The 115,343-nt window shown below is 47.0% G+C and carries 105 protein-coding genes (2 of these 105 running past the window's edge); 52 read left to right on the forward strand and 53 right to left on the reverse strand.

Annotation, left to right across the window (positions count from 1 at the left end; all coding sequences use genetic code 11):
* The 8 genes from AC1DFM_RS20845 to AC1DFM_RS20880 all read left to right on the forward strand — a co-directional run.
* Positions 1–1,420 carry the 3' portion of a RagB/SusD family nutrient uptake outer membrane protein gene (locus tag AC1DFM_RS20845; protein ID WP_477078685.1) on the forward strand. 62 nt of this gene lie to the left of the window's left edge, so the window shows 1,420 of its 1,482 coding nt (coding positions 63–1,482); its start codon lies beyond the left edge, outside the window; the stop codon is at positions 1,418–1,420.
* Between the two features lie 100 nt (positions 1,421–1,520).
* Positions 1,521–4,220 (forward strand): c-type cytochrome, encoded by a 2,700-nt coding sequence (locus AC1DFM_RS20850; RefSeq protein ID WP_477078686.1) that lies wholly within the window; start codon positions 1,521–1,523, stop codon positions 4,218–4,220.
* 26 nt (positions 4,221–4,246) lie between these two features.
* On the forward strand, positions 4,247–5,272 hold the full coding sequence (locus AC1DFM_RS20855) for an aldose 1-epimerase family protein (RefSeq protein ID WP_477078687.1): 1,026 nt from the start codon (positions 4,247–4,249) through the stop codon (positions 5,270–5,272).
* Between the two features lie 109 nt (positions 5,273–5,381).
* A complete protein-coding gene (locus tag AC1DFM_RS20860) occupies positions 5,382–6,581 on the forward strand; it encodes a hypothetical protein (RefSeq protein WP_477078688.1) in 1,200 nt (399 codons plus the stop codon).
* A 23-nt stretch (positions 6,582–6,604) separates the two neighbouring features.
* On the forward strand, positions 6,605–7,645 hold the full coding sequence (locus AC1DFM_RS20865; protein WP_477078689.1) for a sugar phosphate isomerase/epimerase family protein: 1,041 nt from the start codon (positions 6,605–6,607) through the stop codon (positions 7,643–7,645).
* A gap of 28 nt (positions 7,646–7,673) precedes the next feature.
* Positions 7,674–8,825: a Gfo/Idh/MocA family protein gene (locus tag AC1DFM_RS20870; protein WP_477078690.1), complete on the forward strand. Its 1,152-nt coding sequence runs from the start codon at positions 7,674–7,676 to the stop codon at positions 8,823–8,825.
* Between the two features lie 75 nt (positions 8,826–8,900).
* On the forward strand, positions 8,901–9,662 hold the full coding sequence (locus tag AC1DFM_RS20875; RefSeq protein WP_477078691.1) for a 3-keto-disaccharide hydrolase: 762 nt from the start codon (positions 8,901–8,903) through the stop codon (positions 9,660–9,662).
* Positions 9,663–9,722: 60 nt separating this feature from the next.
* Positions 9,723–10,250 carry a 5' nucleotidase, NT5C type gene (locus tag AC1DFM_RS20880; RefSeq protein ID WP_477078692.1) on the forward strand — a complete coding sequence of 176 codons (528 nt, stop codon included), beginning with the start codon at positions 9,723–9,725 and terminating at the stop codon, positions 10,248–10,250.
* Here the strand turns inward: AC1DFM_RS20880 and AC1DFM_RS20885 are convergent, their stop codons facing one another.
* From AC1DFM_RS20885 to AC1DFM_RS20895, 3 genes are read right to left on the reverse strand one after another with little or no spacing between them, the layout of a single operon-like run.
* Positions 10,251–10,931 (reverse strand): ABC transporter ATP-binding protein, encoded by a 681-nt coding sequence (locus tag AC1DFM_RS20885; protein WP_477078693.1) that lies wholly within the window; start codon positions 10,929–10,931, stop codon positions 10,251–10,253.
* A gap of 1 nt (position 10,932) precedes the next feature.
* Complete coding sequence (locus AC1DFM_RS20890; RefSeq protein WP_477078694.1) at positions 10,933–12,192, reverse strand: ABC transporter permease; 1,260 nt, start codon at positions 12,190–12,192, stop codon at positions 10,933–10,935.
* On the reverse strand, positions 12,189–13,268 hold the full coding sequence (locus AC1DFM_RS20895) for an efflux RND transporter periplasmic adaptor subunit (RefSeq protein WP_477078695.1): 1,080 nt from the start codon (positions 13,266–13,268) through the stop codon (positions 12,189–12,191). Before AC1DFM_RS20895 ends, AC1DFM_RS20890 begins: the two co-directional genes overlap by 4 nt.
* Positions 13,269–13,415: 147 nt before the next feature.
* Between AC1DFM_RS20895 and AC1DFM_RS20900 the strand changes: the two genes are divergently transcribed.
* Positions 13,416–13,976, forward strand: coding sequence for a pyridoxamine 5'-phosphate oxidase family protein (locus AC1DFM_RS20900; protein ID WP_477078696.1), 561 nt, complete (start codon positions 13,416–13,418; stop codon positions 13,974–13,976).
* Here AC1DFM_RS20900 and AC1DFM_RS20905 read toward each other — a convergent pair.
* Positions 13,973–15,034, reverse strand: coding sequence for a calcium:cation antiporter (locus AC1DFM_RS20905; protein WP_477078697.1), 1,062 nt, complete (start codon positions 15,032–15,034; stop codon positions 13,973–13,975). The genes AC1DFM_RS20900 and AC1DFM_RS20905 overlap by 4 nt on opposite strands.
* Before the next feature lie 85 nt (positions 15,035–15,119).
* Positions 15,120–15,872 carry a peptidase associated/transthyretin-like domain-containing protein gene (locus tag AC1DFM_RS20910; RefSeq protein WP_477078698.1) on the reverse strand — a complete coding sequence of 251 codons (753 nt, stop codon included), beginning with the start codon at positions 15,870–15,872 and terminating at the stop codon, positions 15,120–15,122.
* 240 nt (positions 15,873–16,112) lie between these two features.
* Between AC1DFM_RS20910 and AC1DFM_RS20915 the strand changes: the two genes are divergently transcribed.
* Positions 16,113–16,505, forward strand: coding sequence for a hypothetical protein (locus tag AC1DFM_RS20915; protein ID WP_477078699.1), 393 nt, complete (start codon positions 16,113–16,115; stop codon positions 16,503–16,505).
* An 87-nt stretch (positions 16,506–16,592) separates the two neighbouring features.
* On the opposite strand, the gene AC1DFM_RS20920 is transcribed toward AC1DFM_RS20915, so the two are convergent.
* A complete protein-coding gene (locus AC1DFM_RS20920; protein WP_477078700.1) occupies positions 16,593–17,156 on the reverse strand; it encodes a hypothetical protein in 564 nt (187 codons plus the stop codon).
* Between the two features lie 214 nt (positions 17,157–17,370).
* On the opposite strand from AC1DFM_RS20920, the gene AC1DFM_RS20925 reads away from it, so the two are divergent.
* Positions 17,371–17,874 (forward strand): GNAT family N-acetyltransferase, encoded by a 504-nt coding sequence (locus AC1DFM_RS20925; RefSeq protein WP_477078701.1) that lies wholly within the window; start codon positions 17,371–17,373, stop codon positions 17,872–17,874.
* The gene (locus AC1DFM_RS20930) at positions 17,871–18,341 is read left to right on the forward strand and encodes a transcriptional regulator, SarA/Rot family (protein WP_477078702.1); all 471 of its coding nucleotides are present in this window, start codon (positions 17,871–17,873) and stop codon (positions 18,339–18,341) included. Before AC1DFM_RS20925 ends, AC1DFM_RS20930 begins: the two co-directional genes overlap by 4 nt.
* 2 nt (positions 18,342–18,343) lie before the next feature.
* On the opposite strand, the gene AC1DFM_RS20935 is transcribed toward AC1DFM_RS20930, so the two are convergent.
* Complete coding sequence (locus AC1DFM_RS20935) at positions 18,344–18,955, reverse strand: hypothetical protein (protein WP_477078703.1); 612 nt, start codon at positions 18,953–18,955, stop codon at positions 18,344–18,346.
* Positions 18,956–19,194: 239 nt separating this feature from the next.
* Between AC1DFM_RS20935 and AC1DFM_RS20940 the strand changes: the two genes are divergently transcribed.
* On the forward strand, positions 19,195–19,611 hold the full coding sequence (locus AC1DFM_RS20940) for a hypothetical protein (RefSeq protein ID WP_477078704.1): 417 nt from the start codon (positions 19,195–19,197) through the stop codon (positions 19,609–19,611).
* Between the two features lie 65 nt (positions 19,612–19,676).
* Here the strand turns inward: AC1DFM_RS20940 and AC1DFM_RS20945 are convergent, their stop codons facing one another.
* On the reverse strand, positions 19,677–21,143 hold the full coding sequence (locus AC1DFM_RS20945; protein WP_477078705.1) for a RagB/SusD family nutrient uptake outer membrane protein: 1,467 nt from the start codon (positions 21,141–21,143) through the stop codon (positions 19,677–19,679).
* A gap of 12 nt (positions 21,144–21,155) precedes the next feature.
* A complete protein-coding gene (locus AC1DFM_RS20950) occupies positions 21,156–24,422 on the reverse strand; it encodes a SusC/RagA family TonB-linked outer membrane protein (protein WP_477078706.1) in 3,267 nt (1,088 codons plus the stop codon).
* Between the two features lie 446 nt (positions 24,423–24,868).
* On the opposite strand from AC1DFM_RS20950, the gene AC1DFM_RS20955 reads away from it, so the two are divergent.
* Positions 24,869–27,271: an ABC transporter permease gene (locus tag AC1DFM_RS20955; protein WP_477078707.1), complete on the forward strand. Its 2,403-nt coding sequence runs from the start codon at positions 24,869–24,871 to the stop codon at positions 27,269–27,271.
* 110 nt (positions 27,272–27,381) lie between these two features.
* Here AC1DFM_RS20955 and AC1DFM_RS20960 read toward each other — a convergent pair whose 3' ends face one another.
* From AC1DFM_RS20960 to AC1DFM_RS20970, 3 genes are read right to left on the reverse strand one after another with little or no spacing between them, the layout of a single operon-like run.
* Positions 27,382–27,684, reverse strand: a complete 303-nt coding sequence (locus AC1DFM_RS20960; RefSeq protein ID WP_477078708.1) for a hypothetical protein — start codon at positions 27,682–27,684, stop codon at positions 27,382–27,384.
* 12 nt (positions 27,685–27,696) lie between these two features.
* The gene (locus AC1DFM_RS20965; RefSeq protein ID WP_477078709.1) at positions 27,697–28,611 is read right to left on the reverse strand and encodes a DUF6929 family protein; all 915 of its coding nucleotides are present in this window, start codon (positions 28,609–28,611) and stop codon (positions 27,697–27,699) included.
* A gap of 46 nt (positions 28,612–28,657) precedes the next feature.
* Complete coding sequence (locus AC1DFM_RS20970) at positions 28,658–29,425, reverse strand: GDSL-type esterase/lipase family protein (RefSeq protein ID WP_477078710.1); 768 nt, start codon at positions 29,423–29,425, stop codon at positions 28,658–28,660.
* A 152-nt stretch (positions 29,426–29,577) separates the two neighbouring features.
* Here AC1DFM_RS20970 and AC1DFM_RS20975 point away from each other — a divergent pair, with 152 nt between their 5' ends.
* Positions 29,578–29,919, forward strand: coding sequence for an ArsR/SmtB family transcription factor (locus AC1DFM_RS20975; RefSeq protein ID WP_477078711.1), 342 nt, complete (start codon positions 29,578–29,580; stop codon positions 29,917–29,919).
* A gap of 56 nt (positions 29,920–29,975) precedes the next feature.
* Positions 29,976–30,398 (forward strand): SRPBCC family protein, encoded by a 423-nt coding sequence (locus AC1DFM_RS20980; protein WP_477078712.1) that lies wholly within the window; start codon positions 29,976–29,978, stop codon positions 30,396–30,398.
* A gap of 54 nt (positions 30,399–30,452) precedes the next feature.
* Here AC1DFM_RS20980 and AC1DFM_RS20985 read toward each other — a convergent pair whose 3' ends face one another.
* The gene (locus AC1DFM_RS20985) at positions 30,453–31,121 is read right to left on the reverse strand and encodes a YiiX family permuted papain-like enzyme (protein ID WP_477078713.1); all 669 of its coding nucleotides are present in this window, start codon (positions 31,119–31,121) and stop codon (positions 30,453–30,455) included.
* 48 nt (positions 31,122–31,169) lie between these two features.
* On the opposite strand from AC1DFM_RS20985, the gene AC1DFM_RS20990 reads away from it, so the two are divergent.
* Positions 31,170–31,706 (forward strand): GNAT family N-acetyltransferase, encoded by a 537-nt coding sequence (locus AC1DFM_RS20990; RefSeq protein WP_477078714.1) that lies wholly within the window; start codon positions 31,170–31,172, stop codon positions 31,704–31,706.
* Positions 31,707–31,754: 48 nt separating this feature from the next.
* The gene (locus AC1DFM_RS20995) at positions 31,755–32,759 is read left to right on the forward strand and encodes a phosphotransferase (protein ID WP_477078715.1); all 1,005 of its coding nucleotides are present in this window, start codon (positions 31,755–31,757) and stop codon (positions 32,757–32,759) included.
* On the opposite strand, the gene AC1DFM_RS21000 is transcribed toward AC1DFM_RS20995, so the two are convergent.
* From AC1DFM_RS21000 to AC1DFM_RS21025, 6 genes are all read right to left on the reverse strand, one after another.
* Positions 32,739–33,365, reverse strand: coding sequence for a murein L,D-transpeptidase catalytic domain-containing protein (locus AC1DFM_RS21000; RefSeq protein ID WP_477078716.1), 627 nt, complete (start codon positions 33,363–33,365; stop codon positions 32,739–32,741). The two genes, AC1DFM_RS20995 and AC1DFM_RS21000, sit on opposite strands and share 21 nt — an antisense overlap.
* A gap of 51 nt (positions 33,366–33,416) precedes the next feature.
* A complete protein-coding gene (locus AC1DFM_RS21005) occupies positions 33,417–33,779 on the reverse strand; it encodes a hypothetical protein (protein ID WP_477078717.1) in 363 nt (120 codons plus the stop codon).
* A 54-nt stretch (positions 33,780–33,833) separates the two neighbouring features.
* Complete coding sequence (locus AC1DFM_RS21010; protein WP_477078718.1) at positions 33,834–34,724, reverse strand: SMP-30/gluconolactonase/LRE family protein; 891 nt, start codon at positions 34,722–34,724, stop codon at positions 33,834–33,836.
* A gap of 175 nt (positions 34,725–34,899) precedes the next feature.
* Positions 34,900–35,508: a YceI family protein gene (locus AC1DFM_RS21015; RefSeq protein WP_477078719.1), complete on the reverse strand. Its 609-nt coding sequence runs from the start codon at positions 35,506–35,508 to the stop codon at positions 34,900–34,902.
* Between the two features lie 180 nt (positions 35,509–35,688).
* Positions 35,689–36,852 carry an RCC1 domain-containing protein gene (locus AC1DFM_RS21020; protein ID WP_477078720.1) on the reverse strand — a complete coding sequence of 388 codons (1,164 nt, stop codon included), beginning with the start codon at positions 36,850–36,852 and terminating at the stop codon, positions 35,689–35,691.
* Positions 36,853–37,291: 439 nt separating this feature from the next.
* Positions 37,292–38,119: a helix-turn-helix domain-containing protein gene (locus AC1DFM_RS21025; RefSeq protein ID WP_477078721.1), complete on the reverse strand. Its 828-nt coding sequence runs from the start codon at positions 38,117–38,119 to the stop codon at positions 37,292–37,294.
* A gap of 118 nt (positions 38,120–38,237) precedes the next feature.
* Here AC1DFM_RS21025 and AC1DFM_RS21030 point away from each other — a divergent pair, with 118 nt between their 5' ends.
* The 3 genes from AC1DFM_RS21030 to AC1DFM_RS21040 are packed head-to-tail and all read left to right on the forward strand — an operon-like array spanning position 38,238 to position 41,101.
* Positions 38,238–39,218: an NAD-dependent epimerase/dehydratase family protein gene (locus AC1DFM_RS21030; RefSeq protein ID WP_477078722.1), complete on the forward strand. Its 981-nt coding sequence runs from the start codon at positions 38,238–38,240 to the stop codon at positions 39,216–39,218.
* Positions 39,215–39,982 carry a DUF1295 domain-containing protein gene (locus AC1DFM_RS21035; RefSeq protein WP_477078723.1) on the forward strand — a complete coding sequence of 256 codons (768 nt, stop codon included), beginning with the start codon at positions 39,215–39,217 and terminating at the stop codon, positions 39,980–39,982. The genes AC1DFM_RS21030 and AC1DFM_RS21035 overlap by 4 nt, the downstream gene beginning before the upstream one ends.
* Positions 39,983–39,994: 12 nt before the next feature.
* Positions 39,995–41,101, forward strand: coding sequence for an ABC transporter permease (locus AC1DFM_RS21040; protein WP_477078724.1), 1,107 nt, complete (start codon positions 39,995–39,997; stop codon positions 41,099–41,101).
* 107 nt (positions 41,102–41,208) lie between these two features.
* Here AC1DFM_RS21040 and AC1DFM_RS21045 read toward each other — a convergent pair whose 3' ends face one another.
* On the reverse strand, positions 41,209–41,580 hold the full coding sequence (locus AC1DFM_RS21045) for a VOC family protein (protein ID WP_477078725.1): 372 nt from the start codon (positions 41,578–41,580) through the stop codon (positions 41,209–41,211).
* A gap of 117 nt (positions 41,581–41,697) precedes the next feature.
* Between AC1DFM_RS21045 and AC1DFM_RS21050 the strand changes: the two genes are divergently transcribed.
* The gene (locus AC1DFM_RS21050; RefSeq protein WP_477078726.1) at positions 41,698–42,105 is read left to right on the forward strand and encodes a hypothetical protein; all 408 of its coding nucleotides are present in this window, start codon (positions 41,698–41,700) and stop codon (positions 42,103–42,105) included.
* Here AC1DFM_RS21050 and AC1DFM_RS21055 read toward each other — a convergent pair.
* The 3 genes from AC1DFM_RS21055 to AC1DFM_RS21065 are packed head-to-tail and all read right to left on the reverse strand — an operon-like array spanning position 42,102 to position 43,486.
* Positions 42,102–42,725 (reverse strand): ClpP family protease, encoded by a 624-nt coding sequence (locus AC1DFM_RS21055; protein WP_477078727.1) that lies wholly within the window; start codon positions 42,723–42,725, stop codon positions 42,102–42,104. The genes AC1DFM_RS21050 and AC1DFM_RS21055 overlap by 4 nt on opposite strands.
* 1 nt (position 42,726) lies before the next feature.
* Positions 42,727–42,984, reverse strand: coding sequence for a hypothetical protein (locus AC1DFM_RS21060; RefSeq protein WP_477078728.1), 258 nt, complete (start codon positions 42,982–42,984; stop codon positions 42,727–42,729).
* Positions 42,965–43,486 carry an RNA polymerase sigma factor gene (locus AC1DFM_RS21065; RefSeq protein ID WP_477078729.1) on the reverse strand — a complete coding sequence of 174 codons (522 nt, stop codon included), beginning with the start codon at positions 43,484–43,486 and terminating at the stop codon, positions 42,965–42,967. Before AC1DFM_RS21065 ends, AC1DFM_RS21060 begins: the two co-directional genes overlap by 20 nt.
* A gap of 308 nt (positions 43,487–43,794) precedes the next feature.
* Here AC1DFM_RS21065 and AC1DFM_RS21070 point away from each other — a divergent pair, with 308 nt between their 5' ends.
* Positions 43,795–45,402 (forward strand): ABC-F family ATP-binding cassette domain-containing protein, encoded by a 1,608-nt coding sequence (locus tag AC1DFM_RS21070; RefSeq protein WP_477078730.1) that lies wholly within the window; start codon positions 43,795–43,797, stop codon positions 45,400–45,402.
* Between the two features lie 108 nt (positions 45,403–45,510).
* Here AC1DFM_RS21070 and AC1DFM_RS21075 read toward each other — a convergent pair whose 3' ends face one another.
* The 3 genes from AC1DFM_RS21075 to AC1DFM_RS21085 all read right to left on the reverse strand — a co-directional run bounded on the left by AC1DFM_RS21075 (position 45,511) and on the right by AC1DFM_RS21085 (position 52,463).
* Positions 45,511–47,667, reverse strand: a complete 2,157-nt coding sequence (locus tag AC1DFM_RS21075; protein WP_477078731.1) for an ATP-binding protein — start codon at positions 47,665–47,667, stop codon at positions 45,511–45,513.
* A 149-nt stretch (positions 47,668–47,816) separates the two neighbouring features.
* Positions 47,817–50,114, reverse strand: a complete 2,298-nt coding sequence (locus AC1DFM_RS21080; RefSeq protein WP_477078732.1) for a WG repeat-containing protein — start codon at positions 50,112–50,114, stop codon at positions 47,817–47,819.
* Positions 50,115–50,126: 12 nt separating this feature from the next.
* Complete coding sequence (locus tag AC1DFM_RS21085) at positions 50,127–52,463, reverse strand: WG repeat-containing protein (RefSeq protein ID WP_477078733.1); 2,337 nt, start codon at positions 52,461–52,463, stop codon at positions 50,127–50,129.
* Between the two features lie 289 nt (positions 52,464–52,752).
* Here AC1DFM_RS21085 and pafA point away from each other — a divergent pair, with 289 nt between their 5' ends.
* Positions 52,753–54,411, forward strand: coding sequence for an alkaline phosphatase PafA (pafA, locus tag AC1DFM_RS21090; RefSeq protein ID WP_477078734.1), 1,659 nt, complete (start codon positions 52,753–52,755; stop codon positions 54,409–54,411).
* A 109-nt stretch (positions 54,412–54,520) separates the two neighbouring features.
* Here pafA and AC1DFM_RS21095 read toward each other — a convergent pair whose 3' ends face one another.
* From AC1DFM_RS21095 to AC1DFM_RS21120, 6 genes are all read right to left on the reverse strand, one after another.
* Complete coding sequence (locus AC1DFM_RS21095; protein ID WP_477078735.1) at positions 54,521–57,046, reverse strand: phosphocholine-specific phospholipase C; 2,526 nt, start codon at positions 57,044–57,046, stop codon at positions 54,521–54,523.
* Positions 57,047–57,125: 79 nt separating this feature from the next.
* Positions 57,126–57,965 (reverse strand): helix-turn-helix domain-containing protein, encoded by an 840-nt coding sequence (locus AC1DFM_RS21100; protein ID WP_477078736.1) that lies wholly within the window; start codon positions 57,963–57,965, stop codon positions 57,126–57,128.
* Position 57,966: 1 nt separating this feature from the next.
* Positions 57,967–58,893, reverse strand: coding sequence for a transporter (locus AC1DFM_RS21105; RefSeq protein WP_477078737.1), 927 nt, complete (start codon positions 58,891–58,893; stop codon positions 57,967–57,969).
* Between the two features lie 11 nt (positions 58,894–58,904).
* The gene (locus AC1DFM_RS21110; protein ID WP_477078738.1) at positions 58,905–59,942 is read right to left on the reverse strand and encodes a cytochrome-c peroxidase; all 1,038 of its coding nucleotides are present in this window, start codon (positions 59,940–59,942) and stop codon (positions 58,905–58,907) included.
* 5 nt (positions 59,943–59,947) lie between these two features.
* Positions 59,948–60,766, reverse strand: coding sequence for an MbnP family protein (locus tag AC1DFM_RS21115; protein WP_477078739.1), 819 nt, complete (start codon positions 60,764–60,766; stop codon positions 59,948–59,950).
* A gap of 124 nt (positions 60,767–60,890) precedes the next feature.
* Entirely contained in the window at positions 60,891–61,265 is a 375-nt protein-coding gene (locus tag AC1DFM_RS21120) for a hypothetical protein (RefSeq protein WP_477078740.1), read from the reverse strand.
* Between the two features lie 223 nt (positions 61,266–61,488).
* On the opposite strand from AC1DFM_RS21120, the gene AC1DFM_RS21125 reads away from it, so the two are divergent.
* The 18 genes from AC1DFM_RS21125 to AC1DFM_RS21210 all read left to right on the forward strand — a co-directional run bounded on the left by AC1DFM_RS21125 (position 61,489) and on the right by AC1DFM_RS21210 (position 79,456).
* A complete protein-coding gene (locus AC1DFM_RS21125; protein WP_477078741.1) occupies positions 61,489–63,192 on the forward strand; it encodes a hypothetical protein in 1,704 nt (567 codons plus the stop codon).
* A 269-nt stretch (positions 63,193–63,461) separates the two neighbouring features.
* Positions 63,462–64,082 carry a TetR/AcrR family transcriptional regulator gene (locus AC1DFM_RS21130; protein ID WP_477078742.1) on the forward strand — a complete coding sequence of 207 codons (621 nt, stop codon included), beginning with the start codon at positions 63,462–63,464 and terminating at the stop codon, positions 64,080–64,082.
* 63 nt (positions 64,083–64,145) lie between these two features.
* Positions 64,146–65,417, forward strand: a complete 1,272-nt coding sequence (locus AC1DFM_RS21135) for a TolC family protein (RefSeq protein ID WP_477078743.1) — start codon at positions 64,146–64,148, stop codon at positions 65,415–65,417.
* Positions 65,418–65,430: 13 nt separating this feature from the next.
* The gene (locus AC1DFM_RS21140) at positions 65,431–66,381 is read left to right on the forward strand and encodes an HlyD family secretion protein (protein ID WP_477078744.1); all 951 of its coding nucleotides are present in this window, start codon (positions 65,431–65,433) and stop codon (positions 66,379–66,381) included.
* On the forward strand, positions 66,378–67,292 hold the full coding sequence (locus tag AC1DFM_RS21145; protein WP_477078745.1) for an ABC transporter ATP-binding protein: 915 nt from the start codon (positions 66,378–66,380) through the stop codon (positions 67,290–67,292). Before AC1DFM_RS21140 ends, AC1DFM_RS21145 begins: the two co-directional genes overlap by 4 nt.
* 12 nt (positions 67,293–67,304) lie before the next feature.
* The gene (locus AC1DFM_RS21150) at positions 67,305–68,048 is read left to right on the forward strand and encodes an ABC transporter ATP-binding protein (protein WP_477078746.1); all 744 of its coding nucleotides are present in this window, start codon (positions 67,305–67,307) and stop codon (positions 68,046–68,048) included.
* A 10-nt stretch (positions 68,049–68,058) separates the two neighbouring features.
* Positions 68,059–69,165 (forward strand): ABC transporter permease, encoded by a 1,107-nt coding sequence (locus AC1DFM_RS21155; protein WP_477078747.1) that lies wholly within the window; start codon positions 68,059–68,061, stop codon positions 69,163–69,165.
* A complete protein-coding gene (locus AC1DFM_RS21160; protein WP_477078748.1) occupies positions 69,162–70,271 on the forward strand; it encodes an ABC transporter permease in 1,110 nt (369 codons plus the stop codon). The genes AC1DFM_RS21155 and AC1DFM_RS21160 overlap by 4 nt, the downstream gene beginning before the upstream one ends.
* A gap of 44 nt (positions 70,272–70,315) precedes the next feature.
* Complete coding sequence (locus AC1DFM_RS21165; RefSeq protein WP_477078749.1) at positions 70,316–71,095, forward strand: hypothetical protein; 780 nt, start codon at positions 70,316–70,318, stop codon at positions 71,093–71,095.
* A gap of 112 nt (positions 71,096–71,207) precedes the next feature.
* A complete protein-coding gene (locus AC1DFM_RS21170; RefSeq protein WP_477078750.1) occupies positions 71,208–71,684 on the forward strand; it encodes a hypothetical protein in 477 nt (158 codons plus the stop codon).
* Positions 71,685–72,052: 368 nt separating this feature from the next.
* On the forward strand, positions 72,053–73,456 hold the full coding sequence (gene leuC / locus AC1DFM_RS21175; RefSeq protein WP_477078751.1) for a 3-isopropylmalate dehydratase large subunit: 1,404 nt from the start codon (positions 72,053–72,055) through the stop codon (positions 73,454–73,456).
* 32 nt (positions 73,457–73,488) lie between these two features.
* Positions 73,489–74,085: a 3-isopropylmalate dehydratase small subunit gene (leuD, locus tag AC1DFM_RS21180; protein WP_477078752.1), complete on the forward strand. Its 597-nt coding sequence runs from the start codon at positions 73,489–73,491 to the stop codon at positions 74,083–74,085.
* Between the two features lie 16 nt (positions 74,086–74,101).
* Entirely contained in the window at positions 74,102–75,625 is a 1,524-nt protein-coding gene (locus AC1DFM_RS21185; protein WP_477078753.1) for an alpha-isopropylmalate synthase regulatory domain-containing protein, read from the forward strand.
* Positions 75,626–75,643: 18 nt separating this feature from the next.
* On the forward strand, positions 75,644–76,717 hold the full coding sequence (gene leuB / locus AC1DFM_RS21190; RefSeq protein WP_477078754.1) for a 3-isopropylmalate dehydrogenase: 1,074 nt from the start codon (positions 75,644–75,646) through the stop codon (positions 76,715–76,717).
* A 238-nt stretch (positions 76,718–76,955) separates the two neighbouring features.
* Positions 76,956–77,300, forward strand: coding sequence for a DUF1801 domain-containing protein (locus AC1DFM_RS21195; RefSeq protein WP_477078755.1), 345 nt, complete (start codon positions 76,956–76,958; stop codon positions 77,298–77,300).
* Positions 77,301–77,312: 12 nt separating this feature from the next.
* Positions 77,313–77,882, forward strand: coding sequence for a dihydrofolate reductase family protein (locus tag AC1DFM_RS21200; protein WP_477078756.1), 570 nt, complete (start codon positions 77,313–77,315; stop codon positions 77,880–77,882).
* Between the two features lie 90 nt (positions 77,883–77,972).
* Positions 77,973–78,776, forward strand: a complete 804-nt coding sequence (locus AC1DFM_RS21205; RefSeq protein WP_477078757.1) for a response regulator transcription factor — start codon at positions 77,973–77,975, stop codon at positions 78,774–78,776.
* Between the two features lie 8 nt (positions 78,777–78,784).
* Positions 78,785–79,456: a hypothetical protein gene (locus AC1DFM_RS21210; RefSeq protein ID WP_477078758.1), complete on the forward strand. Its 672-nt coding sequence runs from the start codon at positions 78,785–78,787 to the stop codon at positions 79,454–79,456.
* An 11-nt stretch (positions 79,457–79,467) separates the two neighbouring features.
* On the opposite strand, the gene AC1DFM_RS21215 is transcribed toward AC1DFM_RS21210, so the two are convergent.
* Positions 79,468–80,151, reverse strand: a complete 684-nt coding sequence (locus AC1DFM_RS21215) for a TMEM175 family protein (protein WP_477078759.1) — start codon at positions 80,149–80,151, stop codon at positions 79,468–79,470.
* 235 nt (positions 80,152–80,386) lie between these two features.
* Between AC1DFM_RS21215 and AC1DFM_RS21220 the strand changes: the two genes are divergently transcribed.
* Positions 80,387–82,834 carry an outer membrane beta-barrel protein gene (locus AC1DFM_RS21220; RefSeq protein WP_477078760.1) on the forward strand — a complete coding sequence of 816 codons (2,448 nt, stop codon included), beginning with the start codon at positions 80,387–80,389 and terminating at the stop codon, positions 82,832–82,834.
* A gap of 19 nt (positions 82,835–82,853) precedes the next feature.
* Positions 82,854–83,339 (forward strand): MarR family winged helix-turn-helix transcriptional regulator, encoded by a 486-nt coding sequence (locus AC1DFM_RS21225; protein ID WP_477078761.1) that lies wholly within the window; start codon positions 82,854–82,856, stop codon positions 83,337–83,339.
* Here AC1DFM_RS21225 and AC1DFM_RS21230 read toward each other — a convergent pair whose 3' ends face one another.
* Entirely contained in the window at positions 83,340–84,002 is a 663-nt protein-coding gene (locus AC1DFM_RS21230; RefSeq protein WP_477078762.1) for a sigma-70 family RNA polymerase sigma factor, read from the reverse strand. It abuts the gene before it with no gap.
* Positions 84,003–84,187: 185 nt separating this feature from the next.
* Between AC1DFM_RS21230 and AC1DFM_RS21235 the strand changes: the two genes are divergently transcribed.
* From AC1DFM_RS21235 to AC1DFM_RS21245, 3 genes are all read left to right on the forward strand, one after another.
* Positions 84,188–84,511 carry a hypothetical protein gene (locus tag AC1DFM_RS21235; RefSeq protein ID WP_477078763.1) on the forward strand — a complete coding sequence of 108 codons (324 nt, stop codon included), beginning with the start codon at positions 84,188–84,190 and terminating at the stop codon, positions 84,509–84,511.
* 130 nt (positions 84,512–84,641) lie between these two features.
* The gene (locus tag AC1DFM_RS21240) at positions 84,642–85,907 is read left to right on the forward strand and encodes a Na+/H+ antiporter (RefSeq protein ID WP_477078764.1); all 1,266 of its coding nucleotides are present in this window, start codon (positions 84,642–84,644) and stop codon (positions 85,905–85,907) included.
* A 461-nt stretch (positions 85,908–86,368) separates the two neighbouring features.
* Positions 86,369–86,890, forward strand: coding sequence for a hypothetical protein (locus AC1DFM_RS21245; protein ID WP_477078765.1), 522 nt, complete (start codon positions 86,369–86,371; stop codon positions 86,888–86,890).
* Positions 86,891–86,925: 35 nt separating this feature from the next.
* Here AC1DFM_RS21245 and AC1DFM_RS21250 read toward each other — a convergent pair whose 3' ends face one another.
* From AC1DFM_RS21250 to AC1DFM_RS21295, 10 genes are all read right to left on the reverse strand, one after another.
* The gene (locus AC1DFM_RS21250; RefSeq protein ID WP_477078766.1) at positions 86,926–89,430 is read right to left on the reverse strand and encodes a right-handed parallel beta-helix repeat-containing protein; all 2,505 of its coding nucleotides are present in this window, start codon (positions 89,428–89,430) and stop codon (positions 86,926–86,928) included.
* Positions 89,431–89,462: 32 nt separating this feature from the next.
* Positions 89,463–90,368 carry a PKD domain-containing protein gene (locus AC1DFM_RS21255; RefSeq protein ID WP_477078767.1) on the reverse strand — a complete coding sequence of 302 codons (906 nt, stop codon included), beginning with the start codon at positions 90,366–90,368 and terminating at the stop codon, positions 89,463–89,465.
* Positions 90,369–90,416: 48 nt separating this feature from the next.
* Positions 90,417–91,937: a RagB/SusD family nutrient uptake outer membrane protein gene (locus AC1DFM_RS21260; protein ID WP_477078768.1), complete on the reverse strand. Its 1,521-nt coding sequence runs from the start codon at positions 91,935–91,937 to the stop codon at positions 90,417–90,419.
* Between the two features lie 17 nt (positions 91,938–91,954).
* Entirely contained in the window at positions 91,955–94,945 is a 2,991-nt protein-coding gene (locus AC1DFM_RS21265) for a SusC/RagA family TonB-linked outer membrane protein (RefSeq protein ID WP_477078769.1), read from the reverse strand.
* Between the two features lie 143 nt (positions 94,946–95,088).
* On the reverse strand, positions 95,089–96,213 hold the full coding sequence (locus tag AC1DFM_RS21270; RefSeq protein ID WP_477078770.1) for an acyltransferase family protein: 1,125 nt from the start codon (positions 96,211–96,213) through the stop codon (positions 95,089–95,091).
* A gap of 27 nt (positions 96,214–96,240) precedes the next feature.
* Positions 96,241–97,314, reverse strand: coding sequence for a dipeptidase (locus AC1DFM_RS21275; protein WP_477078771.1), 1,074 nt, complete (start codon positions 97,312–97,314; stop codon positions 96,241–96,243).
* A gap of 13 nt (positions 97,315–97,327) precedes the next feature.
* Positions 97,328–98,323 (reverse strand): 3-hydroxyacyl-CoA dehydrogenase family protein, encoded by a 996-nt coding sequence (locus tag AC1DFM_RS21280; RefSeq protein WP_477078772.1) that lies wholly within the window; start codon positions 98,321–98,323, stop codon positions 97,328–97,330.
* A gap of 27 nt (positions 98,324–98,350) precedes the next feature.
* Positions 98,351–98,740: a RidA family protein gene (locus tag AC1DFM_RS21285; RefSeq protein ID WP_477078773.1), complete on the reverse strand. Its 390-nt coding sequence runs from the start codon at positions 98,738–98,740 to the stop codon at positions 98,351–98,353.
* Between the two features lie 12 nt (positions 98,741–98,752).
* The gene (locus AC1DFM_RS21290) at positions 98,753–99,499 is read right to left on the reverse strand and encodes an SDR family NAD(P)-dependent oxidoreductase (protein ID WP_477078774.1); all 747 of its coding nucleotides are present in this window, start codon (positions 99,497–99,499) and stop codon (positions 98,753–98,755) included.
* A 77-nt stretch (positions 99,500–99,576) separates the two neighbouring features.
* Positions 99,577–100,605 (reverse strand): LacI family DNA-binding transcriptional regulator, encoded by a 1,029-nt coding sequence (locus tag AC1DFM_RS21295; protein ID WP_477078775.1) that lies wholly within the window; start codon positions 100,603–100,605, stop codon positions 99,577–99,579.
* Positions 100,606–100,750: 145 nt separating this feature from the next.
* Between AC1DFM_RS21295 and AC1DFM_RS21300 the strand changes: the two genes are divergently transcribed.
* Positions 100,751–101,815 carry a hypothetical protein gene (locus AC1DFM_RS21300; RefSeq protein ID WP_477078776.1) on the forward strand — a complete coding sequence of 355 codons (1,065 nt, stop codon included), beginning with the start codon at positions 100,751–100,753 and terminating at the stop codon, positions 101,813–101,815.
* A 63-nt stretch (positions 101,816–101,878) separates the two neighbouring features.
* The gene (locus AC1DFM_RS21305) at positions 101,879–102,835 is read left to right on the forward strand and encodes a ligand-gated ion channel (protein WP_477078777.1); all 957 of its coding nucleotides are present in this window, start codon (positions 101,879–101,881) and stop codon (positions 102,833–102,835) included.
* On the opposite strand, the gene AC1DFM_RS21310 is transcribed toward AC1DFM_RS21305, so the two are convergent.
* The 4 genes from AC1DFM_RS21310 to AC1DFM_RS21325 all read right to left on the reverse strand — a co-directional run bounded on the left by AC1DFM_RS21310 (position 102,832) and on the right by AC1DFM_RS21325 (position 107,770).
* Positions 102,832–103,407 (reverse strand): hypothetical protein, encoded by a 576-nt coding sequence (locus AC1DFM_RS21310; RefSeq protein ID WP_477078778.1) that lies wholly within the window; start codon positions 103,405–103,407, stop codon positions 102,832–102,834. The genes AC1DFM_RS21305 and AC1DFM_RS21310 overlap by 4 nt on opposite strands.
* A gap of 291 nt (positions 103,408–103,698) precedes the next feature.
* Entirely contained in the window at positions 103,699–104,610 is a 912-nt protein-coding gene (locus AC1DFM_RS21315; RefSeq protein ID WP_477078779.1) for a sterol desaturase family protein, read from the reverse strand.
* Between the two features lie 155 nt (positions 104,611–104,765).
* Positions 104,766–105,452, reverse strand: a complete 687-nt coding sequence (locus AC1DFM_RS21320) for a GNAT family N-acetyltransferase (RefSeq protein ID WP_477078780.1) — start codon at positions 105,450–105,452, stop codon at positions 104,766–104,768.
* A gap of 50 nt (positions 105,453–105,502) precedes the next feature.
* On the reverse strand, positions 105,503–107,770 hold the full coding sequence (locus tag AC1DFM_RS21325; protein ID WP_477078781.1) for an ATP-binding cassette domain-containing protein: 2,268 nt from the start codon (positions 107,768–107,770) through the stop codon (positions 105,503–105,505).
* Positions 107,771–107,833: 63 nt separating this feature from the next.
* Here AC1DFM_RS21325 and AC1DFM_RS21330 point away from each other — a divergent pair, with 63 nt between their 5' ends.
* Together AC1DFM_RS21330 and AC1DFM_RS21335 are read left to right on the forward strand one after the other, a co-directional pair.
* A complete protein-coding gene (locus AC1DFM_RS21330; protein WP_477078782.1) occupies positions 107,834–108,262 on the forward strand; it encodes a MarR family winged helix-turn-helix transcriptional regulator in 429 nt (142 codons plus the stop codon).
* Between the two features lie 158 nt (positions 108,263–108,420).
* Positions 108,421–109,179, forward strand: a complete 759-nt coding sequence (locus AC1DFM_RS21335) for an SDR family NAD(P)-dependent oxidoreductase (RefSeq protein ID WP_477078783.1) — start codon at positions 108,421–108,423, stop codon at positions 109,177–109,179.
* 71 nt (positions 109,180–109,250) lie between these two features.
* On the opposite strand, the gene AC1DFM_RS21340 is transcribed toward AC1DFM_RS21335, so the two are convergent.
* Entirely contained in the window at positions 109,251–110,081 is an 831-nt protein-coding gene (locus AC1DFM_RS21340) for a 3-keto-disaccharide hydrolase (RefSeq protein WP_477078784.1), read from the reverse strand.
* A gap of 112 nt (positions 110,082–110,193) precedes the next feature.
* Between AC1DFM_RS21340 and AC1DFM_RS21345 the strand changes: the two genes are divergently transcribed.
* Positions 110,194–112,089: a hypothetical protein gene (locus AC1DFM_RS21345; RefSeq protein ID WP_477078785.1), complete on the forward strand. Its 1,896-nt coding sequence runs from the start codon at positions 110,194–110,196 to the stop codon at positions 112,087–112,089.
* A gap of 14 nt (positions 112,090–112,103) precedes the next feature.
* Here AC1DFM_RS21345 and AC1DFM_RS21350 read toward each other — a convergent pair whose 3' ends face one another.
* The 4 genes in view from AC1DFM_RS21350 to AC1DFM_RS21365 are tightly spaced (at most 21 nt apart) and all read right to left on the reverse strand, a layout consistent with a single transcriptional unit that may run on beyond the window.
* Positions 112,104–113,522 (reverse strand): ATP-binding protein, encoded by a 1,419-nt coding sequence (locus AC1DFM_RS21350; protein WP_477078786.1) that lies wholly within the window; start codon positions 113,520–113,522, stop codon positions 112,104–112,106.
* Between the two features lie 21 nt (positions 113,523–113,543).
* Positions 113,544–114,701 (reverse strand): eCIS core domain-containing protein, encoded by a 1,158-nt coding sequence (locus tag AC1DFM_RS21355; protein WP_477078787.1) that lies wholly within the window; start codon positions 114,699–114,701, stop codon positions 113,544–113,546.
* A gap of 7 nt (positions 114,702–114,708) precedes the next feature.
* On the reverse strand, positions 114,709–115,236 hold the full coding sequence (locus tag AC1DFM_RS21360) for a hypothetical protein (protein WP_477078788.1): 528 nt from the start codon (positions 115,234–115,236) through the stop codon (positions 114,709–114,711).
* A gap of 4 nt (positions 115,237–115,240) precedes the next feature.
* Positions 115,241–115,343 carry the end of an eCIS core domain-containing protein gene (locus AC1DFM_RS21365; RefSeq protein ID WP_477078789.1) on the reverse strand. It continues 4,673 nt past the right edge of the window, so 103 of the gene's 4,776 nt are visible here — the last part of the coding sequence; its start codon lies off the right edge, out of view; it ends in the stop codon at positions 115,241–115,243.

Consider the following 115,343-nt stretch of genomic DNA (forward strand, 5'->3'; position numbering starts at 1 on the left):
GCTGGATGTGAAACCGAATTCGTTTTCCAGCGGTTCAAATTATTATACCAACGAGGGCCAGGTATTGCGCGCGGTAAACGGCTGCTATGGCGTGTTACAGGATTTATATCTCAGCGACTACTGGGCCATGACTGAAATGAGAGCAGATAACACCAACTATCAATATGATGAAAGTGACCGTGGTGCGCAGCAACGGGAGGAAATTGATGAGTTTCTGACCACTACCAGCAACAACTATATTAATAATACCTGGGCGCAGCTATATCGGAACATACAGCAATCCAATGTTATTCTGACCCGCATCGATGCCGTCACTTTCGCAAGTGAGGCCACTAAAAAACAATATACCGGCGAGGCCAAGTTTCTCCGGGCCCTGTACTACTTTCACCTGGTGCGTCTTTTCGGCGGTGTGCCCCTATTGGTGAAGGAAGTGGCAGGCCCGGAGCAGGCTTCCACTCCTAAAAGAGCCAGCGTAGCAGAAGTGTATGCGCAAATCATTGCAGATGCCACTGATGCTGCAGCCAACCTGCCAGCATCCTATACTGGCGCAGACATAGGCAGAGCCACCAAAGGCGCGGCGCTGACCTTGCTCGGCGATGTGTATATGACCATGAAAGATTATCCGAAAGCAGTGACTACCCTGCAACAGGTAGTAGCCCTGAATTACTCGCTGGTCCCTAGCTATGCAGATAATTTTGATCCTGCGAAGAAGAATAATTCGGAGTCCATTTTTTCAGTACAGTTTAATTCCGGACTGGAAACAGAAAGCAGCAACTTCATTTTTGTATTTGGTCCGCGTAACGGTAAAAAAGATCTCACCGGTTTCAATGGTAACCTGGGTGGTAACAATATTCCTACTCCCAGCATTGTGAATGCATATGAAGCAAAGGATAAGAGAAAAGATGCGTCCATTGCCATGTACGACAGTCCTACCAACGCCGCCTTTGCCGAATCAGTGGCTTTCGGCGGTAAGTTACCGTTCATCAAAAAGTTTTACCATCCTCCATATGCACTGGATGGCCGTGCCAATGAAAACTGGCCGGTATACCGCTACTCTCAGGTGCTGCTGATGCTGGCTGAGGCCATCAATGAAACCGGTACCGGTGATCCCCTGCCCTATATCAACCCGGTACGGGTACGTGCAGGACTCGATCCGGTGCCTGCTTTGAGCCAAACCGCTTTCAGAGATACGGTATTTCATGAACAACGGGTGGAACTGGCCTTTGAAGATCAGCGCTGGTACCAACTGTTACGCACTGGCAAAGCAGTAACCGTGATGGCCGCACACGGCGCCGAAGAGAAAAAGCGCCTGACCAGGCTTAGCCCGGCTTCGTACAACATACAGCCGTTCCAGTTATTATATCMGATTCCTGAAAGAGAGATTAGATTGAATGGATTTGATCAAAATACCGGTTGGTAAAAAAAAGTAGAAAAAAGGGGAAACGTTTGCTATATTACTACAGCTATAGTCAACCGTCCACGTATAGTATCATCTCAGGAAACTTATACAAGCATATATTATGACCACGTTAAGAAAAAAACCATTCAGGCTGCTAGCGCTTATTACGACCGTTCTCGTAACAGCGGTAGCCTGCAATAACGGAAACGACTCAACGTCAAAAGACAAGGAACACAAAACAGGAAATCCGAAAATCGATGCCTTGAAATTACCTGATAATTTTAAAGCAGAGCGGCTATACAGCCCCGGCGATAACAAGCAGGGCTCCTGGGTATCCATGACTTTCGACAACAAAGGCCGAATGATTGTATCTGATCAATACGGCTACCTCTACCGGTTGCAGCTGCCCGCTGTAGGAGAAGATTCGTCTAAACTGAAAATTGAAAAACTGAACATCGGCAACGATACGTCTACCCAGAAAGTATCTATGGGATATGCTCAGGGATTGCTGTACGCGTTTAACAGTTTGTATGTAATGGTGAACCACAACAGTGACGACCGGTTCAACAAAGGCAGCGGATTGTATCGCTTACAGGATACCGATGGCGATGATCAGTTCGACAAAATCACGATGCTCAAAGCATTGGATGGTGAAGGCGAACACGGTCCACACAGCATTGTACTGGCGCCTGATGGGAAGTCTATATATGTGATTGCCGGGAATTTTACTAAGATTCCGGAGATGAATAACTATAAGGTGCCGCTGTCAGTTAACATTGATAACGTGCTTCCTTTTATCAAGGACCCTAATGGTCACGATAACGTGGTCAACACACATGGTGGCTGGATTGCGCACATCGATTCTACGGGTAGCAACTGGGAACTGATCAGCTCCGGCTATCGTAATCCTTTTGATCTTACTTTCAACGACCAGGGCGATATGTTTACCTATGATTCCGACATGGAATGGGATTTTGGTACGCCCTGGTACCGCCCTACCCGTATCTGCCAGGTTACCAGCGGCAGTGAATACGGCTGGCGCCCGGGCACCGAAAAATGGTCGCCTGCCTATCCGGACAACTTACCACCGTTGTTGAACATTGGTCAGGGTTCCCCTACAAACCTGATCTATGGCGGCAAAGCACGTTTCCCGGAGAAGTACCGCAAATCATTGTTTGCTTTTGACTGGAGCTTCGGCATTATCTACGCCATTCATCTGCAACCAGAAGGTGCTTCTTACAAAGCCAGTGCAGAAGAGTTCCTGTCTGGTTCTCCGCTGCCGCTGACCGATGGTGTCATTGGTCCTGATGGTGCGCTGTATTTCCTGACCGGTGGCCGCCGACTTGAATCTGATTTATACCGCGTATATTATAAAGACAATAAGGAAAGTAACGAACCGCTGGCTGCTACTACCCCTACAGATGGCGCCAACACCCGCAAACAGCTGGAAGCCTATCATGGTGGTGCTAAGCCCGGCGCAGTTGATTTCGCGTGGCCTTATCTGAAAAACAGTGATCGCTTCATCCGCTTTGCGGCCAGAATAGCGGTAGAAAATCAACCGGTGAGCCAGTGGCAGAATAAAGTATTACAGGAAAAAGATCCTGAAACATTGATACAGGGCGCCATTGCGTTGGCTCGTCAGAGTAAGGAAGATGTAAAAAAATTACTCTTACCACAACTCATGACCATCAACTATGCCCAGTTATCACCTGCTCAGCAAATTGATCTGCTGCGCGCTTTTGAACTGGTATTTGTACGCATGGGCAAACCTGACGCAGCACTTTCTGCACAGGTAGCCGCTTACCTCGATCCACAGTATCCAGCCAGCAGCAATGATCTTAACCGTTCGCTGAGTAAAGTACTGGTATACCTCGATGCGCCTAAATCCGTAGAAAAAACCATGGCATTACTGGCCACTGCGAAAGATGATACCGCCGCGCAGAAAACTGCGATGCAATCTTCCGACCTGATTCTGCGTAACCCGCAATATGGACTGGACATTGCCGGCATGCTCTCCAAAATGCCGCCACTGCAGCAAACCTGGTATGCCACCGTGCTGAGTCAGGCTAAAAATGGCTGGACGCCTGCTTTGCAGGAACAGTACTTCCAGTGGTTCTATCATGCCTTTACTTTTAAAGGTGGGCATAGCTTCATTGGCTTCATCAATACGGCACGTAAAAATGCACTGGCGAATGTACCGAAGAAAGAGTTCGCTCATTTCAACCTGCTATCCGGTGATTCACTGGTGAACAACGGTGGTGGCCTGGCACAAGGCTATGCACAACCGAAAGGACCTGGCAGAAACTGGAAACTGGACGAAGCCGTGAAAGTAGTAGACAGTGGATTAACGAACCGGAATTTCGAACAGGGCAAAGCCATGTTTAATACGGTGCTGTGTAGTTCCTGTCATGGTATGCGCGGAGAAGGCGGTGTAGCTGGTCCGGATCTAACGCAACTGGGTACACGCTTTTCCACTAAAGACATCCTGGAAGCTATCATCGACCCAAGTAAAACCATTTCTGATCAGTATGCTGCCACCGTGTTTTCCCTGAAAAATGGCGGTTCTGTATTAGGCCGGTTGGTGAGCCAGGACAAAGACAAATACATCATTTCACAGAATCCGTTTGCACCACAGGACCATCGCGAGTTGCTGAAAAAAGAAGTTGCTGGCACCAAAACATCTACCGTATCAGTGATGTTGCCAGGGCTGATTAACCGCCTGAATGAAGAAGAACTGAGGGACCTGGTGGCCTACCTGAAATCCGGTGGTAATAATAAGGATTCTGTTTTTCTGCCTTCAAAGCAACTGGGTAGTAAATAATTTTTTGAAAGATAAATCCAGCGCGGATGACTACACAAACACCCGGATGGCAACACAAGATATCGCATCACTTACAACTGGGCGGTATAGAAACAGCGGTGCTGGACAACGGCCCCGGCAGGGGTACCCGCATTGCCTGGATCAATACCGGTGCAGGGTTGCGATACAAAGTAGTGATTGACCGTGCCATGGATATTGCCGATGCATTTTTCAATCAGCATAGCCTGGCGTGGATTAGCCATAGTGGCGTTACCGCACCACAACGTATCACTGACAAAGGTTTGGACTGGCTCCAAACCTTTGGCGGTGGATTGATGACTACCTGCGGGCTCTCCCATGTAGGCGGTCCTGAGTCCGACGAATACGGGGATCGCGGGCTGCATGGTCCTATCAGTAATACGCCGGCGGAAATCATTTCCATCATTCAACCGGACCCAGTGAACGGACAAATGGAGATGAGCATTACCGGTATCATGCAACAGGTACAGGTGCTGGGACCGCAGCTGGTATTGAAACGTACCATTTCCAGTACACTTGGTCAGGCAGGTATACGCGTACATGATGAAGTGATTAATAAAGGCAATGTACCCGCGCCCCATATGCTGCTGTATCATTTCAACCTGGGATGGCCACTGGTAGATGAAGGGGCAGATATCTGCTGGGAAGGCGACTGGACTTCCCGGGAAGGTAATCCGGACCACATCTTCCGGGAAGGCCATCCTTATAAAAAATGTGCCGCACCGACGGACAGCCATGCCGGCAGTGGCGAAGAAGCCGCAATCATTCATCCGGTAGCAGATGCCGACGGATGGTGTACCTGCGGCGTTCACAATGCTGCGCTGCCACTGGCACTCTCCTTACGTTTCAAAAAAACACAGCTGCCGGTGCTGACCAACTGGCAACACTGGGGCAAGGGCGAGTATGTGATGGGGCTCGAACCTGGAACCCATCCTCCTACCGGTCAGGCGAAAGCCCGGCGGGAAGGAACACTGATTACGCTGCAACCCGGTGAGGCCAGACATTATGAACTACAAATAGCTGTTAGCAGTTAGCTTTTAGCTTTTAGCAAATGCAGCGGAGACCAGAGTATGCTTATATCCGCTGCATTTGCTAAAAGCTAAAAGCTAACTGCTAACAGCTTAAAAATTAAATTATAAACCCATGGAAAAATTAAGCTTAGCTGAAAAAGCACTCGAACAGGGACAAGGGATTCTCCGACTGGCGCCGACCTGGGTACCCAGATCATTTTGCGTACCAGGGCGAAGGATCAAATTACACCCGGACGATTATTACGTTTTGGGAGGCGAAAGAGGCGGTATCGACGAACGTTGGCTGTCATCCACCACGCCGGCAAAGAACGGGCCTCTAACAGGCGAAAATGAGGGTTTAAGCATGGTGGTACTGAGTGATGGTAACACTACCCAGCAATTTTTATTAAAAGATGCCATCAGCGAATTAAAAGATCGCGTGATCGGAAAAAGGCTATGGGACCAATACGGCGCCTGGCCGATGTATTCCAAGTTCTTCGATAACATGGGACCCTTGCCGCATCATATTCATCATAACGACGAGAAAGCGGCGCTAATAGGACAAGCCGGCAAACCGGAAGCTTATTACTTTCCGCCACAGCTGAATAATCATGGCGGCGACTTCCCTTACACCTTCATGGGTATTGCTCCCGGCACCACCCGCGAACAGATTAAGGAATGCCTCATGAACTTCACCAAGGGCGATAATAAAATCACGGCCTACTCCCAGGCTTACAAGCTGGAACCCGGCACTGGCTGGGACGTACCTCCGGGCTTATTACATGCCCCCGGCAGTCTGTGTACCTACGAACCACAAAAGGCATCCGACGTATTTGCGATGTATCAGTCGCTCGTAAACGAAGCCATTGTGCCGGAAGTACTCCTCTGGAATGGTACCCCCAAAGAAAGCATTGGCGACTACGACGCCCTGATGGACGTGATCGACTGGGAGCTCAACGTAGATCCCAACCAGTTCCAGAACCGCTTTATGCCACCTAAGCTGGCTGCTAACGGTCCCGGATACACGGAAAATTGGGTATGTTATAAATCTGACGCTTTCAGTGCCAAAGAACTGACCATTGCCCCTGGCGCCAGCGTAGTCATCAAAGACAGCGCGGCTTACGGCATTATTGTCATGCAGGGACATGGTAAAATGGGCGTATGGGATATTGAAACACCGGCGCTGATTCGTTATGGTCAACTGACCAATGATGAGTTTTTCATCAGCGAAGCAGCAGCTACGGCGGGTATTACGATTGTGAATACTTCTGCCACTGATCCCATTGTGATGTTGAAACATTTTGGTCCGGGTAACCCTGACCTGGTGCTTTAATTGCTGATATCTAAAACTGCGTTATGAAAGAAAATAATTATCCGAAACTGCACAATGCCACCTGGCCGGGCATTGTAGGCAAAGGAGATGGAGCAGAACCGATCATCTCATTTGATACCCTGCTGGAAATGACGGCTGCAGCAGAAGTAAACGGCGTAAAATTCGATGGCATTGATATCGGCCTATTTGATCCGCATGTACCAGTAGATAGCAGGGATGATGATTTAAAAAGACTGGTAGACAAAGTAGCGGCTTATGGCTTGGAAATAGGTAGCCTGGTAGCGCCGATATGGCCTCCCAGTGGTGGTTCCGCCATGGGCAGCCAGGAAGAGCGGGCCCGGTTTGTGGAGCAGGTACGCAAATCCTGTCATGTAGGTAAACGCCTACGGGAACTGGGTATCCGGCCCAATGGCGTGGTGCGTATTGACTCCGCGTGCACACCGGAAAGCTGGTCGCAGGACCCTGCAGCGAATACCCAACTGATTGCACAAACGTTCCGCGAGGCCTGTGACGTAGCGGCCGACTACGGCGAAAAACTCGCCGCAGAGGGAGAAATCTGCTGGGGTGGCATGCATAGCTGGAAGGCTATGGTAGATACGTTATCCGCTGTGAACCGCCCTAATATTGGGTTTCAGGCGGATATGTCGCACACCTTCCTGTACCTGCTGGGATACAATAGCCCGCAGGACCGCATACTTCCCGCTAATTTCGACTGGAAAGACCGCGACGCCCTGGCGGCGGGATTGCGTACACTCACCGATGCACTGCGCCCATGGACGATCGACTTCCACGTAGCACAAAACGACGGTACCGTGCATGGCAGCGGATCGCATGATAAAACCGGCCGGCATTGCCTGGCCAGTGATCCCAACGGCAAACTGAATATTGCGGTAGATGCCGGCTACTGGCTGCGTGACAGCAACGACGCCCTCACTAAGGCTTTCAGGCATATTTGCTGGGATGGCTGTATGTTCCCGAATGCTGTGATGACCCAGGCAAAAACCTGGAATGACATACTCGCCGCTATGATAGAAGTACGCACCTTACACGGCTGGCAGGAATAGATCTTCAACACCTAATTTCAGACAAACTATGACACAAAAGAAAGCATTGAGGATAGGATTAATTGGCTGTGGCTTTATGGGCAGAACACATTCCAACGGTTATCTGCGGGTGAAAAATTTCTTTCCGCAGCTGGCTTATGTACCGGTGCTGAAAGCCGTATGCTCCCGCACGGAAAGCAAAGCCCGCACCTTCGCAGCACAATGGGGCTATGAATCTGTAGAAACCGACTGGAAAACACTCATCGCCCGGGAAGATATTGATGCCGTAGATATTTGTACGCCCAATGATATGCACGCGGAAATTGCCATTGCCGCCGCAGCGGCCGGGAAAATGATCCTTTGTGAGAAGCCGCTGGCCAGAACCCTGGCGGAATCAGAGGGCATGGTAACAGCGATTGAAAAAGCCGGTGTGCCTAATACCGTTTGGTACAACTACCGCCGCCTGCCCGCCGTCACCCTCGCTAAGCAGATCATTGACTCCGGCAAACTGGGACGTATCTTTCACTACCGCGCCAACTTCCTGCAGGACTGGACCATCAACGCCGCCCTGCCACAAGGCGGCGAAGGTCTCTGGCGCATGGATGCCGATGTTGCCGGTTCCGGTGTGGTGGGCGATCTGCTCTCCCACTGTATAGACACTGCCTTATGGCTGAATGGTGGTATTAACACCGTTACGGCCATGACGGAAACGTTTGTGAAAGAACGCATGCACCAACTCACCGGCAAAGTGGAAAAAGTACATATCGACGATGCCTGCTCCTTCCTGTGCCGCTTTAACAACGGTTCACTTGGACTCTTTGAATCAACCCGTTATGCACGCGGACATAAAGCATTATATACATTCGAAATCAATGGTGAGCACGCTTCTATCCGCTGGGATCTGCACGATTTAAACCGGCTGGAATACTTCGATAACGCAGACGCATCTACGGTGCGCGGATGGCGCTCCATTCATGTAACCGACGGCGATCAGCCTTATATGGACAAATGGTGGGTACCGGGTCTGGGTATCGGCTATGAACATTCCTTTGTACACCAGGTAGCCGACTTCCTGCAAAGCCTGGAAACCGGTGCGCCCTGCTCCCCGACTTTCAGAGAAGCACTGGAAACACAAAAGGTTTGTCAGGCAGTATTGGATTCTGCCAGCAGCGGCACCTGGAAAAACACCGGCGTAGCATAACTATCGGAAACGTACACACGCAGGTATCTATCTCCGGAGGATATACGAAAAACAAACACTTTTAAAATATTATTTATGCTGAAAAGATCGGGTTCCCTGTTTATTTCATTGGTGGCAGCGTCTGTGCTGTGCACCACCAGCGGCTGTCAAACCGGCAACAGCATGGGCAACGTCAGCGGTTTCGTGGAAATCTTTGATGGCAAAACATTAAAGGGCTGGGAAGGCGATGGCGTTCACTGGCGCGCGGAGAACGGTAACCTGGTAGGTGAAGTAACGCCCACTACCCTGCTAAAAACCAACACATTCCTTATCTGGCAAGGCGGGCAGCCGGCGAACTTTGAACTCACCTGTGAGTTCAGGATCACCAGCGGCGGCAACAGCGGCATCAACTATCGCAGCGTGATGGTAGAAAATGTACCCCATGCACTGAAAGGCTATCAGGCCGATATTGATGGCGCCAACCACTACACCGGTCAAAACTATGAGGAACGCGGACGCACCACCCTGGCCTATCGCGGACAAAAAACCACGATTCCTACGCCGACTACCTCTCTGCAGGATGGCGTGAAAAACAATGCCTGGTCAGCCGCTATTGTAACCGGCTCCCTCGGCAGCTCCGATTCTCTCCAAACACTGATCAAAAGTGAAGACTGGAATAAATGCCACCTGATAGTCAGAGGCAATCACCTGCAACACTACATCAACGATGTGCTGATGAGTGAAGTAGTTGACAACGATAAAGTAAACGGCAAAAGCAAAGGTTTGCTTGGCGTACAGGTGCACGTAGGGCCACCTATGAAGGTGGAATACCGGCACATTATGCTGAAACGTTTGTAGTAAAAGAGCGGATCACCTCCGCTCTTTTTTATTATATTAGAGGTATCAAAACTGGAAACGATGCCGCTATCTATTGCCATAGACATGGACGAAACCATTGCCGATCCGATTAAAAAAGCCCGGGCCTGGTATTTCCGGGATTACGGAAAAACCTTTACTACAGAAGAACTGCACGGCAAAACACTCACGGATATTTTACCKGAAGCCCATAAAGCTAAAATCAAAGAATACCTCAACACACCCGGATTTTTTCGCGACCTGGAAATATTTCCACATGCGCAGGAAGTGTTGAAGGAACTCAATAAAAAATATAAGCTCTATATTGTTTCCGCTGCCATGGAGTTTCCGGCTTCCCTGCKCGATAAATACGACTGGCTACAGGAGTTCTTCCCCTTCCTGACCTGGCAACAATACTGCTTTTGCGGAGATAAATCTATTGTGCAAACGGATATCATGATTGATGACCTGACCCGTAACTTCACCAACTTCAAAGGCAAGGCGTACCTGTATCATGGCCATCACAATGTTCATGAAAACGGTTACGAGCGCATCCTGAACTGGGAAGATGCGGCCACCAAATTGTTGTAATTACTGACGGATGATTCTTCCGTCTTCCATTTCAATAATGCGGTTGGTACGTTCCGCAAACTCCGGATCATGGGTAACAATGAGCAGGGTTTGATGATATTGTACGGCCAACTCCTGGAAAATATCGAATACGATTTCCCCGTTTTTTTTGTCGAGGTTACCGGTGGGTTCATCTCCCATAATGATAGCCGGATCATTGATCAGCGCGCGGGCAATGGCGACTCTTTGCTTTTGTCCGCCTGACAGCTGGTTCGCATTTTTTAGCGCCAGCTCCTCCATATGCAGCATACGCAGGCGTTCCATGGCACGATGTTCTATTTCCGCTTCGCTGTATTGGTTGAGCTTTAATCCTGGTAACATCACGTTTTTTAATACACTGAATTCATTCAGCAAATAATGGAACTGGAATACAAAGCCGATTTTTTCATTGCGGATTCTCGCCAACTCCTTTTCTTTTTTGCCTGTTACCAGCTCCTGATCCATCCATAGCTGTCCTTCGTAATCAGTATCCATGGTAGATAAAATATAGAGTAAGGTAGATTTACCACAACCTGATTTTCCTACCACCGACACAAATTCTCCCTTGTTCACTGACATGCTCAGATCGTTCAACACCGGCATTGTTACCGGATCATGAAAATATTTATTGATATGACTGGCTTGCAGGATAACGTTGCTCATCTTATTTTCCTCTTATAATAACTACAGGATCTACCTTACTGGCCTTTCTGGCAGGGAAGTAACCGGCAAAGTAAGTGGTGACCAGTGAAAAAACAGTGCCGATCACATAAAACGCCGGATTATAATTTACCGGAAAAGTAGTAATGGTTGGTAATGCCGGCGTCCGGAAAGGAATCTGGTCAATCACCGCTGATAGGCCATATCCGAAAATCAATCCTACCAAACCGCCTGCCAGTCCGATTGTCAGCGCAATCACAATAAAGATGCGGTTCACATCGCCGCCAGAAAAGCCGGTAGCTTTCAGGATGGCAATGGTATCCATTTTTTCATAGATCATCATATTGAGAATGTTGTAGATGCCGAAGCCAGCTACAATCAACAATGTAATGCCTACCGAATAAGAAATCAGTGTTCTGATAAAACTACCCGTTTCAAATTGTGAATTGGCCGTTTGAATATCTTCTGTATCTGCCTGAAACAGCGCCCCGTATTCCTTTGCTACTGCTGGTGCCTGATTCAGGTCTTTCAACTTTACCTGGATATCGGTAATGTAATTATTAGGCTTACCCAGGAGTTTTTGTGCGGTGTTGATAGATGCATAGCATTGTACTTTATCAAAGTCTTGCAGGCCCGACTGGAAGTAACCCACCACTTTCAAGGGCATGATATCTCCCTGCGAAGTGGTTACCTGCACTACATCTCCCAGCTCCGCCAGTAATTTATCTGCCACGCCCTTTCCCAGAATAATGCTGTTGGGTACATTCTTCAGGTCGACGGCCTGGCCGGCAACAATATAGTCGTTGAAGTGAAATAAACTACTTTCTGCCTGCACATCGATACCGTTTACCACGCCGGTAATATCAATGGTGCCGGCAGTGAAAAATACCGGTGCAATGATTTTTGGCGCAAGTCCGGCTACACGGCTATCGCGACGGATAGCATCCATCACTGCACCGCTGTTGAATATTTCCTGACGCGCGCTGGGCGACTTAATGGACCGGATAAAGTTGTGGTACGCGTTGTATTGACCCGATACATTGATCGGTTGATTTTTCGTAGGCTTGATATCGTTATAGATGCGAACATGCGGCGTGCGGTTTAGTATCAGTCCGTCCAGCAAACCATTCAGCCCGGTCATAAAGCTTAGTAACGCAATGAACATAGTGATACTAAACGTAACGCCGATGGCTGCCACCAAGGTTTGTTTCCAACGGGCACGTAGCAACGAAAATGAGACACTGAAAATTAATTTGTAGTTCATAGTGCCGGCTTAATAATCACATCTCCCGAATGCAATCCGCTGATAATTTCTACTTTCTGATAGTCCTTCAATCCGGTGACTACCTTCTTCTTTTCTTTATTTTCCAGCATTACCTGATCACCTTCGAGTAAATAATTTCGGGGGATGGTTAACGCGTTGTCCTTTGTTTGAATCACGATATTGGCCTCGAGGGTGAGATTGGGATATACCACCGGAGGCATGGTAATAAACCGTGCGTCTACCGTGAATGAGCGGGAACGTTCGTTCATGATGGGGTATATTTTTTCTACCTGCGCTTCAAACGATTGTCCCTTGTAGCTATCCAGCGTAATAAATACTTTTTGTCCAATTTTAATGCGGGCAATATCAAATTCATCTGCCTGTAATTCCAGGTAAAAATCTTTGCTGGCGCCGATAATTGCCACCGGGCTTTGTGGGTTTACCAGCTCGCCTGCTTTTTTCGGCAGACTATATACGCGGCCATCGATATCACTTTTAATGATGTAATCGTCCTGCTGTGTATTACTGATTTGGAGGTTTTTACCGGATTGATTGGCAGCGAAACGGAGTTGTTTTTGCAGGTCGTTGTACTTAAAAACAGCGACATCGTAAGAAGTGAGTGAACTTTTATAGGCCAACTGTGCCTGTTCCAATTGTTGCTGACTGCCGATCTGTTGCTCCCATAGCCGCTGTTGGCGGGCGAGTAACAATGAATCATTGCTCAATTTATTACGGGCCAGATCTATATTTACTTTGAGTTCATTGAGCTTGTCTTCGTTGGCGCTTACAGCAGCGTAGGCGGCCGACAGCGCAGCATTTTCTGTATTCAGCTTTGCCGTTTCATGCTGAATCACCATCAGCGGATCACCTTTGCGCACCGTATCTCCTTCCGTAACAGGGATGCTGATAATAGGGCCGGTTACTTTGGAGAATACCTGGTATTGATGTCTGCTTTTAATAACCCCTGAAGCATATACTGATTCTGAAATTTTCTCTGTTACTGGTTGTGTTTTCTCCCATTTGCTTTTACAGGAACACAATAAGCAAAAGGCCAGTATGACTTGCATTACTTTCATGCCATATAATTTTCCTGCTGGTACAAGGCCAACAGTGCTTCGCTAGTGCGTATGCTCATCAAATGTAATGTATCTGAGAGAAACCCTGTCATGCCTCCCTCTTAAAATTTGTACCTTTATGGATGTTCTTCATTAAATGAATATACTATGGGAAAATTCTTTGATGATATCAAACCGCAGCATGAAGCCTTCATCGCCAACCAGCAACTGTTTTTTGTAGCCACAGCCCTGTTAACCGCTGAAGGGCATGTGAATCTTTCGCCTAAGGGACTGGATAGTTTCCGGGTATTCTCTCCCACTAAAGTGGGCTACCTGGATATTGTGGGCAGCGGAAATGAAACCTCGGCGCATATCCGGGAGAATGGGCGGATCACTTTTATGTTTTGTGCTTTTGACGGACCACCCAATATACTCCGTTTATACGGACATGGCTATACGGTATTGCCAACAGATCCCGAATGGGAAGCGCTATCGGCTCACTTTACCATTTTGCCGGCTACGCGACAGATTATTATGGCGGATATCTACCAGGTACAAACCTCCTGCGGGTTTGGCGTGCCTTTGTATACCTACACCGGAGAACGGGACCATGCCGCTAAATGGGCAGCAGCCAAAGGCCCTGAAGGATTGGAAACCTACAAGGCCGAAAAGAACTATGTGAGTCTGGATGGCCTGACTACGCCATTGGCAGGAAAAAACCAGGATTAAGGTACCACCGAAATAAACATATACGTTGCTAATATCACCAGCAATACAATGCCTTGCAGGATATTGGTTTTCCCGGCATTAAATGAAATGCTGATGATAAACAGGGATAAAATCAGTAACAGCGACGATTTGGCGTCGATACCCAGGGTTACCCGGAAGCCGACGAAATAGGTGGCAATGGCCACTGCCGGAATGGTGAGACCTATGCTGGCCAGTGCTGATCCCAGCGCCAGATTTAAGCTGGTTTGCAGGCGGTTTTGTCTGGCAGCACGAATAGCCGCCAGTCCTTCCGGCAGCAGAATCACGGCCGCAATAATCACTCCTACCAAGGATTTAGGTGCACCAAGGTTCACTACAATCGACTCAATGGTGGGCGACAACTTCTTAGACAGCAACACCACTATTACCAGTGCTACCAACAGTAACAACAGGCTAATCAGCGCAGTGGCGGTGGACGGCGGGGCTGCGTGAGTGTCTTCATCGCCAGGGGTACCATCTTCCGGAAGAAAATAGTCGCGGTGACGAATGGTTTGCACAGCCACAAAACTGCCATACAGCACCAGGGAGATAATGGCAACAAAAATAAGCTGACTATTGGAATACACCGGTCCGGCTGCGGAGGTGGTATAATTCGGCAACACGAGCGTCAGGACTGAAATAGCCGAAAGCGTCACCAGCGCGGCGCTAACGCCTTGTTTAATGAATGCCTGCTCCTTGTATTTATATCCTCCAACAAATAAACACGCCCCGATAATACCTGAGAGAATCAGCATAATGGCGGCAAACACGGTATCACGGGCGAGTGTGGAGTCCTGTCCCACTTCGGTGAGCATAATAGAAATGATGAGGGATACTTCAATAACGGTAATAGCGAGGGCTAAAATGAGGGTACCATAAGGTTCACCTACTCGATGGGCTACCACTTCCGCATGATGCACCGCGGATAATACCACGCTGATCAGCGTTACTCCCATAATGGCGGCGAAAATGCCACTGTCTTGCGTAGCGGCCAGTGCCAATATCACCAAACCAACAATGGGACAGATAATGGTCCACATGGGTAAGGCTATTTTCCATCTCTTGTAGAGAAAATGATTGAATCCCATGTCTTTAAGATACAGAAAAAACAGCAATTTCACTGCATCAATTCCGCACAGGGTGTTGGCGCTTCCAGGTTTCCGCAAAGTAGCGGCCGGCGTCCTGGATATATTCGTAATACTGGTATTCGTTCTCGAAATTMTGGAGCATTTCGAAAGTGGGGCGGTACGCCAGCATAAAGGTTTCCAGGGCGGGTGAGGTAAGCCCGGTTATTTTCTTTACTAACGCTTTATTAAAGCGGCGATCGATATATTTTTCGCGTTCTTCCCGTTCCATGAAGAGCCGGAAGTTCTCCATCCGTTTAATTTTCTTCATGCTCAACAGCGCATCGAGGTTGATACCCACGCCAACGCCGTTGATACCGCCACTGGTGAGATATTCCGGCGAATACTCAAATACTTTGCGGTATTCTTCGCGGTTCCTGACGGAATCGGCCAGGTAATCACCTATGCGTTTAGTGGATACCACTACGGTGGGCAGTACGTGGGTATCAACATGCAGGCTCATATCGTAGGGGCGGTTATAGTTGATTTCCCTTACCGCAAATTTCATGGTAGCTTTCCCCTGGTAGGAAAAAAAGATGGAATCGGTTTGCGGCAACACAATGGTATATTGCCCGGTAGAATCCGTGACAGCCCCCACGCCGGAGTTGCTTCTCACGCTCACCCCCGGCAGGCCGAATCGCGCAGAACGATCGTAAATGGTACCGTGAATCTTTACTTGTCCGGTAGTGACCAACCGCAGCAACATAAAAATCAGTAGTATCCCCGTCGTTTTTAAAGTACCAGATTTCCTCATTTTGGCCCAATCTAAGACAGGATAAAAACATAATCAAGAATATGAAAAATATTAACAATTCATTTTCTATATTTTCCTACCCGTTTTTCGGCGAAAAGCCTGCGCTTCGTGATTCATTCCTCATTATGTCAACTGAATATAGCCGTTACCGTTATCTGTCGTAAAATGACCATTGTTTGTCGTGAAATGGTAACAACTCCCCCTGCCCTCCCGGCTACCTTTGTTTAAAAATCTGCAACTATGAAACAACTTAAAACAGTTTTAATCGTAAATGCCCTCAGCTCCGCTGCAGCCGGCCTTTTGTTCCTGGTATTGGCAACACCTTTTGCCAGCCTCTTTGGCATTAGCAACGTACTTCTTTTTGAGGCTACCGGTATTTTCCTGGTGCTATTTGCTGGTTTGGTACTGTACACTGCCACCAGGTCGCCTATTACCACCCGAATGACTACACTCGTGACCATATTGGACGCCAGCTGGGTATTGGCCAGTGTTGTAGTAGTGATTGAATTTGGCGGCGTGATAACGCTGCTGGGTTCCCTCATTATCCTGGCCATTGCCGCATGGGTAGCCCTGATGGCATTGCTACAGTATAAAGGATTGCATGAAATGAATCAACGCAATGCAACAGCATAACCTATACAAAAAGCACCGTGGATAGCCACGGTGCTTGCCCCGATTGAACAGGGATTACTCTTACATTAACACTTTTGGGGTTCTCTTTTATTCAGGAATATGATATTGCTTACAAACTTCTTCATACGACATCTGCGCCAAACGTGCCCCTGCTTTGCCGCCGGGGATGATCACATAACGGAAGGCATGCGTAACGCTAATGGAACCATACGTATTTTGGTCGTTTACCATACGGATATGCAGTTGGCCTACGGTAGCCAGTGCGGACCAGGTATCTGTGTTATTTGTTCCTAAGCGATAGGTCAGGGAAATCGGCAACTGTGCTACCTGATTGGCCGGCCAGATGGATGTACTGTAGCCATTCAATTTTCCATAGGTAAGCACGGTACCGTTATCCAGTATCTGCTGGGTGATACCCGGAGCTGCCTGGTAATAATTAAACCCCCATATGCTGAAGATAGTGTCCTTCACATACGAAGCTGGTGTAAACCAGGCAGAGTAAATCACATTAGCCGTTCCTGTAGCACCTGTGGCGCCAGTAGCCCCCGCTGGACCAGCTGGACCGGCTGGGCCGTCGTTGCCCTTTTTACAGCCGGCAACCACGCAAACAATGGCGATAGTAAAAAATGTTGGGAAGATAAAATGCTTCATGAAAATAAAATTTGTATTTGTTTTCTGGGATTATTCGGTTGAACACCCTCCTTTCTGCCCCAAAATTATCCACTCCCCTTCTCCGGAAATAGTAAAAAAACGCAGGTTTCCACCACTGCTTCCCAGGCAGCAAAGCAATGCTCATCTGCATTTTTCAAAATAAATTTTGATTTATGTAGTCAACTACGTAGTTTTATACTATAAATCTATGCAAATGAATACGGAACCAACTATCAGGATGATCGACAATCAATTTTGTCAGCAGATAATAGACATTATTCTGCCTATTCAGCAATTAGAGTTTAATATTCCCATCACCATTAAAGACCAACCCGATCTGAATGATATTGAGCGCAACTATCATCAAACCGGCGGCGGCTTTTGGGGAGCGATGGTAGATGGGCAACTGGCCGGCACCATTGCCCTGATATCTATTGGTCACCAGGCCGGTGCTATCCGCAAAATGTTTGTAAAAAAAGAGTTTCGCGGCAAAGAGCTGGGGCTGGCGCAGCGATTGCTCGATCAATTGATAGCCCATTGCAAAACGGTGGGGATTACGGATCTTTACCTGGGTACGGTCGACAAGCTGGCTGCCGCCATTCGTTTCTATGAGCGTAATCACTTTGAAAAGATTGCCAAAACGGACTTGCCGTCCTATTTTCCGGTGATGAGTGCCGACAATGTATTTTATCACCTGCACATTAACCACAACGTATGATCAATGTAATCGATGAGTCGGGAATACTGGCTATTTCCACACGGTTGCAACGCCTTGCGGATCAGCTGCGCAAAGATGGGCAGCTGATCTATAAGGCCAATGGCATTGAGTTTGAGCCTAAATGGTTCCCTGTTATCTATACCCTGTACCTTAAACCGGTATTATCGGTGGTGGAAATTTCCACGGAAATAGGTTATACGCACCCTTCTACCATCAGCCTGCTGAAAGAACTGGAAAAAGAAAAACTGATCCGCTCTAAAAAAGACAAGCAGGATGAACGGAAACGGCTGATACAACTAACGGAAAAAGGGAGAACACTGGTCACGGAGATGCAACCGGTATGGCAAAGAATGGTGGTTGCATTGACAGCATTAACAAACACGCAAAATAACCTGATGAAGGCCATTGACGAAGTAGAAGCGCAAATGAAAACATTGAGTTTTCTGGACCGGGAGCGGGAACTCTAAGCTCATTCCAGCAGCCCCTTCACCAGCGCTTTCCATTGTAATTTTGAGATGCCGATGGCGCCGGTAGCACCTACCACCGCATTCCTGACTTTATCACTAACATCCACGCCCTGCGTGTTAGGCACTTCATTTCGCCCATAAACAGTGGCGATAATATGTTCCCCGTTTCTGACCAATACAAAGGAGCTACTGGCTTCTTTTCTGAGGAAATGGGCAATGCCGGCACTCTTCTGTATCGGATGCTCCGATGGCCTGGCCCGGATAAAAAATATCTCCTGGTGCACATTCAGCATCACATGCTCCTTCTGCTCTATCTTCACCCAATCGAATCCCTTGCCGGCAGTAGTACCCGGCCCCGGAATGTTAATTCGTATATACATCCCCGTTTCCGCCGGCCCTTCGATGGCTTTTCCCGTCAGGTCTGTAAGCTGAAACTCAGAGGAGAGACTTCCGCTCATGCCCGCCCATTTATTTACGTCGGATAACCGCCTCATGGCAACTTTAAAAAAATCTATCGCTGCCGTTTCATGCACCAGTTCTTTCTCCTCCGATGTGGTAGTAGCCTCCCCTACATACTGCGCAGGTATAAACGGCGCTGCAATATTATCTGCCATAATACAATTTTTTTCAATGGTAAAACAATTCAGGAATGCTAAACAGATGCCGGATTGATGCCTGCACCATCCGTTTTTTGTACATTTGGGTTACAAACGCGAGACACATGATAAGATAAATATCAGTACACCAAAACCAGCAATGGACTTACCAGTAATTCAGCATCTTAATCAGTAGCATCACCCTCGGAAACAACAATAGCCCACAGCTATGATCAGGCTATTTAAAGATACGAAATATGAACAGCTTATATATACTTTTCCTTTCCTGCTTCCTCCAATTCGGTTGTAGCAACATTCCCACCAATCAAACCAACGGGAGAATCACCGGAAAATGGCAGCCCATCAAATCCATTATCAGTGCCATTGAAAATAATGAGAAATCTTTCGAAAAAATAGATACCTCCTTTAGCCCTGTTGACCTGATGGTATTTAAAGAGAATGGTACTTTGGTAGATGGCGGACAGCGGTATGACTCCTATATCCTCGACCGGGACATGAGGGAACTGACCCTGCAGGAACCCGGCGGCGATGCCATCACCTTCCGGATAAAAGTCCTCTCTCCGCAACAGTTGGTGATCATTCGGGAAGATGAGGAAGTATATAACAACAAACACCGGCGGATGAAGCTGGAAATTCATTTCAAACGCCCCTGATACTAAACAAACAGGGAGCACCTAAAGCGCTCCCTGTACAATAAACTTTTATCCTCCGGTTTCCCTTACGGATTCTGTGGGAAGTTCACCGGATCTCTATGGAGATCTATTTCACTTTGCGGAATAGGGAATAATAACCGGGCCGGAGTTAATACCGGTGTCGGCAGGTTATATTCTTTCAGCAAATGCGCCTGCATGATCGCAATCCCTTTGGAATAGCGGATCAGATCAAACCAACGATTATTTTCAAAGGCTAGTTCCACTCTTCTCTCCGCAAAGATCGCGTCGCGGAAACTATTCTGGTCCGGCAACTCTGCGGCAGTTTTACCTTTTAGTCCGGCTCTTACCCTTACCTGGTTCAGATAATCAAAAGCGGAACCGGGGCCATTAGCCGCGCTATATCCCTGCTCATTGAGGGCTTCCGCCTGCAGCAGTAAAACATCTGCATAACGTAATACCGGGAAGCTGCTACCACCATCGCCGGTGGCGCCGGGTATATCCAGGTATTTCTTTACATAGTTCCCTACTTGCTGGGTAGTGGCATTCTTATAAGATACCGTATCCAGCGAGGCAGCGAAGCGTTTGTCGTCTTTTTCGTAGGCAGCCACCAGATCGTTCGTAGGGCGGTTATTGTTAGAGCCCCCATAGGCGATCCCGTTATAGTAAAAAGAAAATGGTACCATATCGGTGAAGTAGGTGTTACCTTCTGAAGGACTTAAACCTTTCTTATACCGGATGGTAAACAGCACTTCGCCATTGATCGCATTAGCAGGATTATACAGACTGCCATAGTCTGCCTGCAGCGTATAGCCGGTAACGTTCTTAAGTACTGCGGTAGCGGCAGGCCATTTTTTCTCTGTCACATATACCTTACCTAACAAACCATTGGCAGTACCGGCAGTAGCCCGGCCATAATCTGCTGTATTGCTGTAGGCAGCTGGCAACAAGGTAGCGGCGGATTGCAGGTCTTTCTCTATCTGCCCATATACTTCTGCCACATCATTACGTTTATCATTTTGTGCTTCTGAGGTGGTTTCTGTTCTGATCACCAACGGCACTTTACCGTATAAACGTACCAGGTCGAAATAGGCAAACGCTCTCAAAAACTGTGCTTCTCCCTTGAATTGTTTTTTGGAAGAATCCGGGATAGCGGCGGCGTCTATCTGATCTAATACCGCGTTGGCGCGGGAAATGGTCACATAAGCACCGGCATATACATCTGTGAGGAATGGATTGGTAGTAGTTTCTGTAAAGAGGTCAATCTGGGAAGCTACGCCACCCAGGGCGCCTCTGTCGAGGATATCCGTATTATCACTTCTTACCTCCATCAGGTAATAGGCTGATTTTCCATACAGGCGGGTATTCTGCAAACCATCATAGATAGCATTCACGCCCTGCTGAAAATCGTTGGCCGTTTTAAAGAAGGTGGCGGTCGTTTGGTTAGACACCGGCGCCAGGTTGATAAAGTCTTTGCTGCAGGAAGATATAACCGTTATCAGCGACAACCCTGCTATTTTTATATTCAGCTTCATAAATTCCTGTTTTTAGAATGAAAGATTAACACCGGCGGTGAATGTTCTCGGTAACGGATAAGTACCATAGTCCTCTCCCTGCGACAGCGGGCTATCCGGTCTGGCGTTCACTTCCGGGTTATAGCCGGTGTATTTGGTCCAGGTGTAGATATTCTGTCCGGATACATATACCCGCAGTCCCTGTACTTTATTACGCAGGATCTTCTGATCAAAAGTATAGCCAATGGTGAGGTTACGTAAACGCACATACGAACCATCTTCTACAAAGAAGGAACTTGGCTGCGCACTGTTACCGGTGGTTACGCGGTTAGGACGGATGGTGTTGCCATCGCCCGGATCGGTAGGCGATTTCCAGTAGCCCATCTCCTCAATCATCTGGTTGGCATTTCCTTCTCCGTTATACAGGAAGCGGCGTTGCAGGTTCATGATCTTATTACCCTGAGATGCCTGCAAGGCAATAGTGAGATCAATACCTTTATACCTGAATTCGTTGGAAAGGCCCCATATGAATTTAGGGAAATAGCTGCCGATATCGGTTCTGTCGTTGGCATCAATTTTCTTGTCGTCGTTCACATCAATGAATTTGCGATCACCGGGTTTAGTCGTAGCATAATGCGGATAAGCATCTATCGCTGCCTGATCTTTGAAGGAGCCACCATTTACATAACCATAGAAGCTACCGATAGGTGATCCTACCCGGGTGATGTACAGCTGAGAGATGGTACCATTACCGCCATCAGAAATGATGGGAGCATTGTTGGCGCCCAGTTGTAACACTTCATTTTTATTTGCAGAGATGTTGAAGCTGGTATTCCACACAAAAGCACCGGTCAGATTACGGGTATTCAAACCAAATTCCACCCCACTGTTACGTACTTTACCAATATTTTTCAGCGCGGTACCAAAGCCGGAACTCAGGGCTACCGGTACATTCAGCAACAGGTTGGAAGTAGTAGCACGATAATAGTCTGCACTCAGATAGATACGATTGCTGAAGAAACCGATATCAATACCGGCATTCAGCTGTTTTGTTTTCTCCCAGGTCAGATCCGGGTTGGCAGGTTGTGATAATCCCACGCCATTCACAGCAGTACCAGTACCATTGCCGAGCACGTAGCCATTGGAGGCTAACAGATCGTAAGAAGCGTAGTTGGCAATCTGAAAGTTCCCGGAGGTACCATAGCTCACCCTGGCTTTCAGTTCAGAGATCGCTTTTACTTTGAAGAATGATTCATTACTAATCAACCATCCTCCTGATACTGCGGGGAAGTAACCCCACTTGTTATTAGTACCGAAGCGGGAAGAGCCATCTGCGCGGATACTGGCGGAAACAAAGTATTTATCGTCATAGTTATAATTGGCTCTTCCGAGGTACGATAACAGCGACCATTGCGATTTAGTAGAGGTACCACTGGTAATAGTAGCTGCGTTAATCGTATGTACGGCATCGTTAGGGAAGCCGGTACCCACGGTTTCACTGGCGGTGGTGTTGTTCTTCTGGGAAGTATAACCTGCCAGTACATCGAAGCGATGTTTTTCGTGCAGGTTAAACTGATAGTTCAGGGTATTTTCCCAGAGCCAGTTGGTAGACATTGCAGATTGAGCAGATCCTTTCGGAATGGTAGGCGCTCCCTGCTGAATGGGCTTGTAGCTGCCCAGTGTAGAGGGGCGKAAATAATTGCGGCTGAAGTGATTGATATCTGTACCAAAGAAGGTTTTAAACTTCAGTCCTTTGATGATTTCATATTCTCCCCACACATTGCCGAGATTACGGACATGATCCATTTTATCATCAATCTGTGTGGCCAGTGCTACCGGGTTTTCACCGCCGGAGTAGCCATAGGCCCAGATGTTCTGGCGGTTGGTGGCCAGTGAGCCATCGGGATTATAGACAGGAAATACCGGCGATGCTTTGAGTGCATTACTGAGAATACCATCAAACGTCCACGGGCCTTCGCTGTTGATCAGGTCGTAGTGATCGTAGCTGGGGTTCACGGAAACGCCTATCCGCAGTTTCTGCGTCAGCGTGGCGGTGAGATTGGCTCTCAGCCCATATCTTTTATAACCGGAGCCGAGGATGATCCCTTTCTGATCGAGATAGTTGCCAGATAGGTAGTACTGAAACTTCTCATTGCCACCGGAAGCATAGAGCGTATGATTCTGAATGGGTGCGGTTCTGAAGAGGGCATCCTGCCAATCGGTGTTCGTGAGGCCCTGATTGCCGGCGAGATATGGCAGTATTTCCGGTGCAATCTGATAGTTGGAATTTCCTCTGGTGGCGTTGTCATCTGTGATTTTGCCGGAGGGCTTAAAATCCAGGTAGGCGTTGTTCTTGGCATCAAAGCTGAACTTCGACCATTCGTAGGCGTCCATCAGTTTTATTTTTTTGCTGGCTTGCTGGAAGCCGGCATACATGCTGTAGCCAAAGGAAGGCGGGCCGGTTGTTTTACCTTTTTTGGTGGTAATCAATACGACCCCGTTAGAAGCTCTGGAACCGTAGATAGCGGCGGAGGAAGCGTCTTTCAGGATGTCGATAGAAGCGATGTCGTCGCTGTTCAGGGTACTGAGTGGATCAGGAGATTTCTGGAAAGATGCCTGTCCCACGATGTTGACCACGTCGGTTGATCCCTGCAAATTCTTCAGGTCGTTCGACAGGGGGATACCATCTACTACATATAACGGATCGATGCCGGCAGAGATGGAGTTCAATCCGCGGATACGAACGCTGATGCTACCTCCCGGGGCGCCGGTATTTTGCAATACCTGTACACCGGCAACTTTACCGGCAATTGCCTGTTCAAAGCTGGTGACTGGCTGATCTTTCAAATCGGCTGCCCGTACGGAGGCCACGGCGCCGGTAATTTCCTTACGGCGTTGTACACCATATCCCACTACCACTACCTGGTTCAGGGAGGAAGTAGATTCTTTCAGTGTGATGTTCACCTGGCGGGGTGTGGCATCAGATAAACTAATGCCTCCTACCAGAGCTGGTTCAAAACCAATAGAAGTAAATTGTACGCTGTAAGGGCCGCCGGCAGCGAGATTGGAGATCCGGAATACGCCACTGGCGTTCGTTTGTGCGGAGGCGGTGGCGCCGGTAGTTTCATTCTTTACTACCACAGATACGCCCGGTATGCCTTGTTGCCGTTCACTTTGAACGGTACCGGTAACGACTGCACGTTTTTCCTGGGCCATCAGGAATAAGGGTGTCAGTAAAGTAAGGAGTAGTATTGCACTCCGCCATTGCTMTTTTAAAGACCGATAGTAAAAAGAATCCATAGGTGATTTTTGAGGCCCTGCACAAGCTGTTGCCATGCCTGTGATAGAGAAGCACTTGGGTAAATGCTCACTGATGTACAAGGGCCAGTTGATAAAACTGTTTATAAAACCGATGACAGATGACTGCGACTAGATTTCAATTCAGGATTAAAAGTACCAACTAGTTTTTAGTCCACCAAATCAATAGACTAATATACAGGCCTTATTTTTCGCAGTAGATAAATTTACTTTGTAGTAAAGAAACAAGATCTATTATTACACAGCCGGTAAATAATGTGCAATCACTTCATGAAAGGCCGGTATTAAAGGCGGATCTTTTCGAGGTGTTCATTAATGAACGTCTCTTATATAAAAACGAACACTAAAGGCCTATTTTACAACTAATAATCAATCTGTTACAAGTTGGCATTTACTTAGCCAACTAATTAGGCATAACATTACTTATCATGTTCAAAAGTCAGTTCAAAATTGCGTGGCGGAATTTTCAGAAGCATATCACGCATAGCATTCTGAACCTCGCCGGTTTAACGATGGGATTGGCGGCCTTTTTCTTTATCACGATTTATGTAGTGGATGAATACAGTTATGACCGGTGGATACCTCAACAGGAACAGGTGTATCGTGTTGGAGAGGAAGTAAGAAGCCAGACCAACGAGCCACTGCGATTTTCTTCTACACCGGGCAACCTGCGACAAGCAGTATTGGCGTATCCACAGGTGGCCTCCGCAACACGGATTTTTGATTACATCAATAATTCTGTTGTCAGTACAGGTACTCAAAAGCAAATTCCGGAGAAAGCGATTTACATTGCCGACAGCAACTTCCTGGAAATATTCCCCTATCCCCTGCTGGCAGGCAATCCGCGAACAGCCATGAATGAGGCAGATGGTATTTTGCTGACAGCTACCAAAGCGGAAAAATATCTCGGGAAAGAAAATAATGCCAGTAACTATCTCAATAAAATAATTACTATCAGTGACAAACATTACCGGGTAACAGGTGTACTGAAAGATATTCCGGCTAACACTTATTTCCGGCCAGACTTTATTATTTCTTCGGTGACCTTCCAACAGCAGGAGTGGTTTCAGCGCAATACGGATAACTGGCATGGCACCATGGTACAGAGTTTTATCAAACTGAAGCCAGGTGTATCCGCAGCTGCATTTGAACAACAAATTAAGTTCCTTGCCTTTCAATATGTGGGAGATCAGCTTAAAGCTAACGGACAGGCATATACGTATTTTTTGCAGCCATTGGCCAGCCTCCACCTGCATTCTCACCTACGCTATGAAATGAGTAAAACCGGGGATGCTTATTACGTGCGTATCCTGTCTTTTGTGGCTTTATTTATCCTGCTGATAGCCGGTATCAACTTTGTAAACCTGGCCACCGCCAGCGCTACTACGCGCGCCAAAGAAGTGGGCGTACGAAAAGTGATTGGCGCAAAACGTTCCCAGCTGGTATTGCAGTTTATGGGAGAAGCTGTGATGCTCAGTACTTTTGCATTTGTCCTCGCAGCATTTTTGGTGACATTGTTATTACCATTTTTCAACCAGATTGCCGACAAGAATTTTACCATCGCAGCATTGCTACAGGCGCGGATCATTGGCGCCGGATTCGGCATTAGCTTCGGAATCGGTATATTGGCGGGCATCTATCCTGCTATTGTGTTGTCCGGCTTCACTCCTTCCCGCATTGTACAGCGGCACGGCCTGCAACTGAAAACACAATACCTCCGGAATGCGCTGGTGGTCGCACAATTCTCTATTTCCATCCTGCTGATTATTGCCACCATGGTGGTATACAAGCAACTGCAATATATGAAGAGCTACGACCTTGGATTTGATCAGTCGCAGGTACTGGTGGTGCCCGTGCCCGGTGGCGACGCCAATAAAAACATCAAAACGCTCATCACGCAATTTAAAGGGCAGGCGGATGTACTGTCTGTAAGTGCTTCGGCCAATGTGCCCGGACAGGAATTTCCCAACAACCTGCTTCGGCTTAAAAGTGATCCCACTAAAAAAACAGATACCCGCTTCATATCCGCTGATGATCAGTTTTTCCGGACCTATAACATCAAATTAATAGCAGGACGGTTATGCAGTATGGTAAAGGATACCACCAGGAAAACCAGCGATATCATGATTAATGAAGCCGCACTGCCTTTCTTCGGCTGGAAAACACCGGAAGAGGCATTGGGCCAGGAGTTCGACTGGGGCTGGGGTACCGTTTGTGGAGTATATAAAGATTTTCATTTCAGCTCTTTACAAAAAGGCGTAACGCCTATGGGTATCATTTACAACCCTGGCTGGCTGAACTACATCAGCGTCAAAATAAACACGCATCATACGGCTACCACTGTGGCCAGTTTAGGCAACATCTGGCAGCGGGTGGTACCTTCCATGTCCTTCGACTATTTCTTCCAGGACGAGGCCTTTAATCGCCAATACCGCGAAGAACAACGATTGGGCGAGCTGTTTATGCTGTTCTCCATTTTTGCTATTGGTATTGCCTGTCTGGGGTTATTTGGACTGGTATCCTTTGCAGCCGCACAGCGGACCAAAGAAATAGGTATCCGGAAAGTACTGGGCGCCAGTATTACCGGTATTGTAGGGTTATTGTCCGGTGATTTTCTGAAGCTGATACTCGTGGCAGCCACCATTGCCTTCCCGGTAGCCTGGTGGGCTATGACGAACTGGTTGCAGGACTTCGCCTACCGCATTTCATTAAGTATGTGGGTATTTATTGTGGCCGGTGGAGGCGCATTGCTGGTAGCACTGCTGACGATTAGTTTGCAGGCAGTAAAAGCAGCGATGGCTAATCCGGTGAATAGCCTGAAATCGGAGTAGCAGAAAGCAGAAAGCAGAAAGCAAAAAGCTATTGTAGCGAGTCATTATGGCGGAAATATGCTTCGATCACTCGCTACAATAGCTTTTTGCTTTCTGCTTTCTGCTTTCAGCTACTTCTCAAAAAAAGTCACGTCTTCTTCGCCGGGTTCTATATCGGTCAGTTTTTCTTCCCAGCCCGGCGATAGTTTAAAAATTTCATGCAGACCACCGATGAGTTCCAGCCAACCAGACATTTCATCAGATACTTCCAATGTTTCGCCATCGGCGGCTTCAAATACCAGGAAGGTAGCTTCTCCCGGGTATGCATATACTTTATAGCCTGAAATACGTACGACGTTTTCCCATTCAAGGGTATCGTCAATACCCTCGTCGTATTTTACTGCTAATCCTGATTCGTCAAATGCTATATCCATGTGGCGAAGTTATTAAATTTTAAGGGGATCTTTTTCGTTTGTAAAAGACAACCGCACTTTAAACAAACCACTCTCTCCACCATCGTTATCAGATACCAGATGCAGCACCAGGTGATCTGTAGCGATGCTTTCCACACAGATACCTTCTATCTTTTCCTGGTTAAAAACAGGTGAAGCTGCTGCCAGGTTCACCCACCCTTCTATTACCAGTGAAGTACTGGATAGTTTTTGGGAGATGTCTGTTATCCATCCAATATAACTGTCGCCGATGGCGCCATCGTCATAAGTACTCGCAGTCGCCTCTGACGACAAGGTACAAAGGAGCCAGTCCTTCTCCGGTACGTAACAAAGGTCGGATACGCCGGCAAATACCGAAGTGGGCATTGCTAACGTTAACGGCAATACGGAAATGTCAATTGAGTGCGATTGTTCCCAGAAACCAACGGGCGCTAAAATTACCTGATTCAATGGATAGCCGTCGTGGCCCCGGTTGGCAAGTAGCAGCGTATTTCCTATTACCGTGGCGCCTTCTATATTCAATTCTTCCACACCACTTGCCGGCAGTTGCAACAGCAAACCGGAGGGATAAGGAAACCGCTGTAGTGGCGTTCTTGCGGGTAAGGGCATCAGCAATAGCTGACAACGTTGCGGCGTAGACAAAGATCCGCTCACCAACAGGTAAGATTGCCCCTGCCAGTTGATGACGGTAGCCGCTTCAAAATCCGGCTTCACTGCCTTGGCGATCCTTTTGCCGGGGGCTTCCGCCACCGGAATACGTGCCACTTCCCCATAGTCCTGATCCAGCACCAGGATGCAGGTAGCATCGTCGCCAATCAGGTACAGCTCTTCATCTGCCTGTATGATAGCAGAGGCCGATGAAAAATCCGGCAACAATAAAGTATGTAATACCGTAATCGATGTGTTCATACCTGGTTTGGTGAGTGATGTAGCCAAAGCAAATTTCCGGTAAATATTATTTCCTGGTTACCACAGTTTTGATAGCCTTTGCCCAAAGCACGCCCAGTTGCGCAGCCCCCTGTTCATTGGGATGCAGCTGAAAAGTGCCTGCTTTGCCATGTTCCTGTATAAACAGTTCCGGGTGCTTTTCAAAGTATTTAAATCCGCCGGTGTCGCCGATGAATACCTGCTTTGGATGAGAGGTCTTGTAGCTGGCGGCTACGGCATCCAATACCGGGAAGTAGGATTGTAAGCGTGCCAGTCCTTCAGCGAGGTAGCGGGAACCATTCTGGGTAGTAGGGCTATACCAGATAGGATGATGTAAGACGATGATACAACCGGGATAGTCTGTTAACAGGCGATCCAGTATTGCTTTCACATTTTTCCTATAATCGGCCGGTGATACGGGAGAGCCATTGGGTCCTTCGCTGGCGCTATCGTTGGTGCCCAGTATCATAGAAAACACCAGGGTGGCGTCTTTATCGCTTTTAAATACATCGGCGGCCTTTATAACGTTGTTGAATAAACGATTAGTGGCAGGCAGGAAGTCGACCGTAGTAGATCCGCTCACGCCCTGGTTACTGAAGTTCACCTGATAATTGGGCAGGGCCTGTTTCAGCCACTCGCAGCCTTTTGCAGGTGGAGCGTCTTCTTGCGGATGCGCCAGGCCGGCGCCTTGCGTGATACTATTGCCAATAAAAACGATATTCAGTTTTTTTGATTGTGCCATGGTGGTCAGTCCCAGCAGCAGGCAGCATAAGGTAAAAGTTAGTTTATTCATCATGTGGATGTAGCGTTGCATCGTGTAAAATAATATGTTCAACGGATAATTGTGCATTTTTTATATGATGGTCATCTTCCAAAAAAAAATTTCATGTAACCAAATGGTTACTTATATTTGTAACCGAAAGGTTACATAACTTAAAAACAGTTCCTTTGAGAAGAGATGTATTTCAGGCGATAGCTGACCCAACGCGGCGTCAGATCATCGGTTTGCTGGCCAATGCCTCGTTAAATCTGAACAGTATAGCGGATAACTTCGGTATCAGCCGGCCGGCGATATCACGGCATATCCGCATCCTGACAGAGTGTGGTCTTATTACCATCCGGCAGGAAGGCAGGGAACGTTATTGCAGCGCCGATTTAAAGCAATTAAAAACGGTGGCCGACTGGACCGCGCAATATCATGCCTTTTGGTCAGGCAAGCTGGATGAACTGGAAGGCTTCCTGGCCGGCAAACCCGCTAAGTCACCGCGCAGGAAAAGGCCATCCGCATAAAGCGATGTTTTTATCGCAACAGCAGAGATATTTATTCATTCATAAAACAATGATCTATGAGTAACAAGCCGCTCGTTGTTGAACGTATGTTGAATGCACCTGTAAAAGCAGTGTGGGAAGCACTTACCGACAATGAAAAATTAAAACAATGGTACTTTCCATTACCGGCTTTTGAAGCCAGAACCGGCTTTKAATTCAGCTTTACCGCTGGCAGTGAGGAACAGAAATATGCTCATCTTTGCAAGGTGACTGCAGTAGAACCATTAAAAAAACTTAGCTACAGCTGGCGATATCAAGGCTTCACCGGCAATTCGGAAGTTACCTGGGAATTGTTTCCGGAGGGTAATAAAACAAGGTTGGTACTCACGCATACCGGCATACATACTTTCCCAGCCAATGCCGCCTTTGCAGAAAAGAACTTTTCAGACGGCTGGAACCACATTACGGGCATCTCCCTACCCGAATTTCTGGCAAAATAAGATCGACGATTTACGCATGCAGGTAACAGCTGTTTGTTACCTGCACACCGCTACTTATTCCGCCACGGTAACCAGTAGAGGGGATTCAAACATACTCACCGGTGAAATCACTTTTTCATTTAGGGGAACATGATTTCCATAAATCGCTTTCATCTGCTGTTTTACCGCAGTGCTGCTCAGATCAAATGTTTTTAGTGGCTGCAATGCTCCTATTTCCAAACCAGTGGCTGCTTTATATATTTTCCATACCAGCTCGGAACAGTACAACCGCTCATCGGACCAGCTGAAATAAGCATCATAATCTTTCCCCTTAAACGGGCGACCTGTCGCCTTCATTTTTGTAACCACTGCCGGCGTAATCGAGCTGGCAGCGTTCTTCAGCCGTTTCACTACATAGTGTCCATTCTTTCCCCGCCTGATCCATTCGCGTAACGGTGTATATCTTACCGGCTGCAATGCCTCGTATACATACCATTGGTCATCATCCTGTTTAAATATTATTCCGCAATGACTATATTTGGAATGTGTGGCCAGTTGAATGGCCGTACTAAAGTCAGACTCCGATATCTGAAAAATAATGTCGCCCTCCTGTACATCCGGAATGGCTGCCCACATTTTCTTCGTGAAAGTTTGATGAAACACTAACACCCGTGTAGCCAGCAGGCTGCTGGCTACTATCAGCAATAGCAATACCGTAATAACTGTTTTTTTCAAAGTTAGCATACCCGAAAATTAAATAAATAATACCTATTATCAACAAGCTATAAAAAAATGAATAACATACTCATTGTGCCCGCTATCACTGCGGAAGTAGAACTGTTACAACAACTTGCCAGACAAACATTTCAGGAAAGTTTTGGGGCCGACAATACCCCGGAAAACATGAAACATTACCTGCAGGAAAATCTCAGTCTCACCAAATTATCAGCTGAAATGGGCAATCCGGATTCTGAATTCTTCTTTGCCATGCTGAAAACCCAACCTGTTGGCTATATGAAGCTGAATTACAAAACGGCGCAATCAGAATTATTCAACAGCAGGGCGGTAGAACTCGAACGCATATACGTTTTAAAATCCCACCAGGGACAACAAATCGGCCAAATGATGTTCAGTCGCGCTGTAGAGGCGGCGAAAGAAGTAAAGGCGCCTTTCCTCTGGCTGGGCGTTTGGGAACACAACACCAAAGCCATTGGATTCTATCAGAGAAATGGATTCACCCAGTTTGATACCCATCCATTTATGCTGGGTACTGAAAAGCAAATAGATATCCTGATGCGTCTGGATCTACCCGTGCCTAAAGCGCAATAACTTTTTTTGATTACCTTGGCGCTCCCTTTCTCATTTTAAGTGTAGCCCATGAATCATTTTCCTGTTTCCAGTTCCCAATTGTCGGCGCCACACCTGGCGTTATTCCTGCAGTCGCAATACGATACAGCACCAAGTGTGGAATGCCGCCTGATCAAATCAGGCATCAATGATACTTATCAGGTAACCACCCATCTTGGTAAGTTTGTTTTCCGCGTATACAGTTTACATTGGAGAACGGCGGAAGATATCTCCGAAGAAATACGGCTGCTACAATTATTGAAGGAGCACAACATGCCGGTGTCCTCAGCAGTACCGGATAAAAATGGCCATTACCTGCAAACGCTTCCTGCCCCTGAAGGCGACCGGTTCGGTGTTTTATTCACCTTTGCTACGGGCGAAAAGCTGCCGATATATTCGCCGGACATTCATTTTAAAATCGGAACGGTGATGGCCCGCATGCACCAGCTGACCCACCAGCTTCCACTCAACAGGGTTACTTATACCGCCACCCATCTGCTGGAAAAGTCCCTCCCGGCACTCAGCCGCTTTCTGAGCGCAGATACAGCCGAATGGACCTTTCTGGTGGAAGCACAACAATACCTGCTGCAAGTGCTCCAGGAAGCAGATACCAGTGCTATCCGTAAAGGTATCGTACACCTGGATATCTGGTTTGATAATATGAGCATCAATGCCGAGGGAGATATCACTATTTTTGATTTCGACTTCTGTGGTAATGGCTGGCAATGCCTGGATATTGCCTACTACATTTTACAACAACACAGCGTATTCCGGGAAATGGACGAGTGCGAAGTACACACCAAAGCGTTTCTCGAAGGCTATAACTCCATTACGCCCATTTCTGCAGAGGAGCAACGGTTGTTACCCGTTCTGGGCGTAGCCCTCTACTTCTTTTATCTGCGTATACAGTGCGACCGGTATGATAACTGGTCCAACGTATTCTTAAATGAGCCTTACCTGAAAAGATTTATTAAACTGCTGGTGAAACGGTACTATGATCTATACCTGCCGCTGTCAACGGTAAATCCAGAGTAATATGGGATGCGCCGCCTTATCAATATAAGGTTCCAGGGTAGCGAAATAATCGGGATTCAACATAGGACAACCATCACTGCGTACAATGCCCTCCTGTTGTGCTGAAGATGGCACTGTGGGATAACTATGCAGTACTACAAACCGGTTGAACGCATTACTATTGGTGCTGTCGAGTCCGTACAATTTATAAGCCGTACCAAAACGACCACTATACTTACCGCCTATACGATATTTACCCAGTGAGGAACAGTGGCTGCCTTCTACATTAGAAAACACCACTTTTTCTGCGCGTACATCGGGGCCTTGTCCATGCGACACGAGGCCGGTGCTGATCACTTTATGCTGTTGCAGATCATAGCATACAAATCTCCGTCCGCCGGAGAAAACCTTGAAATCGGCCAGGAACGCATAACGGGTATTATAGCCATGTGCGGCGGCATATTGTTTTAGCTGATCGGCTTTGCGACGCAGCACTACCGTATCCGGCGCCATCACCGGCTTTTCAGCGATATGTGGAACAGTGGTCGTTTTCTTTTTTTCTTTGCAGGCCAGCAAACAGCCGGCGAAGAAAAAAAGCAGGACCCATCCAACTTTTTTACACCTCATATCTGACAGATGCACAGCAGAAAATATTCCATAGGGAAGTGCAAAAAATACTTATTCCCAGATATCTTTCACATGAATGAGAATTGAGTAACGGCCGGTTGGCGGATAATCCCCAATGTTTAATTGGTTTTCATCAAAGGGTTGCGGCAATTTATTGGCGTATTGTGTATATAGCTCCTGTACTACTGCAATGGCTTCTGCTTTACTTTCCACTACCCACGATTTAGCTGTTTTATTATTATCAAACAGTTGATCGAAGGCCTTTCTGCTGGCGGCAGTTTGTTCAAAAGGCACTACCTTCAGCGTCCACACTTCTCCTATTTTTTCTGGCTGCACAGGGGTATCCAGGTTAATTTTAAACCTTTCCAAGCCCGCGGGGTCCAGGGAACGCATGATATCCATTGCAACTGACATAATTTTCTTTTTAGTTTCAGACGCAATATTACAACTTCCCGCAAAATTACACGGCTATTCCCCTCCTTTTACCTTCATTTTCAAGGTATAAATACCGGTACCGGCGGTGATGAAGAGGATATTATTGTCTTTCCCACTGAAACAGGCGTTGGCTGTCCAGCTTTCAGGGATTGGAATATGCCCTATCTGTTGCCCCTCTTTATTGATCACGGTAATACCGTTGCCACAGAGGTAAAGGTTACCATCGCTGTCTATTGCCAGTCCATCGGTGGTTTTAGCGGCCATCAGCTGCTGACCGGACAGGGTACCGTCATTGTTAACCTGGTAACGATATACTTTCCCTCCATTAATATCGGCTACATATACCTGTTTGCCATCGCGTGTACCGATGATGCCATTGGGTTTTACGAAATCAGCGGCTGCTATCACGGGCACTTTGGCATGTGGGGCCAGGTAATACACTCTTTCTTCTTTGATGTCCGGTTGTTTACGCTCCCAGTAATCACGCTGATAATAAGGGTCTGTAAAATAAATGCCGCCATTGGGCGCTACCCAAACATCATTGGGGCCATTGAGCCGGTGTCCCCCGAAATTATTTACCAGTATTTCTATTTTCCCTTTTGGAGAGATGGATAACAATTCGTCGTGCTCATCTGCGCAGGCTATAATATTGCCTTTGGGGTCCATATACATGCCGTTGGAGCGACCTGATTTTTCCACGAAAACCGACAGTTGACCGGCCGTACTATACTTCCAGATCTTATTGTTAGGCTGATCTGTAAAATAAACGTTCCCTTTTTTATCGGCGACCGGGCCCTCCGTAAACGCGAATTGTTTCGATACCAGGGTAGGTTGGGCATTGTCTGCAACAGTGGCGGGCATTGAATCCTGGGCAAAGGCCTGCATGCCCAGCAGGCAAGTTAATAACGTGGAATAATATCGCATTGTGCTCTTTCTATTTCCATAATTATACGCATTATGCGGGAGATTTTTCCCTAAAAAAGTGAGGGCATCCCCCAACCGCAAGTGTGGCGGCGGTTTCAAAGGATAGCCTCAAATGAAGAAAGGTTGCCATAGTGGCAACCCTTTCCATTTGGGGTTTCAATAAAATGTTGCGGGGTTATTTGCCGGATGGCATACCATAAATTTTTAAAGTAATGTCCACATCCGGAAGAATGTACAGTGTCCCTTGGGGATCGCTAAAGCTGTTCATCCCCCATTGCAGCCGGTTTAATTTGAATACGCCCTGCACTGATATCTGATCTCCCTGTTTTAAAATAGTAGCAGGGAAACTGATAGGATGTGTTTGCCCGATCATCGTAAAATCGCCCGTCACTTTTACGTTGGCAGATGACGTTGTTTCCTGCTGGTTTTCCACTTTGGTGATACGAAAAACAGCATCCGGATGGATGGCCAGGTTAAAGAAATCCGGGCTTTTCAGGTGATCCAGTAATTGCTTTTGGGTAGCTGGGTCCGTTACATCAAAATTAGTGATGCTCGCAATAGGGATCGAAAAAGAGCCCGCAGTTACCTCGCCGCCGTCGTTGGTATTAAAAGTACCAGACACTTTAAAAGCACCGGTGTGGAAATGGTCTGGCGCACTACCTTTCCATTCCACTGCTGACTGACCTTCGTCTACCTTAAAATTTGTTGGGGCTGTTGTTTTACTTTTAGAACAGGCGGCTAACAACAACAATGCGAAACTACAGTGATAAATTTTCATTTTCATTTTACTTCTCTTATTTGGGATCAATTAAAATGCAAGATTGAGGATATTTTCGCAGCTATTCAAGCACTATCGACGGACAACGGCTTTTGCTGCCGGATGCACTATTTTATCGACCAACAACAAAATATTTTTTCGTCCTCCAATAACGGTAATTGGTCGATACTATTTGTTCCTTATTGATTAAAACGGCGCCAGTGCTCCCAGGCTTTTGATCCGTACCACTTTGCTGGATTGATGATAAAGGCCGGTAGCCAGCATATCGGCGCCCCAACCAATAAGAGTGCCGTCGTTCAACAAGGCAAAGCCCAATCCATTGCCGGCCTTCACCGCTTTTACGCCCGACAACCCATGCACACGTACAGGCGTTGACGTTACATCATCTCCCAATGGTCCCAGGGCATATAAATTTCCCCAGCCCCATCCCATTACGGTTCCATCTTTACATAGCGCCAAAATACTGGAACTGGCGCTGAAAGCCTTTACATTGGAGAGTTTCAACACTTTAACGGGTACCAGGCTCTTAACGAATTTGGAGTCGTCATACAAATCGGCAGCGCGTACCCCGGTGCCAAGCTGGCCCTTGTAATTGTTCCCCCAGGCACTGACCGTCCCATCCTGATGAAGTGCATAACCTCCGTCCGTGTTGGTGCTAATGGCGATCACGTTATTCAGTCCTTCTATTTTGGCCGGCATTGTTCTGCAGGTCGTACTACCTGATCCCATGCGACCATTGGAGCCGTCGCCCCATGTCCACACGGTGCCATCTTCTTTAAGCGCCATGGGGCCTGCTATGCCTTTCACATGATCCAGCCCGGCCACCTGCACTGGTGCTTTCTTGCCGGCAGTGCTGGGAGAAACGCTCCAGCTCAGGAGTTTTCCTCCATCCCCACACAAGCCATTATTGTTTTGTCCCCATGCCCAAACCGTTCCATCCCGGCGCAAGGCATAGCTGGTACTTCTAAATGCACTGATGGCGATGACATCACTCAGGCCGTCTACCTTTACGAGCGTAGCGCTGATCCTGGTACCATTATCAGAAAGCTCCCTATTCCCCAACTGGAAATAATCATTTTTTCCCAGGGCCCATACGGTTCCATTTTTATCCAACACCAACAAATGGGATTTGCCGGCAGAAACCTGCGCGGCATTATGTATGCCGGGTATTGGCTGCATAGTGCCACCAGCTTCCCAGGTCATCAGGCTTCCATCAGAGAGCACCATTACGTGCATTAATTTTATGTCAGACAAATAAGAAGCGATCCAGTTTTCGCCGATAGACTGGCCGCCAGCATAAGTATATGCGAGTAGGCAGAAGAATGCCAACAGTAGTTTTTTTATTTGCATATGCGCTATTTTTAATCATTGAAACAATGAGTAAAAATGAGCGAAAAAAGCAGCGTAAAAAACGACTGACGATAGACGCCGGTATTTATAGATATACAACCGATAAGCAGGGCTGAAATGCCAGTGGGAGTCGAGCTGACAGATAAGATAAATTATTTGGGGCGAACAACAGCGGATAACTACCCGATTTTAGAATGGCGTTCTATACAGGTGCAACTTTGAGTCGTTAACGGTTTTCAGGTCGCTTAGCGACCCGATAAAGGTAGGCGCAGGATTAATTCATTTCTTTTAAATGGTTAAGCCGTTGCATAGTTTCCTTACAAACATAGCCGCTGTTTGTAAGAAGCTACCTTCATGGAGAAAGGTCGTGTACTGATTACGAAGGCAAAATTATCCTGTCAGACGATTTCTTAATAGTACAAAAACGACATCTTTCTATTTACTTCATAATCTTATGCAGACGTATAGTGGTTTGCAATTCTTCTTCATCAATGAAAGAGGGGGTAATACCAGCAAATTTTTTAAAGTCCCGGATAAAGTGCATCTGATCATAATAGCCGCTATGGTAGGCTATTTCGGTCCATGTTTTTTCAGGGAACAGTTCTTTCAGCTGATACGCTTTGCAGAAGCGGATGAGGCGGGCGTATTGTTTTGGTGGCATTCCAAGCCGTTCGGTACATTTTCTTTCAAACTGCCGCAGGCTTAAACAGGCCAGAGAAGCCAGTTCATCTATGGTAACATTACCGGAGGTATTTACCAGGGCTTCTATGGCCTGGTCTACCGGCAATAAAGGTTTCAGGTGATCGATTTTTTTCAGGAGATAAAATTCAATGATACTTATCATGTGATCCCAATCATCGGCGCCTTTCAGCCGTTCGGTGATTTCACTGATTTCATTTCCCAGCAACAAATTGGTATCCAGGTCCTGCTCATAGATTTCGGACAAGGGGAGCTTCAGCAGTCGATGTAATCCTCCTGGCTGGAAGGCCACACACAGCGCCAGGTGCTTGCGGCCCATATCGAGGGTGACTGCCTGGTCCTGCGGACCAATGGTGACACAGGTGGCCTTGGTGATAAACTCGTCGTTGCCCGGCTTGAGTACTTTAATCGGATCTTCCAGGTAAAAAATGATGTAACGCTGATAGGCCGGTACAAACCGGTAGATATTGGTGAGTCCCTGGGTTTGGGAAAAATCCACCCCGTAAATGCTAATACAATGCACAAGATCCTGCAAGGCCGGATGTGGCTTATAAACTTTCGATTCCATTGAATATGCTCGGCTATAGGTGCTCAGTACGCTCCTTAAAAAACAAATATATATAAAAAGACAGCCAATGCTACTGATTTGCCTTATCTTTTGCGCCCAAACCCTTTTTGATATAAAAATGAGAATTGCAATAACAGGCGCATCCGGCTATTTAGGTAATGTACTCACTCCTTTATTGCTATCTGATGGACATACACTACGGCTGCTTACCCGCAAGGCGCCTCCCACTCACTCTCCCAATACCATTGAATATGTATATGGGGATTTACTAAATGAAAAAAGCCTGCAGGCATTGGTGAAAAATGTGGACGCCGTGATACATCTGGCTGCTATGATTTCTGTAGATGACCGCCCGGACGAAAAGCTATTTCTCACCAACACCAATGGTACCCGCCTGTTGGCTGCAACAGCGCAAGCGGCAGGTGTAAAGCGATTTATCCATCTCAGTTCTGTAACAGCCTACCAACAGGCGCCTTATGAAGAACGAATGGACGAAAGCCGCCCTCCCACTGCCGACACCCGGCATAATTACGATCACTCCAAAGCCGTATCACAGGCCATTGCACTGGGATACAACGGCAACGGCATGGAAGTACTGGCGCTGGCGCCTACGGCGGTGATGGGGCCTTATGATCAGCAACCTTCGCTGATTGGCAAGGCTATCATCAATATTTATAAGGGGCGTATCCCGGCACTGTTTCCAGGTGGCGTTGACTTTGTAGATGTGCGCGATGTGGCGGGCGCTATTGTGGCCGCCCTCAGCAAAGGCACTCCAGGACAGGCTTATCTGCTGAGTGGCCAGTGGGCGTCTCTGGTAACACTCGCCAAAGCCACCGGCGATATAAAAGGTAAAAGGATATCCTTGCCAGTAGTACCTTTGTGGCTCGTATTCAGTATGCTGCCTTTTGTGAGAATGCTGGCCGCCCTTCGTGGAGGAGCGCCTTATTATACGAGGCAGTCGGTATACAACCTTATTTACAGTAATAAAAAAATTGACCACTCAAAAGCGCAGGCGGAACTTGGATTTCAGCCACGCGCGTTTACGGAAACCTTACAGGATACTATTGACTGGTTCAAACAAACAGGCGCTATCAAATGATCGACTACTTACCCTTACGGGAATACGTTATTTTTATTTGCTGCTGGGCAGCTACTGGTATTGGCGCCGGGCTGTACCTCTTACGCAAAGAAGCCCCTTATGGCCGCTACAGCAGCCGGCAATGGGGCCCTATGATCAGCAATAAAATTGGCTGGTTGCTGATGGAAACGACTGTATTGGTGTCCTTTTTCACCTGGATACCGGTGACCACCTTCCCCTGGCGCAGTCCCGCCGGTGTAATGATTGGCTTATTCCTGCTGCATTATATACATCGCAGTTTCGTATATCCGTTCATGATACGTACCAAAGGTAAAAAGATGCCGGTAGTAATTATGTTGTCGGCCATGCTTTTTAATACCGTCAACGGTTCCCTGCTGGGCATCTGGTTCGCAGCATTCGGACATTACCCGGACAACTGGTTTACCACGCCAGCGTTTATCATAGGTGTGTTGCTTTTTCTCACCGGCATGTTCATCAATTGGAATGCAGATTATCAGTTGATACAATTGCGAAAAAAAACGGAGACAGGTTATAAAATACCGCCGGGCCGTCTCTTTAAATATATTTCCTCACCCAACCTGGCAGGTGAAATCATGGAATGGGGCGGTTATGCATTACTCACGTGGAGCTTACCGGCGCTGGCATTTTTTATCTGGACATGTGCCAATCTCATTCCCCGCGCACTGGCTAATCATCGCTGGTACCGGCAACAATTCCCGGAGTATCCGGCTAACCGTAAAGCATTATTACCTTTTATCTGGTAACCTAAAATCATTATGTCAAAAAAATATAGTCAGTTAAAAGCAGCATTGGTATTATCGAAAGCGAGTTTAATTGCCACCTTGCGCAGTCCGACTTCCGTCGTATTTGCCCTGCTATTTCCCATCATATTCGTCACCGTATTTGGCGCCATGGTAGATAATACCGCGGTGAAAGTAAAGATCGTATTGTCGCCCCACAGCGACACCAGCAGCCCGATGTATGCCGCCATTAAAGGCATTAAAATATTTGATCTTTCTCAGGGCACAGATTCTGCCGCCATGCTGGCCGAGCTGAAGAAAGGACGCATCGCAGGTATACTGCATTTGCAGTCGCCCACCATCGTAAACGGTGTCCCTCATTTTGCCACTGATCTCCTGGGTAGCAGTGCTGTGGCGGATAAGCTGCCACTGGTAGAAGCAGCCTTACAGGAAGCCGCCACACAAGTGAACCGGAAAATAATTCCGGATCAACCTATTGCGGCTACGGTGCACACCGTGAATATTCCGGGGCGTGTATACCGGCAAATTGACTTTATCTTACCCGGACAACTGGGCTTTTCTCTCCTGATGGCGGGCGTTTTCGGCTCTGCTTTCCTGCTGTTTAACCTCCGGCATACACTCGTACTGAAACGCATATACGTAACACCGATTAAACGTTCGTTCCTGTTGCTGGGCGAAATGATCAGCCGCCTGTTATTTCAGGTTATCTGCTTTATTATTATTACCGCGTTAGGATATTATGCTTTTCATTTTACGCTGGTAAACGGTATTGTTACCTTCCTGGAAATGCTGCTGCTCTCTGTGTTTGGACTGATCATTTTCATGGGCATTGGATTTATTATCAGTGGCCTGATCCGGAACGAGAGCTCTATTGCACCAGTGGCGAATACGCTGACCGTTCCACAAATCCTGTTATGCGGATTGTTTTTTCCGATAGATAATTACCCGGTTTGGTTACGTTCATTTTGTGAAATGTTGCCCCTCACTTTCTTTGTTGAAGGACTCCGCAAGATAGCATTTGAGGGCCTGCATATCTGGCAGATACCGGTACAGCTGATCGGATTATTAGTATGGGCAACCATTGTGGCGATACTGTCGGTGAAGCTTTTTAAATGGGAATAGCGTGAAGAAAATTACGAATTACGGATTTGTGGGTAGACGGTAAACGCGAATATCATCTTCGTTTACCATCTACCCACAAATCCGTAATTCGTAATTCGTAATTTTCTTCACATGACCATCACCAAAACTACCCGAAACCCATCCGGGTCTACTAACGTGATGCCATGTTCATTCCAATAAGGATTTTTTGCCTTTACCTCCGGAACACCCGCTTTCCTGGCTTTGTTCAGCATTTTTGTAAATACTTCTTTGTTTTCCGGATAGAGTACCAACAGATCATCTTCGTCTGGTGTATGTTGTGGTGGTTCAGGGGACACCGTAAACTCCAGGTGCCAGTTTTCGCCGGGCAGGCCGAGAAAAACGCCGTTATATTGCTGATGGTCCTGGAAAGATCCCAGTTGCCGGAAGCCCAATAAATCCTGGTAAAAACCGATCATTTGCTCCAATGAAGTAGTATGCCTTGCTACTCTTAATCTCATAACAATACGATGCTTTAGTGGGAAAGTACTACCTGAATTTACTAAAAAAATGGAGTTGTACCTATATGGTACTGGCAAGATAATAGTAAATTGTGGCTGCGAAATCTGTCACCAGCTATGCGTATTACGATGATCATGATGGCTATTGCCATAACCGCAGCCGCCTGCCATAGCGCTCCTGCAAAGCAATTACCATCAGATAGCCTTTCCCTCTCCTCTGAGCAGGTGGAGCCGCCGGACACGGTGGCGCCGGCATTGTTAAAGAACAAATCACTGGAAGAAGCCATCGCCATTGCCGGGCCGTCCGATGAAGCCACGGAGTTTTATATGTCCGGCAGGTTATCAGCATTCAGAATTGAGCTGCGGAATTTCTTTAACCCTAAAGAATACGAGCATCAGCGCCTCCTGATCAAAGAAGTGACCTGGTACAATGGCGAAAAGAATATCACCATCTGGTATCGCGAAGAACACCTCTCCTGGCGTTTCATTACCATGTCGGTATGGGATAAGGATGCTGTTTTTTAAGCACCTGCCAGCAGCGCCTGATGAAAAGGCAATGCAGGTAATGCTGCTCCGGCGTTCAATACTTCATCTACCAGCCCGAATGCTTTGGCTTCTTCGGCATTCATGAAACGATCATTATTAAACACCGCTGATACTTCTTCAATAGTACGCCCCGCGTGGGTGGCAATCACCTGGAAAGTTTTATCCTGTAATCTTTGTTGTTCGCGGAAAGCGATGCGTACATCTTCGGTGTAGCCTTTGGCGCCGCCGCTGGAAGGATGCATATGAATAGTGGCATTGGGGAGGGCGTAACGTTGACCAGTGGCGCCCGCCGTGAGGATAATAGTACCCATGCTACCCGTGAATCCAAGCGCCATAGTGGATACGGGCGACTTCAACATTTTCATGGTATCATAAATAGCCAGGCCGGCATAGATCACGCCACCGGGGCTATTGATGTACATATTAATGGGACGGTGATTTTCACTGTCGAGGTACAGCAGCTGTGCAACAATCAAATTAGCCACCTGGTCGTCGATAGCAGTACCCAGGAAAATAATCCGTTCTTTCAGCAGCAGGCTGTATATATCAAAGGCGCCGCGGCTGTCGCCGTCGATCACCGTAGGAACTAAGAAGGCCATGTTATTTAAAAATAGAGGTGATGGAATGATGGAAAATTTCGTCCTGCATCAGTTGATGAAAAACATCATCCAGTTGGGCGCGTTTTTCTTCACGTCCCAGCCAGGTAGTGAGTTGTATCACCTGTTGCTGGCAGGCTACCTGTCTGCGTAGCGCAGGACTGATCAGCAGCCGGGCCTGAAATACCAGGCGGGCAGCAGGGCTCATTTCCTGCAACAGGTATTGATCAATTTCCTGTATGTCAGCTAACTGTTTCCGCATAGTTGGATTGTTGTAATTGTGTTCTTACTTTTTCCAGGCATTTGTATTTCTGTACACTGGCGGAATGCAGGGATTTGAACTGGAAGTCGTCCGCAATTTCTTTAATAGAATGCTGGTCGTAATAAAAAGCCTGCAGCAACTGCAAACATCTTTTGCCGGCGGCTTTCAGGTAGCTGAGCAAAGGCGTGGCCACGGGTGGTGGTGCATAATAATCTTCCGGAATGGCTATTTCTGTGGGTATGTTTTCGAGAGATGTATACCTCCCGGATTGTTTCATTTTCCGGAGACAGCAGATCCTGGCAATGCCGGTAATATAAGCTGCCGGCGCAACGTGGGGAGGTAAAGTCCCTTTGTTTTGTTTTTCGAGATAGATGATCACAGCATCCTGGAATATATCTTTGGCCATCTCCAGGTGGCCGCCCATCTGATAAACCATTCTGGCTACCGTTGGCAGCGTAGTCTTGTATATTTCTTTCAGCCATTGATGTTCCTGATAACGCATAATGCAGGTGTTTATATACTAGTGTCCATAAACCAGCGGATATCACCTAAAAATTAAGATATTTTTTTTACCTTTGCCACATCATGTAAGAACAACCCACATACATCTAACAGGCTGGTCCTGTAAACATGCCGTCCGGCGTGGCTTATTCCGTTCCTAAATACATTTAAATATTTGACATCTAACACAGATATGCGGTGGCATATGCTGCATTGTTTCACTTTAATTTTATACGATGAGAATCACTACCCTCCCTACCCGCGATCAACGGACCTTGTCCACCTTCACTTACGACAAAACGAATTTACATGCTAATCAGCGCACAATATACCAGTTATCAACTGCCTTCCGGCCACCACTTATTCGAGGATGTTCAATTCACGCTTGACAAAGGCGACAAGGCCGCTATCGTCGGTCATAACGGCGCGGGTAAATCTACCCTGCTGCGCATTATTGCGGGTCAGGAAAAAGCATTTTCCGGTACCATTCACGCACATGCACCTTTTTATTATGTACCGCAGCACTTCGGGCATTTTAATCACCTGACGGTGGCAGCCGCCTGCGGCATTGCGGATAAGCTCAGCGCCCTGGAAGCCATCACCAACGGGGACGCCAGCGAACATTGGTTTGATATCATTGGGGACGACTGGGACATCATGGCCCGGTTTGAAACGGCCATCGCTAAATGGGGGATTCCTTATGTAACGCCCGATCAGCCACTCTCTGCGCTCAGTGGCGGAGAAAAAACAAGGCTGTTTCTGTCGGGCATCGACATCTTTAATCCGGCCGTTGTATTGCTGGACGAACCCACCAATCACCTGGACCACGGCGCCCGGGAACAATTGTATGCATGGGTACGCAGCACCAATTGCACATTACTGATCGTGAGCCACGACCGGGAGCTGCTGCGGTTATGCACGCCTATCTGGGAATTGCAGGCCGATGGTATTCAGGTATACGGCGGCAACTACGACCTGTATGCCGCACAAAAAGAAATTGCTACCGCCTCGTTGCAACAACGCATTGCGCATCAGGAAAAAACCCTGAGAGAAGCGAAAAAACAACGGCAAATTGCCATAGAACGCGCACAGCACGCGGATGCACAGGCACGCAAAAAAAGCAAAACCGGCGGCATGCCCAAGATTTTACTGGGTGCCAGAAAGAACGCCGCCGAAGTATCCACTGCAAAATTAGACCAGGTACACACCGAAAAAGTGAGTGATCTTGCTGCGGAACTGCAGGAAGTAAACGCAATGGCGCAATTACAGCGTATCATGAAAGGCTACTTTGAAGCCTCTTCCCTGCATCGGGGAAAAGTGCTGGCTGAAGCTACCGCCATTAACTACAGCTGGATGCCCGACAACATGTTATGGGACCCTGCACTGTCGTTTACCCTCCGGAGTGGAGACCGCCTCGCTATCACCGGTCCTAATGGAGCTGGCAAGTCAACCTTGCTGCAATTACTGTTGGGACATATCACCCCATCTACCGGAGAACTACATATCGCTAATACCCGCAGCATATTGCTGGATCAGGATTATAGCCTTATTGACCGTAGCCGGACTATCCTCGAACAGGCATTGGCATTTAACGAAAACAACCTGGAAACTTCCACGGTAAAATCCATGCTGGTTAATTTTTTATTCGGACGGGACACCTGGGATAAATCCTGTGCCGTATTGAGCGGCGGTGAAATGCTGCGACTGGCGCTTTGCTCTATGACATTGCAAAATAAAGCACCGGATATGATTATGCTCGATGAACCTACCAATAACCTGGACCTGGCCAATATCAAAATATTGACACAGATTTTTGCTGAATATAAAGGCACGTTGCTTTTGATATCTCACGATAAAAATTTCATACAGGATGCAGGGATTACGGGAGAATTGCTATTGAAGAAGCTGAAAGCATAAAGCAGAAAGCACAAAGCTATTGTAGCGAATGATATAAGCAGATATTGAAAACTATTCATTTGCTCTTATTATTCGCTACAATAGCTTTGTGCTTTCTGCTTTATGCTTTCAGCTCTTTGGCAAATACTTCATGATTTCTCCATAAATATCTTTTTCACGGAAAGGCTTCATCAGCCAACCGTTGAAGCCCGCCCGCCGGAAGGCGTTTTCCTCATCTTCTGTAAGGTTAGCAGTTAATGCCAATGCCACTACATTGGCTTTCTTTGGGTCCTTATCCTGGCGGATCTGCTCCAGCACATCTATTCCACTCATACCTGGCATATGCATGTCCAGTAGTACCAGATCGTAGTCATATTGATGGAATAAACTGATCGCACTTTCTCCATCTGTTGCCATATCAAAGCGACATTTCCAACGGGTCAGGATCAGCTTCAATAAGAGCAGGTTCATTTCCTGATCATCCGCTACCAGTACATAACGCCCTTGCATAAACGCACCGGTAGTTTCCTGTACGTCTTTCGGCGTTTTAGTTACCATCAACGGCACGGATACTTTTTCATAAGGGATTTCAAAAATAAAACTGGAGCCCTTATTCAGTTCACTCTGCACCTGTATATTGCCGCCGTGTTGAACGATCAGCCGCTTGGTAATGGCCAGTCCCAACCCAGTGCCCTTCACACTGTTGCGGGAACTGCCGGCCTGAAAGAAGCGCTCGAAAAGGCGCTGCTGCGCTTCGGGACTAATGCCTTCACCGGTATCTGTTACGGTGAAGCCGAATAGTGAGGTAGCCTCATCTTTGGGCGATAGTGTAGCCGTTACCGTGATACTGCCCTTGTCGGTATATTTAACCGCATTGCTCAACAGGTTGATCAGAATTTGCTTCAGGCGAAAAACATCTCCGTTCACTTGTCCGTTTTTATCTCCTTCAAAGCTCACCTGGAATTCCAGGTTTTTCCGTACCGCCTGCACGCGTATCATGTCTATCACTTCCTGGTATACCTGGTATAACACAAAGGGTTGGGGCGACAAAGAAATATAATCGTTTTCCAGTTTGGAGAAATCCAATACATCATTCACTACCTGAATCAGCATATTGGTAGCGGATTCTATGGAGCCCAGTATATTTTTTTGTCCGGGGTTGAGGATGGTATACCCCAATTGTTCGGTGAAGCCGGCAATAGAATTCAATGGCGTACGCATTTCATGACTCATGTTATTGAGAAAATCCGTGCGCACTTTGGTTTGTTCTTCTGCTGTTTGTTTGGCGAGCTGCAGTTGTTCGTTCTTTTTCCGCAGCTGCCAGCTGCCTACCGCAATGATACCGCTAAACAGTAACAGCGCTATCAGGCATGCCATCATCACACTTCCCATGGTCCAGGTACTGATTTGTACTTCTTGCTGCGCTCCCAGTTTGATGGTGTGGTTTTGCAGGGAAGCATTTTCTCTCAGGGCGATCAATAATGCTTTCAACCTTCCCATCATGGCCATGCTGTTGCCAGCCAGAGAAGATTCCTGGTCGTTGATTTTGAGGCGGTTGGCCAGTTGCTTCTTCAGAATATCTTTATAATAACCATTGACGTCTGTCACCACTTTTTTTAATTGCATGGCATCATAGGCTTCTTTATCTATGACGCGGCCATCTTTGGTTCTCACCCGGATGCTGATTTGTGCTTTTACGGTATCTTTTTTATTGGCGAAGGCATTGCCCAGCCGTTTAAAAAAGCCCTTCTTCTCTTCCTTCGGAGCCTGCACATTATTGACGGTATCGATGGTGACTTTCTCTTTTTTAATCTGCGTTACATTATACGCGGGAATACTGCTGAGGAGCTTATCGATCATATCATTTTTGAGTGATCCCGTTAACATGGAGTCGGTGGCTCGTTTCAGCGCAGCTATGTTGCCGGAAACGGTTTCCTTTTCCTGGATCAGCTGCTTAAAGGAGGCATTATTATGGCTGGTGTTGAGTGTATAACTGACGGTATCGATGATAGATAACACGTTGCCCAGTTCATCGGAAAAACGTTGCAGGTATTTACGATCGTACAATACGGTATACAAGCGGAAGTTACTTTCCGCATCATTGAGTGTAAATAATGCGGAGTCCATTAAGTGAACTGCGGGGTCCTCTATCATGAGGGTATCTGTTGCCTGCAGCAGTTTTGCTGCGCTCTGCCGGTGAATCCTATAGCCTGAAAAGAACAGGACCACCAGTATAATAAAAATCAGTGACAACGGCACTACAAACAATAAAACGGACTTGCGCATATGGTTAAAGCGATTACAGGGTAACGAACTCCATACTTTTTACTACAGCTACTACAAGATTTACGGTACTTTAATGTGCAACTCTTTCGAAACGTCTATTTTAAAATATACTATAACATCAGTAGTGAATTCGTTACCCTGCTTTGGCGCTACAACCCCGGAATACCGTAAAGGTCGTACGGCGAAAACTGGATAACATCCGTTATTTGCAACGGCAGAAAGCTACCGTCTTCCTGAAGATAGCGATAAGTATTGCCATTCCTGCAAAGCAATGGGAAACTATATGTTACATTGGTGGCGCCATAGCCAGCGACTTCTCCCAACATCACATCATCAAATAACTCCTTGCTGACAGGCTTTCCCTGCTTATTCAGCACCATGAACCGGCGATCCTGTTTTACCAGGAATCCAAGACCGTTTGCTTCATATAACACCCGATCGTAGATGGGCGGTATTATCACTTCCCCGCTATTGGCGGCCAGCCCATGCAGATAAGCAGGCGCATCTCCATCCCTTTTGGTGAGCGACAAATAACTGGTATCTGTTGCGCGGTCTACTGCATATTCATCTTCCTCATATATCAACGGCACTATTATTTTACCGGTATTATCTGCATATCCCATTTGAAACGTGCCATTGGCGCCTCTCTTCAACAACTTTATCACGTTATCTCGCAGATACACCACTTTTTCATAGGCTATCGGAACGATCACCTGTCCGCGGGGATTGATGAGTCCCATTTGTCCCTTCTTCTCAACTATCCATACTTCCGGGTCTGGTGTCAATACTACCTGATCATACAGCAACGGCTTCATCTGGCGACTATTGCTATTGAATAAGCTGTAGCTTCTTTTCCCACCCTTATCCACTGTCAGGAGGTAATTGTGATTACCGGCGTTCTGAATGCTGCTATATATCAGCGGTTGTACCAGCGTGCCTTTGGCGTCGTAAAGACCTTTACAATAATTGTCACTGATATTTTTAGTAGCTACCAGCAAAGTGGTGTCTCCTTCCAGCAACGATACGTCATACAGCGTAGCGGGCAACAGCAGCCGTTTATTTTTCCGGTCGTATAAACCGGTGTTACCGTGCTGTTTCACCCAGAGCAGTTGATCCGACAGCGCGCCATAGTCTTCATAGGCGGCCGGTAGCACCTGTTCTCCAGTTACGCTGTACAGCCCCTTCTTTCCCTGGTATTCGGTCTCCAGCAGGCCCGCCAGTGGCGATGATGCTTCCATCCGATCGATGTCAAAAAAAGCAGGCGCCACTGTTTTTCGGTTTCCAGGATTATAGAAACCATACAGGGCTTTTTGCTTTAATTTAAACAAAGGCAATGATTCCTCCTCGTTGACCGGGGCACGGATACCGGTGATTTCGGTGTAATTCACCGGCAGTAATTTTTTGCCGGTGGTGTCCAGCAAATTGTAATCTCCCTTTACAGGTACTACAAAGTAATCATCATAAATGGTGATATCGCCCTCATATACTGGTGGGATAATGACTTTTCCATCTTCCCTGATAATCCCTGTTTTCCCCTGCTTTGTGATCATCAGATAGGGACCTGCGAACCGGTCTTCCTGACTTTCTATTTCTTCATACACGAAACCTGCTACCTGGGTACCATGCTCATCAATCAATCCGTAATAATTATTTTTCTTTGCTTTCAATAAATGCCCGCTGATCAGTTCCATATTTGTATATTCCGGAGAGATATACACCGCTTTGGTCCCCATATTAATCACCACGTCCTGCCCTTCTTTTTTAAAACACAGTATCCAGTTATCACTGCGCATGAAGGCATGTTCGTGTTCATATTCAAAAGGAACCAATATGTTATTATTGAAATCCAGCACGCCCCATTTACCGTTCCGTTGAGCAAACACATAACTGCTTTTACTGCCGCATCCGCCACAGTAGTCGAATGCATCGTATTCGGCTGGTATGACCAATTTATTTTGGGAAGTGCTATACACGCCGCTTCGGCCATTCAATTTTACGTCAAAATGGTCGTCATCCAGGATACCCACTTCTTCGAATTGCATGGGCAATAATAGTTTACCATGGGAATCGGCGTACGTCATTTTGTTGCCCTGGTGTAGTTCCAGCCAGGTTTTCCATTTATAGTCGATCGTATCGTATACTGGTTGTAGCAGCCATTTCCCATTTCCATCCACTACACCCATTTTACCATTGCGGCTCACCAGCATGTTGGTAGCTTCCATATCCAGCAACTGGTGATTGCTATTATCATTATCGGGGTTGAGTACCAACGGATGATAGGTAGCCAGCGCCTGGTCAAACATCTTTTCTCCTTTGGGGTTGATATACCAGGTTTGGTCATTCTCTTCCAAACGGGCCAGCCCATGGCTGAAAACAGAGCCTTTTTGCGCCGTCACGTGGGACGCCGCCCATATTAATCCTCCCGCCAGTAACAAGCTTTTGTTCATATGCTGCCGCTTTTAGTCGTTATAACCTTTTTTCTTTTCTGAGCGATAAGGGAATGGTCTCCCATCTCTACCCACGTAAAAATACCATTTGCCTTGCTTTACCAGCAGTGGGAAAATGAGATCGCTGCCATAGTTCACGTCCATATCATCATAGATGGCCGGAATGATCAGGTGGCCCGTTCTGTCGGCGATGCCATGCTTTCTGCCTTTGCTAACGCGGAACAGATTGGCCTTTTCCAGGTAGTAGATCTCTTCATATTCCACAGGGAAAAGGATCTTGCCGCTACTGTCGGTCATGCCGCAGAGATTACCGTTACATATTTTGAAACAGGGCAACTGATATTCTTTATCAATCCGGTCATATTGGGGGGCCAACAGTACTTGCCCCGATCTGGTAATAAGCCCCTGGCGTCCTCCTTTTTTGATCAGCAACACACTATCCTGCAGTGCAGAAATATCGTCTGCCGTTAGCGGCAATATCACCTGTTGCTGCCGGTTAATAATGCCGTAGGTCATTTCGCCGGATGGCCCGTTCTTTCCGGCCAGGGCCAGACCGTTGCAGAAGTCGCCCACAAAATTATACCCTTCAAATACCACTTCTTTGCCGTTATGATCTGCAAAGACATTGTCACGTGGATCGCCCCATATTTTCAGGAGGCCATCGCCGTAACGGATATTGCCTCCTTTCATACTATCGGGCATGAGTGTACGTGAATAACGATCGCTTTTAAATTCCCATTGGGGATTGGTGTATAATATATTCCCGGCGAGATCCATGAGGGAGCAAACGGAGTTACCGTCATTCGTATAGCGGGTTTCCACAATACGGTCAACATCTACCGCAGTATAATTTCCGTATTGTTCTCCGCCCTTGATAATTTTCCCGTTCCTGGTAGCCAGGAAGGTAGTATCATTATTTCTCAGGAAGAGTATTTCCGGATTTTGCCATTGTATCCAATCGTATATAGGTGGGAGTATTTCCTGGTGGGTACTCAGGTTAAATAAGCCGATGTGATTATCTTTTGTCACCGGGAGATAATTGGCTTTGGCGGCGCCAATAGCCTCATCCTGGTACAGAAAGCTACTGTTGTAGCCTATCACCAGGTCATCATATTTCGCGGGTATCACTACTTTTCCCTGGAAGTCGAGCAGGGCAACCTGTTTATTTTTCACGGCTGCCAGATAAGGAACCTCTTGATACTTTTGTATATCTATCTTTTGATAGGCTGCCGGAATCACCAGTTGGCCATCCTGATCAAGCAGGCCGGTGTTGCCACCTGTGGTGACTATAAAATAAGCGGGACCTTTTTCTTTATCACCCTTGCCGCCAATAGATGGAACGTCGTAGCCATATACTTCCTGTCCCGCTGCATTGATGGCCCTGATCTCCTCATATTGTGGGGGAATAATTTCTTTGCCTGCTGTATTAATAACGCCCCATTTGTTGCCTACGGCTACTTTCATCATATTCACCAACGGCTCCACCTTCGCATATTTCAGCGGTTGTATCAGGGCGCCACTGCTGTCTACGAAGCCCGTTTTCCCCGCATTGGTCACGGCAAAAATGGTGGCAGACGGGCCACGGTTACAGCTTTCATATATTGGAGGGGTGATAGCTTTGCCAGATTTATCCATGATACCCGTCTTATCTTGTACCATGTAACCAAAGAAAGTACCGCCTTCGTAGCCCAGGTAGCTAAAGCCGGCATACTGCACCGGGGCAATGATACGGCCATCTTCTGCTACCAGTCCTACTTTGGCGCCTTGCTTCACTTCCACAGCATTTTCCAATACATAGCTTTTATTGACTGCCGTATATTTGGGAGATTGCAATACCTGGCCAGTGTTAATGTCCAGCCAGCCGTACCATCCGTTCTGTTTCACTTTAATCAGGTGGGGCGTGAGCACGTCCACCTCATTGTATATCGGCTCACAGAGCACATTCCCGAGGGTGTCGATGGCGCCGTACTTTCCATTTAGTCGCAGTACCAGGAAGCAGTAGTTCTTTGCCGGCCACTGGTCATCTTTTTCATCCTGGAGGTTGATGTTATCATATTTAAATGGGGCTATGACTTTACCGGCATTATTCACGGCGCCGTAGGCGTTGTGCTTAATAGCCACGAAGGTGCGGTAATAGCCAATGTTTTCCATTTTGTCGATGAGTACCAGCCCGGAATAATGCAGCATTTGTTTTTGCTGTTTAATTTTTATGGGGGCAAATTCTCCATCGAACCGGTCGAGGTAATCCGCTAATACGGGGGTGGATGGCCCCGCGGCTGGTGACGGCGTTTGGGCCAGGCTAACAAAAGGTGGGAACAAAAATGACAACGTCAATATGAATTGCTTCATCAGGATATAATCTTTTTGATGGGAGATATGGTGAATCTGTTATATATTTTCACGTTATACAAAGATGCTGTTCTTTCGTCATCATCTCCAAATTTACGCCCCTACATATGATATACAAGTGGATCTACAAAACATCTACAAGCCCTTAAAACGAGCCTCCAACAATAGTTACCGTACAACCACCTTAGCGCATTAACACTGCTTAACACTCGCTCCTGTAAAAGTGGTGGGCATTTATCTGTTTTTTTACTACGTTTGCCGATTCCCGTTTTGGGGTGTGAACCTAAAAATGAAAAAACTCTACATTATGAATGGTACGAAAAGATCGGTAGCTACTGTTATGCTGGGTGCTTTTACGGCACTACAAAGCCTGACAGCAGTTGCACAAGTTAATGAGAAGCCCAAACTGATTGTGGGTATTGTTGTGGACCAGATGCGTTGGGACTATTTATATCGTTATTATGACCGCTATGAAAGCGGAGGATTCAAACGTTTATTAGGAGAAGGATTTTCCTGTGAGAATACATTCATCAGCCATTTGCCGTCATTTACAGCAGTTGGCCACAGTACCATCTATACCGGCAGTGTTCCTGCTATTCACGGTATTACGGGCAACGACTGGCCCGACCAGGTTACCGGCAGAAAATGGTATTGCACTGAAGATACCACCGTACAACCAGTAGGCAGCACTTCTGCCGCGGGTAAAATGTCGCCACGCAACCTGCTGGCTTCCACCATTACAGATGAACTGCGACTGGCGACCAACTTCCGCTCCAAGGTAGTAGGCGTATCGCTGAAAGACCGCGCCTCTATTTTACCGGCCGGCCATACACCTAATGGCGCTTTCTGGCTGGACGACAGCAACGGCAGCTTCATTACCAGCACCTACTACATGAACGAACTGCCTGACTGGGTGAAAAAGTTCAACGACCGTAAAGAACCACAACAACTGATGTCGAAGTCGTGGGAAACGCTGTATCCCATCAACACCTATACCCAAAGCTCCGCCGATGATGTAGCCTGGGAAGGTACCTACTCCGGAGAAAAAGCACCGGTATTCCCACATCAGCTGAAAGAAGTTTATAAAAAAGATCCCGGTAGTTTGCGTGCCACCCCTAATGGTAATACGCTGACACTGGACTTTGCACAAGCAGCCGTAGAGGGCTACGACTTAGGTAACGGCGCTGCCACGGACTTCCTTACCATCAACTGTGCCTCTACCGACTACGTAGGCCATCAATTTGGACCTAACTCCATTGAAGTAGAAGATACCTATCTGCGTTTAGATAAAGATCTGTCTTCCTTCTTCAGCTATCTCGATAAAAAAGTAGGTAAAGGTAATTACCTGGTATTCCTCACCGCCGACCATGGCGCTGCACATGCCATTAAATTCATGCAGGAACATAATCTGCCAGCTGGCCCCGTAGGAACCCGGAAACTGTTGGCTGGCCTGGATAGCACGCTGACCAAACAATTCGGCGTGGCTAAACTGGTGACCTCCTTCATGAACTACCATGTGAGCTATGACAAAGCGAAAATTGCCGCGAACAAACTGGACTATGATGCCATAAAGAAAGCCTCTGTTCAATACTTTGAAGCCCTGCCAGGCATTCAGTTTGCGGCCGACCTGGATAATATCGGCATTAATCCGCTGCCAGAGCCCATCAACACCATGGCCATCAATGGCTACAACCGTAAACGCACCGGCTCGGTAATCGTTATTCCGGAACCAGGATGGTTTGAAGGTTCACTGAAAGGCACTACCCACGGTAACTGGAACCCTTTCGATATTCATATTCCACTGGTATTTATGGGCTGGCATGTAAAACATGGCGCCAGCAATGAAACCGTACATATGACCGATATTGCCGCCACCCTCGCCGCTATGCTGCATATACAAATGCCAAGCGGATGTGTAGGTAAGCCGGTGCAGCAGATGCTGCAGTAGCAGAAAGCATAAAGCTGAAAGCAAAAAGCTATTGAGGCGAGTGACCAATGCGTATATCCTTACGCGTTAATCACTCGCCTCAATAGCTTTTTGCTTTCAGCTTTCTGCTTTACGCTCTTCCCATATATGGGTCCGTGATTCCTTCCGCCCCTGTTTCTACCTTGCCGGCATAACGTTGACTGAATTGGTCGAAGCCCGGTACACTCACCGTAAAATCATACCAGCCCTGGCTTTTCTTCAGGGTCAATACTATCTCCAGGCTTTCGCCGGCAGCGACTTTCCGCTGAATCATGTTCCCGCTGTAGGCCATATCTTTGATAACAAATTCACGGGCTGTACTACCGGTGTTGGTTACACGAAGTACAACATTGCCGGTGGCATTTTTCTTTAGTTGTCCTGTTTTTTCATAGCTGAGTTGCAGGTCCAGCTGTGGATGCTCAGCAGTACCTTTAAACTCGCGATAAAATCCGTTGGGGCCGTGTAAATGCAGCTGGTACTGTGATCCGGCAAAATCTTTTACCGCCCATTCATACTGCAGGGTATCACCCGCGGCTACGGCGAATGACCAGGTTTTACCGGGTTGTTCTTTTTGATCACCGAAAGGACGGGTGGTGTATACGGTGAAAGGCGCCCCCACGGCTTTATCACCGAAGATATTGGTGGCAGCCTGCATTTTCAGCAACAACTGTTGCTGGCCGGATTGCCACTGCGCATCAGCGAGCAATTCATAAGGCAAGGCACAGGCAGGGCGGGTACCGGCTTCCTGTTGCAGCGTTACCGGTCGTTTATTATTCTTATAGGCGGATACGTGTTCATCGGTAACTTTAGAGAAGCCTGTTGGTACGCCTTTGAAGCGCGCATTGTTGATATGCTCCACTACCTGATGTTGTTCCAGGAAAATTTTCTTAGCCGGCGTACTCGGATTAAACGGACTGAAAGCAGCCGTCAGATTGCCGCTGATAGTACGTCTCCACTGACTGATATTTTCAAAGTGCATGTTTTTATGCAGCTTCTTATTAAAGAAGGTTTCCAGGAATTGTAAAGTAGAAGTATGCTCAAATACCTGCGAACATACTTTTCCGCCTCTGCTCCATGGCGAAGCAATCATCATGGGTACCCGGAAACCCAGTCCTACCGCCCCTTCCCGGGCTTGCTTTTCACTAACGCCTTGTGCCAGTTCATGCGCCAGCCGCACGTATTCTATTTCTGTATCGATGCCGGCAGAACATTTACCGGTATCCGGCTTTTTATTATCGCAGATAGAAAAGGGAACGTTGTGATCAAAGTAGCCATCATTTTCATCGTAGGTAACAATGAAAATCGTTTTCTTCCATACTTCCGGCTGTTGTGTGAGGATATCCAATATTTCTGATACCCACCAGGCGCCGTACCAGGGCGCGCTGGGATGGTCGGAGAAATTTTGCGGACCGGCCAGCCACGATACCGCCGGGAGAGCGCCGTCTTTTACATCCTGTCTGAACTGATGCAGCACGTCTCCGGCGGGTACCGTTATTTCGCGGGTAGTGGCGCCATCCTGGTATTTCACGGTAGTCACGTTTCGGTACGCGGGGTCTTTACTGTTGACAACAAAAGCACGTTGATACAGTGCCTGCTGTTGCGGTGTAAGCCGTTGATAGCTTTCTTTATTCCATTGCAGCAGCTCTTTAGTAGCATTGTCAAGTACGGCTTGTTTCTTTGCGATATCAGTGCGAATCTTTTCTGCAGCGTCTTCTGAGGAAGGACTGGCTTCCTGCAGTTTGTTGATTTCGTCCGGGAGTGTTTCCACCTGTTTCATCAATCCGTTGATATAACGCTCAGAGAACTTCACATTATAAGCAGCGAAAAATTCGAGCAGGTTACAGCCGAAGTTAGCCAGCCATGCCCGCTCCTCCCCTTTGAATCCGCCGCCACAGCTAATTTCGTTCTGGTAAAACTTCCAGGCGATACCATTTTCTTCCAGCAGCTCCGGGAATGTTTTCCAATGCAATTTCGCATAGCTGTAGTCGTCGTTTCGTATATGCGCTTTCGGTATACCATTTTCATTTTCCACGATTTTCCCGGTCCAGAAAAAAGAGCGGTTTGGCGTGGTGCTGGTCATGGCAGAACAAAAGTTCTGATCGCATACAGTGAAAGCATCTGCCATGGCGTAGTTGAAAGGCAGATCCTCCCGGGTATAGTAGCCCATGGTTAGTGGCATGGCCGCATATTCCTTATTACCCGGCCGTTTGGCGATCAGCCATTTATCGTAACGCCCTTTGTTATAGGCATCCACCTGGCTGGGGCGGGAATGCGGCAAATCGCCCATCCAGGTGGCTTTGGTGTCTTTAATATTTAAGCGAAACGGCGCGTAGGTTTCGTTTTTATCATTGGTTTGAAACCATACCGGTTTATCATCCGGCAACCATACTGCCCTGGGATCATTAAAACCACGTACGCCCTGCAACGTACCAAAACAGTGATCGAAAGAGCGGTTTTCCTGCATCAGGATCACAATATGTTCTGCATCGAGGAAGGTACTGCCCGGCGCCGGATCTATTGCCAGCGCCCTTTGAATGGAAGCGGGCATCATAGTGGCCAGGCCAGCCGCCCCTGATAGTAACATTGATTTTTTTAGGAATTCCCTGCGTGAGTCCATAGATATGTTGCGTTATTTTTTTACATCGTTCTGCAAACAAAATAAACAACATTCCCAAGGATTGCAATGGCTCCGTTCATTATTTAACAGGGACTTTCCGAAAGTGCTCCGGCGACTGGCCCGTATGCTTTTTGAAAAACGTGGCAAAATAGGAAGCGCTTTCAAACCCAAGATGGTCCGCTATTTCACCCACCGACAAACCGGTGTGGTACAACAGTCGCTGTGCCTCTATGGTCACCCTTTTCCGGATCAACTCACCACTGGAAATATGCCGGAACTCCCGGCATAATTTATTCAGATAGTTCGTTGTAATATGTAATTGTGTAGCATAAAACGAAGGTGTTTTATGACTGCTATAATGAGCCTCCAGCAAGGTTTCAAAGCGTCTGATTTTTTCATCCCGGTTATTGGTTCTTTCGGGATAGTCGTCTTCGTTACACACCTGATCCAGACTGCACAACAGTATATTCAAATATGAGCGCAGTACCCGGTTGCCATTTTTATGCTGCTGGCGAAACTCTTGTTGCATGAGGCCCGACAGCAGCTGCCATTTTTGAAATGTGGCCGCTTCCAATGGCAAATAACTACCGGATTGTTTTGTCAGGAAACCAAATTGATACAGCACGTTGCTGTTATAGCGCAGGGAGAAAAAATCTTCCGTAAAACAAATAACCTGCCCGGCCGGCACCTGTATACTGCACACACTATTAGGTGGTATACAGCAGATGCCGGGCTGGTGAATGTGAACGGTTTTATCATCTATCACTACGGTGCCGGCGCTGGCAGCGAACAGCAGGTAGCAGCGCAACCGGTGAGGTTGCTCCTGCAGGGGATATTGCTGCATGACTTCTGCCAGCGTGCCGGTCCAGAAAGTATGATTGAGCCCTATGGTCAGGAGGGCGATGTCATCAGATTTCATGTCAAAATAAATAAGTAACATGTACCATGGCTCTGCTGCCTGCTTTCACACGCATGTCCGCCATTTGTTGAGATACCACCGGCTGGAAATTAAGCCCGGCAGACATATTACCGAAAGTAGCTTCTATACCGGTAGTAGCCAGTAAAGAATATCCTCCGGAGATGTCTACCTTCATGGCTGCGCCTTCCTTGTCTTTATCCGCCGTTTCATATAGCAGGCCTGCATTCGGCGCGAGGCTTACTTTTGGCGCCAACCTGATTTTATAATAAGCCAACAGGTTCGCTGTAAATTTGTTACCGTAACGATAATCGTATTTGTTGCCGGTATTCATCTTGTAGCTGACGTTGGTATTGATGCCCACATCCATCAAACGCACGTCATAAGCGGCATTGAGGGTAAAGTCGACGCTGGCGGTACCCAGTTGAAAATTGTTGGGCGCATCTTCATTCTCCTTATGTACAGCCGGCTGATACCTACCGGTAGGCAGTTTTACACCTCCTCCTATCCAGAGTGATTGTACCAATAATTTATTGTGGCGGGTGGTATGTTGCTTATCCAACAACTGATAATAGCCTACCGTGGCAATATCTCCTAACCCCGACTGGCGCAGCGTTACGCCCTGATTTTCGCGGCTGTTGATATTGAGCGGAACAAATGCCAGCACGCGAAAACGACGGCCAATATTCCAACCACCCCACAGCTCAGCGGTTTGGTAGGTTTCATCTGTTGTCAGATAAGACGTAGTACCACCGGGGCCCAGGTGCGAACGCATGGTTTTGTACTGGTACCGTAGTCCTACAAATCGCTTTTTAAAATCCGGCAGGAGGCCGATATAATAGCTGCCTACCCCACAACCACAGATGTCGCAGGCGCGGGTTTCCTTTATACCGCCGAGCAGGCATAACAATAATATTATCCATCGTTTCATTCGATCTCTTTTTAAGGTGCTTCTTCAGAAAATCTTTTATCAGCGATAAAAGAAGGGTCATTCAGGGTTTGCAGGAATGCCAGTAATTGTGTTTGTTCTGTACTGGTGAGTGCAATACCCGGATGACCGTTTTGTTTCAGCAGTGGGTCCAGTGTGGGCATGTCCTGCACTTCCGACGTATAATGCCGCAATACCGCTGCCAGCGTGTAAAAACGACCATCATGCATATATGGCGCCGTATATGCCAGGTTGCGTAAACTGGGTACTTTAAAGGTGTATTTATCAGCAGTATTCAGCGTCACCGCGTAGTGGCCTTCGTCATTATTGGGCCCTACCCCCAGGCCGTTGTTACGAAACGATTGATCCGTAAACAGCGGCTCCCGGTGGCAGTTGCTGCAATGCTGCTGATATAGTGCGTAACCTTGCTGCTCTTCCGTGGTGAAGTGCACGCTCTGTTGCCTTTTTACGCTATCGTATTTCGACTGGTCACTCACCAGCATCACCATGAACTGCGACAATGCCTTCATCATACGTGCTGTGGTGATGTCCGTACTGCCAAAGGCTTTCTGGAACAGTGCCGGATAAGGCGCGGTGTTGCGGAGTCGCTGCAATACGTTGTCCATGCTTTCATCCATTTCCACGGGATTGGTGATGGGGACAATCGGCTGCAAGTCCAGGTCAAATACGCCGCCATCCCACATGAAGGTGGTATTCCAGGCCAGGTTCATGATGGGCGGGGAATTGCGGCTGCCGAGGCGATCGTCTATGCCATGGCTTACATCATGCCCATGATGTGTAAATGCAGATGTTTGCAGGTGACAGAAGCCACAGGAAATGGTGTTGTTACGGGAGAGTCTGGGTTCGTAGAATAATTTTCTACCGAGTTCAAAACCTGCGGACGTCACCGGGTTATTTTCAAATTTATATGCCGGGGCCGGAAATCCGGCGGGTTGCCGGAATCCGATGAAGGCAGCCAGTTGCGGCGCTTTGCTGCATGCCAGCAAAAACAGCACCATGGCGGTGAGTATTATCCATTGTTGCCTGCTCATACCGCTTAATTTTCAGTATGATCATGATGGAACATCTGGATATAGTTAGCGGAAATACTCCGGCTAAATTCGCTGAACATCACCGTAGGATTAGTGGCGATACTGATGTTGGTGGCGCCGTTAAACATTTTCAGGATATCGGCCATCAGGTGGATATTGGCTTCGCGGCCTTGTCTTACTTTAGCGATACCGCCGGCTGTCAGATCCACGGTGATTGTTTTGATATTGTTGAGCGTTGGAGCATTATAGCCGCCGAAGCCACCAATATGATAGCGAAACTTGCGTTGCCCGCTGGGATCTACTGGTGCCGCTGCGGCAGTACCTTCCATCTTGAAGAAGATATAACCGCTGTTCCAGCCCCAGTACATGGCATCGTCCATGCCACCGGAAGGATTCAATACCCCGGTTCTTTTGCTGATGTCCATGGTGCTGCGCAGGCTATCTACACCCAGTACAAAAGTGAGGGTATTATAATCCCCTTCCGGTACTTTTACTTTTACAAACTGAGAAGCCGGATTGGCTTCGGATACCAGAAAGTAGCTGTCGTCCTGTGGTACGGTAAACGTAACGCCTTTGCTGTTCTTCACTTGTATGTTGCTGACATAATACTGCAGGAGCGACACGCTGAAAGGTTCTCCAACGGCGTTAGTATACACACCGGTATTCAATTGGAGGTTCTTGTCTCCTGCGATGTTATCAAATTGTATAGATAAGGTAGCTTTCGCGCCGGTATCTGCCGAAGGCGTATTCTCCTCCTTTTTACAAGCCGTAAAAGTGGTTACCAATAAGATGAGTGCGTATATCGTGTGTTTAAAATGTAGCATGAGCGTGGTTTTAGGCAGGCAATAAAAGGCCTCCCTCCTGCGTGGGTGCAGGTGGTGTAAAGACAATAAAATGGCTGTAGTACAGCCGTGTACATTGAATAATAAAACAATAGCAGATTATCAATTACGCCATGGGCGGGCGAAATACAGCGGTGGGCTGATCAATGGGAGTTCCTATGCAATAGGGATGCGGATAGTGTTTAGTGGAAGTGGTAGCAGCAGGTTTTAATATGGTTTGCTGAAACCAGGCGGCATAAAATATTTCGCTCCGGTGATCTTTACGCTCGGGATTGTCCTGGTCCCGTTTTTCTTCTTCTGTCAGTTTTTTACGCAGGTGACATTTACCATTACAGTGCATGGCCGGCTTATCGCGGTTTTCGCATAAGTTGGCAGTAATGTAGGTTTGGTTAAGATAAAACTCCAGCATCACGACATAACGGCCTGAGAGCTGGCAAAGCCAGATCAGCATTAAAAAGACCGTTATGAATAATTTCCGCATGCTACCAGTAAATGATCAGTAAAAAACTTTGATGCGCAAAAGTACGCATAAACCGCACGTGGCGCATATAAAAAACGGGACTATTATTTAATTTTTCATGCTTTTCCTTTTTCCGGGACCACGGGCGAACTTTTGAAAAGATGACGGATTTGTACTATCACAAACATGATATATTTCTCTAATTTTACCCAAAATATCATCTGTAATTATCATATCCATGCCTGTGAGTTTTATAAATCCTATACAGTTACTACAACTGGAGCATTACGAGATAACTGCCATTGATGCCCTGGTACTTGCCAACGCTAAGGCCACGCTGTTGAGTCAAATAAAAGACACCGGACAACGGCTTTACCTGGGCGAGCCCATTTCCGACAAGGAATATCAGCTGGCACTCTCCGAACTATTGGAGCCGGAAAAAATACCTTACTATCATCAAATTGCACAGAACGCGCCTTTATCAGCATTCCTGCACCATGGTGATGTCAGCTTCTTCCAGTCGTTTAAATGGGATAGCATGTATCGTAATGCCATCTACCTGGATATTATCAGTCCTTATTTCGCAGCACAATACAGTCCCCTGTTATTAAAAGCCTATCTCGCAGCAGATGAGACCTTGTTCAACACGCTTGTTTCCATAGCGCCCTTAGTACTGGATAAAGATAAAACAGCCGCTTACGCTGCCCTTCAGCAAAATGTGGAAGAAACGTTATCAACTATCCGGAGCATACGTGTTACCGCCCATGAGCCGGATAATGGCAATGACTTGTCTGGTATAAAAGGATTATTTAAAAAATATTTACCGGTAGACAGGATCAAGCTGTTTCCACCAGCACTCGATTTCCTCCGCGGGCAAATAGAGAAAGAAGTGCACGCGCTTTCCACCGGTACTTCAGAAGAAACACTATTACAGATCTGTATTCCCTTTCTGGCCAAACTGAGAAAAGGTAAACCTGCCGAAAACGAGGTTATCCGGAGCGAAAGTGATATGCGGGCACTGATACGTTATCAGGAGCTGCAGAAAGAATTCCATGTGCTGGTACTTCGCACTGACAACAGATCATTAACGGTAAAAGAGATGGCGGACTGGGTGAAGAAAAATATCGATATCACCGTTTACAATGAGTTACCACCTGCCTTCCATATCCTGCATAATCCACTGGCGCTGGAACTGGAAGCGCTGGCGGTAGCTCTGCACCAGCGCACCGGCAATCCTGCTGCGGGCATGGATTACCTGGAGATGGCAGAGAAGCTGGGCTACCTGACCGAAACCACACTAAAAAAACTGGCGGATACCAGCGCAGATTTGCAGGAATATATCGATGATCCGGAGAAAGAAAGACCAGAAACTATTGCGGAAGGAGAAAAAAAACCAATCAGCATCTGGCGGGTGATTTTCCTCTGTTTCGTGCTTGCACGACTTGGGTATTTCGTTTACAGAATAAATACCCCTGATCCGCATCCAAGGCCCATTGCCAGCTTCAAGGGAAATCCGTGGCATGAAACCACTCAAAGCAGTAGTGCGCTATCCGAAAGCTTCCAGACCATTGACACCAACCAGCCACTTACCGGCGACTCTCCGCTGGATAAATATTTGGGGAAAGGAGAATATGGCGGTACAGGATCTCTTACGGTGGTCAATAACAGGACACTGGATATATTAGTGTGCTTGTACGACAAACAAACCAGGAAGATGATCCGTAATGTATACGTACGCGAACAATCGAACTTCACGATAGATCAGTTGAAATCCGGCAGTTACACGGCAGAAATTTACATGGGTAAAGACTGGAACGAGCGCGCCCAAAATGAACTGGGAGGCACCGGCGCCTTTACTTCTTCCATGATACATAAGCGTATTAAAAACCCGGTACAGGTAAAAGAGAACCAGGCTGCACCTAAACTGGAAATCAATAATCCCAAATAAGGAGGATGACCAAAGCGGATGTTGTCTGTKATCAGGATTAAACTGATTATACTGATTTTTATTTTTGAGATTTTGGGAGATAGATACCATATATTATTCCTCCATCTTTTAAAATCAAAAAAAGGAATCAGTATAATCAGTTTAATCCTGATCACAGACAACATTCGCTTTGGTCCTTTTATTTTAATGGCTTTTCACATTTTTGAACAATTGTTTTGAAAAGTTGTTCAATTTCGTATCTTTGTCGGGTAAACCAATGTTTATTGCATATGCCGGTTCGTGAAAAGAAAGTTAACATCGACGATTCTACGGAGGAACGGATTAAAGCCGCCGCCAGAATTGTGTTCACCAAAAAAGGATACCAGGCCACCAAAGTGCGGGACATTGCGGCGGAAGCGGATATTAACCTCTCACTCGTGAACTATTACTTCCGCAGCAAAGAGAAATTATTCCAGTTTGTGATGGCGGAAGTAGTGGAAAAATTATTTACCGCTGTTATAGCCGTGATGAATAATCAACAACTCAGCGTTATACAAAAAGTGGAACAGGTGGCAGACCATTATATCACCCTGCTGCTGAACAATCCGGATTTCCCATTGTTTATGGTGAATGAAATATTCGCCGGCACCGATGAGCTGTTTAAGGACAACCGGAAAAATGCGATCTTCCAATCCCACTTTTTTCAGCAACTAGAGGCGCTACAGCAGGAAGGAAAACTACACCTGCATCCTATTCAGCTGATGATGAACCTCATTGGATTTGTAGTTATGCCCTTCCTCGCCAGACCACTACTGGAAAGGAATAAAGTGGTAAAACCGGCCGAGTTTAAAGCACTGATGGAAGAAAGAAGACAGCTGATTCCACTGTGGATAAAAGGAATGCTGAAATAGCATTTTTTTTGACCTAAAATTGAACAACTTTTCAAAACAATTATTCAAAATGAATATTGCACCATGAACTTATTCAAAGCATTATGCGGCTGTTTATTATTCGGTGTATTATCTGAAAAGGCGCTGGCACAAACCCTTACGCTGGAGGAATGCTTTACGCTGGCGCGGCAAAACTATCCGCTGATAAAACAATACGATCTCATTACGCGCAGTAGCCGGTATTCCGTGGAAAACGCCGGTAAATTATACCTGCCACAACTCACCATCAGCGGACAAGCCAGCTACCAGTCGGAAACCGTTAACTTCGAAGATGTATTGCCCCCGCTGCCCGGATTACATCCTCCAACCCTGAGTAAAGACCAGTATAAAATACAGGCAGAAATCACCCAGCAAATCTATGATGGCGGCGTGAGCAAGCTGCAGAAAGAAAGCAGCAGGGCCAATGAAGCCATTCAACAACAGCAACTGGAAGTAAATCTGTATGCGGTAAAGAACCGGGTAACACAGCTTTATTTTGGCATCCTGCTCATGGAAGCACAACTGCAACAAAACCAACTGCGGAAGGCTGACCTGCAAAGTGCTGCCAATAAAGCACAAGCCGCCCTGGCTAACGGTGTCGCCTATAGGAGTAATGTGGATGAACTGAAGGCGGAAATCGTCAACACGGATATGACGGCTACCGAGTTTAAGGCTAACCGTACCGCCTATATGAAAATGTTGTCGGTGTTCATTAACCAGCCGCTCGGCGACAGTACCACCCTTACCTACCCCGCAGCAGTAGCACCACAAAACGATATTCATCGTCCCGAAATTACTTACTACGATATCCAGAAAAAAGCTTTCGACGTACAGGAAAAACAACTGACGTCTAATTACCTACCTAAGCTGAATGCCTTTCTGCAAGGCGCTTACGGCCGCCCTACCCTGAATATCGTGGACAATAAATTTGGCCCCTGGTGGATTGGTGGTGTACGCCTCAGCTGGTCACTCGGCAGCCTCTACTCCCTGAAAAATAACCGGCAACAGCTGGACATCAACCGGCAAAACCTGGATATCAGCAAAGCTACCTTCCTGTTTAATACCAACCTGACTTTGAAGCAACAAAGCCAGGACATGGAAAAGTATACCGCGCTGATGGAACAGGATGATAACGCCATTGCGTTACGGTCGTCTGTAAGAAAATCGGCGCAGGCCCAGCTGGATAATGGCGTGGTCACCGTACATGAATACATTGCGCAACTCAATGCCGAGAATCTGGCCAAACAGTCGCGCATACTCCATCGTATACAACTACTCCAGGCACAATACAATTATAAAAACACTTCCGGTAACTGATTAATTACTGCATATGAAATATCACATAATATTCGGACTCGCTGCTACGATGCTGATCAATGCCTGCGGCAATGGCAAACCCGACTACGATGCCTCCGGCAATTTTGAAGCAGATGAAGTGATGGTATCCGCACAACAAACAGGACTGCTGCTCGACTTCACCGTACAGGAAGGCGACCGGCTTACTGCAGGCCAAACCGTTGGACAAATTGATGTAGCCATCCCTACGCTGCAACGGGAACAGGTACAGGCTTCCATCAATGCGCTGAAAAACAAAACATATGATCCCATTCCACAAACGGAACTGGTAAAACGGCAGTTGCTGGTACAGGAAGCTCAGCTGGCGCAACAATACCGGGAAAGAAAAAGAACGGAAAACCTGGTAAAAAGCGATGCCGCCACACAAAAACAACTGGATGATATCAATGCCGGCATTGAACAACTGGAACGACAAATCAGCGTTACCAGGCAACAAATAAAACTAAACGACTCCAATACGGCCACTCAAAACCGGAGCATCCTCAGCGAAAAAGCACCACTGGAAAAATCACTGGCACAATATACAGAGCAAATTCACAAAGGACTGATCATTAATCCGGCGACCGGCGTGGTACTCACCCGCTATGCACTGAAAGGGGAAATGGCGGCTACCGGGAAAGCATTGTATAAAATTGCCAACATCGATACCCTCTATCTCAAAGCCTATATCACCGGCGATAAATTATCTGCCATCAAATTGGGGCAAGCCGTACAGGTGCGAATAGATCAGGGCGCCAAAAACTATAAAAGCTATACCGGCAACATCACCTGGATATCGGATAAATCAGAGTTTACGCCCAAAACGATTCAGACGAAAAATGAACGGGCCAACCTCGTATATGCCCTGAAAGTGCAGGTAAAAAACGATGGCTACCTGAAAATCGGTATGTATGGCGAAATGTTGCTTAACACCGCTATAAAATGAGTGCAGTACTACTGGATCATATCACTAAAACATACGACAACGGCAAAGTGCTGGCGGTAAACGACGTATCGCTGCAGGTGGCCGAAGGGGAACTGTTTGGCCTGATAGGGCCGGATGGTGCCGGCAAAACCTCGCTCTTCCGCATACTCACTACCCTGTTGCTACCGGATAAAGGACAGGCGACCGTGAGAGGATATGATTGTGTGAAAGACTACAAAATAATCCGCAGCAAAATTGGCTACATGCCAGGGAAATTCTCCCTATATCAGGACCTCACCGTTAAAGAAAACCTGGATTTTTTTGCCACCCTCTTTGGTAGTAGTATTAGCGAAAACTACGCACTGATCAAAGATATTTACGAGCAGATCAAACCATTCAATGACCGCCGCGCCGGCAAACTATCCGGTGGCATGAAGCAAAAGCTGGCCCTCTGTTGTGCATTGATTCACAAACCGGAAGTATTGTTCCTCGATGAACCTACTACCGGCGTGGATGTGGTATCACGCAAAGAGTTCTGGGAAATGCTGCGGCGGCTGAAGCAACAGGGCATTACCATCGTAGTATCCACACCCTACATGGATGAAGCCATGCTATGTGAACGGATTGCGCTGATCCAGGATGGCAAAATTTTGTCGGTAGATACGCCAGCAGCTATTATCTCGCAATTTCCGGTAAAGCTCTATGCCATCAAGGCCGATAACATTTATGGGTTGCTCACTGCGCTGAGAACAAATCCTGCCGTAGAAAGCAGCTATGCTTTCGGGGAATACATCCATGTTACGCTGGGTAGTAACGCTACCATAGAAGGTTTGCAGCAACAAATGCAACAGGAAGGACATACGAATATAGACGCAAAACTCATCCAGCCGGGTGTGGAAGATAGTTTCATCCGGTTAATGAACCAGGCTTAACAAAATACAGCTATGGAAGAAAAAGTGATCATCTGCAAGGACCTGACCAAACGATTCGGCGACTTTTACGCCGTCAATAAAATTTCGTTTGAAGTAAATAAGGGAGAGATATTTGGCTTCCTGGGGGCTAACGGCGCCGGCAAAACAACGGCCATGCGTATCTTATGCGGGTTATCTCATCCCAGCTCCGGCGAGGCTACCGTTGCGGGATTCAACGTGTACAAACAGCAGGAATCTATCAAGAAAAATATCGGCTATATGAGTCAGAAGTTTTCGCTTTATGAAAACCTGACGGTGCTGGAAAACATTGAATTCTTCGGCGGTGTATATGGCGTGCCGGCAGCGGAGATCAAAAAGAGAACAACGCAGTTGCTGCAGCAGCTGGGGCTAACTGCCGAAGCAAAGAAATTCGTAGGCGCACTGCCGTTAGGATGGAAACAAAAGCTGGCATTTTCAGTGGCCATCTTTCATCAGCCTAAAATTGTTTTCCTGGACGAGCCTACCGGTGGCGTAGATCCGGTTACCCGGCGACAGTTCTGGGACATGATCTATGCGGCGGCGGCATCAGGCATCACCATTTTTGTAACTACTCACTACATGGACGAAGCGGAATATTGTAACCGTGTCACCATCATGGTAGATGGTAAAGTGGAAGCACTGGATACGCCGGCCAATTTAAAAAAGCAATTCAGCTCCGATAATATGGATCAGGTTTTTTATCAGCTGGCCCGCCGTGCACAACGATCCGGCGATTAAAATATTTGTTATGAAGCAGTTCCTCGCCTTTATCAGGAAAGAGTTTTTCCATGTGTTCCGGGACAGGCGCACCTTACTCATTATGTTTGGCTTGCCGGTAGCACAGATTGTGCTGTTTGGGTTTGCGCTCACCAGTGAGGTAAAGGATATTACCCTCACTATTGTGGATCATGCCAGGGATATCAATACGCAGCAGCTGATTGGTAAAATAAAATCATCTTCCTATTTCATCGTGTCCGAAGCACCGTTGGACGACAACGGCATTGCGGACTCCTTTAAGAAAGGGACGTCGAGGTGCGCGCTGATTTTCCCCGCCGGCTTTGGCAGCGACTTACAACATGGCGGAAAGGCGCAACTACAAATTATTACAGACGGTTCCGATCCCAATACCGCCAAAACAGTGATCAATTATATCACCGCCATTGCCACGGCATATCAGCAGGAAGTGAGTCCTGCGGCACATTTGCCTTATATGATTGTGCCGGAAACCCGGATGTTATATAATGAAGAAGGCAATGGCTCCCTGAATTTTATTCCTGGCGTAATGGCGCTGGTCTTGATGATTGTATGTACTGCGCTCACCTCGGTGTCTGTGGTACGGGAAAAGGAATTAGGCACGATGGAAATATTACTGGTATCTCCCTTCAAACCCCTGATGGTGTTGATTGCTAAGGCGATTCCCTACCTGATCTTGTCGCTGGCCAACTTTATTTTAATCCTGGTGCTGGCGGTATTTGTACTGGATGTAGGCATCAAAGGCAGTATCATATTACTTTTCCTGGAAAGCATGTTGTTTATCATTACCTGCTTATCATTGGGATTGCTGATCTCCAACACTACCAATTCCCAGCAAACAGCGCTGTTATTGTCGATGATGGGGATGATGATTCCCACCATGATCTTTACCGGGTTTATGTTTCCATTGGAGAATATGCCCGTCGTGTTTCAGTTCATCTCCAACCTGATTCCGTCGCGATGGTATTTCCTGATTGTAAAGGCGGTAATGCTGAAGGGTCTTGGATTTGAGTATGTGTGGAAAGAAACGTTGGTATTGCTGGGCATGACCACCGTAGCATTGACGGTGGCTTTGCGAAACTTTAAAACCCGGTTATCATGAAAGTGTTGCGATATATTCTGCGGAAGGAGTTCCGGCAAATTTTCCGGGACAAAACCATCCTGGCAATGATGTTTGCGATGCCCACCATACAGCTGATCATTCTGCCGCTGGCCATGAATTTTGATGTGAAGCATGTGAACCTGGCCGTTGTAGATCATGACCACAGCAGCTATTCGCGGCAACTGCTGACGAAGATCGGCGCGTCGGGGTATTTCAGGATAGTGGCGGCAGCGGCCTCTTTCAGGGAAGCGTTGACGTATATTGAAAAAGAAAAAGCGGACCTCGTGCTGGAGATACCGGCTGGTTTTGAAAGTAACCTGGTGCGGGAAGGCACGCAAAAGCTAGGCGTATCCGTAGATGCCATCAATGGTACCAAAGCCACTATTGGCGGCAGTTATCTGCAGGCGGTCATCCTGGATTTCAATAAGGAGATCCCGATTAATGCGGGGCAGGCAAAGCCATCCGGTGTAATTGATCTCACTTATTCCAACTGGTTTAATCCGCTGGCAGAATACCGGTTTTATGTGGTGCCGGCGGTACTGGTGCTGCTGCTAACGCTGATTGGCGGGTTTATGTCGGCCTTGAATATTGTGAGAGAAAAAGAAGTAGGTACCATTGAACAGATCAACGTAACGCCTATACGTAAATGGGAATTTATCCTGGGCAAGCTGATTCCTTTCTGGGTAGTGGGAATCATTGTTTTTACACTGGGGTTACTGGTGGCCTGGGGTATCTACGGCATTTGGCCGGTGGGTAGTTTTGTGACGCTGTATCTCTTTGCAGCGGTGTACCTGGTGGCATTGCTGGGATTTGGGTTGTTAGTGTCCACGTATACCAGTAACCAATTACAGGCGATGTTTGTAGCCTTCTTTTTTGTGATGATTTTTATGCTCATGAGTGGCCTCTTTACTTCGGTGGAGAGTATGCCTCCCTGGGCCAGGGTGATTGCGAATTTGACGCCTGTCACGCATTTTATTAAGGTCATCAGGATGATTGTATTAAAAGGTAGTGGGTTGATGGATGTAAAGTGGGAGTTTTTATATCTCGTGTTATTTGCCGTGGTGTTGAATAGCTGGGCTATTTTAAATTACAGGAAGACAAGTTGACAAATGTATTTTTTAAATACCTTGCGGCGATATTATTCTGTACGATGCAATACTTATCCCGTATACTCATCGCAGGCAGCTTGTTCACAAAGCTTTCCTGCGGATATTTTAATGTGCCTGATGTGCATGACAAGGTTCCCCATCAAGACTTTTGCGAATACTACCTGGACTGCGACACCGTGATAGATAAAGAAGATACGACGATTATTGTAAGCAAGAAATTTGATACTACGATTATTCATGCCGGCGTATTTTCCTATTTAAGGTATGACTATCCATGTAATACCGGCCAGGCACAGCGTTATTATGCAGAACACGCGGCAGAGCTGGAAAAGCAGGGCGATGCGGATAGCGCACGATATTTTTACCGGCTATTGATAGATTACCGGATGCGCAGGCAGGCAATAGATGATACCTATTATTCTGACACGGATGATTATTTTACTGTGGGCATCCATACTGCCATACTATATTCATACGCCTATGAAAAGCTGGGCAATCTAAATGAATCCGTTGCTGTAGTAACACCTTTTATAGCCACCGATGCAGTGGATGCCCGGCGCGTTCAACAGTGGTATATTAAACAATGCATCCTTAAATATGGTAAAAAGGAAGTAATAAAAGCCATAGAAGGCAGTGCGATGAGTATTCAACGTAAAACTACAGGTTTGCCCCAGGGATCTTACTGGGTAGTAAACATTCTGGGGGCCGACATGGGCATAGCTGGCGATGAAAAAGACAAAGTAACGCCACAACAAGCCGCTCGCCTGATCCGGCAATCCAACTGGTACAAATATGCAAAGGCCATGGCGGAGAAAAAGTAATCCATCTCCCATAAAAAAATAAAAAATTGGCAGGTCACTTTTTTTCATATCTTTATCTACGAAACAATTCGTAATTCTAAATCAACCTACAGTCACCCATTAAATCAGTACAATGAAAAAAGTCCTTTTGGTTTTCCCTGTTGCCCTTTGCTGCTTACTGAATGCTTGTTCCAACCACAAGAACCCTGCACAACAAAAGACTAATGTCCAGCAAAACAGCATTGATCAACAAAACAATGTTCATATAGGCGGTGGCGTTAGTTCCTTTGTAAAAGACTCCGTTGCCTTTAACAAGGCCTTTGGGCATGACCTGGAAATTTGCAATTTCAGTTTTGACGGGAAGTATGTAGGTAATGACCCGGCTTCGATGGGTAATTTGGCTAATCTTGCAAAGGTGATTGCTCATACAAAGGTAGATGACGTGAAACTGACGATTATCACCACTCCTGACAAGGATAGTATAAAGATGAAAGGATTGTCTGACCAAATGGTAGCTTATCTGAAAAACGATTCCTTTTTTGGAGGCTTTAAAAAATATAAGATTACGATGGGGGCAGATGGCCAACCTCTGCAATACTTCAACTATTAATCATCTCCCGAAGGGGAAATTAAATACAAGCAAAAAGAGGGATTAGCGTCCCTCTTTTTGTGTTTAATACATTACATTTTTACCAACTATATATCTCCACCCCTGCTGCCACCTTGCTATCGCCCCCCGAAGCCACGGCCTTGTGGTATCGCCTATCTCTACTAAAAATAAAATACGAACCAACTCTCACTTGAAAAAATTACACACCGCTGACTATCAGTCAAATACATAATAAAATAGCTTCAAAGTCTTACCCACACCGCTTTTTGACTACCATTTACCCGGTATCCTTAGAAAAATTATTGAAATAAAATGGATTTTATGAATAAATTTGAACAATCAAGTAGCTACTTTTAAAATTTTAAAAAATGAGCAATAAACCTGCTACCTTATTTGACAAAGTTTGGGATTCACATGTTGTCAGGAAAATTGAAGATGGTCCGGATGTATTTTTTATCGACCGCCACTTTATTCATGAAGTAACCAGTCCGGTGGCTTTCCTTGGTATGGAAAAGCGGGGACTGAAAGTGATGTTTGCGGAAAAAACCTTTGCCACAGCAGATCACAACACACCAACGATTAACCAGCACTTGCCGGTAAAAGATCCGCTATCTGCCAACCAGTTGAAGGCGCTGGAAACGAATTCCAACAAATATGGTATCTCCCATTGGGGATTGGGTAATCCCAAAAACGGGATTGTGCACGTAGTAGGTCCGGAAAATGGGATTACCCTGCCGGGTATGACCATTGTATGTGGCGACTCTCACACCTCCACCCATGGAGCTTTTGGCGCTATCGCCTTTGGTATTGGTACCTCTGAAGTGGAAATGGTACTCTCCTCCCAGTGTATTATGCAGCCGAAGCCGAAGAAAATGCGTATCAACGTGACCGGTAAGCTGGGTAAAGGTATCACCCCTAAAGATGTAACGCTCTATATCATATCCCGCCTCACGGCAGCCGGCGCTACCGGCTACTTCGTAGAATATGCCGGCGAAGTATTTGAAAACATGAGCATGGAAGGTCGTATGACCGTGTGCAACATGAGTATTGAAATGGGCGCCCGCGGTGGTATCATTGCCCCAGACGACACCACTTACAATTATATTAAAGGCAGAGAAAAAGCGCCTACCGGTGAAGCATGGGATAAAGCCCTCGCCTACTGGAAAACGCTGAAAACCGATGCCGACGCTACTTTCGACCAGGAATACACCTATGATGCAGCGGATATTGAACCCATGATCACCTACGGTACCAACCCGGGTATGGGCGTGGGTATTACCAAACATATTCCCGCAGCACTGGCAGGCGACAGCAAATCCAGCTACGAGAAATCACTGCAGTACATGGGTTTCCACGAAGAAGAAGCCATGATCGGCAAAAAAGTAGACTACGTATTTATTGGTAGCTGCACCAACGGACGTATTGAAGACTTCCGCGCCTTTGCTTCTATCGTAAAAGGAAGAAAGAAAGCAGATCACGTCACTGCCTGGATCGTTCCCGGATCACATATTGTAGAACAACAAATCAAAGAAGAAGGTATACTGGACATCTTAACAGAAGCAGGTTTCCAGCTGCGTCAGCCCGGATGCTCCGCTTGTCTGGCGATGAACGATGATAAAGTTCCTGCCGGCAAATATGCCGTGAGCACGAGCAACCGCAACTTTGAAGGCAGACAGGGACCCGGCTCCAGAACCATGCTGGCTAGTCCGCTTGTAGCGGCTGCAGCGGCGGTAACCGGCGTTGTCACCGATCCAAGAGAACTGATTGCTTAATACCTTTTTCCTAATACGATACAACATATAAAATGGCTTACGATAAATTCACCATATTAAAGAGTTCCGCAGTACCCATGCCCATTGAGAATGTGGACACGGACCAGATTATTCCTGCGCGCTTCCTGAAAGCCACAGAACGCACCGGCTTCGGTGATAACCTGTTCCGCGACTGGCGTTACGAAACAGATGGTACACCGAAAAAAGATTTCGTGTTAAACAACCCCATCTACTCCGGTAAAATCCTGGTAGGTGGTAAAAACTTCGGTAGCGGCAGTAGCCGTGAACACGCTGCGTGGGCCATCTACGACTATGGATTCCGTTGTGTAGTGTCCAGCTTCTTTGCCGACATCTTCAAAAATAACTCCTTAAACGTAGGACTGTTGCCCGTACAGGTAAGTCCGGAATTCCTGGATAAAATCTTTACCGCCATAGAAGCCAACCCTAAAGCGGAAATAGAAGTGAACCTGGAAGCACAAACCATCACCATCACCGCTACCGGAGAAAGTGAATCCTTTGCCATCAACAGCTACAAAAAGCTGAACATGATGAATGGTTATGATGATATCGATTACCTGCAGGCCATGAAAGACGAAATAAAACAATTCGCCGAGAAAAGTCTGTACTAAACTTCCCATTACAATTATGCCAGTGACCCAGCGCCACGTTGAAATAATGGACACCACACTCCGCGATGGAGAACAAACCAGCGGAGTGTCTTTTTCACCCTCTGAAAAGTTAACCATCGCCCAACTTTTATTGACAGAAGTAAAAGTTGACAGGATTGAAATTGCCTCCGCCCGCGTATCTGACGGCGAATTTGCAGCGGTGCAGTCCATTACCCAATGGGCGAAGGAAAATGGTTTTTTAGATAAAGTAGAGGTATTAACTTTTGTAGACGGCCATGTATCCGTAGAATGGATGCTGCAAGCCGGCGCCAAAGTCATGAACCTGCTCACCAAAGGCTCGCTGAATCATTTAACACACCAGTTAAAGAAAACACCGGAAGCCCACTTCGCAGAAGTGGCTGCGGTGATTAAACTGGCAGGAGAAAAAGGACTGGCCTGTAATATTTACCTGGAAGACTGGAGCAATGGTATGCGACATTCCAGGGAATATGTATTCCAATACCTCGATTTCCTCCAACAGCAGCCGGTAAAGCGGATCATGCTCCCGGATACACTCGGCGTACTCACCCCGGATGAAGTCAGGGAGTTTATAACGGCCATCGTTACACGCTATCCGGATATTCACTTCGATTTTCATGCCCACAACGACTATGACCTCGGCACTGCCAACGTACTCGAAGGCGTGAAAGCCGGCGCCCATGGTATCCATCTGACCATTAACGGCATGGGAGAAAGAGCCGGCAACGCCTCGCTGGCCAGCGCCATCGCGGTATTGAACGACTTCCTCCCTACAGTGAAAACATCCGTCGTAGAAACGTCATTGTATACGGTCAGCAAACTGGTAGAAACATTTTCCGGATTCCGCATTGCGGTTAACAAGCCCATTGTAGGAGAAAATGTATTTACCCAAACCGCCGGTATCCATGCCGATGGCGACAAAAAAAATAAACTCTATTTCAGTGACCTGATGCCGGAACGTTTTGGCCGCCAACGCAAATACGCACTGGGTAAAACCAGTGGCAAAGCCAATATAGAAAACAATCTGCAGCAACTGGGCATTAAGCTCTCCGATCCCGATCTGAAAAAGGTAACGCAGCGTATCATTGAACTGGGCGACCGGAAAGAAGTACTCACGCAGGCCGACCTACCCTACATCATTTCGGATGTACTGGACAGCAACCGTATTGAGGAAAACGTGATCCTGGAGAACTATGTCCTCACGCATTCCAAAAACATGAACCCCTCCGTAACCATTCGCATTGCGATCAAAGGACAAGTCTTTGAAGAACATTCGCAGGGTGACGGACAATACGATGCGTTCATGAATGCGTTGAAGAAAGTATATCAGCAGCTGAAGGTAGAACTGCCGCCACTGGCCGATTACGCGGTACGCATTCCCCCCGGCGGTAAGAGTGACGCCTTGTGCGAAACCATCATCACCTGGGTGAAAAACGAAAAAGAATTCAAAACCAGGGGCCTGGATAGCGATCAAACCGTATCTGCTATCAAAGCCACGCTGAAAATGCTGAACTTAATTTAAACGTCAACCAACAATAGCATGGCTACCAAACATATATTAGTCGTTCCCGGAGATGGAATCGGACAGGAAGTAACCGCCGTGGGCAAACAAGTACTGGATCGCATCGCGGCAAAATTCGGACATACGTTCACCTACGATGAAGCACTGATTGGCCACGTAGCCATTGAAGCTACCGGCAATCCTTTGCCCGATGAATCACTGGAAAAAATGAGGAAATCAGATGCCGTATTGTTTGGCGCCGTAGGCCATCCAAAATACGACAACGATCCTTCTGCCAAAGTAAGACCAGAACAGGGTTTGCTGAGAATGCGCAAAGAACTTGGCCTGTATGCCAACCTGCGTCCCATCAAATTATTCGATGAGCTGTTAGGCGCATCGAGCATTAAACCGGAGATTTTAAAAGGCGCTGACATCCTCTTCTTCCGTGAGCTCACCGGTGATATTTACTTTGGTGAAAAAGGCAGAAAAAATGATGGCGACACTGCCTACGATATCGCGGAATATAGTCGCTATGAAGTAGAACGCATTGCCCGCAAAGCCTTTGACGCTGCCAGAACCCGTAGAAAAAAACTCTGCTCTGTAGATAAAGCCAACGTGATTGAAACTTCCCGCCTCTGGAGAGAGGTAGTACAAAAGGTAGCACTGGAGTATCCGGATGTGGAAGTAGAACATCAATTTGTTGATGCCACTGCTATGCTGCTGATCAAAGACCCGCGTCGCTTTGACGTAGTGGTTACCGCCAACCTGTTTGGTGATATCCTTACCGATGAAGCTTCGCAGATAGCTGGCTCCATGGGTATGCTGGCTTCCGCTTCTGTAGGCGATGGCACCGGTGTATACGAGCCTATTCACGGTTCTGCGCACGATATTACCGGAAAAGGGGTAGCTAATCCGCTGGCGTCTATTTTATCTGCTGCTCTCCTGCTGGATATCTCTTTTGGTATGACAGCAGAATCGGCCGCTGTCATCCAGGCGGTTGACCAGGTACTGAAAGCCGGTTTCCGCACCAGAGATATCGCTGATGCACAAACACCTGCAGATAAGATACTGGGTACAGAAGCCATGGGTGCGGAAGTACTGAAGTTCTTGTAATTGAGCTAAAAGCAGAAAGCGTAAAGCAAAAAGCTATTGCAGCATATGATTAAAGCGTAAAATATCCGCTTAGATGAYTCGCTGCAATAGCTTTTTGCTTTACGCTTTCTGCTTTTAGCTTCCCTGAATAATGGTCTACCGATAATTTACGCAAACACCCCCTATCATTGTCTTAATCCCCCCGCTCTCCTTAATTTTTCCGCCGTAAGTTTGTAGTGTCATCTAAAAACAAACGACTATGAACCCGGAAGTTTCCCAGTATATCGATCAATTGAAGCCCTGGCAAAAAGAAAGCGCCACAGCGCTGCGTAATATGGTGTTTAAAACCATTCCTGACGCTGAAGAACGCATCCAGTATGGTAAGCCTCACTTCACGAAGAATGGACAATATGCCGCGGTTATTTCGGCTGCTAAGGACAAATTATCCTTTATGATTTTTAACGCCACCGAACTGGCAGAAATAAAGGGGTATTTTCAAGCCACTACTGCACCCGACCGCAAAACGGCCACTATTAAAGAAGGACAAACAACTGACTATAAGCAGTTGGCCGATTTTTTAAAGAAAGCCAGTAAATCCATATAAATCTAATAGCTCATGAGAAAAATCGTTTCCTTTATGCACATCAGCCTGGATGGCTTTGTGGGTGGTCCAAACGGAGAAATGGACTGGATCAAAATTGCCCCTGGAATTTTTGATTCCGCAGGCGATCGTACCAAAGAGGCAGACGTGGCACTGTATGGCCGCGTAACCTATGAAATGATGAACGCCTACTGGCCTACCGCAGCAGATCGGCCCGGCGCTTCCAAACATGATATAGAGCACGGCAACTGGTACAACCAGGCACACAAACTGGTGATCTCCAAAAGCATGGCCGGTCAGCAAAAAGATAATACCACCATCGTTAGTGACCACGTGAATCAACAGGTACGCGATTTTAAAAACCAACCTGGTAAAGGTATTGTGATCTTCGGCAGCCCCAGCACCACACAAACCCTGATGCAGGATCACCTGGTAGATGAATTTTGGTTATTTGTGAACCCTATCCTGCTGGGGAATGGTATTCCCTTATTCAAAAATATTAAAGACCGCGTCCCCCTGAAATTAATAGACAGCAAAACGTTCGAGTCGGGTATCGTGTGTTTACACTACGAAACGGTGAAATAGCTAAAAATGGCTATTGTCCCTCCCTTTTCAGAAGTGCTAATTTTGATTGCTGAAAATTGCCTAAATTAGCCTTCTGAACTCACGTTTACCATGACTCCCATCCGTGCTGTACAAACGTCGTTTCTCCATCATCTGCAGGTAGTGCATTATGCAAAGAATGAGATAGATCAGGATCAGGTGTCTCCGCTTATCCAGAAATTTAAACAGCTGGATACGTTTCCTTCCGCCCTGATTCCCGCATTCTATGTCATTGATTATACCAAACAGGATTATATCCTGATGAGTGAAGGCGCCCGGCAAATAGGTCATTATGATCCGAGAGACTTTATGGATGCGGGTCTTAGTATGCTGATGGAGATTTATGATAAAAACGACTTTAAGATATACAATGAAAAGGTATTCGCTGCCAACAGGGATTTCCTGGCAACTGTTCCGCAGGAAACGCATGACCAATATGTGTTTAACTACACCTTTCGGATAAAAAACGGTCATGGTGGTGTTTCACATTTATATCAGCGCGGTTCCTATATTACCTCTCCCGTAACGAAGTTGCCGCTCTATAGCCTGGGCATGGTGATGAACATTACCGGTATATATGACCAGCGAAAAATATTTCATGCCATCGAGAAAGTAAAGCCGGGTGATGCGCTGCTGGGCAGTGAAATTATCCAACAACAATACTTCTTTCCCTATGAAGAAGACACGGTGCTTAGTCGCCGTGAGAAACAAATTGCCGCGCTGATGGCGGAAGGACTTAGTATTAAACAAATCAGCGGCAAACTACGGATTGCTGAAAACACGGTCGCTAATCAACGGAAAAATATGTTACAGAAAACCGGCACCAAAAATATGGCGGAGCTGGTAGCATTTGTGATACGCAATGGCATTATATGAATCAATACATGAAACTACTTTCGTTCGTTCTCGGCTTACTTTCCTTCCAATGCCTGCGGGCGCAGGATCACCGGTCCATTCAATTATTAATGGATGCCAACCGGAGCACTTATTTCACCACTGACCCGGTGATCAGAAAACAGGTAGACAGCGCCTTCAAAATGGCTTCTGCCGTATTGAACTCCGCCGAATTCCAGCAAGCTATCGGCAGTATGACCTTTAATGGCAAAAGCTACTGCAACGGATACACGAAAACACCAGCCGGCACGGTGGACCGCATTCCCGGAAAAATGGTGCTGGATAGCATATTCAGGGAACCTACGGTAACAATGGGATTTGAATTAAAAGAGAAAGATGGTCCGCTGGGTTTAACCGCTCCTGGCGCATATCATACCACTGCCTGGTACGAGTCCATCCAGGATAACATGCCGGCATTCCATTCTTTTGCTTACGCGCTGGCAGCCAGCCTATGCCACGAATACATGCACCAGGTGGGCTTTTGCCATATGTATTGTGTTGGTGGTTGGTTATGCCCTCCTCACAAACGACTCAATGAAAAAAATGGTAAACCTGACCCCAGGTTTATGACAGAAGATGTAACCTATAAAGTAGGCTGGACAGCCTATCACATCCTGATGAACTGGAAAAAGGAGGGCATGAATCCCCTTACCGGAAAGTAATTTTCATCACGTTATACTTCTTCCGCACTGTTTTCTGCTACTGGTACTTCGGGTAGCTTTAGCATGCTTTTGTCATAGCGCCGTTTCAGGTATCGCATCACAAATGGAATAACGGGTAAGAGCGTACGGCCCATACTATGAAAAGGTAACAACAGTCCGACCAGGAACACCAGCCCAAATATCAGCGGTACTGTTAACGCCCTGCGTTGCTGATATTGCACAAACAGCGGATTGTCCAGCCCTTCGCTCAATTGCCGCTGTGGATTACTGATATATCTCCATAATATCGCAATCATCACCCCGGAAAAAATGAGATTCAGCGTGTATATCAGTGAGGGACTAATGAAATTAGAAGTGGCATATTCACTGTCCAGCGCCGTACTGAATGGAAACAATACAATCGACAACAGGAAGAGTAAATTAAGCCATATCAGTCCTGGCGTATAGTTGACCACGTAGCCCATAAGCTGGTGATGCACTGTCCAATACAGACCTATAAAAAAGAAGCTAACAAAGAAGCCCAGGAACCGGGGCGTTAGTTCCAGGTAGGCGTGCATCACTTGCCCGGTAGTATATTCCGGCAACAGATGCGGCACTTTTATTTCAATAATCAATAGTGTGATGGCAATGGCAAATACGGCGTCGCTGAAGAGAATCAGACGTTCCAGCTGAAAGGCGGTTTTGGAATGGGACATAAATAAGCTACGTTAAGAATATTTGGTTGACCACGCAAAAGTACAATTCATTTATCAATATTTCTGCTTATATTTAGTTGTTACTATACTTCGTTTTCACCTCGCAGATAAATACATCGGCCCTTTTACCACTCTTCTTAAAAAAAATACTCCGTAAGTAGTTACATTTACCGCAGGTGTAAATCCATCGCAGTAAATCATCAAACGTCCTATATTCGGCTATAAAATCCCCCTAATGAAAAAGAAATATAGCTGGTTTTTTGCTTTATTAATTTCCGTTACTACTTACATAAATACCACTTATGCACAGGCACCAGCGCCTGTTTATCCTATTAACGGGCGGCTCACCGCAGCAGACGGCGCCCCGGTAAAAGAAGTGATGATACAGCTGCTCCACGCAGCAGATAAAAAGCTGGCTAAAGTGGCGTACCCGGATAGCCTGGGTAACTTTACCTTTGAGCAGATCAAAGCCGGCAACTACCTATTGCTGACGCAAAGCATGTATTTTAGTCCTTATCAGTCGGCGCCATTCACCCATCAGCAAAGTACTTCGTTGGGAAATATTGCACTGCAGACCGCCAGCACGCGGTTGAAAGAAGCTACCGTAACTGCCAACAAGCCCTTTGTACAACAGCAATACGATAAAACGGTGATCAATGTAGCCTCCTCCATTGCCTCTGCTGGTAGCACCGCACTGGAAGTACTGGAAAAATCACCGGGTGTTACCATCGATCAAAATGACAATATTGCGATGCGGGGCCGGCAGGGTGTACTCATTATGATCGACGGCAAACAGGTACCTATGACCGGGCAAGACCTGGCCAACATGCTCCGGAATATGTCGGCCAACCAAATCGAAACCATTGATCTCATTACCAACCCCTCCGCAAAATATGATGCCGCCGGTAACGCCGGTATCATCGATATCAAATTGAAAAAGGGAAAGAAGTCCGGTACTAACGGGAATGTATCCCTCAGCTATGGACAAGGGATGTATCCTAAAATATCACCCTCGTTCAACTTCAATACCAAACATAAAAACCTCAATGTGTTCGGGTCCTATAATTATACCTTCCGCCAGGAGGTAAACGACCTGACCATCTTCCGCCAATTCTATGATGCTGACAACAAATTCACTGGCGCCAACAATTACAATAACTTCTTCAAACACCAATCCAGTAGCCACAACGCCCGCATTGGAGCCGATTATAATATCAGCAAAAATGCCGTTATCGGATTCTCTGCCAATGGCATCTTTGCCAATAACAGCGTGGGTACTAACAGTGTCGCACATACGCTGGATGCACAGCAACAACCGAATGGTTCTTTTATTACCCTGGGCAAAACGCAACCCCAGAGAAATAATAACAGCTTTAACATTAACTACAAACAAACACTGGATACCAGCGGCAGGGAATTGAGCGCTGACGTGGATTATGCCCGATATACCTTTGATGATAACCAATTGTACAATACCCGTTACTACGACGTAAACAGTGTAGAAAACAAAACTCCTTATATCCTTTTTGGAGACCTGACCGGTAACCTGAGCATCCGGGCTTTTAAGATTGACTATACCCAGCCGCTGAAAAATATCGGCGCCAAACTGGAAGCCGGTATCAAAAGCAGTTGGGTAAAGTCTGATAATGATGTACAGTTCTTCGACAGAAGCAATGGTGGCAATAAATTGGATGAAGGGAAGAGCAACCGGTTTATATACCATGAAAATATCAATGCCGCTTATGTCAATGCCTCTAAAAAGTGGCAACATCTCACATTACAGCTGGGATTGAGATTAGAAAATACAAATGCGGATGGTAAACAAGTGGTCAATACCAGCACCTTTAACCGCGACTATACGCAGCTCTTCCCCAGTGGCTATGTGGGTTACGAATTCAATGATCAGCATGACCTGGGCTTATCCATGAGCCGGCGAATAGAAAGGCCTTCCTACCGGCAGCTCAATCCTTTCCGGGTATTCCTGGACCCGTTGACTTCCGCTATGGGCAACCCTTACCTGTTACCGGAAATCACCAATTCCTTTGAGCTCACGCATACCTTCAAACAGGACTATGTGACCAAAATAGGTTATAGCATTACCAGGGATAATATGCTATCTGTTTTAGCGCCGGACGTACAACCCAACACCGTACTTCAAACCGACAGGAACCTTGCCAGGTACGATTACTATAATGCCAGTTTTTCTTTTCCCGTTAATATAGGCAAATGGTTCAACAGTATGAACACGGCGTTGGTGTACTACGGCCGTTATTCCGGCTACCTCGCCAATACCAACCTGGATGCCAGCAGAGTGTCGTTCAATTTTAACTCTGTCAATACCATTATCATTGACGCTGCCACTTCCCTTGAAATCACCGGTGATTATGAAAGCAGGACTTACTACGGCTTCCTGGATGTGGGCAGTTTCTGGTTTATTAATGCCGGTGCGCAAAGGCTGCTGTGGCACAAGAAGGCATCTCTCAAAATAAATGTCAATGATATATTCTTTACCAACAGAACGAATGCCGTTACCCGGTTAACAGGTTATGGAGAAACATTTATACAGAAGAGAGATACCCGTGTGGCCACTATTACCTTCACCTATAAGTTCGGTGGTACTACATCCGGCAATCCGAAGAGAAAAACAGGTGGTGCAGAAGAAGAAAAGCGGAGAGCAGGATAAAAACATATAAATTTATCGCATGAACTTAATCAATGAGCTGAAGGAACTGGGGTTGGCTACCCGATTGAAGCGGCTGAGCGAGCGTTTATCCCAGGACGTTAGCCAGATTTATAAAGAAGCCAACCTGGACATGGAAGCCAAATGGTTTCTGATGTTGGAGTTGCTGACCAGGGAAAAAGTGATGGCGGTAACAGAAATATCGGCGGCATTACAGTTAAGTCATGCCGCCGTTGTTCAATTTGCGGATCAGATGCAGGAAAATAATCTCATTAAAACCACCCCTGATAGTAAGGATGGCCGTAAACGCCTGATTTCACTGACTTCTACCGGAAAGCAAACTTATAAAAAGTTAGGGCCTGTTTTAGCCGTTATCCGGGAAGAAAACAAAAAGTGGCTGGCCGAAGCAAGCGCAGACCTTTTACAGGTGCTCTCAGAACTGGAAAAATCTTTAGACGATCGTAGCATGTACAAACGTATAAAGATTAATCTATTGGAAAATGAGTAGTTAGTGTGGGATGCCCAGTTCATCCAGTACTTTGAAGGCGATCCTGTCGCAACGCACGAGATGAAAGGAAAATACCAGGTCGTTTTTATAATACTCCGATATTTTGCCCCTCAGTATCAGTTTGGCTCTAAGCAGGCGCACTTTGGCATTGACAGGGGAAATATTGAGTACCTGGCTGGTTTCGGCATTGCTAAGCTGCTCTATTTCGCGCATCACAAACACCATCCGGTACTTTTCAGGCACGTGCAACAAAGCTTTTTCCAGGGCAGTACCTAATTCTTTATCAATCACTTTTGCCACCGGATTTTCCTTTACCTCAGCCACTGCTGCTGAATGATGATCCGCCAGTACGGAGATATCTTCCCTCACTACCCGTTGTCTCTTCTTCAAATACTGGTTACACTCGTTGATCATGATCCGCTTTATCCAGGTGCTGAAAGCGGCTTCCTGCCTGAAACTGGCCAGATGCTGGTAAGCATTGATATAGGTGGTTTGCATCACGTCCTCTACATCCGCATCATTGTTTAACATAGACATCCCTAACCGGAACAGACTGGGATTATGCCGGCGCATCAGCGCCTCAAATTGTCGTTTATCTCCCGCCAGGATCTTATTAATAATCTCGTTGTCGTCTTCCGTAGGTAATATTCTGATAGGGTCCATTAGATCTTGTTAGATGATTAATTTAAGAAAAGTTACAAAAAAGATGGAAATTTTTGTAACCCCCACCTTTTTTTTTACTCTAATAGATAGAGGATGCCGTCATCGAGACTAAAAATCATAGTCGGATAGTACCTTCTGACCCGTTATTGTTTATTATTATTAACCGTAAAAGCCTGTGCGTGCCGATGAATAAGACTAAAATATTTAACCTACAGGGCATTAAAATGCCTGAACTGACACACCAACGGATGCAGGAGATGAAACAAACACCCAAAGGAAAACTGATCACTGCCACCCAAATGGATACCTTTCCGAGCTTACTCCAGGTCATGGAATCATCCCTACTCGAGCAACTGGCGCAATACGACGATCTGAGAAACAGCCATGCAGACAGTACCCAAAGAAAGCTATTACTCATCAATATGCTGGAAGATCACCTGTATTGGGAGTTCGCTTATCAGATTATGTTTATGAAGTGGCGGGAGCAAAAAGTGAATCTGGCCTCGTAACCTGTCCTCATAAACAACCTATATTCGGCCTTTCGTCCCTATTACTTATCCCCAAAACGTATGGCCTGTAGCAAGGCGCGCCAGTGACATTATCGGAGCAAACCTATACATTTGCAACCAAATGTAAGCTATGGAGCACTACGGCATCGTCATTTTCATTCTGGCTATTATGATTGTGCTGTCGGCGGTGGCAGATAAAATCAGGCTACCCTACCCGGTACTACTGATTTCTGCCGGTATCGGCATCGGGTTTATCCCCGCCCTCCCCAATATCAGCTTAAATCCCGAAATAGTCTTCCTGCTGTTCCTACCGCCCCTGCTGTACGACGCGGCGTTTAACATCTCCCCGGAAGAATTTAAAACCAACTTCAATACCATTGGTACGCTGGCCATCGGTTTGGTGTTTGTTACCGCCGCAGGAATTGCGATAGCTGCCCATTACCTCATCCCAGGCATAACCTGGCCACTGTCCTTTGTATTAGGCGCCATTCTATCTGCCACGGACGCGGTAGCTGCCATGAGCATTACCAAAGGACTGGGCCTGTCGCATAAAACCATTACCATCCTGGAAGGTGAAAGCCTGATCAACGACGCCTCCGCCCTGGTAACCTACCACTTTGCCATTGCGGCTGCCATGGGTACCGCCTTTGTGTTCTGGAAGGCCTCCCTGGAATTTGTCGTATTAATGGCCGGCGGCATCGCCTTCGGGCTATTGGTGAGCTGGCTGCTGGCACGGATACTTCAACTGATCCATAAAAACGACCTGGTCACCATCAGCTTCATGCTGCTGACGCCGTTCGTTACCTACTCGCTCGCAGAAGCACTGCACGTCTCCGGCGTGATTGCCGTGGTAGTGCTGGGTGTAAAGACCGCCCGGGTAAGCAATAAAGTTTTTCCGGAGAAATTAAAACAACAGTCCAGGTCCATCTGGGATATCATTATCTTCCTGTTGAACGGCCTTATATTTATCCTGATCGGATTACAGTTCCCTTATATTATTAAAAGCATTCCATCCCATATGATACTGCCCTACATTGGCTATGGGTTTATTATTACATTGATAGCGCTGCTACTGCGTACTGGCCGGGTATTTTCCCAGCAACTCAATTTAGATCAGGCATTTAAAAAAGGACGGGGACGCATCACAGAAAATGCCCTGCTCGATTTTAAGAACAGTCTTATTATCAGCTGGTCCGGCATGCGGGGCATTGTTTCCCTGGCCATTGCTATTGGCTTACCCCTGACACTGGGGCCTAACGGCGACTTTCCAGAACGTAATCCGATTATATTTATTTCTGTGGTAGTGGTACTGATTACCCTGATTGGACAAGGTATTTCCCTGCCCTGGATTGTGAAGCTGGTGAAACTACCGCCGGCCCAAAAAGCCCATCATTAATTTTTTTTCGGGAGATGATATAGGCGTGCCCGTAATATCTGCTACGGATCGCTCCACTGATGTTATAGAAAAGAAAAGGCCGCAGATAAAACATCCACGGCCAGTTTTGGGGGTTACAAAGCAACGTCACACTATGTTACTTTCTTCCATCAGGATTACGCTTGTTACTGGCAAATAAAATTACTGCCAGTAGTAATGCCATCATCATTACGTATAGGCGTTGCTGATATTCCATTATTTTCTCTTTTGATGTTGTAAAAGTATATCGGGGAAAGATGGGAAAAAAGCGGGATCGACAAACAGCTACGGTCCGGGGATGAATAACAACGGGTAGGGCTATATGCAGTTGGTGGGTAAAATGATACGGTTGGTCGCTATAAGTGCAGCGGGACAGCGCCGCCTTATTTTAAATAGGAAATTTTATGGATTAGGCGGATCTTTATCAGACTAATACCATACCTATGTTAATGGGATCTCTGACAACCTTAATCATGAGCTATAGTGGCGCTACTATATTATTCTTACTCATCTTGTGGTGCTACCGGCCATTCCGGGAGATAAAAAACAGCTACCTGTCTATTTCTAACCTGATAGCCATGGTGTTAGGCATTCTGCTAACGGTCGAGATTATACGAAATTACATCATCAATGCCCTAAAATATGCCGACTACACCTATTTACAATATTCACTCCGGTATTTGATTATTGCTATATTTTGTACCGGTGTGCTTCCACTGTTTTTTCTTTCTCCCAGGCTTCGGACGAACGTTATATTTACGTTGATAGTGGTCATTCTGCTGCCATTCAGCAGCCTTTATGAGCTATTCAATATTATTATCACCAATTACTTCCGCGACTACCTCCCCTCCAGCTGGGCCTATTACCGCAGTTCTTACCTGGAAATAATCTGCTGGCCGTTGGGTTATTTCCTGGTGGTACTTTTACTAGCCCGCATAAAAAGGGCTATCCCCAAAAAGGGATAGCCGATGTTTATGATTGAATCCGTCTGTATGGCATTTTAGGGTAACCAGACTACCTTCACAGTTTCCACTCTCCCACCTCTGATCACGCGAAGGAAATAAGTTCCTGGTTGAATGTTTCCTTTATTCAGCGTCACCCGATGGATGCCCGGTTGAAGTATGGACAGGTCTTGCCGCCGTACCAGGCTACCAGAGCTGTTCCAGAGCTCCAGTCGTACCGGGCATTTCACCAGCTGCTGCAGTTGTACCGTTACCGTTTCCATAGCAGGGTTGGGATATACACTCACCGCAGTTGACTTCAAAGTCGTTTTTTCTGGTACCAGTGCAGGCGCTGCCCCCCTTGCCAAACTGCCACAGGCAAAGGTACTGCCGCAGCCTGCCGGATTATATGCACTATCGCCCAACGTAGACGTTACGTCCAGGCAGGTGTTGCTGACATACTGATGGAACGTGGAATAGTACACATCTCCAATACCATCTCCTCCGCCATTGTTGGTGGTAGTGGTATCTTTAATAAAGAGCACATTACAAGGGTTGTTATGCAGGGTATGATAAATATTATTTCGGAAGATGAGGTTAGATTGTGCAAACAAAAATGCGGTCATAATATCGGAGTCAATATTCACCTCATTCTCTTCAAACGTAATATAGCGGGCCCTGTTCAGTATTATTTCCGCCCAACGCTGGGAGGCGCTGTCGATGCCATACATAAAGTTGGCCTTCCGGCGCAATGCCGGTGAAATGAAATAGTTATGCTGAATAGTATTCCATTTCACGACTGTACTATCTACCCAGGAAGTAGGGTTATTGCTGCCAATGAAGATACCCGCGCCCAGGTTGTTATGCAGCGTATTACTTCTCACCATATGACCGGCGCCTTTACTGGCGTTTTGTTCATTACCAATGGAAATACCTACGCCATTGTTATAGCAGTCGTTATTTTCTACGGTGATATTCCGGGAACCATCGAGATAAATACCTGCAGAAATAGCAATGGGCGACAAGCACCGGAATACTTCATTGCCTTTAATGAGTCCGTTACGGGATTGATTATTGGTTATAGTTAAGCCTGGATAGCTGTTCAATACCCATTGGTAGTTACCTGCCGCCACAATACCGATGTTGGCAATATCATGGATATAGTTGTTGCTGATGGTAAATGTATCCACGTTAGCGTTCACCGTGATGGCTTCTGTAAAGCCTGGTACGATATCATATATCACGTTACTGTCGATCACGATATCGTGCTGGGGCGAGTTTCCGCTGCCCAATACGGTGATGGCGCCCAGGTTATCATTTGGCTGCGGGTATTTCGCTTTGGTGGTATCGCGGGTCCATTTCATATCATACAGGGTATCCTGTTTAATGAGAACATGTGCACTGTTGCCCATGATAGCGATGCCATACCGTACATCTTTTTGTACCACCCCATTAACAACGGTCGTCAGCGTAGAGTCGTTGGTAACATTGCGCAGGCGTAATCCCTGTATGGATACGTATTTGGCGCTGTCTATCCCAAAGATGGCAGAGAATCGGGCAGTGAGTAATCCACCATCCAATATGGCTGATTCGCCGGGGTAATTGCGGATGTTGGTCCAGCGGCCATTTTTACCACGATTGCTGCCAATATAAACCAAAACGGTGGGCTGATATACGCCCCCCCGGAGATAAATATTGACGGTGGTATCTACCAGCCGTGGGGGGATATAAGCGAAATCGTAACCTGCCCTGTTCACGGCGGCATTCAGCGTTTTCCAGGGTTTGGCTTTCGACCCGTCACCGGTGTCATCGCTACCGGTGGTGCTCACATAAAAATCGGAACGTGGACGCGGGCGGATAATATTAGTAGTCAGTGTATGCGTTTCCGTTACGGTGCCCACGCCGGCAGCTTTGTTCACCAGGTTGGCGGAATAGCCGGGCGCAATGGTTTTAAACTGATTACTATCCAGCGTCACACCGGAAGGAAAAGTAGTAGTACCGCTGATCATGACCGGATAAATATTCTTATCGGCAGATGTAGGATAAGGTGCTTCCATCAGATCATTGGTCCATAACATATTGCTGAATGTACAATTCCGGATATCGATGTTAGTGCTGTTACCCAGTATATACAAACCAAACCCGGTAATACTTTTCAGGTTAGTGAAGGTAAGCCCATCCAGGCGTATATAGCTGGCGTCTGAGATACTGGCCATGGCTGACCAGTCGGTGGTGAGGCCGCTGCCATCAAAAGTCACCTGCTCACCAGGGTAGGCTTTAATGACGAAATACTTACCTGGTGTACCGTTTTTGCCGCTACCAATATAGAGCACCGTGTCTTTGTTGAAGTGGTAGGTACCTTGTCGAAGGAACACCACTACATCCTGCGTTGAGGGCGCCGGCGCGCCAAACAAGGCAGACGCCAGGCTATTCCAGGGATTACCGATGCTGCCATCTCCATTGGTGGCTTTGTTGTTGTCTACATAATATCGTTGTGCAGTGGTAGACTGGCTATATCCCAGCAAACCTGCAACGAAAATGAGGTGGAGTAAAAGTGTTTTCATGGATTTTATTTTGAGAAAAGTATTGGTTCAAATTATAGTACATCGAGGTTAATGGGGATGCCGCCAATTTTTTTATTATTGGGAATATGGCCAATTTCTGACCAGCCCTTATCGTATATCGTGAGTCCGATGGCGACTTGTTTATTGAATAATCCGGATAATACGCTTCGCTTCAGCGCCAGTTCGTACTTAAACACCCCTCCTCCGCTGACGGATGCGCCCATGATATAAAACGGCGGTATATTCAGCGAATTCCAGCTCCAGCCTGCATGCGCGGTGCCACCAGTAAAATTAAAAGCGCCCCACCAGCTACCAGTGCCACCCAGCATAGGCTGCCCTTCCAGGTAGAGATCTGCTCCCATGGCCGGATACATCACATGGTAAAAACCAGTCGCGCTGTCTTTCTTAGGATCACCGGTATGGTCTGTATCTATAAAAAGTCCGAGGATGGTAGAGTCGGTGATGCTGCCTTGTTGTTCTACATACAGATAGATGTTGGCGCCATCGTAATCCCATTTGATTTTCTTCACCACATCAGCAGTGGGGTTCACGAATTCATTGGTGACACCGTCCCAGTCGGCCAGGCTATTGTCATCCAGCAGTACCGGCGATTTTTTATCGATGATCAGCACGGTAGATGCTTCTGTTTTTTTGCCATCGGCGGCCGTCGCATATAAGGTAATCACGTAGCGTCCTTTGGCAGGATAGGTATGTACCGGGTCTTTATCCGCCGTGTTGCTGCCATCGCCGAAATCCCAGCTATAAGTGGTAGCGAGGGTAGAGAGATTTTTGAAAGACACGATTTTGCCATCTACCGCGTACGAGAAAAATGCTTCAAAGCCCTTGTCGGGATTGGATTTATCTTTCTTACAGGCGGTGATTACCAACACCCCGCAGATCAGGGAAAATATTTTATTCAGAGAGCTACTTGCGTTCATTTGACAAATTTTAGATGACTAACGAATACACCTACACGAAAAATACGATCAGGGATTTTGCTTACAGGCTGAATTAGCCAGTATTTCATCTACCGGTATATAAAAAATAGTTTTAGGATCATTCCAGTTAATGGTAATATTGGGATAACCGGTAGGTGGCACCGCCAGGTTCACATCTGTTTCCTGTAAGCCAGGCAAATGATAGCCCCAATAATCGCGCACCATGTTCAACTTATTCCGGTATACATCAAAGGTGCGGTGTCCTTCAAAAGCCAATTCTATTCTTCTTTCCTGCAATACGGTTTCCAGCAGACTTTTATTACGGGGCACCTGTCCGTTATACAGTGCTCCTTCTAATCCACGATGTTTACGAATTTCATCTACATCCGCCAGCGCGCCAGCTACATTGCCTTTGATGGCATAGGCTTCTGCGCGGTTCAGGTATACTTCCGCCAAACGCAGCATCACGGGCGAACTTAAATTCGGGTCTCCATCCTGGAAAGAAAACTTGGTGATATAATAAATTTCGATGCCGTTCTTTTTAGCTACTACACCGGTAGTGGGATCTTTCTGTGGTAAAATATAAGACCACCTTACATCTTCGGGATGCTCGCTCATTACTTTACGAATGGAAGGCGATGCAAACTCCTCACCCCAGCCGGAGTTGCCATCAGAATAGATCATAGAAGCCACGGAGCCTTCTTTGCCCCGGCTGTCGACCTTCGTTTGTGCAATCAGAAAAATACTTTCGGAAGAGGCAATCGCTTTCTGGAAATAAGTTTTAAATCCTTCTGCTGATTCCAGTTTAAAACGACCGGCGTTAATAACGGCATTAGCGGCAGTAATGGCATTATCCGCATCGTTCATATACAGGTATATGCGCGATAAATACCCCAGCGCCGCTTCTTTGGAGGCGTATTGACTGCCCCTTGGCTGATCCATCAGGGAGGCGGCTTTCTTCAGATCGTCTATTACAAAATTGTAGGAATCTTTAACGGACGCACGCGGCGCCACTGCATCATCGGTGGTCGTACGGCGAAGAATGATGCCCGGGCCATCGGGGGCCTGTGTATACGGTCTGGCAAATACACGCAGCAGATTGAAATGCAGGAACGCGCGTAAGAAATAGGCTTCGCCAATCAACTGTTTTACTGCGCCGGAAGGATTGGGGATCTTCTCTCCCAGTTCAATCACGGTATTGGCGCCGTTGATAATTTTATAAGAGATGTACCAGAAAAAACGGATGTTCGACTGGTCAGGTGAATGCGTGTAAGTAAAACTATAGAACAAGGGATGCTCAGTTACCTGTCCACATACGATATCGTCGCCGGCGTAGTCACTGAACTGATAATATTGCCACAGGTAGTTTTGCCCCGGGTCAATAAAGCCATTAAACATCACATTATTCTTCAGCAGGGCATAGCAGCCATTCATCACATTAGGCAGTCCATCGGGCGTGCCTGCCACGTTCTCCGTATTCAGGGCATCCGTAGGCAGCACATTGAGGTTACAAGCCGGCGCCAGGCAAATCAAGCAAAGAAAAAGCAGCAACCATTTTTTTATGATCATGGTAGTGGAATTGTCTGTTAAAAATTAATTTCTACGGAGCCTAAATATTGTCTGTTGGCCGGGTACCTGAAGTCCGCTACGCCGGGCATGGAGAAGTCGGCGCGATTCACGGTTACTTCCGGATCTTGTCCCCAGAACTTCGTCCAGGTATAGAGGTTGTCGCCGCTGAGTGCCAGGCGCAATCCCTGCAGGTGCAACCGTTGTACGATGTGCATTGGCACGTCATAGCTCAGGCTGATGTTTCTCAGCTTAATGAAGCTGCCGTCTTCCTGATAGCGGCTGGAGATCTCGGTAGATAATGCTGCTTTCTGCATACTGGGATGCGTGGCGATGTCGCCGGGTTTGGTCCACCGCGACCAATCACTTTTCGGCAACATTTGGTTGTAGTATGGCTCGTGACCGTCTACATCCATAAAGCGACGGATAAAGTTCATGATCTGCGCGCCTTGTGAGTAGGCGAAGCTAGCAGAAAGACTAATTCCTTTCCAGGAAACGCTGGTGCCAAATCCACCCTGGAAGCGGGGCAACGCATGACCTGTTTCCTGGCTTCCTGCCTGGCCATAATCGGACGTAGCCGAACGTTTGATGATATTGCCGGCATTGTCTTTTGTAACCTGTTCCCAGAGTGGACGCCCTGTGGCAGGGTCCACGCCCAGCCATTTGGGGATATTGAAGGTATACAGCTCTCCCCCATCTCTATAAATCTGTGTAATACCGTTAATCGTTTGGTATACTGGTTTGCCGATTCCTGCCAGTTCATTTTTGTTCATTCCAAAGGTTACGTCCATGGTCCATTGGAAATTTTTCGTTTTTACGTTAACGGTAGAGAGGGTAATTTCCAGCCCTTTATTTCTCAGCTGGCCTACATTTTCCCAGCGGGATTCAAAGCCTACTGATAGTGGCTGTGATACCTGCAGGAGTAAGTCTTTCGTGACATTACTGTATACATCTACATTCAGCGTTACCCGATTCCATAAACCGAGGTCCAGGCCCAGGTTGCGCTGGTGTGTTTTTTCCCAGGTCAGATTTTGGTTGGGCAGCTGATCCGGAATGGCGGCTGCCTGTGAATTATATTGTGCACTCAGTGAAAACAGTCCCAGGTATTTATAGGCGCCAATATCTTGCATACCTGTAATACCATAGGTAGCTCTCAGTTTCAACAGATTGAGCCAGGGGTTGCCTTTTAAAAATGCTTCGTTAGAAGCCAGCCAGGATACGCCTACTGCGGGGAATTGCGCATAGCGGTGTGTAGGTGGAAAAGCGGACGTACCATCAACGCGGTAAGAAGCGGTGAGGAAGTATTTCTCTGCGTAGTTGTAATTTACCTGAGAAATAAGTGACTGCATCACGGAATGATTTCTTACCCCGCGCAGCTGTTGTTCACTGGAGATGACAGCCGGTACATCGAATCCTACCGGCAAACCTTTTCCCTGTCCTCCCAGTAACTCGTCCCAGTTGCCCTGAAATTCGGCGCCCGCCAGGCCACTGATGGAATGCAGGCCCTTGCTGAAGGAGAATTTAAACAGGTTGGTAGAAATGCCGCTGTAGTATAGCGAAGAGGATTCGTCGAGGAAACCTTTGCCATGATAGGAGCCGGCCACCAAAGGCGAAAAGAAGCTATGTGATTTGTTGGTGCCCACGCCTACCCGGTTGGAGCTGGTAAACGTAAGCCAGTCGGTGAGTTTGATGTTACCGATGAAATCGTAGTTGATGTTAAAGTCTTTGGTGCTATGGTCGGAATTGGCCAGGGTATGCAGGGGATTAATTTTATCCCTGGACCACCAGCCTTTCGTATTGGCGTCTACGTATCTGGGCTGCCCCGTAGAGTCGTAAGGGTTATCCCAGGGCACGGAGAGATAAGCATAGAACAGGTCCATGTAGTCGTACGTTTTCCCTGTTGAAGCGCTGATATTGATATTATTGGAAACGGATACCCGTTTAGAGAATTCATAGGTGGTGTTAGTACGGAGGTTAACGCGTTGAAAGCCGGTGTTCTTAAACGTTCCGGCTTCATTGTAGTAGGAACCGCCGAGGTAATAGGTAAACTTATCTGTTTTGCCGCTGGCAGAAAGATAATAGTTCTGTACCAGCGCGGAATGAAAGGCGTTGTCTACCCAGTTGAAATTGCGATCGGCCAGTTCGCGGGGACGTTCGCTATAAAACTTCAGGATATCTATTTTGCCGGATAAGGTATCGCGGTAGAGTTCTTTGGAGGCATTAAAAAAATCGCTGCCACTCATCATATTCAGATGCCCTTTATTAGGCGTTCTGCGGCCCAGTGTGGCCTTAAAATCGAAGCGCGGGGCACCAGACTTACCTTTCTTCGTTGTGATAATAATAACGCCGCCATTGGCCTGGGAGCCATACATACCGGTAGCGCCGGCATCTTTCAATACCGTAACAGCCGCCACATCGCCGGGGTCATAGTTGCCGCCGATGATACCATCTACTACCACCAGTGGACCTTTCGGAGCGCTGAGGGAGGCGATACCACGGATACGGATATCCGGCTGACTACCCGGTGCGCCGGAGCTGTTCACTACCTGTACCCCAGCCACTTTTCCCTGTAGCATGGTACCTACGTCGTTGGCGGTAACATCTTTCAAACGTTTACCAGACAACACGCTTACGGCACTGGTGATTTCCGTTCTTTTTTTATCATCATATCCCATGACTACTACTTCGTTGATGTCAGTTAAGGCAGCAACAAGCTTCACATTTATGTCGGTATGATTGCCGATCACGCGGGACACCGGTAAGTATCCCATCATCCTGAATAACAAGGTATCCTGTGCGCTACCGGCAGTAATGCTGTAAGTACCGTTGGCAGCACTTACCACGCCGGTGCTTTGTCCTTTTACTACAATACTTACCCCTGGAATACCCTGGCCATCTGTGCCAGAGACCTTACCTTTTATCAACACCTGCGCATGGCTCAGGGAGGCGCAGCACAACAGGCAAACTATCAGTGAGAGAAATACGTGAAGGCTTTTAAAGCTCATTTTCATACAGGTACGTTTTCTGTTGTTTTCGTAATGATTGATACGTTGGTTGATAGCGCGGGATGGATGAAGGTTGATGTTAGGCTAATGTAGTACATCCCATTCCTTAAAAAATCCTCAATCGTTTGACTTGGTTTTGCGCAGGCCCGTTATAATTTTAAAAACGCCTGGTGTTTGTATAACCACCAGCATATATACCACTCTGCTACCAGCGTGGCCAGTGCGGTAACAACCAGTTGCATTTTTTCCGGCACCTGCATCCAGCCCATTACACCATTGGTGAATACACCAACGGCGCCGTTAAACCATTGCCCGCCGACGGTTTCAAAAAAGAGATAAATAAAGAGCGCATTCATGCCTACGACAACGGCGATCCAGGCTTTGCTGTTGTATTGGCGGATATCTGCCAGCCAATACACCAATGCCAGTAGGAGAAATACCCAGCCACCGGACGCCAGTACAAAGGAGCTGGTACTAATTCGTTTAATGATCGGCGTTATAGCTGCTGCGTCGAGAACAAGGCCAATCGTCAAGCCTGTGATGCCTGTCAGCAGCAGCGTAACTACCTTTTGCTTTTGTGAATACTTACTAACCAAAATTTTTCCTGCCAGCACGCCCCAGATGGTATGTGCTGCAGTGGGGATACAATTAATGGCTACCCAGCCATCAGGATTGAGTTTGCCCATCAGCACCATGTCCATCCACGCGCCGAAATTGTGGTGCTCTGCAAAGGGCTGGTCAAAGCCGGGCATCAATACGGTACGATACAATACTTCTGTCAGGATCAGCAGTATAACGGTAACGGTTATCTGAAAAACATAAGAGCGGCGGATAATCAGATAGGCCAGCAAAGTAGTAAACGACAACTGCGTCAATACATTCCACAGCTCCCACACCATCCGGCCCGCCTGTATACAGTACAACCCGGTGCCACAAAGAAATAGTTTAAAGCAACGGATCGCGATATGCCTGAAATGCTGCTCCCAGGTTTCCCCTTTGCGGGCGCGGTAGTAATAAGATAAATACATGGCCGTGCCGGCAATCGTCATAAATGCAGGCTGCACCAGATCCCAGGCATGCAGGCCATGCCAGGGGTGGTGAAAAAACTGCCGGATCAGGCTATGCCAGAATGCCGGCAGCGATAAATCAGAGAGAGAATCAAAGAGCCGGCAGCTTTCAGCAGCCAGTAAAATCATAATGCCTCCCCGCATTACATCCAGCGACAACAGGCGGTTAGCGGCACTGCCGGTAATATTTTTTTCGGAAGATGTCATACAAAATGTGGTTTGCGGGTAAGCGTTCTATTTCCAGGCGTCGTGAATAAACCGAAGCCAGTTTTTGTGAAAAATATTCTCGATGTCGTTTTGTTCGTACCCCCGTTTCCGTAGTAGCTGCTCCAACTTCGGCAAATCAGCGATGGTATCAATATCCCAGGGGCTTTGTTCCTGTCCGAACATGCCATCGAGGTCGCTGCCAATGGCAATGTGGCGGCTATTCCCCGCCAGCTGGCAGATATGGTCGTAGTGGTCTGCCAGTTTATCGAGGGTGATGTTTTCCTTTCGCGGATCAGAGATACCGCGTACCCAACCAGTGGTAAGCATCCACGCATCCAGTACGCCACCAATCACGGAGCCTCTTTCTATGAGCATACGGATCTGATCATCTGTCAGCTGCCGCTGATGTGGTACCAGCGCGCGGCAATTATGGTGACTGGCCCATATTGGTCCTTTATATAAGTCGAGTGCCTGCGTAAATCCTTCGTCCGTAAGGTGAGTGACGTCAAGGATCATGTTCAGCGCATCCATCTCTCTTAATAATTCTATACCGGCGGGCGTTAATACCCCTTCCATTCCTGTACCAGGCGCGTATCTTCCCGGACCGTAATGTGCAGGGCCCAGTGCCCTTAATCCGTAGCGGTAAGCTTTTTCGAGGTAGGAAATATTGATCAGCGAGTCAGCTCCTTCCAGGCTCAGGATAAAGCCAACAGGCTTTTCTGCATCGGCTATAGATTCATCATCCCACATCTGCAGATGCCTGGTCAGTGTATCCATGTTCGTTATCTGGTTCATCTCCCCTGCGGCTACCATGGCACGGTACCAGGCCAGCTGTCCCTGTGTTTGTGCCCACGCCTGCTCCGGCGAATGCCATCCTGGCAACGTGCTACCTGGCGCCACGTAACGGGCAATCTGTGTGGCGACTACCAGACCTACTTTTCCAGCCCGTAAGGCCGGCAGCGATACAACTCCTTTACCCCGGTCCAGTTTATCGGTCATGCCGGCTTCCCTGTCCCGTATTTCGCTTACCGGCATTTTCAGGTCCCTGTTCCACTCTAAGGCATTCATGGCGAGGTCCAGGTGTGCATCTATCATTAACATGTTGTTGGTCGTTTTAATGCCCGTTATGTTCCGCTACTTTTTTCTTCACGACGTCTACCGGATACTTCAGTGCCAGTTCACGTATTTCGTAGCTAAAGGCGGCGAAGGTTTCTTCCCATAGGCGGGCTTCTTCGGGTGTATAATTATAAAAGCCCTGTGCATTGGAAACCCCGCGGGCCCCTGCTTTTACCAGGTCGTCTATTAATGCGGGTACTTCTGTGGTGTTGCTCAGCGTAGGAAAGAGGTCTTTCATCACGGTATGATACGCCGCCACACCGGTGAGGTCCATCCAGCGGAATACGCCCACCAGTGTCATCCAGTAGCCTGCGTTATTACGACAAGCCCTGTCCACATCTTCGATGGTGGCATAGCCATTTTCCACGAGGTGAAAGGCTTCGCGGTACATGGCATACATCAGGCGGTTAGTGATAAAACCACGGATATCTTTGCGCACCAACGTAGGCTCTTTGCCCCAGTAGTGCGAAATAGCATAGAGATATTCCCCTTTTGCCACATCGCTTTTATCGCCACAAATTACTTCCAGGAAGCGGGTGGTATGCGACGGCTCTGCCCAGTGCAGGCCGAAGAACCGCGCCGGATGCTTTACCTGTTCCTGTAAAATACTGATGGGAATAGCGGAGGTATTACTGGTCAGCAGGGCGTCTTCCTGAATGGCTGCTTCAATTTTTTCGTATACAGACTTTTTAATAGTCAGGTTTTCTAATGTACATTCTATGACCAGTACACAGTTACGCAGTTGTTCATACGATTCTGTAATGGTCAGCTGTTGCAGGCAGCTGGCTGGTACTTTGGCGGTGATACCTTCCTGTAAAGACCGGGTGAGGTGTTCGGTGATGCGTTTTTCAGCATGCTGTAAATCGGCCGCCAGCGGCGCTACGGCGATCACCGGATGACCGGCCATCAGTAAACAGGCAGTAATACTGCATCCCATTAAGCCCAGCCCGACTACTCCTACCGGCATATTGGCCGGATCTATTGTATATTCCATCAGCGGTTAATTTTTTAGATGAAGGCATCAGGCCATCCGGGCAATGGCATCAATTTCTATTTTTATACCACTCCCTAACACCGATTGCACTGTAGTGCGGGCGGGCTTTATGCCAGGAAAAAATTCGGCGTAGATTTTATTAAAGGCCGGGAAATCTTTGATGTCGGCGAGGTGCACGGTACACTTTACGATGTTATCTACGGTGCAGCCGGCAGCGGTTAGTATACAGCGCAGGTTGTGTAATGTCAGTGCTGTTTCTGCTTCTATTGTGCCCAATACAAAAGCGGATTTTGTAAAATCAATAGGGCCTTGTCCGCTGATATACAGCCAGCCGTCTACGGCTACTGCATCGGAATAGGCGCCGGTAGTAAATTGCCGGTCTTGCTTTTCGGGATGAACGATTTCCCTTTTTTCCATAGTCGTTTGTTTTTAATAAGTAGCGCGGCCACCGGATAAATCGAATGTAAAACCGGTAGTAAAACTATTTTGTGGAGACGTGATGTATAACGCCATGGCAGCGGCTTCATCGAGGGTACCGCAGCGTTTCATGGGAATTTTATCGGTCATGTATTTCACTTGTTCTGGCGGCATGGCATCTACCAGCGCCGTGCGGATCACCGCAGGTGCGAGCGCATTCACGGTGATACCCGTTTCTGCATAATCTTTGCCCTGCACTTTAGTCATGCCAATGACCGCCGCTTTGGAAGCGGAATACGCCAACATACCGGCGTTGCCTTCCTTACCTGCAATAGAGGCAATATGCAGAATGCGACCGTAGTTTTTTGCCAGCATATGCGGCAGTACATGTTTACTGGTAAACCAGGCGCCCATGAAGTTTACATCGAGTACCAGGCGGAGATTATCGGTATCGGTTTCATGGCTTTTGAGATTGGTCATACCCGTGATGCCGGCACTATTGACCAGAATATCTGTGGAGCCGAATCGTGCTTTAATTTGTGTAATGACCTCTTTCACGGCTGCTTCGTCGGTAATGTCTACCACATAGGTAGCCACTTCACCGGAAATTTGCGCAGCGGATTTTTCCAGTAAAGCAGGATTTTTATCCAGCAACGCCAGCTTAACACCGGCTTCCGATAACTTGCGTGCAATAGCCAGACCCAGACCTGAGCCGGCGCCGGTAACGATACCTACCTGTTGATGGAAATCTGTATACATACAATCGTTGATTAAGGATGATACTGCCAAAGTACATGATCACCTTAACGAAATCACCATCAAACGATTGAGTAAAATTATGCCTGTGCTTCGTGTATAACGAGCTGTGGAGGTAATAAAATTTTATGAAAGTTGTTGCTGGTACGGGTTTTCTCGTCGCTTTCCAATAACTGCAATAATAGCTCTGTTGCTTTTTCTCCCTGCTGATAAGGGAACTGTTCTACAGATGCCATGGGCGGATGATCCATGTAGTTACAGATGGGTTCATTGGCGAAGCTCACGAAGCTGATGTCTTCATTGATTTTGATGCCTGCTTTTTTGGCGTATTTGATGGCATCCATGGCTACGTAGTCGTTGAACGTGATAATGGCGGTGGGCCTGCGTTTCATGTCCAGAATTTCCTGCATAGCGTGTTGATTGCCTTCCCTGGATAAATTGGAAGATACCACACTGCTCAGGTCTATTTTTATCCGCAGTTTTTGTAACGCATGCATATAGCCTTCCAGTCGTTCTTTGCTGGCGAGCAAACTATCCGGGCCATTGATCATACCAATGTTGCGGTGTTTCTTTTTCACCAGGAAGCGAACAGCCGCTTCCATACCGGATTCCAGCTCACTGGCAATGTAGTGTATGTCCGGCATACGCGGAATACGATCAAAGAATACCACGGGGATATTCATTTTCTTCAGCAAATCGAAGTGTGCATAGTTAGCGGTATTTTTTGCGATAGATACCAGTACGCCGTCTACCCGGTGGCTTTTCATGGATTCCACCAATTTTTTCTCACGCTCTTCTTCATCGCGTGATTGCCCCAGTAGTAAGGTGTAGTTTTTACGATAGGCTACATCTTCTATGGCACTCACAATAGCTGCAAAAAAATCATGATTGAGATTTGGTAAGATCACGCCAATCATAGCCGTTTTATTTCTTTTAAAAGAAAGGGCTACCTGGTTAGGTTCATAATTCAGTTCAGCAGCCAGCTGATGTACTCTGGCACTGGTTCTCAGGCCAATGCTGGGATGATTATGTAAAGCTCTTGAAACAGCAGAAACAGAAATATTCAGGCGTTTGGCAATTTCTTTGAGCGTAGGGACCTGCGCACTCATTACATATGGTTTTAGATGTTGACACTCACTTCAATATCCGGTACGATCTGGTACGTTAGAATGGAAAAGTAAGCTAAAAAAATGATTTACTGCGTGGGAAGATCACAGGTAAAATAATTCCCTTATATTTAAGTAACGAATCATTATGACTGCTCCCTTTTTAAAAGTTCCGTTACCCATCTGCCAACAATTATCTCCCGGTATCAATCGTGCAAGTATTCTTTCTTTCCGGGATGGCTACCTGCTCAGTTTTGAAGATAAGCCCACTGTGATACGACTGGATACTGATTTAAAAGAAATATGGCGCAAAGACCTGCAGGCCCAGCGGGTGCGTTATGTGAGCTGTAAAATAAGTGCCAATGCAGATGGCAGCCTGATTGCGATTTCCGGTTGCCACGATGTACGTATTTATGACGGCAACGGCCAGTTACGCTGGACGTTTACGCATGAACCCTGGGAAAGTTTTGCAGGAGCCTCCTGTTTCTTCAGTCACCATGACCGGTTTTTATGGCTCATCGCTCCCGGTGATCATGACCGGCTATACGTAGCCCGTACTTCGGATTTTGCGATGGTTGACAGTTACATGATGGAAGGTGAACAGAATTATAACTATCACTTTTTATCTACGCCGGACCCGGAAAAAATACTCATTGATGCAGCAGCCGGACAAGAGGATTGTCAATTGTATCAGGTGCAACTGAAAGACGATAAAATTGTACTGGAAATACTGGATACCTGCAATGACCGCGTATCCGGGAACTTTTCTCCCAATGGCCTGGAGCTGGTGACGGCGCCGCATAACGATGAAGGCATTGCACTCTTTTCCTTCCCTTCCTTTGCGCCATCGGTGCAGCTGGAGCAGGATGATTTATTCGCATCCGCAGAAGGATATCCGGATGATGTGTTACAATTTACGGTGCTGTTTTTAACGGATGATACCCTCGTGGCACTCACTCATTGCTGCAGGCTGCTATTGATAGACCGCAAAACGATGACCTGTACCGGTGAATTACTGGCGGAGGGCAATGATATCAAAGCATATGATAAGAGTGGCAGGGAAACTACTGATCCGGCGGCCATCGCACAATATGCCGGTCAAATTGTAAGCGTACAGTTGGACCAGCAGCAACGATTAATGATTACTTATTATTCCGGTGATATCCGGTGGCATGAGATCCCGGTATTGCAGGGGCGGGCTGTTTTAAGCTGATTTTGCATTATCTTTATCAGGAAGGCAAAAGATTGGTTATTCATCTTCCTAAAAAACAAATAAATGAAAAAAGCTGCGCTGCTTTTTATCTGCTTCATTTTATCTGTTCTTTCTTCCTTTGCCCGGCAAACGCCGCCAGATACGGTTAAAACTGGTATCTACATTACCAGCATACACGATATTGATTTCAAACAAAGTGAATACACTATTAATCTCTGGTTGTGGTTGACCTATAAAAACAAGCAATTTGATTTTGTGCAAAACCTGGAGATCCCGCAGGCCAAGTCTTTCAACAAATCTTTTTCCACTATTGATTCCAGTAATGGACGTATTTATTTGCTGATGAAATTGCAGTGTGTGATGAAGGATTCGTGGAAGATCAATAACTTCCCTTTTGACAGGCAGAAGTTGCGTTTCTCTATTGAAAATTCACAGTTCGATTCACATGCGCTGGTGTTCCAGGTTGATTCGCTGGGAAAGCAGTACGATCCAAGATTTACGTTGAGAGGCTGGAATATCGACAGTTTTAAAATGGCTACTGGTATCAAGGCTTATGAAACGGCCTTCGGCGATACTTCAATACCGCAACCGCATACGGAATATAGTTCTTTCCAGGTCAGGATCGGTATTGGCCGGGATGCGGGCCAGCTGTTCTGGAAAATGTTTTTGGGCATGTATGTATCGTTTCTCATCGCCTATATTTGTTTTTACATCCATCCGGATAATATTGATTCCCGTTTTGGATTGGGCGTAGGCTCCTTATTTGCGGCGATTGGTAATAAATACATCATTGATTCTTCCCTGCCGGACTCCACTTCCTTTACATTGGTGGATACCCTCCACGGCATTACCCTGTTTTTCATTTTTGCGGTGATTACTTCTTCGGCATGGTCGTTGCAACTGATCAAAGCCAACAAGCATGGGAAGGCCCGCAGAATAGATATGTTACTGGCGCAGGTGGTGTTGCTGGTATATATCGCGCTGAATGTATATTTTATTTCGCGGGCAATGCGCGGTTAATTAAACCGTTCCATCAATTCTTCGAATTCAATTTGTTCCGTAGCCATATGGTGCGGGCCTCCGTATTTTTTCAGGTACTTCCATTTTGCAAGTGCATCAATTTCCCGGGGCTGTATTTTGGCGCTCAGTGCATGCACTGGTCGTCCGGTCAGATAAGTGAAATCGGGTGTATACAGTTCAAACTGCTGGCAGGGGAATCGTTTCTTCAACTGATGATCATGATCCCACAGGTAGAGTACTTCTCCTGCTTTGTATTCTACAATAAACAAATCGCCTTCATCTTCATACTCTTTGGCCAGCGCCACCTGCAACACATTTACGCGGGTAACGCGGATACCGTTTTCCATTAACATCCGGTTGGCCAGTGCCCATCTTTTTTTCGACCTCCGGCGGATGCGGTACATTTCATAGGGTGCCAGCAATATGAAAGCAAAGCAAATAAAGGCCAGGGTACCAAATACCCAGGTGGCGGTACGTACCTCAATACGTATAGCCATTTCCGTGAAGACCAGGCCCATGAGAAAAATAAAGATAAAATCGGCGAGGGAAAATCGGGATACCCTTTGCTTCATGGCGCTCCTTTTCAGCTTGTTTAACAAACGAATTTCATCGGCAAGGAGGGGCCGGTTAATTATTTCCATTTACAATAAGGTTGCTCAGGTAAAAAAGACAATAGGCATAGATTTTTCCCGTTGGAATGCGAGCAAAAGGTAGTGAATTTTAAGAAAAGATACGCGTTCCCGTTAGACTGGAAAAGATAATCGTTTGTGAATGATGGGGATAAGGAAAAAGATTTTTTGGGGAGTGCTGTTATCTGACAGCAGCCACACCGGTAGCACGACGTGGCTGCTGTATACCTGCATTTAACTTTCCAGGCAGGCGTTATTTTCTTCTGCTTCCAGTTGGCGTTGCAGGTCCTTGCTGGTTTGCGAATTGCCATCGTGGCTCCAGCCTGGTGCATAAAACATATATTTCAACTTGTCGGCCAATAGATCCGTTTTCTTCATGTCCTGCGACATGGCAATAAACTCATGGAAGATGATGTTTACCGGGCCTCTGTTTTCCAGGTCTTTCACCAGTCCGTATCTTACCTTGTCTTCTTCCAGCTCTTCCTGGAAGGTACCAAACATTCTATCCCAGAGAATCAGCAGCATACCCATATTCTTATCGAGATAACGGGGATTGCTGGCATGATGTACGCGGTGGTGAGAAGGTGTTACAAAAATGTACTCGATAACAGGGTGCAGTTTACCGATGGTTTGGGTATGTACCAGGTTCCCATAAATCTGGGTCACATAGTACGCTAGTAAAATATCGATGGCGCTGAAGCCCATTAAGCTGAGTGGCACAAAGAAAAACAGGCGGTACATCGGCTCAAATACGCTGGACCGGAAACCGGTGGTCAGGTTAAAATATTCGGAGGAGTGGTGTGTTACATGCACTGCCCAAAACATCCGGATATAATGCCCGGTAGCGTGGAGTAGCCAGTACAGGAAGTCCTGCAGCAGGACCAGTACGGTCCAGTAGATAAATATATTGGGAATAATAAAGAGACGGTAGTGGCGGTATACAAAATCCAGCAACAAAAAGGTACCGGTTTTCATGACTACGTTCACCAGGAAGTTGACGCTCATCAGGTAAATGGTCGTCAGAGTGTCTTTTGATTCATAATGCTTCTGATCGTGTTTATAGCTGAAATATGATTCGATCAGACTTAAAATAATGATGGCTCCGAACAAATAAAAAATAGCCGAACTCAAAGTTGATTCTGTCATAGGTAATACTTTTCCAAAGAGATACTCTCCCAATTACAGGTTTCTTTCGATTATAAGACGATTCCCGTGAAATAAACCCCTATACTACTACTAAAAAAGATTTCCTGCAAATTATTGCAGATAAATACGTGTTTTTACTGGCTTTGGGGGGAGGTTTATTGTTTCCTTACCTGGCGGAACACAATTTCCCGGCGCTGCTCAAATCCCATGTGCTGATAAATCCGGATGGCGCGCTCATTGGCCAGGGATACATGGAGGTAAGACAAGATACCGGCAGCGGCATGATCCTGGCAAAGGCGGTTGATGAGCCGCTGTGCATATCCTTTTCCGGCATAGTCGGCACGGGTACAGATAGCGCTTAGTTCTGTAAAGCCGGTGAGGCGCATACGCTCTCCGGCCATGGCCACCAGCTCACCATTCTGCCGGATGCCGTAGTAGGTGCCCAGCAAACGGGTGTCTATATTATAATAACCTGGCTGCAAACTGGTGATCAGGTTAAACATATCGGTGGCATCGGCCTCGGTCAGCCGGGAAATGGTAACGCCTTCCTCGTCCATCATGGGTGGCATACTGCTTTCCAGGACCATCTGGGCACAGGGCAGTTCATGCGCTATCACCCAGCCTGCCGGCAATGGTGGCAAATCACCGATGATAAAAAAGGTTTCGTTGAGCTGTATCCAGGGGTCCAGCTCCCGGATACTGTCTGATTGCGGATCACTGCAGGCGATAAAGGGAACAATACCTGGTTTAAATCGCTTCGCATGMGCTGTTCCCTCTGCAAATGCCGCTTGTGCACTGGTTAACGCCCCCCAGGCGGGGTTGTCTAATACGGTTTCCTTCATTGGACTAATGTAGATAATTTCATTACATGGCGTCGCATTTTTTTGATGGACTAACGGGCAGCTATATATTTTTTCAGGAAGGCGCCGGTCAGGGAATGTGAGGCTTTCAGCATGGCGGCTGGTGTTCCTTCAAATATCACCTTACCGCCTTCCCGTCCGGCTCCCGGCCCCATATCAATGAGCCAGTCGGCCTGACTGATCACATCCAGGTTATGCTCTATCACCACGACGGTACTCCCCTTGTCTACCAGTTTATTCAGGAGTACCACCAAATTTCCTACATCTGAGAGGTGCAGTCCTGTGGTAGGTTCATCCAGGATATAAACGGAATTCCCGGAAGCCATTAGTTCTGTGGCCAGCTTAATACGCTGCCTTTCTCCGCCGGATAAGGAGTCCAGCGGCTGGCCAAGCGTCAGGTAGGAAAGCCCTACTTCGGTCAGGCGCCTTAATACCTTCCGCACGTCTTCTTCCGAAAAAAAATCCAGGGCTTCCTGTACATTGAGCCGTAATACTTCATCCATATTTTTACCCTGGAACAGGTAATTGAGTACGGTAGGCGTAAACCGGCGGCCGTGGCATACTTCGCAGGTAGTGATGATATCATCCATAAAGGCCAGATCCAGCGAGGTAACGCCCAGCCCTTTACAAGCCGGACAAGCGCCTTCTGAATTAAAGCTAAAGAGGGCTGCACTGACCTTATTCGCTTTAGCAAACAGCTGCCGGATGGTATCAGAAATTCCCGTATAGGTAGCAGGGTTAGATCTCACAGAACCCGCCAATGCCTGTTGATTTATACAAACAGCCTCCGGATACAGGCGGGTAAACGCACCGTTTATGAGGCTACTTTTTCCGGAACCCGCCACGCCTGTTACTACCGTTAATACTCCTTTGGGAATATCCACGTTCACCTGCTGTAAATTATGCAGACTGGCTTTGCGAACCGGGAAACTATCCGTCCATTTTCTGACGGTTTGTTTTACCGGAGTGGGTTTCCGGAGACAGGTACCTGTCAGTGTTTTCGATTGCAGCAATCCCTTTACCGTTCCCTCATAAACCACGTGCCCCCCATGCTTTCCGGCGCCAGGACCCATGTCTATAATATGATCTGCTTCCAGGATGACGTCCGGATCATGTTCCACTACCAATACGGTGTTGCCTTTGTCGCGCAGTCGCTGCATCAGTACATTCAGCTGATGTACATCCCGCGCATGCAAACCGGTGCTGGGTTCATCAAAGATGTATAACATGTCACTGAGGCTACTGCCCAGATGACGTACCATTTTTACCCGCTGCGATTCTCCACCGGACAAGCCGGACGTTTCGCGGTTCAGGCTGAGATAGCCCAATCCGATTTCCGTCAAATGCGTCAGCCGTTCCGTAATAGCCGCCACCATTGTCACGGCTTGTGGCGCTTTGATGCGACCTATTTCTTTCACCAGGTCATTCACCTGCATGGCCGCATATTCCGCGATGTTTTTTCCATGGATGGTGGCGCTTAATATCTTCTTATTGAGTCTTGCTCCATGGCATTCCGGGCAGGGCCCTTTCATTACTACCCGTTTCAGTGCGGATTGCAATGTTTTTTTATTCTCTTCTGCTTCTTTACCGAGGAATCGTTTGGTGAACCGGGGAATTACGCCTTCATACTTTGCGGAAGGCCACCAGCCTGATTTAGGGTGAGGTGGTTTGATCTCTTCCTGGTATAACAACAAATCCCATTCTGCTTTGGTGTATTGTGATAGCTTTTTATCGTTATCAAAAAAACCCGATAATACATAACGCTTCCACAAGGCGGTATCTACGTCAAATGCAGGAAATAAAATGGCGCCTTCGTTGAGCGACTTATTACGATCAAATAATTTGTCTTCATCAATCACCGTCACTGTTCCGAGCCCTTCGCAAACAGGACACATCCCTTCCGGATGATTAAACGAAAACACATTGGAATAGCCCACAAACGGCGTAGCGATGCGGGAGAACAACAGTCGCAGTAACGAATAAATATCGGTGATCGTACCAACAGTAGAGCGGGCATTTCCTCTTATTGGTTTCTGGTCCACAATAATCGCCGGACTCAGGTTCTCCATCAAATCCGCATCTGGTTGCCCGTAATGTGGCAGCCGGTGCCGGATAAAACTGCTGAAGGTTTCATTCAGCTGCCGTTGTGCTTCGGCTGCAATAGTATCGAATACCAGTGACGATTTTCCTGAACCAGACACACCGGTTAATACAACGATCTGCCGTTTGGGAATAGTGATATCGATATTCTTCAGGTTATTTTCTCTGGCGCCTTTGATAATAATGAGATCATGCTTCATACAGAAAATAATTAGATAGTTAACAAAGTTAATGATTAACTTTGTTAACAAATAGCAACGATAATGCCTAATCTCTCCGATCAACTGGAGCAATCCTATACGAACCTGCAATGCCTGATCATTGCGCAGGTGAACAGGTTCAGTACGGAAAAGCTGACGGCCACCCAGTATCTGTTGCTGGATTACCTCATCCGTTGTGGCGCATCCACCACAGGACAACTCGCGCTACAATTCCACATCTCCCCTCCTGCCGTATCCCGTCATATAAAAAAGCTGATGCAGGATGGATTGATTACGCAGGAAAGAGACCTGGAAGATCGTCGTAGTTCCTTTCATGCGGCCACGCCAAAAGGGATAAAGCTGGTGAATGAAGCCAAAAAACTGCGCAAAAATATGACAAAGCAATTGCAGCAAATCCTTTCCGAACGGGACCAGGCCACCTTTATACGGCTCTGTAATCTGATCACCGATTATATGCACCTGGACGAATAGCCTCTTTTTTAATATCTTATGGAAACGTTAAACACTTAGCTCCCCTAACACAAAACCTGTACCTTCGCACTACCAAAACACACACCTATTTACCTCCCACACCGCTGTTAGACATAGCAGTCCACTGTTCGTATTGAATTACTTTAAAAATATAAAATATGAAACGACTGGAGAACAAAGTCGCCCTGATCACGGGTGGCGCAGGAAGCATCGGACAAACAACAGCTAAATTATTTATCGAAGAAGGCGCCAAAGTTATACTGGTAGACCTGGATGAAGCCGCCCTGAAAAAAGTAGTCACCGACCTGGGCAGCAACGCCGCCTATGTGGCAGCTAACGTTACCATCGCGGCTGACGTAGAAAGATACGCCAAAGAAGCGGCCAAAAAATTTGGTAAAATTGATATCTTCTTTAATAACGCCGGTATTGAAGGCGTCGTAAAACCTATTATAGATTTCCCTGAAGATGTATTTGATAAAGTAATGGCCGTTAACGTAAAAGGCGTTTTCCTTGGCTGCAAATATGTATTACCACAGATGAACGATGGTGGCTCTATGATCATCACCTCTTCTGTTGCGGGTTTAACCGCCTCTCCTAACTTTATCGCCTATACGACCAGTAAACATGCTACCCTGGGTATCATGAAAACAGCCGCACTGGAAGCTGCTCCCCGGAAAATCAGGGTCAACTCCATACATCCGTCACCGGTAGACAACCGCATGATGCGCTCTATTGAAGACGGATATGAACCGGGTAAAGGAGAAGATGTAAAGAAAGCATTTGCCGCCAGCATTCCTTTAGGCAGATATGCCGCACCCCTTGAAATCAGTAAGCTGGTGCTGTTCCTGGGATCTGACGATAGCCAGTTTATCACCGGCGCACAATATGTAATAGATGGTGGTCAAACCACAAAATAAAGATAGTTTATAGCCGATCCAATGATGCAAGCGACTTCCCCTGAAAAGGAAGTCGCTTTTTATAGCTATCGTTATTTATTTTTTTTGGGAGAAAGGTCCATGATTTCTATCTTCCTGAAATCAACCGGCTGACCTTCGCTCTGTAATGCAATAAACCCTTCCGATAACAGCTTTCCATCGATCTTAATAGCCGGATCATAATTATTTACCACACCACCACCAATCTGCGGTTTCGTGTATTGCAATACGGTATCGCCGTTGATAATATGTGTAATCAGCGAATCCCCCAATACAATCAATTCGCCACGCACCCACTGCTCGCCTTCATAGGTTTTGGAAGTAGACTCCAGGCAATGCAGGGGCTCTATCTGTCCTTTATACACTACGTTCGTACCCGGAGAACACATATTCCCCGTAGGTCTGGGCTTGCCATCTCCCAAACCACCCAGCAACTGCATTTCCACAGAGATAGGCCAGTCCTGCTCCTTCGGCATTGTACGCGGGTCCTGCGAATGGAACATCACACCGCTGTTCAGCAACGTATATTCCGGAGCGGTAGGGCACCATTTCCCCACAAACCGGTATTCAAATTTCAAATGATAATGAGAAAATGGCTGCTTATAATAGAGATGGGCAAACTGTTCATTAAAATCTCCGTATTCATCATACCGCACTTTGATAATACCATCTTCCACCCGGAAAGTATGCCCAAAGTTATCACCCACTTCATGGTGATGGATTTTCACTATCCAGTCGTTCATATCCTTTCCATTAAACAGGGACACCCACTTGCCCTTTTTATCTTGTTCGGGGCTGTCTTTCGTGGCGGCGTGAAAACAGGACATTGCGCCGGTACATAGCGTCAGGGCGAGCATCATACGTGGAAAACGGTACTTCTTCATATAGATCTGCAGTTATAATGTTGAATCAGCGTACAAAATAACTTTTTAATGTAAAGAATGAAAGGGTTTATTTATTCCTATATTTGAAGCCGTTCAAACTGAAATATTATTAATGAATAAGCTGGTAGCATTAACGGCGATTTGTTTGTTGTCCCTCACCGTACACGCGCAGGAGATCAATGATAACTTACGGAAACAACATTTAAACACCCGCGGTCCCATTACCGCGAAGGACTGGGTACTCCGCGGAGCTGTTAAATCCGTGAAAGAGTGCACCTATGGCTATGATGCCAGCGGCCGCAACACCACTACCTTCTATTGCACAGAAATGGAATTTAGCCGTACAGGATTATTACTCAAACGGAGCATGTATAGCAGCAAAGAAAAAAATACCCCTGACAGCCGCTATTACTATTCCAACAACCGACTGGATAGCATCACCGGCTTTCAGAAAAAAGTATATCACTACGATGAAGAAAGCCGCCTGCAAAAAATCAGCAGCTACGGCTACTATGATGGAAACAGCCAAACTGTGATCACCGAAGAAACATTCGGATATAATAAAAAAGGAATGATTATCAGTAATGCGCAAAATTCCCTGTCTGATAAAACCCTTACACAATCTACTTATGCCTATAATAAAAATGGCCATGTGACAGAACAACATATGGTAAGCCCCGTCATCGATATTCTTTATCAAAACGAATTTGACAACAAAGGCCAGTTGTATAAAACCCGCATTATCTACGCTAAAACGCCGGAGCAAAACAACTTCTGTAACATGGAGCTGAACCCACAGGGCGATATCTCTGCTATGACCAGCAGCAGTCAAAAAACGGCCACCGTACGCACTTATCAGTATGAATACGATGCCCAGGGTAACTGGTTAAAACAAGCCGCGAAAGAAAACGATAAGCCACAATACACCGCATTTCGTACCATCACGTATTATCTGCAAGGCGATGACATTCTCACCACCACCGCCACCAACATGCCGGTAGTAAAGGCGCCATTACTGCCAGCGGAAGTCATTGACTCTTTCGTAGCTGCGCTCGATCAGCAACAGTTTAGCCAGGCTTATAACTACTGTACCGGCGGCCGCTGGGGCACCGTGGCGCAATTCTCCGCTACCAACGCCTATGGCGGTATTACCGCCGCCCGGATGCTAAAGATGGAGCCAACTCCCAGCGTCATTGGTCAAACTACGATACCTATTACCGCCACTATGTACGTAGAAGATCCTACGAATGGCAGCGGTACTTTTGTACAACAGTTTCAACTGCAGAAAAAAGGCGACGATTGGAAAATCGCCGGCATTAAACTCATCAGCAGTACCCGCGCGGTGGACAACTGGAACCTGAACGTGGCCCCTCCGGCTGATTTCACGGAAGCACAGGTACTCCGCCTTGCCAAACCAGTTTATGACACCGTTTCTATGGCCTCTCCTATTGGCAGTGACAACGATCGCATGGAAAGACACCTCGATACGATGCGTTTTTTCAAAGATGATAAAACGCTGTATTGCCTCGCTGTTTTTGCCACCCAGGGGCCGGAATACGGCGCCTCTACCGGCTGGTGCGATGTACTGGTGTTTAGTAAAACTGCCGATAAATGGAAGCTGCAAACCTTCCTGCTAAATGCTGGTGGTGGTGGCATGTATGGCTACTCCGGCCATTTTGCCAAATTATTACGCATAGGAGATGAACACCTGGCTATCGTTCTCAAAGGCGGACTGACACATATGGGCGAAAACAGGTCGTGGGCAGACCTGGTGGCGTTACACCAGGGCAAGTTAACACCGCTCACACATATCGACACCGACTTCGAATATGACAACGGCAGCGGTGAGGATCATATCCGTTGCTATGAAACCAGATTCCGATTTGAGAAAAATGGTAAACGGGTATATGACCTGCTATTGGAACACTACAATTGCAATAGTAAAGCGCCGCTAAAGAAATTTGTGATACCGTATAACAACGGATATAAGGTACCAGCGTTGGAATAGCTAACAACGCTTTCCTACACCGATTTCCCGTTTTTATAATATTCATGTTGAATACCTTCCAGCAGATCCTGTGTATCAATGGGCCGGTCTTCCGACAAAGCCCTAATGGACGCTGATTGTACAATATTCAGAATAGACGCGCCAGTGAGTTCATACTTACGGGCCAGTTCCTGCAGGCTGATATCATTGCTCCACGGGATGTTGGCCGGCATTGTATTATTCCACAGCACCAGGCTTTCCTGTTCATTCGGTGGGTTAAACGGCACCACCGTTTGAAACCGGCGAATGAACGCCTGGTCCATGTTATTGCGGAAGTTCGTGGCCAGAATCACTAACCCGGGATGTTCTTCAATTTTTTGCAATAAGTAAGATACTTCCTGGTTAGCAAAACGGTCGTGCGCAGATTGTACATTGGTGCGCTTACCGAATAAAGCATCTGCCTCATCAAAAAACAAAATCCAGTCTTCTGCCCTGTCAAAAATCTGTTGCAGGTTCTTTTCCGTTTCGCCAATATATTTAGATACCACCAGTGACAAGTCGATCCGGTACACATCCAATCCAAACTGCTTGCCGAGCAGGCTGGCGGTTAATGTTTTCCCGGTGCCCGGCGGACCGTAGAAAAGCGCGCGGTAGCCGGGTTTGGTTCTTCTACCCAAATTGGCATCTGACGCGATGCGGTTGTTAAACTTCAACCAGTGGCGGATCATTTTCAGCTCCCGTTCCGTTTGCCGGGATATCACGACGTCATTCCATTCCATTTTCGTTTCCAGCAAAGTAGCCGGGAAATTGGAACCAAAAGAAGGGCGCCATTTCCGGCCTGTCAGGAATTCTGCCAGTCGGGATTGAGATAACAGCAACCGTCCGCTCATTTCCGGTTCGCCTTCCCGTATATCCTCCAACGTGATAATGCCCGATTGGAAAATGGTGCGACGCTCTATGGCGCTGCCATTTACCCGGCCACCGTATACTTCTCCTTTCAGCCAGGAGGCGTAATGCATGCGCATATCCATGTTCATGYCTGCCAGCAGGAACAGGGCCGTTTCACCAGTAGGAATGATACCGCGGTAATTGCCTCCCTTTACGCCACCAAACTCCGGAAAATCTCCTCCCTTGGGCAGGTATTGGCGGATCAGCTGTGTAAAGAGATCCGGATGCACATGTGGAGAGATCGCCAGCATCAGTATAATATATTCTTCCACCGAGAGATGATGATCGATTACATAGCGCGCCAGCGGAGAGTCATCGTCCGTTAATTCGAAGGCCGGCTGCTCAAAATCCTCTTTCCTGCCGAAGTAATGATCCAGCCGGGCAGCCGCTACGTTCATCAGCACCGACATGGAAGTGGCCAGAAAGGATTGTCCCTCTACGCCAGGGATATTCATTTCAGGGGTTTCCGCTGTTGCGGTGGGCACTTCTTTTTTCTTCCAATACATACTACAATATTTTCAGGGTCATTAAGGGGTGCAGTCGGCATCTTTAGTACCTACACAATCCACGGCTTTTTTATTTGCCGCATCTAGTTTGGCCATGTATTCTGCTACTTTCTCCGTGTACTTATCACCTGCGGCAATAAACTTATCGGTCGATTGTCCAACGGCGCCTGTAAACGAAGGCACTTTATGCTTAGCCAGATAACCTAGCGCAAACGTGCCATGGCTGCCTTCGTGGAAGCGCAGCGTGGTATGGTGGCTTTTTTTATCTTTTTTAGTGGTGCCTCGCCCATAGATGGAAGTAGACTTCGGATCTGCTTCCGGAGCGTATACCGTTTGAATGGTAATTTCCAGCGTGGCTTTTCCGATAATTTTTGAAACCTTGTCGTTGATTGTTTCGTAAGACGGACCACCCGCCACATAAGAAATATTGGTGACGGCCGATTTACCGGGAGGCACGGGGCCTGTAGTATCTGGCAAAATAATCACCTTTACAGCGCCCACCTTTCCTGTAGCATCTACTACGTCGCCGGCAGTATCCTTATCTGTTTTCATTTTCTTTGGAACAGGGGTGGAAATATTAGGTACGTCTTTTTTCTGTACCACCTCCAATGTCTGGCCCTGTTGCTGTACCACATGAGTGAGTTCATGTGCCAGCAACCATTTACCCTCGCGGGTGCCGGGACTGTATTTATCTTTATTGAAATAAATTTCACCGCCGTAAGTAAATGCCTGGGCCTGTAGCTCTGTAGCTGCCGCCTGTGCCTCCGGGCCGGTATGGATACGCACGTTACCAAAATCATATCCGAAGCTGCGGGACATTTCTGTTACGGTACCGGCAGGTAACGTTTGCCCGTTTACGTTAGTAGGTTTACTCGCTTTGTGGACACTATTTGCGTTGCTGGTACCGCCAGCCATCCCGTTGGCGCCGGCGCCTTCTTTCCTCGATATATGCGCATCTGCCGAGCGCTGTACCACACTGTCCGCCATTTTATCCGCTTCCTGTTCCTGCGCATCACCGGGCTTACCTACCGTTAGCTTGGCCTGAGGTTTCGCTCCCGGTGGGAAGAAGGTCGGATGATGCTCCCCGGCCTCCTGCGATGGCTCTGCCTGGAAGAATTGCTGCACCGGCCTCCCTTCTCCTTTTTTCTTTTTTCGGCGCAGTTGTTTTTTTACAGCCATGGTATTATTATTTATAGAGATGTTGTATTTCTTTTTTTACGAAATAGTCGGCCGGCTGCCCGATGTCCTCACGCATGGCCAGCAGCAGTCGTTCCCGGGCTGCCATTGCACTGTCTGCAAAGACCCCGTCTGTCGCTACAGCCTCCTGTAATTCGCGGAAGGATTTGATCACTTTGGCAGATGCCATCAGCAACAAACGGGCTTCCAGTTCTCCGACATCTAATTTTACTCTTACATCCGGCTCCTGCTCCAGGTCATCTACAATTTCCTGCCAGCTTTCCAGACATCTTTCGTATAAACTTACCCGATGACTGAACTGTTTTCCTTTCAGTATTTTATCACCGTGGCTACTGATAGCGTTACTGAGAATAAACGCACAAATCACGGCGACTGCCGCAAAGATGACTACCATTGCCCGATTGGCAGGCTCCAGTCCCAGTTGCTCCTGCCGGAGCAGGAGATATCCCTGCCACACCACCCAAATCATCACGGTGAGTGTCAGTAGTGCCAATAACATTTGAATGAAGCTTCGCATAATATCAGGTTGTATAAAGTTTAATATGTGATGGGGCCAGAATAACCGTCAGTTTGTCTCTTTCCCGCTTGCTGAATACATACTTACCTTTCAGTTTATATTCGATG

Source organism: Chitinophaga sp. 05T412 (assembly GCF_056396465.1).

What these genes read in the sequence shown, in the direction of transcription:
- AC1DFM_RS21075 (WP_477078731.1), bottom strand. Translation starts at nt 47,667, where the DNA reads ATGCGCAAGTCCGTTTTATTGTTTGTAGTGCCGTTGTCACTGATTTTT.
- AC1DFM_RS20970 (WP_477078710.1), bottom strand. Translation starts at nt 29,425, where the DNA reads ATGATGAATAAACTAACTTTTACCTTATGCTGCCTGCTGCTGGGACTG.
- AC1DFM_RS21000 (WP_477078716.1), bottom strand. Translation starts at nt 33,365, where the DNA reads ATGAGGTGTAAAAAAGTTGGATGGGTCCTGCTTTTTTTCTTCGCCGGC.
- AC1DFM_RS20865 (WP_477078689.1), top strand. Translation starts at nt 6,605, where the DNA reads ATGAAAGAAAATAATTATCCGAAACTGCACAATGCCACCTGGCCGGGC.
- AC1DFM_RS21080 (WP_477078732.1), bottom strand. Translation starts at nt 50,114, where the DNA reads ATGAACAAAAGCTTGTTACTGGCGGGAGGATTAATATGGGCGGCGTCC.
- AC1DFM_RS21225 (WP_477078761.1), top strand. Translation starts at nt 82,854, where the DNA reads ATGAACTTAATCAATGAGCTGAAGGAACTGGGGTTGGCTACCCGATTG.
- AC1DFM_RS21220 (WP_477078760.1), top strand. Translation starts at nt 80,387, where the DNA reads ATGAAAAAGAAATATAGCTGGTTTTTTGCTTTATTAATTTCCGTTACT.
- AC1DFM_RS21345 (WP_477078785.1), top strand. Translation starts at nt 110,194, where the DNA reads ATGAATAAGCTGGTAGCATTAACGGCGATTTGTTTGTTGTCCCTCACC.
- AC1DFM_RS20900 (WP_477078696.1), top strand. Translation starts at nt 13,416, where the DNA reads ATGGGAAAATTCTTTGATGATATCAAACCGCAGCATGAAGCCTTCATC.
- AC1DFM_RS21150 (WP_477078746.1), top strand. Translation starts at nt 67,305, where the DNA reads ATGGAAGAAAAAGTGATCATCTGCAAGGACCTGACCAAACGATTCGGC.
- AC1DFM_RS21060 (WP_477078728.1), bottom strand. Translation starts at nt 42,984, where the DNA reads ATGCGGAAACAGTTAGCTGACATACAGGAAATTGATCAATACCTGTTG.
- AC1DFM_RS21200 (WP_477078756.1), top strand. Translation starts at nt 77,313, where the DNA reads ATGAGAAAAATCGTTTCCTTTATGCACATCAGCCTGGATGGCTTTGTG.
- AC1DFM_RS21335 (WP_477078783.1), top strand. Translation starts at nt 108,421, where the DNA reads ATGAAACGACTGGAGAACAAAGTCGCCCTGATCACGGGTGGCGCAGGA.
- AC1DFM_RS21010 (WP_477078718.1), bottom strand. Translation starts at nt 34,724, where the DNA reads ATGCGATATTATTCCACGTTATTAACTTGCCTGCTGGGCATGCAGGCC.
- AC1DFM_RS21255 (WP_477078767.1), bottom strand. Translation starts at nt 90,368, where the DNA reads ATGAACGCAAGTAGCTCTCTGAATAAAATATTTTCCCTGATCTGCGGG.
- AC1DFM_RS21055 (WP_477078727.1), bottom strand. Translation starts at nt 42,725, where the DNA reads ATGGCCTTCTTAGTTCCTACGGTGATCGACGGCGACAGCCGCGGCGCC.
- leuC (WP_477078751.1), top strand. Translation starts at nt 72,053, where the DNA reads ATGAGCAATAAACCTGCTACCTTATTTGACAAAGTTTGGGATTCACAT.
- AC1DFM_RS21315 (WP_477078779.1), bottom strand. Translation starts at nt 104,610, where the DNA reads ATGACAGAATCAACTTTGAGTTCGGCTATTTTTTATTTGTTCGGAGCC.
- AC1DFM_RS21020 (WP_477078720.1), bottom strand. Translation starts at nt 36,852, where the DNA reads ATGCAAATAAAAAAACTACTGTTGGCATTCTTCTGCCTACTCGCATAT.
- AC1DFM_RS20890 (WP_477078694.1), bottom strand. Translation starts at nt 12,192, where the DNA reads ATGAACTACAAATTAATTTTCAGTGTCTCATTTTCGTTGCTACGTGCC.
- AC1DFM_RS20990 (WP_477078714.1), top strand. Translation starts at nt 31,170, where the DNA reads ATGAATAACATACTCATTGTGCCCGCTATCACTGCGGAAGTAGAACTG.
- AC1DFM_RS20870 (WP_477078690.1), top strand. Translation starts at nt 7,674, where the DNA reads ATGACACAAAAGAAAGCATTGAGGATAGGATTAATTGGCTGTGGCTTT.
- AC1DFM_RS21355 (WP_477078787.1), bottom strand. Translation starts at nt 114,701, where the DNA reads ATGGCTGTAAAAAAACAACTGCGCCGAAAAAAGAAAAAAGGAGAAGGG.
- AC1DFM_RS21065 (WP_477078729.1), bottom strand. Translation starts at nt 43,486, where the DNA reads ATGCGTTATCAGGAACATCAATGGCTGAAAGAAATATACAAGACTACG.
- AC1DFM_RS20895 (WP_477078695.1), bottom strand. Translation starts at nt 13,268, where the DNA reads ATGAAAGTAATGCAAGTCATACTGGCCTTTTGCTTATTGTGTTCCTGT.
- AC1DFM_RS20965 (WP_477078709.1), bottom strand. Translation starts at nt 28,611, where the DNA reads ATGAACACATCGATTACGGTATTACATACTTTATTGTTGCCGGATTTT.
- AC1DFM_RS21160 (WP_477078748.1), top strand. Translation starts at nt 69,162, where the DNA reads ATGAAAGTGTTGCGATATATTCTGCGGAAGGAGTTCCGGCAAATTTTC.
- AC1DFM_RS21245 (WP_477078765.1), top strand. Translation starts at nt 86,369, where the DNA reads ATGTTAATGGGATCTCTGACAACCTTAATCATGAGCTATAGTGGCGCT.
- AC1DFM_RS21095 (WP_477078735.1), bottom strand. Translation starts at nt 57,046, where the DNA reads ATGGACTCACGCAGGGAATTCCTAAAAAAATCAATGTTACTATCAGGG.
- AC1DFM_RS21210 (WP_477078758.1), top strand. Translation starts at nt 78,785, where the DNA reads ATGAAACTACTTTCGTTCGTTCTCGGCTTACTTTCCTTCCAATGCCTG.
- AC1DFM_RS21165 (WP_477078749.1), top strand. Translation starts at nt 70,316, where the DNA reads ATGCAATACTTATCCCGTATACTCATCGCAGGCAGCTTGTTCACAAAG.
- AC1DFM_RS21050 (WP_477078726.1), top strand. Translation starts at nt 41,698, where the DNA reads ATGCGTATTACGATGATCATGATGGCTATTGCCATAACCGCAGCCGCC.
- pafA (WP_477078734.1), top strand. Translation starts at nt 52,753, where the DNA reads ATGAAAAAACTCTACATTATGAATGGTACGAAAAGATCGGTAGCTACT.
- AC1DFM_RS21205 (WP_477078757.1), top strand. Translation starts at nt 77,973, where the DNA reads ATGACTCCCATCCGTGCTGTACAAACGTCGTTTCTCCATCATCTGCAG.
- AC1DFM_RS21265 (WP_477078769.1), bottom strand. Translation starts at nt 94,945, where the DNA reads ATGAAAATGAGCTTTAAAAGCCTTCACGTATTTCTCTCACTGATAGTT.
- AC1DFM_RS20915 (WP_477078699.1), top strand. Translation starts at nt 16,113, where the DNA reads ATGAAACAACTTAAAACAGTTTTAATCGTAAATGCCCTCAGCTCCGCT.
- AC1DFM_RS20875 (WP_477078691.1), top strand. Translation starts at nt 8,901, where the DNA reads ATGCTGAAAAGATCGGGTTCCCTGTTTATTTCATTGGTGGCAGCGTCT.
- AC1DFM_RS20920 (WP_477078700.1), bottom strand. Translation starts at nt 17,156, where the DNA reads ATGAAGCATTTTATCTTCCCAACATTTTTTACTATCGCCATTGTTTGC.
- AC1DFM_RS21250 (WP_477078766.1), bottom strand. Translation starts at nt 89,430, where the DNA reads ATGAAAACACTTTTACTCCACCTCATTTTCGTTGCAGGTTTGCTGGGA.
- AC1DFM_RS20925 (WP_477078701.1), top strand. Translation starts at nt 17,371, where the DNA reads ATGAATACGGAACCAACTATCAGGATGATCGACAATCAATTTTGTCAG.
- AC1DFM_RS21025 (WP_477078721.1), bottom strand. Translation starts at nt 38,119, where the DNA reads ATGGAATCGAAAGTTTATAAGCCACATCCGGCCTTGCAGGATCTTGTG.
- AC1DFM_RS21260 (WP_477078768.1), bottom strand. Translation starts at nt 91,937, where the DNA reads ATGATCATAAAAAAATGGTTGCTGCTTTTTCTTTGCTTGATTTGCCTG.
- AC1DFM_RS21085 (WP_477078733.1), bottom strand. Translation starts at nt 52,463, where the DNA reads ATGAAGCAATTCATATTGACGTTGTCATTTTTGTTCCCACCTTTTGTT.
- AC1DFM_RS21040 (WP_477078724.1), top strand. Translation starts at nt 39,995, where the DNA reads ATGTCAAAAAAATATAGTCAGTTAAAAGCAGCATTGGTATTATCGAAA.
- AC1DFM_RS21140 (WP_477078744.1), top strand. Translation starts at nt 65,431, where the DNA reads ATGAAATATCACATAATATTCGGACTCGCTGCTACGATGCTGATCAAT.
- AC1DFM_RS21230 (WP_477078762.1), bottom strand. Translation starts at nt 84,002, where the DNA reads ATGGACCCTATCAGAATATTACCTACGGAAGACGACAACGAGATTATT.
- AC1DFM_RS21305 (WP_477078777.1), top strand. Translation starts at nt 101,879, where the DNA reads ATGAAAAAAGCTGCGCTGCTTTTTATCTGCTTCATTTTATCTGTTCTT.
- AC1DFM_RS20930 (WP_477078702.1), top strand. Translation starts at nt 17,871, where the DNA reads ATGATCAATGTAATCGATGAGTCGGGAATACTGGCTATTTCCACACGG.
- AC1DFM_RS20905 (WP_477078697.1), bottom strand. Translation starts at nt 15,034, where the DNA reads ATGTGGACCATTATCTGTCCCATTGTTGGTTTGGTGATATTGGCACTG.
- AC1DFM_RS20995 (WP_477078715.1), top strand. Translation starts at nt 31,755, where the DNA reads ATGAATCATTTTCCTGTTTCCAGTTCCCAATTGTCGGCGCCACACCTG.
- leuB (WP_477078754.1), top strand. Translation starts at nt 75,644, where the DNA reads ATGGCTACCAAACATATATTAGTCGTTCCCGGAGATGGAATCGGACAG.
- AC1DFM_RS20850 (WP_477078686.1), top strand. Translation starts at nt 1,521, where the DNA reads ATGACCACGTTAAGAAAAAAACCATTCAGGCTGCTAGCGCTTATTACG.
- AC1DFM_RS21155 (WP_477078747.1), top strand. Translation starts at nt 68,059, where the DNA reads ATGAAGCAGTTCCTCGCCTTTATCAGGAAAGAGTTTTTCCATGTGTTC.
- AC1DFM_RS20940 (WP_477078704.1), top strand. Translation starts at nt 19,195, where the DNA reads ATGAACAGCTTATATATACTTTTCCTTTCCTGCTTCCTCCAATTCGGT.
- AC1DFM_RS20935 (WP_477078703.1), bottom strand. Translation starts at nt 18,955, where the DNA reads ATGGCAGATAATATTGCAGCGCCGTTTATACCTGCGCAGTATGTAGGG.
- AC1DFM_RS21130 (WP_477078742.1), top strand. Translation starts at nt 63,462, where the DNA reads ATGCCGGTTCGTGAAAAGAAAGTTAACATCGACGATTCTACGGAGGAA.
- AC1DFM_RS21170 (WP_477078750.1), top strand. Translation starts at nt 71,208, where the DNA reads ATGAAAAAAGTCCTTTTGGTTTTCCCTGTTGCCCTTTGCTGCTTACTG.
- AC1DFM_RS21120 (WP_477078740.1), bottom strand. Translation starts at nt 61,265, where the DNA reads ATGCGGAAATTATTCATAACGGTCTTTTTAATGCTGATCTGGCTTTGC.
- AC1DFM_RS21325 (WP_477078781.1), bottom strand. Translation starts at nt 107,770, where the DNA reads ATGAAGCATGATCTCATTATTATCAAAGGCGCCAGAGAAAATAACCTG.
- AC1DFM_RS21270 (WP_477078770.1), bottom strand. Translation starts at nt 96,213, where the DNA reads ATGACATCTTCCGAAAAAAATATTACCGGCAGTGCCGCTAACCGCCTG.
- AC1DFM_RS20860 (WP_477078688.1), top strand. Translation starts at nt 5,382, where the DNA reads ATGGAAAAATTAAGCTTAGCTGAAAAAGCACTCGAACAGGGACAAGGG.
- AC1DFM_RS21360 (WP_477078788.1), bottom strand. Translation starts at nt 115,236, where the DNA reads ATGCGAAGCTTCATTCAAATGTTATTGGCACTACTGACACTCACCGTG.
- AC1DFM_RS21110 (WP_477078738.1), bottom strand. Translation starts at nt 59,942, where the DNA reads ATGAGCAGGCAACAATGGATAATACTCACCGCCATGGTGCTGTTTTTG.
- AC1DFM_RS21195 (WP_477078755.1), top strand. Translation starts at nt 76,956, where the DNA reads ATGAACCCGGAAGTTTCCCAGTATATCGATCAATTGAAGCCCTGGCAA.
- AC1DFM_RS21280 (WP_477078772.1), bottom strand. Translation starts at nt 98,323, where the DNA reads ATGGAATATACAATAGATCCGGCCAATATGCCGGTAGGAGTAGTCGGG.
- AC1DFM_RS21240 (WP_477078764.1), top strand. Translation starts at nt 84,642, where the DNA reads ATGGAGCACTACGGCATCGTCATTTTCATTCTGGCTATTATGATTGTG.
- AC1DFM_RS21215 (WP_477078759.1), bottom strand. Translation starts at nt 80,151, where the DNA reads ATGTCCCATTCCAAAACCGCCTTTCAGCTGGAACGTCTGATTCTCTTC.
- AC1DFM_RS21015 (WP_477078719.1), bottom strand. Translation starts at nt 35,508, where the DNA reads ATGAAAATGAAAATTTATCACTGTAGTTTCGCATTGTTGTTGTTAGCC.
- AC1DFM_RS20855 (WP_477078687.1), top strand. Translation starts at nt 4,247, where the DNA reads ATGACTACACAAACACCCGGATGGCAACACAAGATATCGCATCACTTA.
- AC1DFM_RS21105 (WP_477078737.1), bottom strand. Translation starts at nt 58,893, where the DNA reads ATGAAACGATGGATAATATTATTGTTATGCCTGCTCGGCGGTATAAAG.
- AC1DFM_RS20985 (WP_477078713.1), bottom strand. Translation starts at nt 31,121, where the DNA reads ATGCTAACTTTGAAAAAAACAGTTATTACGGTATTGCTATTGCTGATA.
- AC1DFM_RS21045 (WP_477078725.1), bottom strand. Translation starts at nt 41,580, where the DNA reads ATGAGATTAAGAGTAGCAAGGCATACTACTTCATTGGAGCAAATGATC.
- AC1DFM_RS21135 (WP_477078743.1), top strand. Translation starts at nt 64,146, where the DNA reads ATGAACTTATTCAAAGCATTATGCGGCTGTTTATTATTCGGTGTATTA.
- AC1DFM_RS21185 (WP_477078753.1), top strand. Translation starts at nt 74,102, where the DNA reads ATGCCAGTGACCCAGCGCCACGTTGAAATAATGGACACCACACTCCGC.
- AC1DFM_RS21300 (WP_477078776.1), top strand. Translation starts at nt 100,751, where the DNA reads ATGACTGCTCCCTTTTTAAAAGTTCCGTTACCCATCTGCCAACAATTA.
- AC1DFM_RS21310 (WP_477078778.1), bottom strand. Translation starts at nt 103,407, where the DNA reads ATGAAGCAAAGGGTATCCCGATTTTCCCTCGCCGATTTTATCTTTATT.
- AC1DFM_RS21145 (WP_477078745.1), top strand. Translation starts at nt 66,378, where the DNA reads ATGAGTGCAGTACTACTGGATCATATCACTAAAACATACGACAACGGC.
- AC1DFM_RS21070 (WP_477078730.1), top strand. Translation starts at nt 43,795, where the DNA reads ATGCTAATCAGCGCACAATATACCAGTTATCAACTGCCTTCCGGCCAC.
- leuD (WP_477078752.1), top strand. Translation starts at nt 73,489, where the DNA reads ATGGCTTACGATAAATTCACCATATTAAAGAGTTCCGCAGTACCCATG.
- AC1DFM_RS21100 (WP_477078736.1), bottom strand. Translation starts at nt 57,965, where the DNA reads ATGAAATCTGATGACATCGCCCTCCTGACCATAGGGCTCAATCATACT.
- AC1DFM_RS21035 (WP_477078723.1), top strand. Translation starts at nt 39,215, where the DNA reads ATGATCGACTACTTACCCTTACGGGAATACGTTATTTTTATTTGCTGC.
- AC1DFM_RS20945 (WP_477078705.1), bottom strand. Translation starts at nt 21,143, where the DNA reads ATGAAGCTGAATATAAAAATAGCAGGGTTGTCGCTGATAACGGTTATA.
- AC1DFM_RS21285 (WP_477078773.1), bottom strand. Translation starts at nt 98,740, where the DNA reads ATGGAAAAAAGGGAAATCGTTCATCCCGAAAAGCAAGACCGGCAATTT.
- AC1DFM_RS20960 (WP_477078708.1), bottom strand. Translation starts at nt 27,684, where the DNA reads ATGGATATAGCATTTGACGAATCAGGATTAGCAGTAAAATACGACGAG.
- AC1DFM_RS21340 (WP_477078784.1), bottom strand. Translation starts at nt 110,081, where the DNA reads ATGAAGAAGTACCGTTTTCCACGTATGATGCTCGCCCTGACGCTATGT.
- AC1DFM_RS21330 (WP_477078782.1), top strand. Translation starts at nt 107,834, where the DNA reads ATGCCTAATCTCTCCGATCAACTGGAGCAATCCTATACGAACCTGCAA.
- AC1DFM_RS21005 (WP_477078717.1), bottom strand. Translation starts at nt 33,779, where the DNA reads ATGTCAGTTGCAATGGATATCATGCGTTCCCTGGACCCCGCGGGCTTG.
- AC1DFM_RS21275 (WP_477078771.1), bottom strand. Translation starts at nt 97,314, where the DNA reads ATGTTAATGATAGATGCACACCTGGACCTCGCCATGAATGCCTTAGAG.
- AC1DFM_RS20885 (WP_477078693.1), bottom strand. Translation starts at nt 10,931, where the DNA reads ATGAGCAACGTTATCCTGCAAGCCAGTCATATCAATAAATATTTTCAT.
- AC1DFM_RS21115 (WP_477078739.1), bottom strand. Translation starts at nt 60,766, where the DNA reads ATGCTACATTTTAAACACACGATATACGCACTCATCTTATTGGTAACC.
- AC1DFM_RS20955 (WP_477078707.1), top strand. Translation starts at nt 24,869, where the DNA reads ATGTTCAAAAGTCAGTTCAAAATTGCGTGGCGGAATTTTCAGAAGCAT.
- AC1DFM_RS21030 (WP_477078722.1), top strand. Translation starts at nt 38,238, where the DNA reads ATGAGAATTGCAATAACAGGCGCATCCGGCTATTTAGGTAATGTACTC.
- AC1DFM_RS21295 (WP_477078775.1), bottom strand. Translation starts at nt 100,605, where the DNA reads ATGAGTGCGCAGGTCCCTACGCTCAAAGAAATTGCCAAACGCCTGAAT.
- AC1DFM_RS21290 (WP_477078774.1), bottom strand. Translation starts at nt 99,499, where the DNA reads ATGTATACAGATTTCCATCAACAGGTAGGTATCGTTACCGGCGCCGGC.
- AC1DFM_RS21235 (WP_477078763.1), top strand. Translation starts at nt 84,188, where the DNA reads ATGAATAAGACTAAAATATTTAACCTACAGGGCATTAAAATGCCTGAA.